A 115,343-nucleotide genomic window follows, 5' to 3' on the forward strand; every position below is an offset into this window, starting at 1 on the left:
GCGGGATCACAGGGTGAGATGGAATGCGCGCTCCCTTGTGTCAACAAGAGCGCTCTCATTCACACCCCCTTCTCCATTACATAGTCATCCATCACAAACCCGCTGCCGATGTCGCTGACAATGTCCTCGGTGAAGCGAAAGCCCGCCCGCAGGTAAGAACGGATGGCCGTGGCGTTCCGCTTGTTCACGCGGAGCCGCACTGCCCTGCAGCGCAGCTCTTTCGCTCGGTCCTCAGCCCAGCGTAGCGTCATTCCGCCAAGCCCATGGCCGTGGACCTCCGGAAGAATGTAAAGCTTGTTGATGAACAGCACGGGCTCAAACAGCAGCTTCTCAAAAGAAATGTAGCCGACCGGCTTTGGGCCGGCGACCTCGACCAGCGCATACCATACGTCCCGCGCCTGCATCTCATGCGCCATGGATCCAGGCTGGTACCAGATGGAGAGCATGTAGCGGATCTGCTCCTCGCTGATGATGCCGGGATAATACGCATGCCATATTTCATGTCCCAGACGCTGCACCGTAACTAGTTCATGGGTGCCAATGCGGCGTATGCGCGCCGCGAGCGGTTCGCGCCGCGCAGTTTGCAGCGTGCTCAAAGCATGCCTCCACACATCCTCATCCCGTGCCGGCGAAAGCCGGTGCAGGTGCCCGGCGATCTCCTCCCGGGTCGGCTCCACGATCTGCTCCTCACGGATTTGTTTTTGATCTGAGGGATATTCCGCCTCCGGCAGGATCAGCTGCGCGAGGTACCAGCAGGCCCAGGCGCGCCACGTGCGCAGTTCTTTGTTCGGCTCCACCATCCGTGTGGCCAGGTGCTGCCAGTGACGCCTCGGATTGCCAATAAACTGCCCCTCCACCCGGTGCTGCATGATCCATATCAGCGCCAGATACGGCAGCGGCCATTTCGCCAGGATGGGCTCCTCGGCGCTCAGTGGCAATGAGAGCGCGCGGTTGAGAATGAGAATGCTCTTCGCCGGAAAACCTTCCCGCCACAGGCTCTGCGCATAGTGCAGCGCCGTTTCATAAAACATCGGCCCGCGCTCATGATTCAGCGCTTCGATGTCCGTGTGATCATAGTGCCGGTTTTCCTCCGGCAGAAACGGGCAGGGAGGGTTGATCCACTCTTTATGTTTCATGCGGCTTCTCCTCCCATCCCTTCGCACGGACCAGCGCCCGGTTCCAGCCTTGCGTGATCTTGGAGCGGGTGGCGGCCTTCATGGCCGGTTTGAACTTGCGGTCCACCTGCCAGTGCTTCGCAATGTCGGCCAGATTCTTCCAATAGCCCACGGCCAGCCCCGCGAGGCAGGCGGCGCCAAGCGCGGTGGTTTCATTCACCTTCGGACGCACGACAGGAACGCCGAGCAAATCGCACTGCATTTGCATGAGCAGGTTGTTCACGCAGGCGCCACCATCCACGCGCAGTTCCTTCAGCTTGATTCCCGCATCCGCCTCCATGGCTTTCAGAATGTCCATGACTTGCAAAGCGATGCCCTCCAGTGCCGCACGTGCAATGTGCGCTCCCGTGGTGCCGCGCGTCAGGCCAACCAGTGTGCCACGCGCATAAGCGTCCCAATGCGGTGCACCGAGTCCGGCAAAAGCTGGCACCAGATAAACTCCGCCGGTGTCTGGCACACTCGCCGCCAACGCCTCCACATCCGCCGACTGGCGGATGATGCCCAGCCCGTCCCGCAGCCACTGAATGGCCGCACCTGCGATGAACACGCTGCCTTCCAGCGCATACTCCGTGCGGCCACCGATGCGCCAGGCCACGGTGGTGAGAAGTTTGTTTTTCGAGGCAATGGGCTTGGCCCCCGTGTTCATCAGCATGAAACAGCCGGTACCGTAGGTGTTCTTCACCATCCCTGGTTTCGTGCAGATCTGGCCAAACAGCGCCGACTGCTGGTCTCCGGCGATGCCGGCAATGGGAATGGAGCCCCCGAGCAGCCCCGTCTCCCCAAACACGCCGCTGGAATCCTTCACCTCCGGCAGCATGGAGCGCGGCACGCCGAAGATCTTCAGCAGTTCATCATCCCAGGTTCCTTTCCGAATGTCATAGAGCATCGTCCTCGAGGCATTGCTGACATCCGTGGCATGCACTTTGCCGCCGGTGAGATTCCACAGCAGCCAGGAATCGACTGTGCCAAATGCCAGCTCCCCCTTTGCCGCCCTCGCTTTGGCTCCTTTCACATTTTGCAAAATCCACTGAACCTTCGTGGCGGAGAAATAGGCATCCACCACCAGCCCCGTTTTCTTCTGGATGATTTTGTCCAGCTTCTGCGCGCGCAGCTTGTCGCACATCGGCGCAGTGCGGCGGTCCTGCCACACAATGGCATTGCAGATCGGCTTGCCTGTCTTGCGATCCCACACCACCGTCGTCTCGCGCTGGTTGGTGATTCCTATCGCGCCAATGTCGGCCGCAGTTGCGTGCGCCTTGTGCAGCACCTCGGACGCCACCCCGGCCTGGGTGGCCCAGATTTCCTGCGCGTCGTGCTCCACCCAGCCCGGCTTTGGAAAGACCTGCCGAAACTCCTTCTGCGCCGTCGCCACGATTTCACCGTCGTGATTGAAGAGGATGGCACGTGAACTGGTCGTGCCTTGGTCGAGGGCAAGTATGTATTTCATGGTTATTCCAGATGTTCCCAAGCCCGGCACACAGAGTCAATGCCTTACAAACTGCCGGGGAACATGTAGGTGGCATTTTTTCGCTGAAATGAATACTCTTGGCCGGAAAGCATCCAATCTCACCACCATGCAAACCATCCCTGAAACCGCTGCGCCCGCCGCACCGCGTGCGCGCTCAACGAAAAAAGTCGTGCTCATCACCCTCGCCGTCATTCTCGGCTGCGCGGGCATCGCCGCCGCCACCGGGGCAGTCTGGGTCAAGCATACCTTCTACCCCTCCGCCATGACTCCTGTGAGCCTCACCGCGAAGGAAAAAGAAGCCTTCGACAGCAAGCTGCAGGCCTTGAACAATCCGGCCGCTGTCTCCCCGGAGGAGGCCAGCCGCACCCTCGTGATCAACGAGCGTGAGGTGAACGCCTACCTCGCCCAGCAGGATCTCGGCGAAAGCGTGCAGGTGAAATTTGGCGAAGGCCAGGTCTCTGCGGCTGTTATCCTCACCGCCCCCGAAGACTTCCCCATCGTCCCCAATCAAAAAATCCGTCTCCGCTTCACCTTTGGCACCAGCCTTTCTCCAGAGCACAAGCTCTCCCTGAAACTGGATGACCTCACCCTCGGCGGCATCTCTCTGCCCAACAGCTGGATTGGCGACATGAAGGGAGTCGATCTCATCGCTCAGAACGTCGAGTCCGATCCCGCGCTGCAAAAATTCCTCGCCGGCATCCAGTCTCTGGAAATCCACAACGGCACTCTGCGCCTTGTCCTGAACAAGTAAGCAGCTTTTCAAAAATCAAAAAGCCGCAGGGAAGCGATTCCCTGCAGCTCTATCGTTTGGATTTAAAAACTCATTTCTTCGCGTCAGCTTCGGCGAGGATCTTCTTCGCTTCCTCAGCTCCGATCTCGCGCACCTTGAGATTGCGCCAGCGAATTTCACCACCGTGAGTTTGCAGCATGATCGGGCCTTTGGCTGGCAGAGGCTGGGTCTTGTCCCAGTAATTCTCCATCACATTGCCATCCACCACGAGCTTGTCGTTCAGCCAAACCCAGGTGCGCGCCCCGATCTGGCGGATGCGGAAGCTGTTCCACTCGCCGAAGGGCTTGTCCGCCACCACCAGGGGGTCGCGCCCCGGAGTGGCAGGTGTGTTGTTAAACAGGCCACCGGAGCCGAGGTGCGGCTTGCGGGTCGGTTTGGCCGGATCGAAGACCTGGTTCTTGTCCCAAATCTGCACCTGGGGAGTGCCACGCAGGTAAATGCCGCTGTCCGCCCCCGCCACGGTTTTGTACTCAATGAGAAATTCGATATCGCCGAATTCCTCCTCGGTGGTGGCATAGGGGCCATGACCGTCGTTGATAAGTTCGCCGTTTTCGACTTTCCAGTCCGTGGCGAACTCGTCGCGCATCTTTTTGAGCGCTTCTGTCTTCTTCTCGTCCTTGAGTTTGACGACGGAGTGCGGGTTGAGACCGTACCAGCCCGTGAGATCCTTGCCGTTAAAAATCGGACGGAAGGCGGAGTCTTCTCCACGGGAGACAAGGCAGACGGCCAGCACAAGACCGCCGAGAGTAAGTGAATTGAGTTTCATAATGATGATTGGTAAAGCTGCCAAATTCACTTCGCTTCCTTGAGCTTCGCGATGAGGTAGTCGTTGATGGCCTTGTACTTCACATCCATGGCACCGGGATAAACGACCTCGCAGGCCACGCCCTTTTCTTTGCAATGTTCCTGCAGCTTCACACCGAAGTTGGCGGTGTGGGTCGGGTCTTTCTGCTCCTGGCCAATGGCCGGAGGCGCACCGAAGGAGCAATACACCGGCGGATCGTCGGACGTCACCAGAGCATATGGCGAGTATTCATTGATCCAAGGAAGGATGCGCTCCCTTGCAGCCACGAAATCATCGAAGTTTTTGAACTCACCAGCCTTGCTGAAGGCATGGCCGCCGTATTTGCTGTTCGGCGTCCACTCACGCATCTGCTGCGGGTCCAGCGTGGTCTGCGGACCATTCACCGCCGCGGTTAGCAGACGTGTGGACTCACGCTTGATCGGATCGCTGCTCTTCGGGTCGGCCATGTCGTCATGGAAGGCCAGCCACAGGCTGCTGCACGCGCCGGCCGAGCCGCCGCTCGCCGCGATGCGTGTTTTGTCGATATTCCATTCCGCCGCCTTGCTGCGCACGGTTTGCAAAGCCAGTGCTGCATCCGTCAACGGTGCCTTCACCGGTGGCACGACATCCTGCGCCTGCGAGATGTAGCGGTAGTTGATCGAAACGACGGAAATGCCTTCCTTTAAAAACGGCTCGACGGCGATGCCCGCCTTGTCCCCTCCCATCCAGCCGCCGCCGTGGATGAAGAAGAGAACCGGCGTCGGCTTGTCAGACTTCGCCTGCCAGAAATCGAGCACATTGCGCTCAAACGGCCCATATTTCAGATTCGCCACCGTCGGCGGTGGGTTCTTTGGATAGACTCTTTTGGCAGGAGCCTTGGCCGCAGGGGCCTCGGCTTTCTTGGCGGGAGCATCCGCTTTTTTTGCGGGTGCGTCGGCCGCAGAAGCCAGAGAAACGAGAAGGAGAAGAGAGAGGACGAGTTTCATGGAGCGTTTACAACGTGCCTCATGAGGCCAAACTCACCGCTTTGTCGATTTTTCGAGCGGTGGCAGGTCCACTTTTTCAAATTCAAACTCCAGCTCCTGAGTTTCGTATTTCCCGGGCAGCTTCAGTTGCAGATTTACCGGATAGGCAATCGGCTCCGCCACCTTGGGATCCAGCCCATCTCGAATCGAAAACTGGCTGTTGCTCGAGCCGCCCGTGAACATTCCCATGCGAGTGTTCATCGGCCGGTTTTTGAAATCCATAACTTCAAGGTGCTCCATGGCAAAATGATGGTTGATCAAGGTCAGTGGCATCTGCTTCCGATAGATTTCATGTTCACGCTGAAACTCCAACTGCGAACCAATGCTGACGCCGAAAGTCTCGGCTCCGCCATTGCATTCGATCTCAAAAGGCCCGCCATGCAGCGTTTCGCTTTTGCCCTCTTTGAGCCCTTTGAAATCAAGCACCCTCCATTCGGTGACTTTCACCAGCGTCAAGGCCAGCCGGAGTTTTTTCAACTGCCTCTGCTCTTTCCCCAATTCCAACGTGCTGACGACCAGGTCTGAGGTGGTCGTGCAATAGTTTGAATGCTTGTTTGCAGCCACATTTTCACCAGAGGCCAGAAGAACCTCTTCAAGCGGCCCCACCTTTTCGATGAACACATTGCCAGGAGCCTGCGTGACGAACCCGTTTCTTTTGTCAGCGTACTCCAGCCTGAAATGAAGAGTGACCGCGCAGACATTTTCGTCCCAGGGGGATCTGAGCTGCTCCCCATCGATCAGTCTCAGCCGATGCCCGCCATCCTGAGACAGCGCGGTCCTCCCCTTTTCCACAACCCCACCGCCATCGGCAGCCCGGCTTGAGCCTGCAGCCAGCAAACCGGCGACCGTGACGATGAGGAGTATTTTCATGCGAATGCCCGCACCGGCTAGTTCTTCAGCTTATCCACCAAAAACTCTCCGATGCTCTTGTGCTTCACGTCCGGCGCGCCGGGATACACGAGTTCGCATTCATCACCGATCTCACGGCAGTGCTCCTGCAGTTTGACACCATAGTTCGAAGTGTGTGTGGGATCTTTCTGCTCCTGACCGATGGCCGGCACGCTGGTGTAATAGAGATACACGGGCGGATCATCCTTGCTCACCAGCTCATAGGGCGAATACATTTTGATCCACTTCAGCACGGACTCGCGCTTCTCCAGAAACTCGGCAAAACGCGTGTCGCGCGTCTTGCGTTCATTGGGGTCCATGAAGCCAAAGGCATGGCCGCCGTAGCGGCTGTTTGGGGTCCACTCTTTGAGCTGCTTCGGGTCCAGCGATGTCTGCGCACCGCTTACCGCCGCGCACCAGAGGCGTGTGGACTCCCTGGAGATCGGATCGCTGCTCTTCGGATCAGCCATGTCGTCGTGAAAGGCCAGATACAGGCTGGAGCAGGCGCCAGCAGAGCCACCGCTGGCCCCGATGCGCTGCTTGTCGATGTTCCACTCAGCGGCTTTGCTGCGCACAAACTGCAGCGCGCGCGCCGCATCCTCCAACGGCCACTGCACTGGCGGCATCACGCCTGCCAGCTGCGCCTGCCAGGAGTAGCGGTAATTGATCGAAACCACCGAAATACCCGCCTTGAGGCAGGTTTCCAGTTCACCCACTCCCGATTTATCTCCCGCCACCCAGCCACCGCCGTGGACGAAAAACAGCAGCGGCGTCGGCTTGCTGGACTCCGCCTTGTAAAAATCCATCACCTGCCGCTCATGCGTTCCATACGGTACATTCGCCAGCGTCGGCGCCCGTTTGGGCGCGGGAGCAGGCTTGGCCGCCGGGGCGGGTGCTGGAGTCTGCGCCTGCATGGATGCGGCAATCAGAAGTGGAAGAATAGCGTGCAGTTTCATGGTTGTTTGTTGGATGAAATAAATGGTGCGATGATCATGGTTTGCCAAAGCGGTCAGCCGCAGCTTTCTGGAACGCCGGCAGAATCTTCTTCCCCTCGTCCGTTCTCCAGCCCGCATTCTGCACCATGAAGACGGTCACGAGGCCCTTGGCCGGATCGATGGACATGTTCGTGGAATACGCGCCCCCGTGACCAAAGGAGCTGCCGTTGAGCTGATACCCCAGGCTGTAGGCGTTCAGCCCCTCAGCAGTCTGCTTTGTCTGCAGCTGCTTCAGTGCCGCCTCCGAGATGTAGCGCTTCCCGTTCAGTTGCCCGCCGTTGAGCAGCATCTGGCAAAACTTCACCACATCCGCTGCCGTGCTGAAGAGTCCTCCTGCCGGCATCGGCTGGCGGATACGCTCATGCAGCGGGTAATGCAGCTGCCCCACCGTCGTGGCTTCCAGATCCGTCTTGCCCTCGTTCGCCTTGTAGGAAGTCGCGATGCGCTTCTCCTGCTCCTCGCTGGGCCAGAAGGTCGTGTCCACCATGCCCAGCGGTGCAAAGAGCCGCTGCTGCATGAAGTCCTCGTAACTCATGCCTGACACCACCTCGATGATCCGCGCAGCAGTGTTGATCCCCGCATTGGCATACTGGTATTTCGTGTCAGGCTCAAACTGCAGCGGCGCCGCCGCATAGCTCAGCACCGCCACCCGCAGTGGCAGCATGTCCAGCGTGGGGGTTTCCACCGCCGACTTGAAGGCCAGCCCGCTTGTGTGGCTCAGCACATTGCGCACCGTGATCGGGTGCTTCGGCTTCTTCAGCAGCACATGCTCCGCATCCTTCTCCGCCACGACCATCTGCCCTTTGAACTCCGGCAGATACTTCTCCACCGGATCATCCAGGGAAACCTTCCCCTCATCCACCAGCATCATGAAGGCCGTGGCCGTGATCGGCTTGCTCATCGACGCGATCCAGAAAATCGCATCCTTCGCCATCGGCTTCTTCCCCGCGATGTCCGCCCAGCCCACCGTCGTCACATCCAGCACCTTCTCCTTGTCCGCCACCATCGTCACTGCTCCAGCCAGCACCTTGTCATCCACATACGGCTGCAAAACAGAGCCCATAGGCTTGGGCATTTCAGCACGAAGTCCGGCAAGGGAGATAAAAAGAAACGAGGCGAGGTATCTCATAGGCAGGGACCAATCCAAACGCACCACGCAGGCCGTTCCATCAAACAAAACCACAGCCATCGCTCCCAGGCTCACGCCAGCACCTTCGCAATCACCCTCCGATCCTCCACCCCCGTCAGCCGCTGTGCCAGCCCCTGGTGCAGATAGCTCAGCCGCGAATGATCTATCCCCATCAGATGCAGGATCGTCGCATGCAGGTCGCTCACATGGCAGCGGTCCTCCACCGCCTTGAATCCCAGCTCATCCGTCGCACCGATGGCCTGCCCGCCTTTCACACCGGCACCCGCCAGCCACATGGAAAAGCCATGCCAGTCATGGTCGCGCCCCGGCTTGCCCACGCCCTCGCTCGTAGGAGTACGGCCAAACTCCCCGCCCCACACCAGCAGCGTCTCCTCCCACAGTCCCGTGCGCTTCAGATCCGCAATCAGCGCGGCGATCGGCTGGTCCGTCTCCCCGGCGTGCAGCGTGTGGTTCGTGATGCAGTCATTGTGCCCGTCCCACGTGTCCTCGATGTGCCCGCCACCGGAGTACAGCTGGATAAAGCGCACCCCTTTCTCGATCAGCTTGCGCGTGATGAGGCACTTGCGGCCAAACTCCGCCGTGCGCGGATTGTTCAGTCCGTACATCTCACGCGTGGCGGCATCTTCCGCATCCAGGTCCACCACGCTCATCGCCTCCGTCTGCATGCGGTAGGCCAGCTCATAGGATTCAATGCGCGCCATCAGCTCCGTCTCCTCGGGGTGCCGCATGAGATGCTCTTCATTCAAAGACTTCAGCAGATCTAGGCTACGCCTCTGCGTGCGCTCGCTTGTGCCCTCCGGCGTCGCCAGATCCAGCAACGGCGAGCCCCCGCTGCGAAACAGCGTGCCCTGATACGCCGCCGGCATGTAGCCCGCCGTCCAGTTTGAAGCGCTGCCAATCGGCCCGCCTCTCGGGTCCGTCATCACCACAAAGCCCGGCAGATCTTGATTCGCCGAGCCCAGCCCATAATTGAGCCATGAGCCCAGGCTTGGCTTGCCGATGAAGATGCTTCCCGTGTTCATCTGCAGGCAGCCCGAGGCATGCGCCGCCGTGTCCGCATGCATCGATCGTATTACGCACAGATCATCCGCATGCATCGCCACATGCGGAAACAGGCTGCTGATCTCCAACCCGCTCTGCCCATGCTTCTTAAAGTCAAACGGCGACTGCATCAGATGCCCCACCGCTCGTCCGTTCGATCCCACCTTCGCATCCCCCGTGTACGGCATGCCGTGGTACTTCTTCAGCGCCGGCTTCGGATCAAACGTGTCCACCTGGCTCGGCCCGCCATTCATGAAGAGAAAAATGCAGTGCTTCGCCTTGCCCGGAAAATGCGGCCACTTCTCCGCCAGCGCCGATGCTGCCCTCGCATCCGCCTCCAGCAGATCCGCCAGCGCCAGCCCGGCAAAGCCGCCGGTGGCACGCATCAGGTATTCACGTCGTGTGAGAGGTCGGTTCATGGTCATCACTCCGGATAAACAAACTCGTTCAGATTCAAAATCACCCGGCAGGCCTGCTCCAGCGGCTGCTCCTGCAGAAACACACGCATCTTCTCCATCTCCTTTGCCGTCGGCTCACGGCACAGCGCCAGCAGGCGCGCAGCAAAGTGCCCCGCCTGCTGGTTCACAAACTCCCCGTTAAACAGGCTCAGCGCCTGCGGTGCCACGGTGGTCACCTGCCGCTGCGGGCAGCTGCTCACCGTGTCCGCCAGGTCCAGCGTCTCAAACATCGGAACCACAAGTCCACGCTTAATGAAAGCATAGATGCTGCGCCTCGACGCCTCAATCTCATCCGAGGCCTTCCAGATTTTGTCCTTGTCCGTATTCGCCTCCAGCGCCGCCTGCGGAATGCCGGGCTTCATCGCAGGGCCAAAGCGCTTCGGATTCAGCCTGCCGCTCACCGCCAGCATCGAGTCTCGAATAGCCTCCACCTCCAGCCGCCGATACCGCATCAGCGACTCCGGTGTCTTGCTCATCTGCCAAGCACGGCTGGTCAGGATCAGTCGATGCAGTTTCTTCAGCGACCACCCCGCATCATGCATGAACCAATGCGCCAGCCAGTCCAGCAGTTCCGGGTTCTCAGGTGCCGCCCCCATCAGGCCAAAGTCATTCGCCGTGCTCACCAGCCCCTGGCCAAAGTGCTGCTGCCACACCCGGTTCACCATCACCCGCGCTGTAAGCGGATTCTGCTCACTCGCCATCCAGCGCGCCAGCCCGAGACGCCGTTGCGTGGTTTTGTCACTCGGCGCTGGAAACGACGGCTGCTGCTTCACCAGAATCGCAGGCACTGCTGGCCCCACCAAATCCCCAAAACGTGTGGGCGACCCACGCACCAGCACATGCGTCTCCGGTGCTTTGGCCGAAGGCTCCTGCCACGAATAGACCTCCGTGCCATCCACATCCACCGTCAGCTCCTTGCGCCCCTTGGCCGGACGCTGCAGTGGATTAAAAACGTCTCCGGTGCTTTGGCCGAAGGCTCCTGCCACGAATAGACCTCCGTGCCATCCACATCCACCGTCAGCTCCTTGCGCCCCTTGGCCGGACGCTGCAGTGGATTAAAAACCGCCACCAGGCTGTAGTAGTCGCGCGTGGCCAGCGGCTCAAACTTATGGTCATGGCATCGCGCACAGCCGATCGTCAGTCCCAGAAACGCCTGCCCCGTGGTGCTAACGATGTCATCGAGCTGATCGTAGCGGTCCGCCGCAGGGTCCGCAGGCTCGTCATCCCAGTGCCCCAGCCTCAGAAAACCCGTGGCAATCGCCGATGCGACTGACCTGTCCGGCAGTTCATCCCCGGCGAGCTGCTCCATCACAAAACGGTTGTACGGCTTGTCCGCATTCAGCGCCTCGATCACATAGTCGCGATAGCGCCACACAAAGGGCTTCTCCGCATCACGCTCATAGCCGTTGCTATCCGCATAGCGCACCACATCCAGCCAGTGCCGCGCCCAGCGCTCGCCATATTCCGGTCGCTTGAGCATCTCATCCACCACCGCGCTTAGATCGCCAGCCTTGGCAAATCTCTCCTGCTCCTCCACCGTCGGCGGCAGCCCCGTCAAATCCAGATAGACCCGCCGCAGCAGCGCCTGCGGACTCGCCTTTGCCGCAGCCTCAGCCCTGCCAAACACAAACGCGTCCACCGGATGCTGATGCGCAGACTCCGGCACCACCGAACGTTTCACTGGCTGAAACGCCCAGTGCTCAGAGGGCTTCTTCGGAATTGCCTCCCCTTTGGGAGATGGCGCCCCCGCCGCAATCCACTCACGCAGCAGCTCGATCTGCTCCGCACTCAGCCGTTTCCCCTCAGGCGGCATCTGCTCATCCTCATCATGGGAAACAATGCGTTCCAGCAGCGCTTGATGTGCCTCCTTCGGAATCAAAGCCCCCGCATCCAGTCTCAGATCTCCCTTTTGCTTCACCGTTCCATGGCAGGACACACATCGCTCTTTCAGCAGCGGCTTGATGTCCGTCACATAATCCACCGCCATGACCGGCAGCGTAAACGCAGCTCCCCACAGTGCTGCGCACAACGCGGTTGGTATTGAAAAGCAGAGTTGGACGTTAGGTGGGCGCATGGCCGTGCATTGACTGTCTGACATACCCATACGGACTTTGGGCCTCTCTCTAGATTGAATGTTTGACCTCATTCATGCACATTTTGACATGGCTGATGTGCGTGACCCCAACCTCTATTTCAACATTCCCGGCCCTTGGAATGTGAACGCCACACGGCCCGTGCACTGCGATCTGGGGCAGATCGTTTACGCGGGCACCAAGTGGAACAGTCAGGCCACCTACGCGCATGCGCCGCCTCCACACTACCTGCGACCCACGCCCAATTACCTCCTCGTGCTCACGCTGGAAGGCACAGCCGACTACATGGACGACACTGGCGTCCGTTGCACGCTGCAGCCCGGCACGCTCGTGTGGTCAAAGCCCGGCATCAATCAGAGCTACGGTCCGCAAAACGGCGTGCGCTGGAGCGAGCTCTTCCTCTGGTTCAATGGCAGCGTCTTTGATGCCTGGCAGTCCGCCGGTTTCCCCGGCGAGCGCAGCCGCGTTCTGGAGCTCAGCCCGCTTCCCTATTGGACCGACCGTCTGCGCCGCATCCTCCAGCCCCCGTCAGACTCGCCCTCAGACACCTCCCTCTCGCGCCTCTGCCACTTTCAGCAGTGGCTCGCAGACGCGCTTCAGTTGGATGACACCCGGCACCAGACCACGGAGACCATGCAGTGGCGCGAGACCGCAGAGCGCATGCTCGCCCGTGGCAGGCTCGGCTCACCTTCACTGGAGCAGATCGCCGCAGACCTCGGCATGTCCTACAGCGCCTTCCGCAAACGCTTCGTGCAGATGACCGGAAAAAGCCCCGGCGAATTCCGCGCCGACGCCATCGTGCTGCGCGCCTGCTCCCGCCTTCTGGAAAGCACGCACACCCTCGCCCGCATCGCCGACGACCTCGGCTTCCACGATGCATTCCATTTCTCCCGTCGCTTCAAACAAGTCGTCGGCATGTCCCCCAAAGACTTCCGCCGCCAGCACACACTGCGCTGAGGCTCACACCTCCGGCAGCTCAAACCCCGCAGCATATTCCTCCTGCGCTAGCTTGTTCGCCTCGGCCGCAAATTCACCGGTAAACACTTCGTTCACCGGATCAAAGTCCAGCCACGGCCCCACAACCACCTGCTCCGCTTCGGTGTTGATCTGATTCGCCGCCAGCGTGGCCAGCATTCCCTCAAACATCTCCAGCCCCATCTTGTCGCCCTTCAGGCGCTCCTTGATCTCCTCGTTCTTCATCGCCTTGCCCAGTCGGTAGGACGTGTTCGCCAGATGTGACAGCGCCGCCGCCTGCTGCCCATGCCGGATGTGCAGCACATCCTTCGTGTATTTCCCGGCACGCACGGAATCGATAAAATTCTTCATGTGATCCGGCCCCGTCAGGAAGTTCTCAAACTTCGTGATCGTCTTGCCCTCGTTGTCATACGCCTTCGACTCCGCCACATAGCCTCCCTCACAGTGGATGATGTTCCCCGTGCGGATGCCCTTGTAGGGCGGCTCGCCGCTTTTCTTGTCCATGTTCTTCATCGGCAGGCCGATCATGTCCATCAGCAGCGGCACCGGCTCATAGGGGTGAAAGGCCAGCTGGCAGTTCGCCGTCTGCCCATCATCCACATACCCCCAGCGGTGCCCCAGGCTCATCACCCGCTGCGGCAGCACCACAGGATCATTCAGCGCCCACCGCGCCACATCGTACTGATGCGGCCCCTGGTTCCCGATGTCACCATTCCCATACGGCCACTGCCAGTGCCAGTCGTAGTGAAACTGCTTCCGCATGATCGGCAGCTCAGCCCGCGGCGCGGACCACAGCTTGTAGTCCACCGTCGCAGGCGGCGGCTGCGGAGCATCCACCTTGTCGATGCTCAGGCGCATTCCGTGCACCAGTGCATGAGACAGCTTCTTTTTCCCGATGTGCCCTTCATTCACCCATGCCATGGCTGCAGCCCAGCCCAGGTCCGAGCGCCGCTGCATCCCATGCTGCACAATAATCCCCTTCGCCGCCGCCTTCGTGGCCGCCGCCATCAACTTGCGCCCCTCCACCAGATTGTGGCACACCGGCTTCTCCACATACACATGCTTGCTATGCTGCAGCGCCGTCAGCGCGATCAGCACATGGCTGTGATTCGGCGTGGCGATCGTCACCGCATCAATGTCCTTGTCCGCGCAGCACTCACGAAAATCACGATAGGTCTTAACCGTGACATTCTGCTTGGACAGCTCCGCCACCTGCTTGTCGATCACCTCCTGGTCCACATCACACAGCGCCACCAGACGCACACCCGGCACCTTCATCAATTCCTTGATGTGCCCGCGCCCGCGTCCCCGGAATCCAATCACCGCTACACGCACATCACCATTCGCCCCCAGCGGTGCCGCCCACGCGGGCATGGAGGCCATTCCGGCAAGGGAGGTCTGAAGAAACCGACGACGTGAGGTGAGAGTGAAGGGCGCGTTCATAGTGCGTCTCATAACGTCCGCACCGGGCTTGCCTTTGCGAACTTCATGCCTAGCCATGCAAGATGCAGCCCCTGCCGACCCTCAGCGAAATCGAATCTGCCAAGGCCCTCATCCGCCCGCACATTCGCGAGACCCCCACCTGTCGCTGGCCGCTGCTGGAGTCCGGCCTCGGCTGCGAGCTATGGCTCAAGCACGAAAATCATACACCCGTTGGCGCTTTCAAAATCCGTGGCGGCCTCGTCTACATGGACGAGCTCAAGCGCCACCAGCCCGGAGTGCGCGGCGTCATCGCCGCCTCCACCGGCAATCACGGCCAGTCCATCGCCTACGCCGCCAGGCGCAATGGCCTGCGTACCGTCATCGTGGTTCCGCATGGCAACAACCCGGAAAAAAACGCCGCCATGCGCTCTCTCGGCGCGGAGCTGGTCGAGCACGGCCGCGAATTTCAGGAGGCCCTCGAATACTCTCGCGAACTCGCCGCTAAGGAGGAGCTGCATGCCGTGCCCTCCTTCCACCTCTGGCTCGTGCGCGGCGTCGCCACCTACGCGCTGGAGCTCTTTCACTCCGTCGCAGATCTCGATGCCGTCTTCGTCCCCATCGGCCTCGGCTCCGGCTTCTGCGGCATCGCATCAGCGCGCGAGGCACTCGGGCTGAAAACCAAAATCATCGGCGTAGTCTCCGCTCATGCACCCGCCTACGCCCTCTCCTTCCAGCAGCGTCAGTTCGTCGAGCAGTCCAGCATGACCCGTGTCGCCGAGGGCGTCGCCTGCAAGACTCCCAACCAGGACGCCCTCCAGCACATCCTTCAGCACGCGCACGACATCCTCACCGTCACCGACGAGGAAGCCCTCGCCGCCATGCGCGAGATCATCCAGTCCACCCACAACATCGCCGAAGGCTCCGGCGCCCTCGCCTACGCCGCCCTCAAAAAACACCCCGCTGCATGGCAGGGCAAACGCGTCGCCTGCATCCTCTCCGGCGCAAACGCCAGCATGCCCATCCTCCGCGAGGCGCTCGGCTAAGGACGCTCCACCACCGGCAGCACGATCTGCGACGGATGCTCCCGGTCAAGATGCACCGTGTTCGTCGCGATCACCGTCCTCCGGTGCTGCTGCAGTGGCTCCCCCGTGTTCGGGTTCACATCAAAGCGCGGGAAATTGCTGCTGCTGATGTCCACACGAATCCGGTGCCCTTTTTTGAAAACATTGCTCGTGGGATAGAGCTTGATCGTGATGGGATACACCTTCCCCGGCTGCATCAGCTTCTCCTCCTTCAGCGAATCCCGGAACCGCGCACGCATGATGCCATCCGTCAGGTTCAGGTCAAAACCATGCGGCCAGTCCGCGCTCGGCGGATACACATCCACCAGCTTGGCCGTGAAATCGGTGTCCACCGCTGACGATGAAATCCACAGCTTCACCTCCATCTCACCGGTCACCTCCGTATCCTTCTCAAGCGGTGCCGTCTGAAACACCAGCACGTCACTCCGTGCTGAGAGCGGGATGGGCTTCGTCCAGTTCCAGAACTTGTCACTCCCCCGCTGATCCCACGCCCCCTGCTGCATGATGCCGTCGCCGGAGGAGATGTTCCCCCCCAGCGTCGGCACCGGATTCTTCGGGTCAAACGCATAGCTCTGCGCCGCCGCCTCCACCTTCGGCTTTGCATCACTCAGCACCCCTTCCGGATTCAGATAAAACGGCGTCGCCTTCGCCCGCGCCAGCGGCCACTCATTCTCATCACGCCACTGCCCCCCATGATTCAGCAGCCCGTCCTTTGTCTTGCTGCCATCGCCCGTACCCATCACAAAGATGCGCACCTTCTTCGCAAAGGGCGCGGCCTTGCCCACGCTGTTGTCCAGCCCCTTCATCCAGTGGTCAAACCACTCCTTGCGCCACGCCATCTGGTCCGCGATCGCCGCCTCCGCGCCAAACTCCACCTGCCCGTGCGCCGACTTGTTCTGCATCCCGTGAATCCACGGCCCCATGATCAGGTAAACATCACTTTTCAGCGCCTTGCTCAGCGCCTGAAAATTCGCCGAGGTGTTCCCCGCCCACGAGTCATACCACCCTCCCACCAGATACACCGGCATGTCCTTGTATCGCTTCGGATCGGCCAGGATGTTGTTCTGCGCCCAGAAGTCATCATCCTTGCCATGCCTCATCGCCTGGATCAGCCAGTCCTCATACTCCGGCGCCAGCTTCAGCGGCGTGCAGCCCGGCCGCAGCGGCAGCAGGGGCAGGTAGTCCCACCGGTGATCCGCCATCTCCTTCAGCTCCACCTGCGTCGCCGGGTTCAGCGCCGCATTGCTGCCCTTCCCGGCGTTCAGCATGATCCAGTTCCAGAAGCGCATCTCAAACGCCCCCGCATTCCGCATGCTCTGCCGTCCCATGTTCGACACCGCATCCACCGGGATCACCGTCGTCAGCTCCGGCACCTTCGCCAGCGCCATCGCATGCTGCGTTCCCCCCACATACGAGGTGCCCACCATCCCGACCTTCCCGTTCGCCCACGGCTGCGCGGCTATCCACGCTGCACAGTCCGTGCCATCCACGCCATCATCCGTCATCCAGTGCCACACACCCTCGCTGGCATAGCGCCCGCGCGTGTCCTGCGCCACAAACACATAGCCATGCCTGGCAAAGTACTCGCCATAGCTCTTCGATCCGTCCTTGTTGTACGGCGTGCGTGTCAGCACCACCGGCAGCTTCTCGGTGCTCCCCGCCGGCAGATATACATCCGTGGCCAGCTTCACGCCGTCGCGCATGGCCACCATGACGTCTTTCTGGACCTGAATGTCCGGCTGTTGGGCGCACAAAACCGCGGCGGCCAGCAAGACCACCATGAAGACTGAGCGATGGATCATGAACTTACTCCGCGAGAAGTTTGGTCACTTTAGTCTCCAGATCACCACGTGCATTCGTGCTCACCACCATGCCCTTCTTGTTCAGCAGCCACATGGCAGGGATCGAATTGATGCCGTATTTGGAGGAGATCTCGTTCTGCCAGCCTTTGCCATCAAAGTACTGCGGCCACTCCATGCCCTTCTCCTTCACAAAAGCCTCCAGTTTGCTCTTGTCGCTGTCGAGCGAGATGCCCACGATCTCAAAGCCCTTGGGGTGCAGTTCCTTGTAGGCCTTGAGCACATTTGGCAGTTCGGCCACGCAAGGTCCGCACCAAGTCGCCCAGAAGTCGATCAGCACCACCTTGCCCTGCAGTTTTGACACATCCACCTCACGGCCGTCCACGCCGGTAAATTTCAGATCAAGCGGCTTCGTCTTGAGCTCGGCGCTTGCCTTGATGCTCTTGAGCTTGCTCTCCACCATCTTGTTCATCTTCTCGTCTGGAAAGTCTTTCAGATGCTTCTCTGCCTTCGCAGTCCATCCGGCCAGGTCACCTCCGGGTTCCTCGGCCGCATCCGCAGATTCCATCACGCTCACCAGGCTTGCCTGAGATTTGGTCTCTGCCTTGGCATCCGTTGCCTTGACAATGTCGTCCAGGCTGATCGCCGGCTTGGGAGCAGGAATATCGGCCATTTCACGCACACGCCCCGTCATCGCTTCAAACAGTGCCGCGTCCCAGCGCGCAGGATTGGTTGGCGCCGCCTTCAGCGCAGCAGCATAGGCTGCATCAAACTCCGTGATTCCCTTTTTGAGGTTTGCGATCGCATCCTCCCGGGATTTCGGCCTTTCTTTCGGATTCTTGATGCTTTGGACGATTTCCTCAACCTTCTGCCATTCGGCATCGCCAGCGGCGGCATGAAGGAGGGAGGTGGCGGCCAGAACCAAAGTCGTGACCCCGATGCGGAGAAGGCGATGCGCTTTCATGTGCCAGCCTAAACGGAAGTCCTCCGCCTCACCATTCTTTTTACGTGAAGATTTCCAAGATTGCCTGCCGGGCTTGAGGCCGGCAAGCAGTCGAACGATGAAAACGCATCAAACCCGGGCACCAATGGCGCGCCTACTCCGCGAGCAGCTTGGTGACCTGCTCTTTCATGCCTTCAGCAGCATGCATGCTCACGATCATTCCCTTCTTGTTCAGCAGCCACATGGTGGGGATGGATTCGAGCTTATACTTGAGGAAGAGCGCATTCTCCGGGCCTTTGCCATCAAAATACTGTGGCCATTCCATGCCCTTTTCCTTCACAAAGGCCTCAAGCTCCGCTTTGTCTCCATCAAGTGAAACGCCGATCACTTCAAAGCCCTTCGCATGCAGTTCCTTGTAGGTCTGCAGGACCTTGGGCAGCTCTTCGACACAAGGTCCGCACCATGTAGCCCAGAAGTCGATGAGGACGACCTTCCCCTGAAGCTTGCTCACATCCACCTCACGGCCATCCAAAGCCGTGAACTTCAGATCCAGCGGCTTGGTCCGGAGATTGACCTCCACGATCCTTTCCTCCACCATCTTGTTCAATTTTTCTGCGGGATAATCCTTCAGATGCTTCTCCGCCTGGGCCATCCATCCTGCCGCATCACCGCCCGGGGCGAGAGCGGCGTCAGAAGCCAGCATCACCAGCGTCAGGCTCGCCTGGGACTTGGTCTCAGGCTTGGCGTCCTCCGCTTTGACGATGTCCGCAAGGCTGATTGGCTGTTGTTCAGGGCCGGGAACATTGGCCATCTCCCGCACACGCCCGAGCATGGAGGCAAAGAGCGCCACATCCCAGCGGGCGGAATTGGTGGGAGCCGCCTTCATGGCCGCCTCGTAATTGGCGTCAAACTCCTTCAGGCTCTTCTTCAGCATCCCCATCGCTTCATCGTCGGACTGGGGCTTCACCTTCGGATTCCGGATGTCTTCAATGACATCATTGACCTTCTTCCACGCGTCGTCGCCTTCAGCAGCACAGAGAAAAGATGAGGCGGTCAGGACAAGCGTCGCGACCCCGATGCAAAAAGAGCGATGGGCGTTCATGAGGGAGTGGGAACCTAAACGGTAGGAATCCCTGCCACCAATCATTTACGCAAAGATTTCCATGACGGCCTTCCCCTTGCCATCCTCCGTCACATAAAAAGGCCGCCCCTCAATCTCGAACTCGGTCTTCGGGCTGATGCCCATCGCCGTCATGATCGTGGCATGCAGGTCCATCACGCTCACCGGATTCTTCGTGGCGATCAGCGGCCTCTCATCCGCCGTCTCTCCATACAGGTGGCCCTTTTTCACGCCTCCGCCAAACATCACCACGCTCGTCCCTCCGGTAAAGTGGCGGTGCAGCCCGTAGTGCTTCATCTCGCTCAGCGTATCGACCTTGAAAGTGGTCTGGTCATTCGCGGTGGAGCCGGGCTTGCCTTCCATAAGCGCATCGCGGCTGAACTCGCTGGCGATCACGATCAGCGTTCGGTCCAGCAGGCCCTTCGCCTCCAGGTCACGCACGAGCTGCGCAATGGGCATGTCGATCTCCTTGTGCATCGCCTCCACCGTCGTGTGGCCGTCCTTGTGCGTGTCCCACTGGAAAAACGGCACATACTCAGTCGTCACCTCCACAAACCGCGTCCCCGCCTCCACAAGCCTCCTCGCCAGCAGGCACCCGCGGCCGAAGCGGCTCGTGTCATACTTCGCGTAGCTCTCCTTCGGCTCCAGCGTGATGTCAAAGGCCTCGCGCTCCTTCGCGCTCAGCAGCCGGTAGGCATTGTCCATGCTGCGCAGCATGGACTCCTGCTGGTAGTCGCTCATGAATTCACGCTGCGGACTTTGATCCACCAGCTTGCGGAAAAGCTTGTCGCGATTGGCAAATCGGTTCGCGTCCATGCCCTTCGGCGGCTTCACCGACTGCGCCGCCTCCTCAGGAAACGGCAGGTTCATCGGCCCAAACTCGCTGCCAAAAAATCCCGCCGTCGTAAAGGCCTTCAGCTCCTCGCTCTCGCCCACACCCTCGAGCCGCTGGCCGATGTTGATAAACGCAGGCATCACGTTGTTGCGCGGGCCGAGCACCTTGGCCATCCATGAGCCGATGTGCGGGCAGGCCACCGTCTGCGGCGGCACATAGCCCGTGTGCCAGTGGTACTGATGCCGCGAGTGCAAAATGCTGCCGAGATCCGGCTGCACCGCACTGCGGATCAGCGTGGCCCGGTCCATCACCTGCGCGATGTTTTCCAGCCCCTGGCAGATCTTGATCCCATCCACACTCGTGTTGATCGCCGGAAACGTGCTCAACATCCGCTTCACCTCCAACCCCTTCTCAAAGGGCAGATAGCCTTTGGGATCAAAAGTGTCCGGTGCGGCCATGCCGCCCGCCATCCAGAGGAGGATGCAGGCATCGGCTTTGGCTGCAGGGTGCGTCACCTTGTCGCCAGACTTCGCCCAGATGGCCTGAGGTGCGCCTGTCATCCATGCAGCGGTGCTGGCAGCGGCGAGTTTCTTCAGGAAATCGCGGCGGACGAGGTGCTCAGGAAGGGTTGGATCAAGGTCGTGCATCACCTGATTAAAACGCAGCGACATTCACTCGACTGGCGCATTTTTTTCTTTCCTGCCCTTTTGCAAATCTCGGATCCCACAACGCCGGCGTGGATTTTCCAGCGGTGACGTCACTTGGAGGCAGCAAATCGAAGCCCCTCCGCCCGGACGCTCGTGAATGCCCCCAAGATTCCGCGATTGACGGGCGTCTAGCCATCCGCCATCTCCATACCGTGCTGATCAGCCTCCACCATCTGCTGTTTGTCCTGCTTCCCGCCGCTCTGGCGGTACGCATGCTTCTCAAAACACGCCCGTCCGCGCTCGATATGGCGCATGGGATCACACGCTTCTGCCTGGGCTTTGGCAAGTGGGTGCTGCTGGTCGATCCGCTGTGGCATCTGGCGGCAATGGTGTTTCGCGGCGGGCCGGAAAGCCTGAGCGGCAGCGTGGCATGGATGGGATTTCTGGCGCAGTTGCTCAGCCTCCATTTCGCCTTTACCTCCGCCGGCGATCTTCTAGCCGGACTGGGGGAGATGTTTGGCTTCAAGGTGGCGGATTCCGTGCAGGAGGCACTGACTCTGCGGCGCTTTACGCAGGGTAAATGGCTGCGGCTGATCGCGCTTCTGCTCGTGGCCACCGTGGTCGCAGTGCTGGCGCAGACTGCTTCATTTGGCGACACATGGCAGCACCTGCAGGCCATGTTTGTGGCTCCAGCCAAAACGACCGCCACGGTCTTTCAGCAGGAGCGGGTGTGGACGGACTTCAATGCTCTCACGCTGTTTGGCGCGTTCATGTGCCTCATAGCGCTCCCGCACTCGCGTGATTTTCTGCGCGAACCCGCCCCGTGGAAGGCGGTGATCTGCCTTGTAATTTTCACCCTTGCCGTGGCGATGCTCTGGGCACACGCCGCACCGATGTCATGAAACCGACCCAGCAACGAATCGACCCGGCCAAGCGCACGATCCTGCCGCCCGAGCCCGAGCTGAGCGCGAAGGCGGCGCGGAACATCGTGGGCGTGTTCTTGTTTTTGCTGGCCGTTCCGCTGGTATTTGAAATCGCGGCAAGGTTCACGCCATCCAAAACCAACCTCGCGGCGGCCACGGTGCGCAGCGGCATTCAGTGGCTGCTGCTGCATGGCCTGAACGAAGGCAACAAGACCGTGCACGTGGGAAAGGATCGCTGGCTGTTTGCCCAGCATGACCTGGACCGGCTGGTGCATGCCAGACGCCAAGGCAATGAGGTGCATGCCAACTTAATGAAACTGGCGGCGCAGCTGAAAGCGCAGGACACGCCGCTGCTGGTGATCACCATTCCGGAACGGGCGGCGCTATATCCCGAACAGATCCATCCTGGACGCTATGCGGGAGTGATCCGCCTGAAAGACGAAGCGGCCAGGCTGGCTGAACTGAAAGCGGCAGGCGTGGACGTGCTGGACATGAGCGATGCCATGTGGGAGGCCCGCGAAAGACCGCCTGCCTATTTTGCGCAGGACAGCCACTGGACGCCGGAGGTCATGAAGTCCGTGGCACTGGTGGTAAACAAGCATGTGCGCGAAAAATTCCCGCGCCTCGGCAATACCGAAACTCCCATCATCAATGCCAAGATTTTGGAGCGCTCGGATCCCGGAGATCTGGCCCTCCAGCTGGACCCGCGCCATGCCTCCCGCCTCCTGGGCGATGAAGAGGCGGATCTGATTTCGATCGTTGGCATGGATCCGAGCACGCGGTCGCCCATCGTGCTGCATGTCGATGAGCAGATGCGTGTTTACGACGATGCACACTTAAGCTTTGGCGGCGGCACTGCTGCACCGCAAGCTGGCTTTGCCTCTCAGCTGGCTACCTTGCTCGGGCGCCCTCTGGATGTCCGGGGCATGCCGGAGGCGGGAGAAACCTACGAAGAGAAGAAGCTCGTCATCATTTTGTTGCCGATGGCGGAACTGGTGCCGTAAGGTTGCCCCTTCCATGCTGCGGCTTCTTCTCCATTTCTTCTTTGGCGGTGTCTTCGTCTATGCAGGGGTTTTGAAAGTAGCGGATCCCATGTCGTTTCTGGACGACATCCGCAGCTTCGACCTGCTGGGGGATCCCTGGGCCGCCTGGCTGGCCATGGGCCTGCCGTGGCTGGAGATCTTCGCCGGACTGGCGGTGATGAGCGGCCTTCTGCGCTCCGGTGGACTCCTGATTTTGAATGGCTCGCTGCTGGTCTTTCTCGGCGCTATCAGCATCTCATGGTGGCGCGGCATCGACATTCGCTGTGGCTGCTTTGGCCATGCAGACGCCACCTCCAGCTACCACGATCTCATCCTTCGCGACCTGCTGCTGATCATCGCGGGGATTGTACTGGCATGGCATGGCAAACCGAAAGCAAAAGCATGAGCGCTGAAACCAAGTATCACTTCGCCTCGGACAACACGTCTGGCATTTGTCCAGAAGCCTGGCTGGCCCTGGAAGCGGCCAATGAAGGCTACCAGCCCAGCTACGGCGCCGACTCCACCACTGCGGAGGCCTGCGAGACCTTCCGCCGCTTCTTCGAAACGGACTGCGATGTGTATTTCGTTTTCAACGGCACCGCCGCCAATTCACTCTCCCTCGCCACGCTCTGCCAGAGCTACCACAGCATCATCACCGCGCAGGAGGCGCATGTGGAGACAGATGAATGCGGAGCGCCTGAGTTCTTCAGCCATGGGTCGAAGATCCTACTCGCCCGCAGTCCATTGGGAAAGCTGGACCCCGCTGATGTGGAACGCCTCGCAACGAGCCGCAACGATGTGCATTTCCCCAAGCCGCGCGCTCTGAGCATAAGCCAGAGCACGGAGCTTGGCACGGTGTATCGTCCGGGCGAAGTCAAAGGACTCGGCGCTGTCGCAAAGAAGCACGGCCTCTCCATCCACATGGACGGGGCGCGCTTCTTCAATGCTCTCACAGGCTTGAACTGCGCACCAGCGGACATCACCTGGCGTGCAGGTGTGGACGTCCTCTGCTGCGGCGGCACCAAGCTCGGCATGGCCGTGACGGAAGCCGTGGTGTTCTTCAACAAAGAGCTTTCCCAAGAGTTTGCCTACCGCTGCAAACAAGCCGGGCAGCTCTGCTCAAAGATGCGCTTCATCTCCGCCCAGTGGCTGCGGATTCTGAGCGATGAAACCTGGCGCAGGCATGCCCATAACGGCAACACCCTGGCCCGCCGGCTCGCGGATGCGCTCGGTCACCTGCCAGGCGTGCAGATTCTCTACCCGGTGGATGCAAACGCGGTCTTTGCCAAACTGCCGGACAAAATGAAGGAAGGTCTCAAAGAACGCGGCTGGATCTTCTACAGTTTTATCGGCGGCGGCTCTCGCCTCATGTGCTCCTGGCGCACCACGGAGGCCGATGTGGATGCCTTTGTGGCGGATGCTACGGGGCTGGTGTGAATGGCTCCTCGAGCAACAATGAACTCCATGCGGCTCCATGCCCGCCCGACAGATCCGACGCTTTAGCAGGTAAAATCGCCGGAAGAATGAATGCAAAAGCTCGCTGCACGGCATCGCCCGGCTCAAACGCCCTCGGCCACTTCGTCCGCCAGTTCAGCAGCGTCTGAAACCGGGGAAAGGCGCTTGAAATGGAGCTGCAGCACGCGGCGCAGATCCGCCTTGGTGGTGGTGACATCGTAGTCCTCGATCGTCACTTTTTCCCCCACCTTCGGCAGGTGCCCAAGGAGATGCGTTACGTACCCGCCAATCGTGGTCACTTCATCGCTGTCCAGGTCGATGCCGGTCTGATCTGCCAGTTCGTAAAGATTGTAGGTTCCCTCGACAGTGAATTCCCGCTCGTTGATGCGGCGGAACTCGCTGACTTCGTGGTCAAACTCATCCTGAATGTCACCCACGATTTCCTCGAGCACGTTGTCGAGCGTCACGATGCCGACCGCACCGCCAAACTCGTCCACAGCCAGGGCCACATGGACATGCTTGTCGAGGAAGAAGCGCAGCAGCTTGTCGATGGGCATCATCTCCGGCACCATCTGCATGTCGCGTTTGATTTTGCGCAGATCCGGCTGCGGTTTGCCGATGAGCCCGAGCAGGTCCTTGATGTGAATGGTGCCAATGGCGTGGTCCAGATGACCTTCCACAAGCGGATAGCGCGTATGCTTGGAGTCGATGGCTATCTTGAGGTTCTCCTCAAAAGTCTCATCCGCGTCCAGCGAGACCACCTGGTTGCGCGGCGTCATCACATCCCGCACACAGCGGTCATTCAGGGCCAGGGCGTTGAGCAGGATGTCCTTCTCCGTCTCCGTCACCTCCTTGGACTTCTGGCTTTCCGCCACGATGTGGCGCAGCTCTTCTTCCGAATGGGCGATCTCGTGCTCCGAAACGGCCGATATGCCCAGGAAGCGCAGAACCAGATTGGTGCTGGCGCTCAGAATCCAGATGGCCGGCCTGAGCAGAATGTAAAACAGGTGCAGCGGCCGTGCGATAAGCATCGCTGTTTGCATGGATTTGCGAATCGCCAGCACCTTCGGTGTCTGTTCGCCAAGAACGACGTGAAGATAGGTGACGATGGCATACGCAATGCCGGTGGACGTCCAGCGGATGACAGTGACATTGACGATCCCCACCTTGTAAAGCAGGGGTTGTACGACAAGGGACACGAACGGCTCGCCGAAAATGCCCAGCGCAATGCTTGTAAGCGTGATGCCGAGCTGCCCCGCGGAAAGGTACGCATCCAGATTGCGCGTCACCGTCTGGGCAAACTTGGCGCCGCGGGTGCCGTCCTCGATGGCAGCCTGAAGCTGGCTGTCCCGCACTTTGACGATGGCAAACTCCGCCGCGACGAAAAACGCGTTGAGCAGCACGATCGCCAGTACGATCACTGCCTGCCAGAAGACCTCTCCAGCGGTGAAGCTCCACTCGCTCACGAGTTCAGCAGAGGCATTGGCAAGCAGGGGAGACATGAGGCGGCGCTATCGGTCCTTCACAGCTTTTCGTAGTTCCCATCGCATCGCTTTTCGAGGATGGTGAAGCCGGCGGCCTTGGCGTCGGAAACAGAGAGGGGTTTGGTGATTTTGGGAGTGTTGAAGCCGGAAATCAATTTCTTGACCGGTTGTCTGCACAGCGGGCAGGCTTCGAGCGCGGGGCGGCTGAGAGGCCGGCGCAAGTCAAAGCCTCTGCGGCATGCAGGACACCCCTTTTCAGGATCGTCAGCGATGTAGGAGTAGGTGGGCATCAGAAAAGATACGCTTCGCCTCTCCATGCAGCCAGAAATCAGCTCTGGCTGCAAGTTCGGACTGCAATACTACCAGCTGGACTTGGTCACGCCGGGGATCATTCCCTGGGAGGCAAGTTCGCGGAAGGTCATACGGGACATCTGGAAGCGGCGGATGAACGCGCGACGACGGCCGGAAACGCGGCAGCGGTTGATGAGACGCGTCGGGCTTGCATCACGTGGAAGCATGGAAAGGCCGACGTAGTCGCCTTTCTCCTTCAGTTCAGCACGGAGTTTAGCGTACTTTTCGACGGTTTTACGTTTGCGCTTGTCGCGCTCGAGCCAGCATGTTTTTGCCATAGGGGCGCGGAGTCTGCCTCAAACCCCTGTTTTCGCAAGGAGAAATTTTCACTGGCGCACACACTGTTTCACGCTAAATGCCACTTCCTATGGTCATCTTTTACGGAATGTGTCTCGCTGCCGCACTGCTTTTCTGCGGTGTCATCGTCTTCACCTACCTGGTGAAAGGCTGATTCTGGCAGTTTTTTCCAAACCCTACTGATATAGGAAAGTCGTCAGCGGACTGGTGGCGGAGGCTTCTGCCGCACCCTCGCTCAGACCGATTTCGTAGGCGCTGCGCCCAGCTTCGACTCCCATTTTGAAAGCCTGAGCCATGCGCACGGGGTCCGAGGCCACGGCGATGGCCGTGTTCACCAGCACGGCGTCCGCCCCCATTTCAAAAGCTTCCGCCGCATGGCTGGGCGCGCCGATTCCCGCATCCACCACCACCGGCACTGTTGCTTGCGTGATGATGATTTCGATCTGCCGTCGTGTCGTGATTCCCTGGTGTGAGCCGATGGGCGACCCCAGCGGCATGACCGTGGCCGTCCCCACATCCTGCAGGCGCCGCGCCAGCACTGGGTCGGCATTGATGTAGGGCAGCACCGTAAACCCCTCCTTCACCAGAATTTCAGCCGCTTTGAGCGTCTCGATGGGATCTGGCAGCAGGTAGCGCGGGTCGGGATGGATTTCCAGCTTCACCCAGTTCGGCAGCCCCGCGGCCACCGCCAGCCGCGCCAGCCGCACCGCCTCCTCCGCATTCATCGCCCCGCTGGTGTTCGGCAGCAGCAGGATGTTTTTCGGAATGAAATCCAGGATATTCGCAAAGGGATCCCCCTTGCCCGAAAGGTCCGCCCGTCGCAGCGCCACAGTCACAATCTCCGTCTCCGAGGCCACAATGGCGTCCCGCATCAGCTCCCCACTGGCAAACTTCCCCGTCCCCAGCATGAGGCGGGAGTTAAACTGACGATTGGCGATGGTGAGGGGCTGATTGGACACGAGAACTCAGAGATGCACCCAATCCCGCCTCACGCAAGCATCACCCGCTGCAGCAGCTCGTTCGTCGGTGGCTGGATGCCTATGTAAAAGTCTCCAAACTCCCCATACTGCGTGGTCACCTCGTCAAAGCGCATCTCATACACGATGCTTTTGATCTGGAACATGTCGTGCGCAAAAAGCGTCACACCCCATTCGTGGCTGTCCAGGCCCGTGGAGCCCGAGATCAGCTGGCGCACCTTGCCGGCATATTTGCGGCCGGTTTTCGCATGGCCGCCCATGAGTTCACGACGCTTGGCAAAGTCATTGGCATACCAGTTGGCGCCCACGTTGCGGCGCTTGCTCATGGGGTAAAAGCAGAAGACCTGCCAGTCCGGCATGTTGGGGTACAGACGGTCGTTAAAGTACTTCGTCATATGCCCCTTCCACTCCGCCAGACGTTTCTCGAAGGCTTCCGTCCCAGGAGTCAGGTTTTCCGCCTTCTCGAGCTGCACCTTGAACTCCTCCTCGCTCTGCGAGTACTCCGTCCACTCCGTCATGGAAAGGTAGCTGTAGGCGGGCGTCAGCACATCCGCGCCCAGCGCCAGAGTGATCTGCTTCTCAAACCGCTGCGAGTCATGCAGGTCCGGAGTGATGAGCATGAAGCCCAGCTCTGACTTTGGCGAGACCATGGCAAACGCGAGAAGCTGCGTGCCGGGGTGTTTGCGGATAGCCTCGATCGTGCGCGAAAAATTCTCCCGCCGCTCCTGCCGTTCCTCCGGCGTCAGCGCAGCCCAGTAGCCATGGTCAATGTTGAAAAACAGATGCTGCACCACCCAGCCCTCCTGCGAGATCAGTGGCTTGGATTCAGCAGGGCCGTTGGAGGTGGGAAAAGAGGTCGGGATGAGCATGGGATTGGGTAGGTCGGGATACGACATACGCCGGAAATTGGACGGCTCAACGGACGATCCTTGGCTTTTGCTGCGCCTCGTTCCAGCGTCGTCAGCCATTTCCTGTCATCTCCTCCCAGCGCGAGCGCAGCAGGTCGGCATACTGATTAGCCTTCAAATGCCCCGACCCAAGGGAGTAACCTTCGTTGATCTCGATCAACAAGGTCCGGCCATCATCCGTGACTCCAAAGTCTGCGCTGTAGCCCGCCAGAGGAGGCTCATACGCGGCGACGGTCTGCCGGATGATCTGCGCATTGGGAAAAAGCAGCGGATCTCCTGTATGCAGCGCCGTGCCCACCACTCGTCCACGCAGCACGAAGGTCCGCCACTCCGAGCGGAAGTTCACCGGCTCCTGCGCCAGCACCACATAGTCAGGGGTCAGCGGTTCATCGCCCTCGTGAGTCGGGATGGCGTCAATGTCCGCCTCACGTTGAGCGACAAAACCCGTGAAGCGCTTGGTGTCTTCAAAAGGTTTTAGAAAAATCGGAAACACCCCCTCGCGGCGAATGTCTCCTATCGTGCTCCGCCAGCACCGGCGGCCCAAAAAAGGTGTCAGCACCGCGGGCAGCGTCTGGTGGGCGGGCGGCTCAATGCCAAGCTGTTTCAAAGCCTTGACGACAGTCCCCACGCCTGCAACAACCGGCGTGTCCCATAAAATGTCGAGCTGCGGCAGCTCCTCCCGCGTGAAGTAGCGCACCGTGTAGCCAAGGTGCTTGAATCCCTGGGCCGCCACCGCGCCATTCGCACTATAAGCCTTTCCTTCGGCGTCACTCAGGACGTAGGCCGTTCGCGAATTCATGGATGTAGAATGAAACAAGGATGGATGTGGCGTTCCTCATGACTGTGGCTAGCATGGCGCCTCATGAAAAAATCGTCGAGCCTGTTTTTGCTCCTTTTCACCGTGAACCTCTGCTCCGCGCAGGAGGCTTTTGACCGCCTCACATTCCATGCGGCGCCAAATCCCCTTTCGAAAGAAGCGAAGACCAGTGACTGGCCGCGCGTGCTTGGCCCCACGAATGATGCGCATTCACCAGAGACGCACCTGCTCAAAACTTGGGCCGCAGGCCAGCCGAAGCCGGTTTGGGAAGTCCAGATGGGAGAAGCCTACAACTCCCCCGCCATCAGCGGTGATTACTGCGTCATCTTCCACGCCCCGGATGGCAGGGAAACCGTCGAGTGTCTGCATCGCGAAACCGGCAAGCGCTTCTGGTCCCAGGATTATCCCATCTCCTATCAGGATCGCTACGGCTTCGGCAATGGCCCGCGCGGCAGCCCGGTGATCGCCGCAGACGTGGTGGTGACTTATGGCGTCACCTCGGAACTCCGCGCCTTTGATTTGAAAACTGGCAAGCCCCTTTGGCAGCACGATCTGCGCAAAGAATACAACGTGCCGCAGGACTTCTTCGGCGCGGGCGGCACGCCATTGATCCTCGATGGCCGGGTGATCCTGAACGTCGGCGGCAAGAAAGGCGTGCTCGAAGGCAACGAAGGACTCCGCGAGCGCAAGACCCGGCTCGCCGAGGCAGGGGTGAGCGTGGCCGCGTTTGATCTGCAAAGCGGCAAGGTCCTGTGGACCGTCGATGACGCTTGGGGCGCCAGCTATGCCTCCCCCATTCCCGCCACTCTGCACGGTCAGACAAAAGTGCTCGTCTATGCCGGCGGAGAGAGCGATCCCGCCATCGGCGGCCTCATGTGCATCGATCCCGCGAGCGGAAAGCTGCATTCCAGATTTCCGTGGCGAAATGAAGACTACATTCAGGCCATCGGCACCTCGCCCGTGGTCATTCCGGGAAAAAATCGCGCCTTCATCACCACAGCCTATCCCAAAGGGCGCCCGCTCGGTGGCGTGATGGTGGAGTATGACGCCGGCTTTCAGGCAAAGGAAGTCTGGCAGTCTCAAAAGCTGGCCGTCCACTGGATGAACCCGGTGTACCACGAAGGCCACCTCTACGCCATCGATGGCGAGACGGAGCCGAAATCCCGCCTCGTCTGTGTGAATGCGGACACCGGTGCGGAAGTGTGGGAGCAGCACATCGAATGGGAGGATGCGGAGTTCAGCAAACAAACGGGCCGCTCAAACCCCATCCGTCTCAGCATCCTTCGCGCGAGTTTGCTGAAAGTGGACGGAGCCTTCCTCTGCCTCGGCGAGAGTGGCTCCCTGCACTGGCTGGATCTAAGCCCCGCCGGAGCCAAGGTACAGTCCCAGGCACAACCCTTCTATGCACTGAACACCTGGAGCCTGCCCGCTCTCAGCCATGGTCTGCTCTACCTGCGCCAGCAGTCGCAGGATCTTCTGCAAAAATCTGGCTCCCGTGTTCTCTGCCTGGATCTGCGCGGTGAATAGGCCGAAAAGCCTCAGCTTCATTTGTGGCGCCCCATTGTAAATAGCAGGTAGCGTAAACCGCTACATTCACCTATGACATGGCCGCCCGCCTCCGCGTGCCACAGAAGGCAGAAAAGGCCCTCCTTGCCCCCGCTTCCTCCTCCCACCCTTGAAAATGGGTGATTTGGAATAGGCGGATCGCAAATACAGCCATCTGCCTTGAAGCGGCAGAAAATAGCCCGTCAAAGGGATGGAAAACGCAGCCCGCCACACTCCGGGAACGTGGCATTTTTGGCATGCTTTGGAGAAGTGGCATATCTGATGCTCATGCAAAAGTTTCATGATCCCCCGTCATTATTTCAGTGAACAACGAGCCAGCGTCATCGCAAAAACAGCCCTGTGCTGCGCGATGCTCCTGCCAGCGCTCTCCTGCAGCGAGAAAAAAACCGCTGCCGGCAGCGATAAAAGCAAATCCTACCCCGTCACCTCCGGCATGGTCATGGATGTGCCGCATGGCCAGGAATACGTGGCCAGCATTCAGAACTCCAACTTCATCGAGCTGCGCGCACGTGTGAACGGCCACCTGGAAACCATCCCGGTGGATGAAGGTCAGCGCGTCACCAAAGGTCAGGTGCTCTTCACCATCAGCAGCCATGAGTATCAGGAGGAGCTCAAGCGCGCCCATGCTAGGCTCAAGTCCGCCATGGCCGAGGCCAAGATGGCGGAGATCGACCTGCGCAATAATCAGCTGTTGTTGGAGAAAAAAATCATCGCCCGCTCGGAGTGGGAGCTCGCGCAGGCCAGGCTGGACTCCGCCATGGCCAGGGTGGACGAAATGCGCACCACCGTCTCAGATGCGGAGCGCAGGCTGACGTATGCCGAAGTCCGCGCTCCATTTGACGGCATCATCAATCGCATCCGCACCAAGTCGGGCAGCCTCGTCTCCGAGGGAGACCTGCTCACCTCCATCTCCAATGACGGCGATGTGTACGCCTACTTCAATGTGTCGGAACGCGAGTATCTCGAACTGGCGCGCAGAAAGGATCTGGGAGTGGAAGGCAGCGTGGAGCTGGAGCTGGCCAACGGTGAGATCCACCCGCACAAAGGCCGCATCGAAACATGGGAAAGCGTCATATCCAGGAGCACGGGAAACATCGCCTTCCGCGCCCGCTTCCCCAATCCTGAACACCTTCTCAAGCACGGCTCCAGCGGCAAGGTGATGGTGCAGTCACGCCTTAAAAACGCCCTCGTCATCCCGCAGAAATGCACGTTTGAAGTTCAGGACAAAATTTGCGTCTTCCTGCTGAATTCGGACAACAGCATTCAGCTTCGCAGCATCGGCACCAGCCTGCGCCTGCCGAACCACTACGTCATCGACTCGGGCCTGCTGCCCACGGACCGCATCATCTTCGAAGGCATCCAGGTGGTGAAGGAGGGCGAAGTGATAGCGCCCGACTTCAAATCCCTGGAGGAGGTGGCCCCCTTCTACGCGGCAAGATAAGGCGGCGGTCAGCATCAATCCAAAAACAAACCGGCCCGGAATCGGCGCGGCACAGACCCTGCGCGCTCCGGCCTCCCCGTCCATGCACCCAAACGAGAACAAGAAGGCCTGAATGATCCAAGAGTTTATCCGCAGACCCGTGCTCTCGATGGTCGTTTCCATCATCATCACCTTTCTGGGGCTCCTCGCCTTGGTTCAGCTTCCCATCACACAATTTCCCAGCATCGCACCGCCGGAGGTCAATGTGACGGTGGAGTACACCGGCGCCAATGCCGAGACTCTGACAAAGGCAGCCATCGTTCCGCTGGAGCGCTCCATCAATGGCGTGCCAAAAATGAAGTACATGTCTTCGCGTGCTGCGAATGATGGTGTCGGCGTCATCTCGGTGGTCTTTGAGGCAGGCACGGATCCGGACGTGGCTGCGGTGAATGTGCAAAACCGCGTGGCCACGGTGATGGGCGAGCTGCCGGAGGAAATCATCAAGGCCGGCGTCCGCATCGCCAAGGAGGAGAAGGCCATGCTGATGTACCTCGACATCACCAGCACCAATCCTGACATCGACGAGATGTTTCTGTACAACTTCGCCGACATCAACATCTTCACCGAACTCAAGCGCATCAAAGGCGTCGGCTTTGTGGACATCCTCGGAACCCGGGAATATGCCATGCGCATCTGGCTGAAGCCGGACAGCATGCTGGCCTACAACATCTCGGCAGATGACGTGCTCGTGGCACTCAAGGAGCAGAACGTGGAGGCCGCCCCCGGCAAGGTGGGGGAAAGCTCGGACAAGTCGGAACCGCATCTGCAGTACGTCATCCGCTACGCCGGCAAATACCGCACGAAGGAGGACTATGAGAAAATTCCCATCCGCTCCAATGAGGAGGGGCAGGTGCTGCGCATCAAGGACGTGGCGGAGGTCGAGTTCAGCACAAACTATTTTGACGTTGAGGCAAAGCTCAATGGCAGGCCCACTGCCGCCATCCTGCTCAAGCAGCTCCCCGGCTCCAATGCCAACGAAGTCATCGCCAGCATCAAGCAGCGCATGGCGGAGATTAAGGAGACCACCTTCCTCAAAGGCATGAACTACGAGATCAGCTACGATGTCTCGCGCTTCCTTGACGCCTCCCTGCACGAGGTCGTGCGCACCCTTGTGGAGGCCTTTCTCCTCGTGTCCATCGTGACCTTCGTCTTCCTCCAGGACTGGCGCTCCACGCTCATTCCGGTCATCGCCGTGCCGGTGTCCTTGGTGGGCACCTTCTTCTTCATGCAGCTTCTCGGATTTTCGCTGAACCTCATCACCCTGCTGGCCCTGGTGCTGGCCATCGGCATCGTGGTGGACGGTGCCATCGTGGTCGTCGAGGCGGTGCATGCAAAGATGGAAAGCACCGGCGCCGGGCCGCGCCAGGCCACGGAGGAGGCCATGGGGGAGATCGGCGGCGCCATCATCGCCATCACACTCGTGATGGCGGCCGTCTTTGTGCCCGCTTCCTTCATGTCCGGCCCTTCTGGCATTTTCTACCAGCAGTTCGCGCTGACCATGGCCATTGCGATCGTGCTCTCCGGCGTCGTGGCGCTCACGCTCACGCCCGCACTGTGCGCCCTGATGCTGAAAAACATGCATCATGCGCCGAAGAGCAGCGGCCTGCTGAACCGCTTCTTCACCGGCTTCAACAAAAGCTACGACAGGGTCTCCGGTGTTTACCATGGGTGGATCATGGCGCTGGCCGGCAGGCGCGGCGTCAGCTGGCTGCTGCTGCTGGCCTTCTGCGTTGTCATGGTGCTCACGGGTGGCAGGCTGCCCTCCGGCTTCATCCCCAATGAAGACCAGGGCGCGTTTTACGTGGGCATCACCACTCCCGCGGGCTCCACATTGGAACGCACCAAGGCGGTCGTGGATGAGGTGCAGCGCTGCTGCGAAGGAATCCCGGCCATCTCCTCAGTTTCCACCCTGGCCGGCTCAAACATCATCACCGACGCCAACGGCTCCACCTACGGCTCATGCCTGGTTAATCTCACCGGGTGGCATGACCGCAAGGAGACCGTCGGCGCGGTGATGAGTGAGCTCGTGAGCAGGACGCGCCATATCAAGGACGCAGAGATCGAGCTCTTCTCGCCGCCAGCCGTTCCCGGCTATGGCAATGCCAGCGGCTTCGAACTCCGCCTGCTCGACCGTACCGGCACCGGCGACTTCAAAAACATGGAGGCCGTCGCGGCAAGGTTCATCGCCGATCTGAAGCAGCGGCCTGAGATCGCCAATGCCTTCACCAGTTTTGATGCCAGCTTCCCCCAGTACCTCGCTCATGTGGACAGCGACAAGGCGGCGCAGAAAGGCGTGACCGCAAACAACGTGATGAGCGCCCTGCAGACCATGCTGGGCGGCAAATATGCCACCAATTTCATACGCTTCGGCCAGCTCTACAAAGTCATGGTGCAGACACTCCCGGAGTACCGTGCTCGGCCGGAGGATCTCCTCAAACTGCACGTCAAAAATGAAACCGGGGAGATGGTGCAGATAGCCACCTTTGTACAGCTGGAGAAGGTCTTTGGGGTGGACCAGGTCACGCGCTACAACATGTTCACCTCCGCGGAGATCAATGGCGAGCCCGCTGTGGGATTTAGCAGCGGCGCGGCCATCAAAGCCATCCAGGAAACAGCAAAAGAAAAGCTCCCCAAAGGCTTCAGCATCGACTGGGCCGGAATCACCCGGGACCAGATCATGGCGGGAAACCAGGCGGTGTACATCTTCATCATCTGCCTGGCCTTTGTGTACCTTCTGCTGTCCGCGCAGTATGAGAGCTTCCTGCTGCCGCTGCCTGTCATTCTCTCCCTCCCCACGGGACTGGTGGGTGCGTTTGTGTTTCTGCTGGGAATGGGGCTGGAAAACAACATCTACGCGCAGGTTTCCATGATCATGTTGATCGGCCTGCTGGGAAAGAATGCCATCCTCGTTGTGGAATTTGCCATCCAGCGCCAGCGCGAAGGCCTCACGCCTTTGCAGGCCGCGGTGGAAAGCGCCACCTCGCGCCTGCGGCCCATCCTCATGACGTCTCTCGCATTTGTCGCCGGCCTCAGCCCTCTCATGGCGGCCTCGGGCGTAGGTGCGGCCGGAAACCGCACCATCGGTGCCGCGGCCGTGGGCGGCATGATCTTTGGCACCGTGTTTGGCCTGCTCATCATCCCCGGACTCTACGTCATTTTCGCCTCTCTCACCCGAACCTCTGAACCCGCCAAAGCACCCGACCATGCGTGAAGTTTCGCCACAGAACTGGTCCCTTCTGAGCGCATGCATTTCACTCATGCCGCTGCTCCTCACCAGCTGTGAGGGTCTCCGTCTCTTCCGGAAAAACGCCCCTCCGTCCGTGGCTCAGACACCGGACAAATCGGCCGCCTTCACCGGCGTCAGCCAGTGGCGCCGGCATTTCACCGATCCAAAACTGCAGGCTCTAACTGACAGGGCGCTCGAGAACAACCGCGACCTCAAGATCGCGCTGCAACGCATCGAGATGGCCAGGGCGCAGATCACCGCCGCACGCGGGGCGCTGATGCCAAAGGTCTCCGGCGTGGCGGGCGCCGGACTGCAGCGCTTCGGCCTCTACACCATGGATGGCGCGGGCAATAGCACCACGCCCATCTATGACGGCCGCGTGGTCCCAAGAGATCTGCCAGACTATTCCCTCGGCCTGCAGACCAGCTGGGAGATCGATCTCTGGGGAAAACTGCGCAGCAAAAAAACCTCCGCCACAGCACGCGTGCTCGCCAGCGTGGAGGGTAGAAATCTCGTACAAACCCAGCTCATCGCAGAACTGGCCACCGCCTACTATGAACTGCTCGCGCTCGATGCCGAGATCACGAACATCGACGAAACCATCGAGATCCAGCGCTCAGCTCTGGAAACCGTCCGGACGCAGAAGCAGGCTGGTGCCGCCAACGAACTGGCAGTGCAGCAGTTTGAAGCCCTCCTCTTCAACCTGCAAGGCATGCGACTGGACACCCAGGAGCGTATCGTCGAGCAGGAGGGCATCATCTGCAGCCTGTTGGGAGATCCCCGCCGGCCCATTCCGCGCAGCATGTCGGGACTCCAGCACACGGCGTTGCCCCAGCTCTCCTCCAGCGTTCCGGCGGACCTCCTGAAAAACCGCCCTGACATCCGCCGTGCCGAATTTGAACTCGCTGCCACCAAGGCGGACGTGAAAGCAGCCAGGGCGGCATTTCTGCCTTCTGTCTCCATCAATGGCATGCTGGGTCTGCAGGCCTTCCGCAGCAACCTCCTGTTCAGCGCACACTCCGCCACTTACTCCGCGCTGGGCGGCCTCGTGGCGCCGCTCATCAACCGCCAGGCCATCCAGGCTGAGTTTGATCATGCCAATGCCTCCCAGCTGGAGGCGTTGGCCGCCTACCAGCAGTCAATCGTAACCGGCTACGTGGAGGTGCACAACCAGCTCGCCCTCATTCGCATCCTGAAGGATCTGCAGTCTGTGAAAGCCCGCGAGGTCCACCTGCTCATCGAGTCCGTGGGCACGGCCTCAGACCTCTTCCGCACCCGCCGCGCCACCTACATCGAAGTGCTCAACGCTCAGCAAAATGCCCTCAAGGCCCGCCTCCAGTTGATCGGCGTGACCAAACGCCAGTTCCAGGTGCAGGCCCAGCTTTACAAAGCGCTGGGAGGCGGCTGATCGCAGTGATGATCTCACCTCACGGATTTCCCCGCCAAATTTCGTGCTTGGTGAAACGAGGCCGTTTTGATAGCGTCGCTTTAACCAGCCCGAATTATGAACCAAGCGCTTATCATCCGCATCTGTGTCATCACTCTCGCAGTTCTTCTCCTCGCCCTGCTGTGGAATCTCATGAAAGACATGGGCGACGGCGGAAAGCTGGTGTTCATGATCTTCATCGGCCTCATCGGCGGCCTGCTTGCCGTGAAGTATGTCATCCCCTGGGTGGGCGACATGATGGGGGAGGCTGTCTTCTCCTCCGGCGAGCGGGTCGAGCAGGACAAGATGACCAAGGCGGCCGCCTGCATTGCCAAAGGTGACTATCCCGGCGCGATCGAGTACTACGAAAAAATGCTGGAGGACAAGCCCGACGATCCCTTCCCCGTTGCTGAAATTTCCAAAGTCTATGCCGAACGTTTGCACGACCCTCAGTCGGCTCTGAAGGCCCTTGAGGAGCACCTGCAGAGCAAGGACTGGCCCGTGGACGACGCCGCCTTCATCATGTTCCGCATCGCCGATGTGCACCTCACCCACCGCCATGATTTTGAAACCGCGCGGGACATGCTCGAACAGATCATCGGCAACTTCCCGAACACACGCCACAGCGCCAATGCCCACCATCGCATGAGTGAGCTCGAGCAGATGCAGTACAAGCTGCTGATGGAGCAGCGCTCGAAGTCAGCCTCCTCAGGCGCGGCCACGGTCTAGGCGGTTCAAATTCAACTGCTGCATGCTTGCAAAGCTCCAGCGCTGGGCACGGACCAATCCGCTGATGGCTCTGGCGCTGTTGGCCGTGTCCGGCATCCTCGCCAGTGAATGGGGCTGGCTGGACGCGCATGGCACGGGATTTCTTGTTGTGACCACCGCGCTGCTTGCTGCCGCGCTGATCACCAGGCGTGCATGGCTGGCCCTGCCGGGCTGCCTCATGGTCTTTGCCTTCATCCACTCCACGCGCACGGACGAGACCTTCCTCCATCCGCTTCGGCTCGCCTTGCAGCAGCATGAGGGCCCCGTGCAGGCGGTGCTGCGCGGCAGCCTGCTGCCGGAGTTTGACTCCACTGCTGACGAACGCGTGCATGCGCTCTGCACCACGCAGCAGATCCAGCTCACAGCCACCGGCGCCACTTTTTCACAACCCGCCTCTCTGCTGGTGCGCCTGCCTCGTCACACCTCCTTCCCTGGACCGGGCGTGTTTGAACTCCATGGCACCCTCTACCAGCCGCGCAGCGCGTCCAATCCCGGCACCTTTGACGCGCAGGGATACGCTCTGCGCATGGGCCGCGTGGCAAGCTTCGACGTCGAAAAACTTCAGCGCATGGACGGCGGCGGCGCGGTGCTTTCCTGCTTTTTCCTGGAACAGGCGGAGCGTTGCCGGCAGTGGATCAGCACCCAGCTCGCTCAGGACCTCGAAGACGATCCCCAGACCGTGGCCGTTCTGCGCGCCATGGCCCTCGGGGTTTCTTCGGAGGCGGACGACGAGGTCGAGGACGCCTTTCGAGACAGCGGCACCCTCCACGTCTTTGCTGTCAGCGGCCTGCATGTCGGTCTCCTTGGGTTCATCGTGCTGACAGTGCTGGGCATGGCGGGAATGCGGCGCGATCATTCTCTGTGGCTGGTCATCTTTGTCGTGTTTGCATACGCCTTTGTCACCGGCTGGCGGCCCTCTGCGGCCCGCGCGGCATTCATGGTGGCCATCTACCTCAGCGCCGCCTTGTTGGACCGGGAATCCTCGCTGCAAAACAGCCTCGGCGCAGCGGCGCTGCTTCTTCTCGCCACGGACTCCCACCAGCTCTTCATGCCCGGCTTTCAGCTGTCCTTTGGCGTGCTTTGGCTCAGCACCATCGGCGCGGCTCCGCTGCTGGAATTCTTCACGCCCTACGCCCGGCTGGATCCTTTTCTGCCTCCTCAGCTTGCCAGCTGGCGCCAGCGGGCCTCCAGCCAATGCCGCATGTGGTTCGTGCGCACCGTCTCTGTCTCCGTCGCCGCATGGCTCGGCAGCCTTCCCTTCATTCTCGGTCATTTTCAATCCGTGACCCCCGTGGCCGTCATCGCCAACTTGGTGCTCGTGCCGCTCTCCTCATTCTGTCTTGGCGTCACCTGTCTCAGCCTTTGTGCGGCGGCTCTGCACCTCACCGGAGCACAGGTTCTTTTCAACAACGCCAACTGGCTCCTCGCCAGGGCCATGATCGTCAGCTCTGCGTGGTTCGCCAGCCTCCCTGGCGCAAACTTCCACTTTCACCCTGGTTTATCTCTCGCGCGCTCCCCCGCTGTCTGGCGCTCGCTGGAGGTTCCCCACGGCGGCGCGGCCAATCACCTCCGCATCGGCACGGCGCACTGGCTGTTTGACACAGGAGACGAGGCCGGCTTCCGCCGCGTGCTGCGCCCATACCTGTATTCCAGCGGCGTCGATCAAGTCACCGGCGTGTTTTTAAGCCACAACGACGCCGACCACATCGGCGCCCTGACCTCGGTGCTCACCACGTTTCATGCACCCAGACTCTATGCCAGCGCCCAGGAGCCCGGATCGCGTGACTCCTCGCGCTCGCCATTGCGCCTTCTGCTCGACCAGCCACATCCCCCTCTCCTTCACGCCTTGCAGACCGGTGAAAGCATCACGCTTTCAGACACCGCCGCGTTCAAGGTCGAAGCTCAGATGCTTCTCCCCACGGCGCATCTCCCGGGAGAGAGCGGGGACGACCGCGCCATGGTGCTGCTGCTTCATCTCGGCCCCTGGCGCGTGCTGTGGATGAGCGATGCCGGCTGGCGGGCCGAGAAAGCCCTCTGCGCCAGCGCCGCCGATCTCCAGTGCGATGTCCTCATCCGCAGCCAGCACGAGGAGGACCTCTCTCCGAGCGCCGAATTTCTCCTCCGCGTCCGCCCTCAGCTCATCCTCTGCGGCAGCGACGCCCGGGATGTCCAGACCGCCCAGCCTCCCGACCTGCTGCATCATACCACGAAGCACCACATCCCTCTCCTCGACACCTGGACCGCTGGAAGCGTGGAAATGCAGTTTGAGGCGGACGCCATCCGCATCTCCACCACCCGCAGTGGGCAGCACCTCGTGCTGAAGCCTCGGTAATTCCTCACCAAGCCGGTCAGAAAGTCTTCAAAGCCTTCGCTCTCTCACTGCTCCGGCTCAGGCCTCGTTCCCAGACGGGCAATGATGTCCCCGATCTTGCTGTTGCGGATCACTTCGAGCTTCACTTCGCAGCCCGGCGGCTGGGTGCGGATGATCTGCAACAGGTCGGCAGGGGAGCGGAACGCCATCCCCTGAAACTTCGTCACCACATCGCCCGGACGCAGCCCAGCATCCGCAGCCGGGGACTTGTCGCCAATGCCCGAGACCAGCGCACCACGGCGGGAGGTGCCCCATACAGGATCGATCTCCACCGGCTCGCTGCTGACTTCCAGGCCGAGGTAGCCCTTCCCGGTCGTCCCGCTCATGCCTGCGGCATTTTTATCATTCTCCTTCAGCTTGGCGATCATGTTTTCCACCAGGGCCTTCACTTCATTGGACGGCACGGCCAGTCCCACCCCTTGCCAGCTGCTGACCGAGGTATCACCGCGATAAATCGAGACATTGATGCCCAGAATCTCCCCCCGAACATTCACCAGCGGCCCGCCAGAATTGCCCGGATTGATCGCCGTGTCCGTTTGCAGATAGTCTAACTGGCTGTCACTGAGGTGGCGGTCGCGCGCACTGATGATGCCCTGCGTCACTGTCCCGCTCAGGCCAAAGGGATTCCCCACCGCCAGCACAATCTGGCCCACTCGCGCATCGTCTGAATTGGCAAAGTTCAACGCGGGAAAATCAACGCGTGGACTTTCGATTTTAAGCAGGGCGATGTCCCTCTCCTTGTTGTAGTCTAGGATGACCGTCAGGTGCGGCGTGTTGTCGTTGGTGGTCACCTGAATGTTGGCCTGCAGCCCTTCGATCACGTGATAGTTGGTGACCACATGTCCCTCCTTGCTGATGATCACGCCGGAGCCTAGGCTGGGAACAGGATCGCGCCCTTTCCCCGCGGCATCCTTGATGGAGTGCCACCCCGTGGAGCCCGCGCGGAAGGAGGTGGTGGTCACACTGACCACCGAGGGCAGCACGGAGGCGGACACCTTTGCCAGCTCGTCATTCAGGCGGCTAAGCAGCGGCAGTTCATCCAGCGAGATCTTGGACTTCTTCGGCTGCGTCAGCGGCCCTGCACCCGGCTTTTCGCTCTTTACCAGATTGATCGCGCCATAGCCCTCGCGCCCGTTCCGCCACCATGCAAACAGCAGCGCGGCCAGCACGAAGACGAACAGGGCAAACAGCAGACGGCGGACGTTTTCCATGGCTACCAATGCGCCAGCGACTGCGAACTTCAAAGGTCAAAATGAGGCACTGCCTGCACGCGTTCGGCTGCCGCCAGGCACAGCTCACGCCGCCTTCTTCGGACAAAGGATGATCAGCTTTTGTCGTGAGGCCGGCGGAGGCGGTGGCTCCACGGGCTCATTGAGCGCGCGATCCACTGCAGCTTTGATTTCTTCAGGCTCGAAGGGCTTGGTCACGTAGTCACACACGCCCCGGCGCACCGCGGTCACGATGTCCCGCGTCTCAGAGCATGCGGACACCATCACAAAGCGGGTCTGTGGCGAGGCCTCGCGGGCGTCTCGGATCATGTCCAGACCGTCCATTTCACCCAGCCGGCGGTCCACCAGAGCCAGGTCTGGAGTCATCTCACGGATGGCATCCAGCCCCGCGCGGCCATTGTCGTAAGCCATCACATCATGCCCCTCGGATCGGCAGAGGGCGGCCAGAAGCTTCAGTACTGGGGGGTGATCTTCAATAACAACGATATTTGCCATATTGAGTCAAATCCTAGCATTCCAAGATCGATCCGGCAAGACCCATGTAAGAATCTTGTAAACGTCGGCTTACGCCCGCCGCTTCCCGTTTGCGTCACCGCTGCAATCCGGCATTCTAAGCATCCACCATGTCTTCCCCCTTGCTCCGCTACTGCCACGACCTTTACCATTACCAACGCCGCGAGACGCGCCCGGTCATGGTGGGAAAAGTCCAGATCGGCGGTGGCGCCCCCGTCGTGGTGCAGAGCATGCTCACCAGCGACACCCGCGATGCCGCCGCCTGCGTGAAAGAGGCCCTCGGTCTCGCCGAGGCCGGCTGCCAGATCGTCCGCGTCACTGCCCAAACCCGTGTTATCGCTGAAAATCTCCAGCACATCCGCGATGGCATCCGCGCCGCTGGCTGCGACGTGCCCCTTGTGGCGGACATCCATTTCAAGCCCGACGCCGCCATGGAGGCCGTGAAGTGGGTGGAAAAAGTCCGCGTGAATCCCGGCAACTACGCCGACAAGAAGAAGTTCGCCGTCAAGGAATACACCGATGCCGAGTACGCCGCTGAAGTGGCCTACATGGAGGAGCAGTTCGTCCCGCTGGTGAAGGAGTGTCTCCGCCTCGGCCGCGCCATGCGCATCGGCACCAATCACGGCTCTCTGAGCGATCGCATCATGAACCGCCATGGCGACACCCCGCTTGGCATGGTCGAAAGCGCGCTGGAGTTTGCCCGCATCGCGCGTGCGCAGGGCTACCACAATTTCCTCTTCTCGATGAAGGCCAGCAATCCAAAGGTCATGATCGAGGCCTACCGCCTGCTCGTCGCCCATCTCAATGAACTCGGCTCCGACTGGAACTACCCCATCCACCTCGGCGTCACCGAGGCAGGCGATGGCGAAGACGGCCGCATCAAGAGCGCCATCGGCATCGGTTCCCTCCTTGCAGACGGCATCGGCGACACCGTGCGCGTTTCTTTGACCGAGGACGCCATCTTCGAGATCCCCGTGGCCCAGCAGCTCGTGAAGCCGTACAACGAAGGCGTTCCCACGCGCTTTGAGCACATTTCCAATGCCCCGCAGGTCAGCTACGATCCCTTCGACTATGTGCGCCGCGCCTCAGAAGTGATCACCGTCAATGGCGTCAAAACCGGCGGCCTGGAAACCGTGCCCGTTTTCACCACCCGCAAAAAATGGGACGCCGTCGCACACAAGATCGACAAGCTCGGCGACTACAAACCTGAAGTCGTCATCGAAGACAGCGGCGTGGTCGAGCTCGACCCGCGTGACGATGCCGCCATCGCCAGTCTTTACGACAGCGCCACCGCAAAGCTCGTCACCATCAAAGACGGCCTCAATCTGCCCGTCATCGCTGCTTACCGTCTCCTCGCCGCGAAGCTCCAGTCGCGCCATCCCATCCTGCTCAAAGACACCCTGCAGGCCGCTGGCAGCGATGACTTTACGGAGAACCTTCTCGTCGCCGCCACGAATATCGGATCGCTGCTGTGCGATGGCATTGGCGATGCCGTCATCGTGAATGGCGAAGAGGCGCCCGGCCAGGCCCTTCGCATCAGCTACAACATCCTGCAGGCCGCCGGTGTGCGCATTTTCAAGACCGACTACGTCGCCTGCCCGAGCTGCGGCCGCACCCTCTTCAATCTCCAGACCACCACGCAAAAGATCCGCGCCGCCACCGGCCATCTCAAAGGCGTGCGCATCGCCGTCATGGGCTGCATCGTCAACGGCCCAGGCGAAATGGCCGACGCCGACTTCGGCTACGTCGGCGGCGCGCCGGACAAGATCAACCTCTACGTCGGCAAGACCGCCGTGAAGTTCAACATCCCCGAGGAAGAAGCAGTCGAACGCCTCATCGATCTCATCAAAGAACACAACCGCTGGTTCGACGCACCCGCGCCCGTGGCGGCATAGAGTGCAGTACTCTTCTCGCCGCCCGAGGTGGCTACTGCACTCTTGCAGCCACCTCAGCGCCATGACACATTCCGCCCATGTCTTTGCAGAAAGCACTTCTGCTTCTCCTCCTGCTGGCACAAAGCCTGTCGGCATTTGGCGAAGGTTTTTCCAAATCAGAAACCGCTGAAAGCTGGTCGAAGAAACAGATGCAGCACATGCTGGCAGACCGGCCTGTCATGAAAACCTACAAAGTCGGCGAGCAGATCCTCTGGGTGCGGCCGCAGGACAGCATCTGGCAGTGGGTGGCGGAGCACTACGCCGGCAAGACCACCCGCTTCTGGACCGCCTGGCATGGGGACATCCCCACCGAAGGTGCCCAGGCCATGCATTCCTACGGCAATGACACAGGCTACCTCTATCTCGAAATGCCCGCCGCTGACGGCAAAGAAACCTCCAATCAAATTTTCGAGCGCTTGTGGAAGGAGGCAGTGTTTGAACTCCTGAATCTGGAAAACGCTACTGGGTTTAGTGATGCGCTTGCGGACGCCTGCGCCAGCAAATGCACCCGTCACGACTACATCGTGAAAATCACCAGGCTCGAACATGTCGCGCTGGGAAAAATGCAGACCTTTTACACAGAAGTCTGGCTGCCTTGGTGCAAGACTTCAGGGTTCGTTCCTGACCCGGAGTGCTGGCACCATAACTACCACCCTGATTTCGACACGTGGATCAAGCAATACCCTCCCGACTCACAATACCCTTGGAAACAATACGGTGATTATTATGACGAACTCATGCGCTGGAAGGCGGCTGTAGAATCGGCAAAACCAGAGCCGGGCGCAGTGAATCCAAAATCAGACGACGGCCCGAAGAAGTGAATGAATGACGAAGTCCGTAACAAACTTCGGCCTCGTCATTTTCCATCACGCCACCTTCTCACCGCCTCCGCATTCGTCCAAAAAGCAAAGTCCTCCAGCGGCACCTCGTCCAGCGGGCAGATCAGCACTTCGGAGACCTCCGAATCCTGCTTCTTCACGCTGTCAAAGTTCGGCACACGGGCCACAAAGAAAAGGTCGATCGTCGGCCACGTAAAACCTTGAAACGGATATCGGTTGTTCAGCGCCAGAAAATACGTGAACGCGCTCGCGGGCAGTTCGATGCCCACCTCTTCGTGCACCTCGCGCGCCACCGCCATCTCGCCGGTCTCCTCGGGTTCGATCACACCGCCAGGCAGCCCCAGCTTGCCCAGCCCCGGCTCATGCGCGCGGCGCACCACGAGCACACGATCCTGCGCATCCAGCAGCACCGCCACCGCCGCCGCGATGGGCGTGATGAAGTGCCGGTAGCCGCAGGCAGCGCAGACAAACTCACGCTCACTCTTCTCGATCCACTCACTGCCGCCGCAGTTGCTGCAAAATTTGTAGGGAGACTCAGCCATTTTTATTCTTCTTCTCCTGCCGCCTGCGGTCCAGAAAAGCCAGCAGAAACACCAGCACACAGGCGGCTTTCATCACAAACAGCCACCACGGCTCCCACCACGCCCCCGTTTCCGCCTCGATCAGATCCGAAACGCCAAACACGCCAAAGGACAGCGGCAGCAGCCAGCGCCAGGGCCGCCGCATGCGCAGCCAGATGGCGAGTGCCAGCGCAATGGCGAACCACAACCCGGCCTCGATCTGGTTGAACAGCCGGTGAAATTCGACAGAAACTTCCATAAGGCAGGCACGATCTCAGACCTGCCTTCTTCTGACAAGCTGCGATTTGCCACGCAAGGTTCTTGGCTTGCCTGACATCCTTTGCCACAATGGTGCGTTAATTCCGACCGACCATGAGCACCACCCTCCTCCAGTCCTGGCTGCGCCTTCCCAACGGGGAGCGCCATGACTTGAGCGGCACCTGCAGCATCGGCCGGTCGCCGGACAACACTCTCCCCATCGCTGACAAGGAGGTGTCCCGCCGCCACGCCATCATCCAGGCGCAGGGCGAGCGTGAATTCTGGTTGGTAGATCTCGGCAGTGCCAACGGCACCTATGTGAATGGCCGCCGCATTTCCCAGTCCGTGCGCCTGCACAATGGGGACATCATCCGCGTAGCCAGCAACGAACTGGAGTTTGCCACGGAGATTCTCAGCGCCCTGCATCCCGCCGGCCAGCAGGCCATGGCCTCCACCATGATCCAGATCCGCCAGGCCCAGTGCTGGCTCATGGTGGCGGACATCATCGGCTCCACCCAGCTCTCCCAGACTCTCCAAGGCGCACAGTTCCCGCGCATGACCGGCAGCTGGTTCAAAAACTGCCGCCAGATCATCGACGAATGTGGCGGCCACATGTCCAAATATCTGGGAGACGGATTCTTCTGCTACTGGGACGACACGCCGGACAGCGCCATCCAGGTGCGGCAGGCTGTGGCCAGGCTCCATGAGGCTCAGAGCCCGGCCAATCCGCCCTTCCGCGTCGTGCTCCACTTCGGTGCTGCCATGCTCGGCACCGTGCCCACCATGAACGAACTCAACCTCCACGGCCCCGAGGTGAACTTCGTCTTCCGCGTCGAAAAAGTGGCCGCCTCTCAAAAACAAAACACCCTCCTCACCGAAGCCGCCGTGAAACGCATGGCCGCGGAAAACGAAGTCCGCTTCGTCCACGAAGGCCCGGTCGAAGGCTTCTCCAAGCCCTCCAAATTCTACACCCCCGACCACTGACCTCCCAAGTTAGTGAGGCGGCCACTCGTGCCCGCCCCCCGGCATCCATTGGAAAACTCAGTCCTTTTCACTTCGCGTCTGCTACAGGAAACAGCCGGTGCATCGCCCGCACCGCGCTGTCCACCAGCAACTGCCCTGCCTCCGGCCCCACCTTGTTGACGTGCGGCAGGCCACTGTAGCTCCCACCATGGATCGCCAGCTCCGTCGGCAGGTACATCCCGCAGCCGTTCGTCAGTTGCAGCACAAAGGTTTGCTGCCCCGGGCTGCGCGCCTTCATCTGCACGCCCCAGTCCAGATACAGCTCAAAGGTGTTCGTCGTCAGCGCCACATCGCCCAGCCGCAGCACATGCAGCTCCATCTCATACGGCGGCAGGTCCTTCTGATGCTCAAACCGCTCCACGATCCCCTTCTCCAGCCGCAGCATCGTCGTCACACGGTTGTCCGGCTTCTCCACCACGCTGTACTGCGTCACGTTGCGTTTCGCATCTTCATACTCACGCTCCAGGATCACACGCGGTGGCAGCGCCAGATCCTCCACATGATGCCCCAGCACCGCATCCTTGCGGATGTCCGTCCTCGCCGCATCCAGCGTGTCGGCCACCGCATGGGCCAGCCGTCTTCCCAGCTCCTGCTGCCGTGTCAGCCCTCGCAGCTTCAGCATGCGCGCCTCCGCCTCCTTGCGGTACTGCGGGTGGGGCGACTGGTCGCCCGCCGCGCTGCACCAGCCCAGCACTGTCAGCTCTGGCAGATTCAGCTTCGCCCTCAGCTGCTCCCGTGCATCGTGCCAGAAGTCCGCGTTCAGCGTGCTGCGGCTCTCCACCTCCTGCGCCGGGCATGCGATGTTCACCGCCACCGCCATCAGCTTCTGGTTCGCATCCCAGAAAAACAGCGTCTCCACCCCGGAGTCCGCTCCCGCCTCCAGGTGGCGGAATCTCGCATCCCCCGTCTTTGCGTACATCTCCGCATGCCCGTCCGCAAACACGGAGCGCCGGTTCTCACCGATCTGCGCAAACCCCAGCGTCCAGCTCACCCCGCCCGGCGCACGCTCTTTCCACGCCTTCACCACCGCCTGTGACAGCCGCTCCATCATAAACGCCGTGTACTCCGCAGGCTGCATCACCCCCTCCTTCGGGATCGGGTACGTGATCAGCGTCTCCTCCATGATCTCCGAAGTCACCGGCGCAGTATGCGTGTGCGTGGCGGACACGATCACCTTCCGCACATCCAGCTCAGGAATCAGCGGCTTCAGATGCTCACGAAACTGCGCCAGCACCGAGTGATGAATCCCCACCAGGTCACACGAAATAAAAACCGCCTGCTCCACCGGCTTTCCGTTTTCCACAGACTCCAGCGCCACCACCGCAGCCATCACCGGCGCCTCCACACTTTTCGAGACACGCGTCCCAAACTGCCCTGCCAGCGCCACAGGCCTGTCTGGCGTGATGCTCACCGTCGCCGCACCCACACGCAGATCCGCCGCCCGTGCTGAAGACAGCGCCAGAAGAGAAAAGAATATCCATTTCATCATGACGCCGTTTCAATACGGCCCTCCCCGCCCCTTCCATCAGAGCCGCATCACATTGCACTCCCTGCCCCACTTCAGGCTTCGTCTTTCGTCACAGTTCCATCATCCGGCTCACACCCCTCCGGTTCTTCAACAAGCGTTCAGCCACGGTAAACCACCGTTAACAACCGTAAACTTCTTCCCAGCTAGTCCACCGCGCTCGCCATCCCATCCTCCTCCTTGGGCTCAGACGGCAGCAGCAGCGCGATGAACGCGGCAGGAATGAACAGATAGCTGGCGAAGAGCATCGCCTCACGCACGTTCGGCACGGCCTGATACACGCCAAAGAAAACCGTGCCGGCGGCCGCGATGATACGACCAAAGTTGTAGCAAAAGCCGGCCCCAGTGGTGCGCAGCAGCGTGGGAAACAGCGGCGGCAGGCACATGGTGAACAGACCGAACACCCCCTGGCATGCGCCAATGAGCGCGAAGAGCCATTTCATCGTATTCCAGGAATGCTCCCAGTAAAAGGTGGCAAACATCGCGCCAAAGTAGGCCAGCATCATCCAGAAGATGGCGTTCCGGTAGCCCATCAGCTTCGCCAGACCGCCGGCGATGAAGTTGCCGATGACCGAGCCAAACATGATCCACATCAGGGCTGCCCCGGCGGATTCCGCCTGGCCCTGTTTCGACATCGCCATGACTTCCGGCAGCTGCTTGACGACCTTGGCCTGCCAGAACAGGAACGCCCAGTGCGCAGTCAGGGACACGCCGCAAATGATGAGCACCCGCCAGGTGGTGCTTCGCACCGCTGGGCCAAACAGCTCACCGACGCCCGGTGCCGGTTGCTTTCCGCGGGCTTCTTCCCAGGTATCGGTCTCGGGCACCGCCTTGCGGATCCACACTGTGATCAGCGCGGGCAAAATGCCGACAAGGAAGAGGTATCTCGGCTCCTGGCCGGAAAGAATCCAATGGGCCAGCACCGCCAGCAGCACGCCGAAGTTCACTGCACTCTGCAGCACCGCGGCGATCCACGGCCGCCATTTTTTCGGCCACGTCTCTGACAGCAGCGATGCGCCTACGGCCCATTCACCGCCGATTCCGAGCGCCGAAAGGAAACGGCACAACATGAGATGCCACCACTCCGTCGCAAAAAACGACAGGCCGGTGAACAGCGCATACGTCAGGATGGTGAGCATCAGCGCCTTGCTCCGGCCCAGCACATCGCCAATGCGGCCAAAAAAACCGCCGCCCACCGCCCAGCCAACAAGGAAGGCTGCCTGGATGATCGAACCCTTCACGCCGACATCGGCCGAGTCCTGCGGCAGATCCATCAGCTGCGCCACGAACACCGTCCACACCAGCGTGTAGAGATGCATGTCCAGCCCGTCGAACAACCAGCCGAGCCATGCGGCGATACCCGACTTCCATTGGTGCGGCGAAAGGTCACGAAGGTGGGTGATTTCAGAAGTGGCTGGTTGGCTCATGCGGGCGCGAGTCTTTAGCAGTACGCCCGGAATGGCAAGCTCTTTACCCACCGCCCCAAAATGATCTTGGCAAGAATGGCGCTGAACGAGGGGCTTGGGATGAAGTTGCAATTTCCATCGTGAAAAGACGTTCGTTGCGCTCATGCCTTCACGTCTTGCACCCCGTTTTCTGCTGCTCGGCCTCGTCACGTTCGGTTCGCCCGTACTCTCTCAGGAAGCCCCTTGGGTGCGCCCGCCAGCGCAATTGCTCAAAAAGGGGGAGAAGCAGCTCTTTGTGGACAGTCTGATGATCCGCGAGAAACACGGACTGACTCGCGTGGTGCATCCGGCCAGAAAGCTGGAGCATCCAGTGCTCACTGCGGAGATGCCGTGGGAGGTGCGGACGAAAGAGGGCGTGGTGGACAAGCGGGTGAACATCTACGGAACCGTGCTGCACGATGAAAAAAACCGCTCCTTCCGCATGTGGTATGCAGATCCCGGCAGTGTCCTCTACGCCACCTCTGCCGACGGCATCCACTGGGAAAAGCCCGTTCTGAACATCGCCGGCGCCACCAATGAAACAGATCTGCACCTCCACAGTCCCAGCATCATTGAGGACAAGTTTGAGACGGATCCCAGGAAAAGATACAAGGCCGTGGGCAATGCGAGCCGGGGCGTGGACGAGGCAAAGCTTCAGCGGCTCAAAGACAAGTTTGAGCTCGTGGACTGGTACCGGGACAAGGATCACCGGCTCTATTACTCCGCCTATTCTGCCGATGGCTGGCATTGGACCATCGAGCCGGAGCCCATTCTGCTTGGGTGCGACACCATCACGCTTTCCCAGGATCCGCAGACCGGCGAATACCTGGCCTTTCACAAGCGCCAGGGAGATCCGCGGGTCGTCGGTATCCGGCACGTGTTTCTTTCCGTCAGCAAAGACATGCAGCACTGGTCTGAGCCGCAGCCCGTGGTCGTGGCCGATGAAGTGGACAACAAGGCGGCCCGGAAGCTCAAGGGTGGAACTTATTCGGAGTATTACAATCTGTCCGCCTTCCCTTATGCGGGCCAGTGGCTGGGCTTTGTCACTCATTTCCGGCGGGTCGAGCCTCCCTCAGCCTTGTTTGGCAATGACGAAGTCAATGGCCAAAAGAGGTCCGCGACAGGCATCATTGATGTCAAGCTCGTCACCAGCCGGGATGGCCGCCACTGGGATCGCTGCTCAGATCGCAGTCCGGTGATTCCGCTGGGTCCGCATGCCTATGATGCCGGCAGCATCTTCGGCCTCAGCAATGCGCCCGTTTTTGTCGGCGATGAGATGTGGATGTATTACACCGCAGTCACCACTCCGCACGGCGGCCTGGCACCAGAGAAGCAGCAATCCATCGCCCTCGCCGTCTGGCGCATCGATGGCCTCGCTTCACTGCGGGCTGGAGAAAAGGCCGGCACCTTGGAAACCCACGAATTCACTCCCCAGGGCACTCAGCTCTATGTCAATGCGAACGTCGCAAAAGGACGGCTCATGGTCGAGGTGCTGGATGTGACCGGCCGCACGATGCAAGGCTACGAAAAGGAAGCCTGCGTCATTGAATCTCAAGACGGCGTGAAACTGCCCGTTCGGTGGGGAAATCTTTCCACGCTCCCAACAAACGCCCCCATGCGTCTGCGTCTCCACCTGCAAAGCGGAGACGTGTTTGGCTACGTGATCGAGTAATACCACACGCCATCGCCCCGAGTCCCAAGTCTGATTGTCTCTTGGTCTTCTCGCCTTCCCAACCACCGTAAACAACCGTAAACCACCGTCAACTTCCCCGCTCCCTCACTTCCCTTTCGCCAGCTTGTTATACTTCTCCACCAGTTCGTTAAACTCCCGCGTCCGTGCATTCAGCTTCGCGATCGCGTCATTCCGCTCCTCCACCAGCTGCTTCAGCAGCTCGTTCTGTTTCTCCATCGCGTTGTTCTGCGTGTTCACCACAGCGTTGTGATCTTTGATCGCCGCCGCGCCTTTGCCAAAGGCCAGCTGCGTCGCTTCCAGGCCATGCTGCATCTGCATCAGCTCGCGCATATAAATCGCGATGGTGATCCCGCGCGCCACCGAGTCGGCGGAGAGGTCATTATACTCGCGTGAGACTTCCACCAGCCTCGCCTCCACCTCGGCGCGCAGCTCCGTAAGCCGCGCAATTTCTTTTTCGTACTCACGCACCTTGCGCTCTGCCTCGACGCGCATGGCATTCTCTGCTTCCAGTCGCTTGACAAGATCACTGATGTGGCCCCTCAGACGTTCCTCGCGCTGCCATTGTACCAGCATGATGCCGCAGAGGCCCAGAGAGATGAATATCAGCAGCGTGATGAGCAGGCGCTTCATGTCTCAGGGATTCGGCTTGGCCGCGTTGGCGGGTTTGACGTTGAAGGCCACTTTGGTGAATCCCACGCGCTTCGCCGCGTCGAGCACCTTCACCAGGTCGGCATAGCGCGTGTTCACATCCGCGCTGATGTACACGGGCGTCGCGCGGTCTTTGCCAAAGTGTTCCGACAGCTTGCGTTCCAGTTCTGGAAGCGTGACGGCCGTCTTGTCATAGAACACATCGCCCGCGGCATTCACCGCCAGATTGATCATGTCCGGCTTGAAATCCGACTGCGTCGCAGAGGCGACCGGCAGGTCCACCTTGATGGTTTTCTGCTTCGTCATCGTCAGGCTGACCATCATGAAGGACGCCAGCAGGAAAAACATCACGTCGATCAGCGGGATGATCTCGAGCCGCGTCTTGCGCTCAGGCAGTGGGGAATGAAGCTTCACGGCGGTGATCAGGCCTTCGAGGTGACTTTGTCAAAACCGTGCTGCGCGGCAAGGATCAGCACATTGTTCGCGGCGGCTTCCAGGTCAAACTTCAGCCCGGCCAGCCTCGAATGGAAATAGTTCATCGGCACCAGCGTGCCGATGGCAATGCCCAGGCCCGCAGCCGTGGCGATCAGCGCCTCGCCGATGCCGCCCGTGACCTTCTCCACCGCCAGCTCGCTGCTGCCGATGCTCGTGAAACTGCCCATGATCCCCGTCACCGTACCCAGCAGTCCCAGCAGCGGCGCCAGGGTGACGATCGTGTCCATCGCGCTCAGGTAGCGTCCAGCATCGCGCAGTTCCTGCCCGGCGGCCACTTCCAGCGCACCCTGCATGCTCGTGTGGCGGTGGTTCAGCCCGTGGTGGATCATGCGCACCACCGGATCGCCCGATTTCGCCGAATGCGCTATCGCTTGCGCGAGGTTTCCGGCCTCCAGCTTTTCGTACACTTCATCCATCTGCTTGGTCGAACGTTTCGCGGAAAAACGCAGCCACCAGAACACGCGCTCCACAAAGATGCACGCGGCCACCAGGGACACCACGGCGATCGGATACATGATGGGACCGCCTTTGTGAAAGAGATCGATGACGACGTTGGCAAGGATGGGCATGAGGGGGGAGTTGAAGCTGGCAGAGATAAAAGAGAGGGAAGGAGGAAAGGAATGCCTTCAGCGCAGGCGGAAGGTCAGCGGCAGCGTGTAGCGGTGCGCCGCTCCTCCGGGCCACTGCCAGTTTCGGCGCACCCACGAGGCAGCATACTCATCCAATGAACTGAAGCCGGTGCTGCCCACCACAGTCACACCTTCCACCATGCCAGAGGGTCCCACGCTGATGCTCAGACGCACCGTTCCCTGCATACCTGCGCTGCGCGCAAAGTCAGGGTACGAGGGCTGCGGAAATTTGCCTTTGCCACCGCTGCCCGCCGTCCCGGTGCCGCCGGCGGTTCCTGCCTGCGATGTGCTTGAGCGTGTGCCGCTGCTGCTGGTCATGGCTGCGCTGCGTGTGCGCTGTGGAGCGGGGGCAGGCTTGGGTTTGACCACGGGATCTACGGGGCGCAGTGCATCCTCGATTTTAGGCGCGGTCGGCACCGCAAAGATGTCCTCCATCGTCATCGCCTCGGCGATCTCCGGCAGGTCCAGATTTTCAGGCGGCGTTTCGACGGTGTCAGGAATCTCTACCGGCAGCACCGGAGCCACGTCCGCGGACGGCTCGTTGCTGGCTTCCGCCATCGAAAGCAGTTCTGCCATGGACGTCTCCACCATCGGTATCTCCTCAGTCTCGTCGAGATCCCCGAGCGACTTCAGGTGAATCGGCGGCAGGTCGGCGGCAAACATCCCGATCACTCCCACCGTCAGGAAGCTCATCGTGATGCCAACCACCCACGACAGAGTGATGATCACCCGCACCAAATTGCTGCGACGCTGCACCACCGATGCAGCCGGCAGGCCGGCAGCGGAGCTAGGCTGGTGGAGGTCGTATCCCATGGCGGGCAGGGGGTTTATCATCGAAGAGGTCATCGCACAAGGCAGGGAGCGGGCGCGGAAAATGATACGTAAGCATGTCCTGTCAACTTGCAATTGCGACTCAGTCGCATCATTGTACCATTTTTGACCACCTTCCTGCCAGATTTGTCTTTTCTGCCCCTGCCACATGCCCCCGCCTGATACCAGCCCTGCCGCACCGCTGTCCGACTCTCCGGAAGACCGCAATGCCGTGGCCAAGACGTGGATGCAGCGCGGCATCGCCCTCCTTTCCGCCAGCAACCCTGCGTCACTCCAGGAAGCAATGCACTGCTTTGATCAGGCCCTGGCCATCCGCCGCGAACTTCCGTTTGAGGGGAGCGCCTGGTTCCGCTGGCTCCTCACCGCCTGCTGGATGAACCGGGGAGATGTGCTGACTCGCCTCGGCAAACCGGAGGACCTGAGCGCCGCCATCCAAAGCTTTGACGAAGCCATCTTCCACCTCCTTCGCCTGCCTTTGGACGCAGACCCTCAGTACCGCTCACGCCTGGCTCTCGCCTGGATGAATCGCTCCCTGGCTCTCCGCGCACAGGCCACCCCCGAAAGCCTGAACGAGGCCATGCTCTCGCTCGACCGTGCCAAAACCGTTCTTGAAGAAAGCGTCACATCCGAGCGCCCGCTGAACATCTCCATGCTCGCAACCCTGCTGCTCAATCGCGCCGCAGTGCTGCTTGAGCTTTCTCCTTCCCGCCCTCTGGAGTCGCTGGAAGTCGCACAAGCCGCTCTGAACCTCAGCCAGCCCACCGAGCACCAGGTGCTGCAGGCCGCCGAGATCAGCCTGAAAGCCCGCCACATTTTCTGCCGCGCTGTGGCCGTGCTCTTGGAGACACCCCCGGTGGACACCACCCGCGCCGACGACTGGATCATGCAGGCCACCGACAAAGTGGACGAGGCCATGCACCTCACCGCCAGCTGGGAGAGGCATGCCGGCGCCTCGCACTTTCGTGGGCTTCGTCAGGAATTGTTTCGCTACGGCTGCCACCTCCTCCTCGCCTACCAGCCGCACTTCATGGCGGAGTTTTTGCTCGACGTGCTCGATCCCGAACAAGGCTCGCCGCTCCTCGCCAGGGAAGACGAGTTGTATCAGGTGGGTTTGGAATCTTTGGATCTTGCAGCTTCGGAACTCCGCCGCCGTGGCCCCCTCGATCTTGGATTGCAAAAAATGGACCGTCTCATCGAAGTGCTGGAGTCGCTCAGCCACGCAGCAGAACGGATCAAAAAGCGTGCAATGCAGCCATCGGCGGGATGATTTCTGTCCACGTAGGGACTTGGCCAGGCAGCATGATTGACGGTTTTCCCACAGCGCCCTTAATCGGCGCCGCTGCAAAACCACCATTCATTCTCCTCCCTCATGTCAAAGCACTCCCGCTACTCCCGCCGTCGCTCCCTCCAGCCAGGCGCCGAATCCCTTGCCGTGACCACCCTGCTCTGCGCCGCAGGCAGTCTGTCCGCCCAGACCGCAGCGAACAAGCCAGCCACGGAGCCGGCCAAGCCCTCCGCGCCGACCAACTTGGAGGAAATCGTCGTCGAGGCCAATGTGTACAACCCCAAGCGCATGCAGTCTCCCAAGTACACGGAGCCGCTGCGCGACATTCCGGCGACGCTCTCCATCATACCCAAGCAGGTCATCGAGGATCGCGGTGCCTTCACCCTGCGGGACGTGCTGAGAAACACTCCCGGCATCTCCATGCAGGCGGGCGAAGGCGTCAGCACCGGCAGCGGCGCAGACAGCCTCTCCATCCGTGGCTTCAGTTCCCGCAGCGACTGGTTCGTGGACGGCATCCGTGACTACGGCAACTACAACCGCGATCCCTGGAACATGGAGCAGGTGGAAGTCGCCAAAGGCCCCGCCTCTACCACCATGGGCCGCGGATCCACCGGCGGTTACATCAACACCGTCTCCAAGATGGCCAATTTGACGGACTCCGTCCTCGTCAACACGACCATTGGCACCAGCAACCTCTACCGCGGCACGATTGATGTGAACGAAAGGCTCACCGCTCACAGCGCCCTCCGCCTCAACGGCATGTACAACTCCAACGACGTCCCCGGCCGCGACAACGTCTTCCAGGGCCGCTACGGGATTGGCGCATCGCTGGCTTTGGGTCTCGACACGGACACCCGCTTCACCCTCAACTACATGCGGCAGGAGGAAAATAACATGCCGGACTTCGGCCTGCCCTTTGTGCCAACCAATGGCACTTTCTCCGGAGCCGGTGCCAGCCTGCAGGGCTTCACCAACCAGATCGCCCCGGTCGATTACAGCACCTTCTACGGCCGCCGGAACTACGACTTCCAGAAGATCCAGACCGACGTGGTCACCGCGATCTTCGAGCACGACTTTTCCAAGACGCTGCGCTTCCGCAACACCACCCGCTGGGCACGCAATCATTTCGACATGCGCGCCACCGCTCCGCGCTTCATCGACACCGCCCCCGGTACCCCGGGCAACCAGTACACCTCGCAGCTGGTCCTCGAAGACCAGCGCCGCAAGGCAACCAACTCCATCCTCACCAATCAGTCTTTGCTCAACGCCGACTTTGACACCGGCAAGCTCAAGCATGCCCTGGTGCTGGGCCTGGAGCTCTCCTATGAGCAGCAGCTCACCGCCACACGCGCGGGAAATGTCACCACCACGGATCTCTATGACCCCACCCTCACTGGCTCTCTGACTCCCGCTCAGGCGGCCGCCGCCCCGAACCGCACCACCACCATCGCCGGCACCAGCCCCACCGATCTGCCGCCGACGGCGGAAGCTCATCTGGCCACCATTTCGGTGTACGCCATGGACACCGTCAAGATCAACAGGCACTGGCAGATCAGCGCCGGCATCCGTTACGACCACATCCATTCCGTGCAGCACGGTTATTACCCCACCGGGGCCAATGACATCTTCGGCTACAATGTTCCCGGCCCCTCCAACACTGACGACGTCTTCACCTGGAAGGGAGCCATCACCTACAAGCCGGTGGACTACGGCAGCATCTACCTTGGATATGCCACCTCCTACAATCCCACCATCGACGGCGGCAACGTAGGCCAGCTTGGCCTCACCACCAATGGTGCCGCCGGCGGCATCGGCAACACCTCCTTTCAGGGGCTGAATGCCGAAATGAGCAACAGCTATGAACTCGGCACCAAGTGGGACATCCTGAAAGAGCGCCTCTCCCTGACGGCCGCCCTTTTCCGCACCGAGAAGGTCAACGCCCGCACCACCAGTGCAAACACCACCAACACCGCTGGCAACCAGACCGTGGACGGCGTGGAGTTCGGCATCGCCGGAGCCCTGACCTCGAAGTGGCAGATCTTTGCCGGTGGCACCCACATGGCCAGCTTTGTCCGCAACTCCTCAAATCCCGCTGAAATCGGCAACTCATTGCCCAATGCCCCGGACTACACCTTCAACCTGTGGACCACCTACAATGTGACCGACAAGTTCCAGATCGGCGGCGGCACCCAGTACATGGGCAAGATCCTCGGTTCCTCGTCCAACCCCTCCCGCGTCATTCCCGACTACTGGACCACGGACGTCATGCTGAGCTACCGCATCACCAACAACTTCAGCCTGCGCCTGAACGTCTATAACATCGCCAACCAGCGCTACATTCTCAGCGCCAGCAGCGTGGGTAGCGCCACACCTGGACCGGGACGCTACGCAGCGCTGACCGCAAGCTTCAAATTCTAGTTCCCATAGGTTGGGTTCAGAGGTCAATGGGCCTTGGAGCACCTTTACGGTGTCATCCAAGGCCCATTTTTGTGCCTTCAGTGCGGCTCTCCGGACACTTTTTAACCCGCAATTGCTTTCAGCACTTTCAGGGTTGACTCGGCTAACAATTGAGACTTAATCGCAACTCGTTAATGAAAACGAATCTCATTATCAATTGAACTAGCCCATTCTCTTTCGCCTCCATGTACCATCAACTCCCTCCATCCTTCCGCCGTCGCTTCCTCAAAACGGGCACAGAAGCCCTCTCCCTGACCTCCCTGCTTTGTTCAGCGGGCAGCGTGAGTGCTCAGAGCGCCACCCCTGAAAAGCTCAAGCCCCAGGCCGAAAACATCCCCACGGAGATGCCGGAGGTCATCGTTGAAGCCGCAGGCTCGGTTTACAACCCTTCCCGCCTGCAGTCCGCCAAATACACCGAGCCTTTACTCGACATCCCGCAGACCATCACCGTCATCCCCAAGGCCGTCATCGAAGACCGCGGTGCTTTCAGCCTGCGCGATGTGCTGAAAAACACCCCCGGCATCTCCATGCAGGCTGGCGAAGGCGGCACCACATCCGGAGACAACCTCTCCATCCGCGGCTTCACCGCCCGCAGCGACATCTACCTCGACGGCCTGCGCGACTACGCCTCCTACAACCGTGACCCCTTCAACACCGAGCAGGTCGAGATCACCAAAGGCCCCTCGTCCTCCACCACCGGCCGTGGCTCCACCGGCGGCTCCATCAACACCGTCAGCAAGATGGCCAATCTGACAGATTCCATTCTGACCACCCTCAGCGTCGGCACCAGCAACCTCTACCGCGGCACCCTCGATGTGAACGAAAAGCTCTCCGAGCACTCCGCCTTCCGCCTCAATGGCATGTACCACACTGCGGACACTCCCGGGCGTGACAATGTCTCCATGGAGCGCTACGGCATCGGCGCATCGCTCGGCACCGGTCTCGGCACGGACACCCGCTTTACGCTGAATTATCAGCGTCTCGAGGAAAGCAACATCCCCGACTACGGCCTGCCATGGATCCCCAACAACGGCACCTTCAGCGGCACCGGAGCCGGACTCACCAACGATGTGAACCAGGCGCCTCCCGGCGTCAGCTTCAATACCTTCTACGGACTTCCCGGCGTGGACTATGAGAAGATCCAGACCGACCACTTCACCGCCATCTTCGAGCACGACTTCACCCAGGACATTCGCCTGCGCAATGCCACCCGCTACTCCCGCAGCCACCGCGACTCCGTCAGCACCTCGCCACGCCTTCGAGACGTCGGCGCCGCGGCCGGGAATCAGTACACCACGATCCTGAACCGCCAGCTCCAGCGTCGCCAGCAGTTCACCGAAATGTTTGGCAACCAGACCAATCTCGTCGCCAGCTTTGAAACCGGTTCCATCAAGCACGCGCTCGTCACCGGTATGGAGTTCTACCTCGAGCATCAGCAGAATGCCAACGTCGCCGGCATCTCTTCCCTCACCGATTTGTACAACACCGGCCTCAATCTTCCCCCGAGCGCCTTCCCTCCGGCCAATGCTCAGGACATCACCAGCACCTACCCCGGCCTGCCTCTAGCGACCGAGGCCTACCTCTACACCTGCTCCGCTTATATCTTCGATACCATGAAGTTCGGCAGGCATTGGGAGATCAGCGCCGGCCTTCGTTACGACCACATGTACGCCACGGTCAGCGGCCCTGGCGGTTCATCCGTCGGCAGGTTCTCCAATTCGGATGACCTCTTCAGCTACAAGGCCGCTTTGATCTACAAGCCCGTGCGCCAGGGCACCATCTACTTCGGCTACGGCACCTCCTTCAATCCTACGATCGACGGCGCTTCCGGTGCCGGCCTCGGCCTCACCACCGGCAATACCGCCAACAACGCCAGCTCGGCCGGACTGAATCCCGAGCACACCTCCACCTATGAACTCGGCACCAAGTGGGACGTCCTCAAAGAACGTCTCTCACTGACCGCCGCCATGTTCCGCACTGAGAAGACCAACGCCCGCACCACCGATGCCTCCGGCATCACCACCGTGGGCGGAGATCAGCTCGTCCAGGGCATCGAGTTCAGCATCACTGGCAACATCACCAAAAGCTGGCAGATCTTCGCCGGGTATGCCGTCATGGAGAGCAGAACAAGAGCCTCCACCACCGCTGGCACCGTCGGCCAGTCCCTCTCGAACGCACCACCCCAGACCTTCAATCTCTGGACCACTTACACCCTCTGGGAAAAGACCCAGTTCGGCTTCGGCCCGCAGTACATGGCCTCACGCACCAGCAGCGATGCAGCCACCGGCGCCCGCACCGCCCCTGGCTACTGGACCATGGATGCCATGGTCAGCCACAAGTTCAGCGAGAAATTCAGCCTGCGCCTGAACATCTACAATCTGGCCAACGAACGCTACATCGGCAGCGTCGGCGGTGGTCAGTTCGTCCCCGGCCCCGGCCGCTCCGCCGCCCTCACCGCCAGCATCAAATTCTAATCCTTCTCTTCCTCTTACTCCTCCTCTTCCTCCCTTGAGCATTCACGCACAAGGGCAGGGAGAGCCCGCCTGCGGTTCCGGACATTTTCTGTCCCTCCACTCGGATCGTTCTACCGCCCTCTTGACCCGTCTCCCTCTTCCCCCCACCCATCTCCCCCTCTACCCATGCTCATCGCCATTCCAGACGTTCTAACCCCCGAACAAGTCGCCCACGCACGAAAGCTCCTCGATGCCGCCGAGTGGGTCGATGGCAAGGGCACCGCCGGCTACCAGTCCGCCAGGGCAAAGGACAACATGCAGCTGCCGGAGAACAGCCCCGCCGCGCGTGAACTCGGCGACATGATCCTCTCCGCGCTTTCCAAAAATCCGCTCTTCAATGCCGCGGCGCTCCCGTTGCAGATTTTCCCGCCGCTCTTCAATCGCTACTCCGGCGGCCAGTCCTTCGGCACCCATGTGGACAATGCCATCCGCATTCACCCAACCGCTCCCGTACGCATCCGCACCGACCTCAGCGCCACCCTCTTCTTCGCAGGCCCGGAGGAGTACGACGGCGGCGAGCTTTGCATCGAGGACACCTACGGTGTGCAGCGCGTCAAGCTGCCCCCCGGCCACATGGTGCTCTATCCCTCCACCAGCCTGCATCACGTCACCCCCGTCACCCGCGGTGCCCGCATCTGCTCCTTCTTCTGGCTGCAGAGCATGATACGTGACGACAGCAAACGCTCCCTGCTCTTCGATCTCGATCTCTCCATTCAGCGCCTCGGCCGCGATCTCAAAAACAACCCCGTCGCTGAACAGACCGCCGTGCAGCTCACCGGCGTTTATCACAATCTCCTCCGCCAGTGGGTGGAAATGTAATTTCTCGTGAAGCCCACTTTTCATCGCCTCATTTTCTGGGGCCATCTCGTCATCGGCCTCGTCGCCGGCCTGGTCATTCTCTCCATGGCCGCCACCGGCCTGATAATCTCCTACGAAGCCCAGCTCCTTGATTGGGCCAACCGTGATCTCCGCGTCATCCCGGGCACTGCTCACCTCGATGTCGAAACCCTGCTCGCCAAAGTCCACGAGACCAAGCCCGACCTGCAACCCAGCGGCATCACCTGGAAAGCAGACCCCGCCATGCCTGTGACGCTCACCATGGGCAAAGAGGGCATCTTCTTTGCCAATCCCTACACGGGCCAGTTACTCGGAGAAGGCCACCGCGCCTGGCGTGACTTCTTTCACGCCGCCACCGAATGGCATCGCTTCCTCATCGGCACGGGTCTTTCCAAAGACACAGGCAAGGCCGTCACTGGCGCGGGCAGTCTCCTCTTCAGCCTGCTCCTCATCTCTGGCATCTACCTCTGGTGGCCCCGCCACTGGCGCTGGTCCAGCCTGCGTGCGATCATCCTTCTCAATCCTCAGCTCAGAGGACGTGCCCGGAACTGGAACTGGCACAACGTTTTCGGCTTCTGGAGCGCGCTGCCGCTGCTCCTCATCATCCTCACCGGACTCATCATGTCCTACGGCTGGGCAAACAACCTCCTCTTCACCCTCACCGGCACCCAGCCACCTCCCCCACGCGAACGCCCCGCGGGTGGCCCCGGCAGCCCCAGTGGCGGCGGCAAACGCGAAGGAAATGGTTCTCCGGCACCCGCACCTTCCCTCTCCGGCCTCTCTCCTCTTCTTGCCCAGGCACGCCAGCAGATTCCCGGCTGGACCACCCTCAGCCTGCGCATGCCGTTGAAACCCGGCGATCCTTTCCCCCTCATGCTTGATCGCGGCGGTCGCGGCCAAGTCCACCTCCGCACCATGCTGAATCTCGATGTGGCCCAGGGCAAAGTGCTGCCCAGCCCCGACGACATCCAGCAGCAAAACCTTGGCCGCCGCCTTCGCATGTACGCCCGCTTCCTCCACACTGGTGAGCTCTTCGGCTTCGTCGGCCAAACCGTTGCCGCCCTCGCTACCATCTGCACCATCCTCCTGGTTTGGACCGGTTTTGCTCTGGCTTGGCGGCGCTTCACAAAATCCTGACCGCCTGCCACGCCACGTCCTGACAGGCGCTGGAGCACAAGAAAGTCTCACAAAATTGCAATTGAGACTCTATCGCAGAAAGGACTTGAGCGTTAACAAATCTCGCGCAAAATCCCACCCTCTTTTGCGACGGAATCTCAGTATCAACACTCTCATGCCATCGACTTTCGCTCCTCTCATCCGCCTTTCCACCGGACCGATCATCGGCGCTTCCGCCATCCTTTTCCTGGCACTGGCCTCTCATAGTCGTTCCCAAACGGCCAGACAAATCGCCGAGCAGCTTCCTGAAATCACCATCACCGCAGAAGCCGAGCGTGAGCCGCAGGTCATCATTCCCTACCTTCCTCCCGTCGAAGGCACCAAGATCTACGCTGGCAAAAAAGCGAGCTCTCTGAACATCCAGGCGCTCCCTCAGGTACAGGCAAACAACTACAGCCAGGCCTTTGCCATGACGCCCGGCCTGATCACTGCCGAGGAAAGCACCCCGCTGGTCAGCCTTGGCTATCGTGGGATCGGCTCGCCAGACCGTGCCCAGTATTTCATGATGCTGCAGGATGGCATCCCCATCGCCGCAGACCCTCAGGGCTACCCCGAGTCCTACTGGACCCCGCCGCTGGAGTCCACTCAGCGCATCGACTTCGTCCGTGGCGGTGCCTCCCTGCTCTACGGCCCGCAGCCGGCCGGCGCCATGAACTACGTCTCCTCCATGCCTCGCACTGACCGTCTCTTTGGCATGCAGACCAAGCACATCTTTGGCAGCAACGACCTCTACTCCACCTTCACCTCCATCGAAGGCAGCGCTGGCAAATGGAGCTGGTACGGCTGGTTCAATCACCGCTCCGGCACCGGCTTCCGCAGAGCCAACAGCGACTTCAACGTGGATGGCGGCCGCTTGAAGCTCATCTACCAGCAGGCCACCGACACACGCTGGATCTTTTCCCTCGATGCTGGCTCTGACCGCCATGGCGAACCCGGCGGCCTCACCGCCGTGGCCTACAACGCCGACCGCAATCAAACCGTGCGCCTCACCGACCGCTTTCACCTCAGCCGCGTCGTCGCCAGCGCCGAACTCCAGCACAAATTTTCCAGCAAGACAGAACTCAGCGTGAAAACCTGGGCCGGTGCCTACGACCGCTGGAGCAACCGTCAGACGGGCGGCTTTGGCACCGTCACCGCCCCCACCACCGCCATCCAGCACCAGCAGTTCTACAATTGGGGTATCGAGCCCCGCATCCGCCACGATTACGAACTCTGGGGCGGCGAGCACTCCCTCGCCGCAGGCATGCAGTTCTACATGTGCCATTCCCCCCGCAAGGATGCCACCGGAGCCTTTCCCACGGACAACATCGGCACCGTCAACACTGTCGCCTCCCGTGATGTGATCTACGGCTCCTTCTTCGTCGAAAACAAGTTCACCTTCGGCCGCTTCACCATCACTCCCGGCTTCCGCATGGAGCTGGTCAACCAAAACATCACCGTCAAAAACATCGGTGTCGTCAACACTCAGCGGGATGCCAGCAAGTTCGACAAGCAGCCGCTCTTCGGCCTCGGCCTCTCCTATGACCTCGGCCACCAGTCCGCCGTCTATGCCAACATCTCCCAGAGCTACCGTGCCACCACCTTCGGCCAGTCGCTCATCCCCGCCGCAGGTGGCACGGCCAGCGATGTCGCCCCATCCCAGGGCTGGAGCTATGAACTCGGCCTCCGTGGCAATCCCAAGCCCTGGTTCAGCTATGACACCTCCTTCTTCCTCGTGGATCTCGATGACAAGCTCGGCACCGCCGGCGTGAACATCCAGAGTGTCGGCCGTAGCATCAATTACGGCTGGGAAGGCGCCGCACAGTTCGACGTCATCGGCGGACTCGATGCCCTCAACGGCACTCATCGTGGCGAGCGCCTCGGTGCCCTCAATCTCTACGGCAACGTCTCCCTGCTCGAAGCCCGCCTCTCTGGCGGCGTGAACAACGGCGGCACCCCGCAATACGCACCGCCCTACATCATCCGCACCGGTGTCATCTACAAACGCCAGAGCGGCCTGAAGATCGCCTTCCTCGGCACCTTGATGGCCCGCCACAACGGCACCGACAACGCCGACGCCCGTTTCGACATCCCTGCCTACACCACCTGGGATCTCACCGCCGAAGCCCCCATTGGTAAAAACTTCTCTGTCATGGCCGGCCTCAACAACGTCTTCGACAAGCACTATTACTCCCTCGTCAACAGCAGCGGCATCATCCCCGCCTATGGCCGCAACTTTTACGTCGGCGGCAGCCTGAAGTTTTGATCTGAATTAGGTTGGATCAATTCCCTGCGGGGCGCGGAAGTCGTGTTCCGCCGCCGCAGGGAAAATTACCGCCTACTTCAGCCGCCAGCACTCAATGCGGCTTTTGTCCGCCGTACCTCCCATGGACGGGCCTGCATGCTGAACCAGGATGAAAAGGAACTGACCATCACGAGATGGGACCACCTTCTCCATCCGGTGTCCCGAACACTTGATCCCAAAACGGGGAGTCCCGTCCATGGAGTAAACACCGAGAGAGTAAAACCCCGAGTTAACAAAGAATGCCTGGGAATCAGCGGTGAAGCCAACCGGACCGAACCGTAGACCGCTGCCGCGAAACATCGACTGCATGCGCTTCGCGGTCACATCCCACAGGATGACACGCTCATCCTCCGCCACCGAAATGAGCCGCGTGGAGTCCGGCGAAAATACAAACTTGGCCGGGTACGATGCATGACCGGCAAACTCTGTGACCACCTCCGCCTCTTTGCTGGAGTCGAGCAACTGGATGGTTTTAAACTCTTCATCCACCAGCGCGATCCACTTCGCATCTGGCGAGAGGGCCGTTTTTCTTCGGCGGTTGCGCTCATGATCACGTGACCAAACGGTTTTAAAAGTAGCCAGGTCCACCCAGAAGAACCGGTCATGGTTGCTGTCTCCTTCGAACAATCCAAACGGCTTGTCTGCGGCGACTTGAAAACGGGACTGCGGGGCAACCGCCTGCCAGGACTCCTCCCCGCTCGCCGCATCCCAGACCCGGATTTCATGGATGGTTCTTGAGGAATGGAACAGCAGCTTGCTGCCGTCCGGAGTGAAGAACACGTTCAAATACCGTCCGTGCTCGGCAATGCGCTGCTTTTCCTTTCCATCCCCCGCATCCAGCACACGCACACCGCCATCTTCGGCGGTCATTCCCACGGCCAGCAATGAGCCACCTGGCTGAAGAACCAGACTGTTTCCCAGACCGTTCAGTTCAACTGCCCACTCCGGCTTTTCCAGAAATCGTCCGGGCATCTTCAGTTCCGCAACCGCGGCAAAGCCGATCTTGAAATAGTTTTTCAACAAAGCACGAAGCTCGTCCGCCTTCTCGTCTCTCCAATTGTGATCGAAGGAAAAATCCTGCGCCACTTTCTCCAGGAAAAAAGCCAGGTAGAGCACATCCATCGGGCGCAGGCGATCAAACGACGGATCGCTCACCAGAAGCTTGACGATTTCCTTTGCCTGAAGTGGTCTGCGCTGATCCAGCCTTTTGATAAACACCGACTGAGCTGACGAACCGCCTGTGTCATTCAGCTCTGTATAAAACCATACTGCGACCACAGCCCGATCTGCTTCATCCCCGAAATCTGCCAGCGTCGCCATCACCTTTGCACGTTCCCAGCTGTCGTATTTCTGACTGTAATGCTGGAAGGCCAGGTCCTTGATCTGTCTTGCCCGGCTTGGATCTGCATCCATGGCGGCCGTGTATTGTTTCAAGGCGATCAAATCATCTGCATTGGCAGGCGCGAAAAAATGCCTGGCATAGGTGCTGATGAATCTAGCTCCCTTCTTCGGATCATCGATGGCCGTCTCCTTCAGCCCTTGTCTGCGACCCGTCTGAAGAAACTCCACCAATGCCGGGGCCCCAAGTTCACGCACGGCGCTGATCATTTCCTGCTCGGTGGCATACCAGTCCTGCCACAGTCCGCTGGACATGAAGATGTCATCTGCAAGATAGAGCAGCAGCCAGGCACGGGTTTTGGGCGGAAGGCGGTCCACTTTGTCCCTGAATTTTTTCACCGCCGGCTTCGCTTCCTTCTGCACCGGGGAAACACCGTTGGTTGCGCGCCGGTATAAAAATTCATACCAGCCTAGCCAGTCTCCATTCGACTTCCTGAGCTTCCACCAGGTTTCCGCATCCGGCTCGAAGTCCGCTTTGTCATTGGCACCACCCTTGAAATCCCACCCCACCAGCCTCAGGCAGTGCCGCGCCACTTCAGCAACAGTTTGCGGACTGGTTCTGATTTTTTTATTGGGCCAATCCCTCTCCGACAAGGCCGGGAGGGTGGGAGAGAAATCATCCACAAGCCTGATGCTCACAGGCACAAAGTCCGTCGTCTCTTTGGCCACAAGCGCCAGCAATGCCAGCAGGCGAATGTCTGCGTCCTGGTGCCCAGAAAGCCGGACCAGTTCGGTGCTTTCAAAAGAGGCCGAACGAAGCTTCTGGAGGGTGTCCCATGCGGCTTTGATCTGACTGTTGTAGTTGTAATCCTGCGGCTGGCAGTTCAGGAGAAATTCCCACGTTGTGACAAACGGCAGCTCCTTCTTGATGGCCTTCAACTGATCCTCAGCTTCAGAAGCAAAAGCAGGAGCTGCCAGCATAGCAGCACACAACAGGAGTCTTAGAGAATGGAAGGCAGCTCCAGAGGTCATGCGGAAACGGAGTATCTCTGCGAAGCACAGAAGCTGTCAATCCTCCAAACAGCACCCCACAACGCCACCTCATCACTTCCGAAACGGCGACGCCGGAATCCCCGCACCATTATAAAGCGTCGCCTTCGGATTGTCCTTCCACGCATACCGCACCTGCTTCGGCTCAGCCACAGCCTCGCTCGACACCACCACCGTCTCCCCCTCGATCCTCGCCTCCGCCGCCTGCCATTGTCCATCCGCCCCGGCGATTTCAAATTCAGCAAGTTCGCCCTTCGCCGTCAGCCCCTTCGCATGCGTGAAGGTCAGCACCATGGCTCCGCCCTTCACCGTGGCTTTGTCGATCAGCGGCCCTGAAGTGTCGGCGACCTCCTTGTGATAAACCGCACCCAGCGCCCATTGCGCGAGGCGACGGCCCACTTCCTGTTTGTTCGTCGGATGAATGTTCTTCGGCATGCCGATGTCAAGCGTGATGGCCATACCGCTCTTCGGAATCGTGCTCAGCGCGTTCAGCATCTGCTCGCGCACGATCGGCCAGCCTTCGCCGGGCTTGGTGAAGTTCGGCAACTGCACCCACGCAAAGGGAAACTCATCATCCCAGCGCGTGCGCCAGTCCTTCGCCAGCAGCGTGAGCTGCGCCTGGTAAAACGGCGGCTTCGCACCATTGCTGTTCGCCTCACCCTGATACCATATCGCTCCACGGATCGCATAAGGGATCAGCGGCGCGATCTTGCCATTAAACAGCCCGCCGACATCGCCTTTGCGCTGACGGGTCTCGATGGGATCACGCGGCTTGCGCGGCGCAGCCTTCCCTTCGGCCTTGGCCTTCTTCGCCTCCTCGGCCCACTTCTTCACCTGGCGCTCGTAGCCCGCCTTGACCTTCGCTTCGTCAAAATCCGCACTCTCCTTCTTCACGGCTTCAAAGAAAGGCTTCAGCTCCGCGCTCGCATGCTGCGCCTCCGGGCTGATCCACGACTCGATCGGCGTGCCGCCCACGGAGGAGTTGATCAGTCCCAGCGGCTGCTTGAACTCCTGGTAAAGATTGCGCCCAAAGAAATACAACGTGGCGGAAAAGCGCCCCACCGTGTCAGGAGCGCAGAGCACCCAGGAGCCCTTGCCCTGCGTCTGTGCTGTGGGCGAGGCCCCGCTGCTCTCCGTAAACACCCGGATCAGCGGTGTGTTCGCCGCCGCCTTGCTTCCCTCATAGTCATCGGCCCCCTGCACCTGCAGCCCCATGTTCGACTGTCCTGAGCCAAGCCACACCTCGCCAATCAGCACATCGTTGATCGTCTTGTCGTCAATCGTCAGCGTCTGCGGCTCCGCAGTCACCTTCAGCGCATCCAGCTTGAGCGACCACTTGCCGCTCGCATCCGCCTTCGCCGTCTTCTTTTGCCCCGCGATCGCCACGGTCACCTCCTCCCCCGCTCCCGCCGTGCCCCAAACCGGCACCGGCTTGCCGCTTTGCAGCACCATGTGATCAGAAAAAATGGCGGGCAGCGTGATGGCCGCCTGAGCGGACAGGGACAGCAGCAGAAAGGAAGCGAGGATCTTCATGAGAGAAAGGTTGGGGTGAGATGCGGCTTGTCAACGAAGCCACCCGCACGTTTGATACAAAAATGAAGGTGGCACTTTATTGCGCAGGTCTCGGCGACGTCATCCGCGTCATTTATGAAACCGCGAGTTACCGCACTCTCAGTGAGACCACGGAACCCGTCCCGGTCATCGTGGCCTCTCACAACCCCTTCGCGATGGAGATCTTCCGCCACCATCGCAACGCCAAAAACTTCATCCTCTACGATCTCGCGCACAAGTACGAGGAATTCCTCGCCTCCGGCCTGCGCGGCCCGGACATCAACCGCGCCCTCTGCCAGTTCGCCGGCCTGGACTATGCCAATCTCATCCGTGGCAGCGCAAACGGCCACGTCCCCATATTTGACGCGCCGGATGATATCGCCTCCACCGGCCACATCATCTTCCAACCCTTCGCCGGCAATGCCTCCTACCGCTCCCTGCCGACCGACTTGATCGACTCCACGGTGCAGATGCTGCGCACCCTGCCCTATCAGGTTTTCATCGTCACGCGCAGCTACTTCCGCCCCGGAGGCGGCGGCAAAATCATCCATGGCGACGAGGATGCCCGCCATTTTGCCGGCGGCAACATCACCGTCCTCGACGGCCTGACCGTCCCCGCCACGCTGAACCTCATCAAAACCTGCCGCGCCTACATCGGCAGCTGGTCCAGCCTCCAGCAGGCCGCGTGGTTTGAGCACAAGCCCGTGGCGGTCTTTTACCCTGTAAACTACCACGATGTGGTGCAACGCACCGGCTACGCCTTCGGCATGGATCGCGAAAACACCTTGGGCCGCGAATTCCCTCACGTGGACACCACCGAAGTGGCCGCCTTCCTCCAGCGCTGGTGATCGCTCAGCCGCGGATAATCCGCCGCAGCACCTCGAAATGACCGGCCGCATCCGCCATCGGCACGGCATAATCCTCATGCCTCAGCTTGTAAGGCACATCCACCGGTGTGATGAACGGCACCCTGCTGCTGCGCGCGAATACCATGCCATGGTAGCGTCCGGTGATGACAAATCTGGAGGCCGAAATTTGCCGAAACGCCACCTCCGGGCTCACACACTCCACGATCCTTGCCTCAGGAAAACGCGTCGCCACCTCCTCCAGCATCCACCCGTCATCCACCCGCGCACCCATGCTTAGCCAGCACACCGGCGCGTCACTCGCCGCAAACTGGCGCAGGTAATGATTGATCAGCACATTGCGCGGATTGACAAGCCCTGCGGGCACAATCGTCACACTCCCATTCTGATCCGCCGCCAACGCAGGACGATAAAGATAAGCCGCATCAGGATAAAACTCCGCATCCGTTCTTCCGCTGATCTCCCCCGCGATCCTCACACATTCGCGTGATCGCAGCGTGATGAAAGACGCCCCCTTCAAATACGGCACCCAGGGTTTCAACGCCGCCGCATACGCTCCATCCCGATGCACCTGAAACTGAAACCCACAGGACAAAAAGCCCCACGGAATGCCCCGCTCAATCGCCGCGTCCATGTAGAACTTCATGCAGCGCAGATGCGGTGACTCAGCATCCTCCGGCTCCGCCCCCACATTATGCAGCACTCCCCCGCCACCGATGACCACCATGCCCACATCCTCCGGCAGCCGGTCTGGAAGATCCGAGTTATAGACCACCACTTCGTGCTCCGGCAGCTGCTGCGCGAAGACCAGCGGATAGGTGTCGTCTCCGACATTCCCGTAACCCGATGCACCGACGAATGCGATCTTCATGGATTGCGCTGCGCCAGGCCATCAACGGCATTCCGCCATCTTCTTTTTGGATTGCCGCGACGGTGTTCCCAGCAGCGCTTGAAACTGGCGCGCCACATTTTCCCAGCGGAATGCCGCTCCGCGCACGTGCTCCAGCCCCTGGGCTGCGAGCAGGCTCCGCGCGGCATAGCTTTGATACAACCCCTGCAATGATGTCACAAACGGCGCTTCATCCACCAGGGCGCCCAGCGTGTTGATCTCAGGATGGATCAGCGTGCGCGAGCACGGTACTTTCACCGCAGGCACCGCCCACTCTCCCAGCGCGGAGGAATCCGGCACGATCTGCGGCACGCCGCAGGCCATCCCCTCCATCGTGGTAAGACCCCAGCCCTCCCCCAGCGTCGTCGTCATCTGAATGTCGAGCGCATGGTAGACGGACTTCAACCGTTCAGCGTCCTGCATCTCGCGGATGTCTTCCGGGCCGGTGAGGATCAGCCTGTCCGCCACACCATAGCACGCCGCCACCCGGCGCAGATCCCACCCCGTGTCCTTCTGCGCGCAATGCAGCAGCAGGTACGCATTGCCAATGCGGTGCTGCTTGATCCATGCGGCGAATATCTGAATCGTCAGATCAAGCCGTTTGCGCGGCTGGTTGCGGTTCACATTTCCCACGATGAACGCGTCCGCCGGAACTTTCAGCCCCAGGGCCCGGCGTGCCGCCAGGCGGTCTCCTGGCTCAAACATCCTCGTGTCGATGCCGTGTGGTATCACCTGCCGCTGCCCCGTGAAGCCGGCGGCGCAGGCCTCGCGATAGCCAAAATTCGTGTACCACACCGCGGCATGCAGCTTGTTCAGTTCCGCCATCGCGGCTGGATCCAGATTGCCTCCATCCACCGGCATGTATCCCACCATCCTCAGCCCGGCGGGCGCCAGCTTCGCAAACCGCGCGACGTTCCACCAGTCGTTGTTGATGACCACCGCCGCGGGATCAAATTCGGCGCAGAGGTGCTGAAAACGGTTCATGCCCCACATGTCCCCGCCCTGGCATGCCGGCATCACGTCATAGGGCAGCTCGTGCGCCGCGCCGTCGTAGTTCACGCCGGACACCGTCACATCCCAGTCGCCCTGAAGATGCTCCAAAATCGAGTGCGTCACCGTTGCAAAACCCGTTGGCACCAGCGCATCGCCGATCCAAAGCAGCCGTGGCTTGCGCCTTCTGCCGCGGACGGTACGCACGGGTGCGGGCGCCTTGCGCGGTGTCGCCTCCATCATCAGGCTTCCGCCCTGTGCCGTCACCCCGCTGGCCACCACCATCATCGGAGTTTCGCTTTGCCATCCGCCCGGAGGTTGGATCAAGCTCGCCATCCCTTTACTCCTGGCCATCGTCCGGGCTCGCGCCGTGAGTTTGCCGACCGCCGCGCTTGCTTTTTGCCTTCCAGGTTTCGCCACGGCTGCGGAGCCTTTCGCCTTCGCTGCTCTCTTCATGGAGGCCTTGCCACGGGCATGGGCTTGGCCGCTTGGGTGTTTGGCTCGGGTGGTATGGTTTGGCATGTCGTATGGTGGTGAAATGATTTCCGGCCTCTGGTCAATCCGTGTCCACGACCGCGCACTCTGGCAGCAGTGTGCGCAGCTCTGCGGCGATGAACGCATCCACAGGCAGCTGTGATCCCCCGATGCGCAGCAGCGTCAGGTTCTTGCACGCGGCCAGGTACGGAATCGCGTCCCGTGTGACCGTCGGGCTGGCCATCAGGTCCAGATTCGTCATCGTCTCAATGGTGGACAAATGTTTGAGTGCGGACGCGGGCAAGGCGAGCCCCCGCAGGTTGAGGTTGAGCACGGTGCCGGCTCCCCGGATGTTCTCCACCAGTCCCGCCAGCGTGGCTTCATCCGGAATAGGTCGCGAGGAAAGATTCACACGCCAGATCGTGAAAGGTCCCGCTGGCAGGGCGCTGACTCGGTCGATGTCCGCATCTCCACCCATCGGCTTGGCGATGCTGTTCGGTGTTTGCACGTTGACCCAGCCGCCATGGTCAAACACCCACTTCGCCAGCTTAATCTGGGCCGGATCCGGTGCAGCAGCGGGGGCCACGGCTTTTTGCTCCCCGGCTGCCTCCGCTTGCGCCAGCCCGTCGTCGTGCCACAGGAAAAACAGACCCGCCCCCAGAAGAGTCACCACTACTGCCACCCAGGCCAGCCGGCGCTTCGGCCCCCCGTGTGTCGGGAGCCGCAGCGTCAGCGCATCGGTGGGAATGCCTCCCTTTTCGTCGGTGGTGCTGGCATTTTCGCTCCGCGGCGGACGCCGGAAGTTCTTCCAGTTGTCGCTCTTCTCGAAAAGCTTTTCCAGCACCTGTGTCATGTCACGCACATGCTGGTACCGCTTTTCCGGATTGTTTTGCATTGCCTTGCTCACCACTGCATCGATCCCCTTGTCCGCACCTGAACGGATCGAAGGCGGCTCCCAGATCCCTTTCGGCACATGCCCGGTGAACAGCTCATAGATCATCACCCCCAGTGAGTAGATGTCCGCCCTGTGGTCGATGTTTTTGCTCTGGTCCAGCGCTTCCGGCGCTATGTAGTCGGGCGTCCCCAGCGTCATGCCTGTCGCCGTGTAATCCACCGTCTGCGGCCCCACCACCTTCGCCAGTCCAAAATCCGCCACCTTCACATTGCCACGTTCATCGATCAGGATGTTCGCCGGCTTGATGTCCCGGTGAACAATTCCATGCTCATGCGCAAACTGCAGCGCCTCGCACACCTGCGTGATGATCTTCAGAATCTGCTTTGGCTCCGGCGGATTGCGTTTCAGCAGATGCTGCAGATCCATGCCTGAGACATACTCCATCACATAGTACATCTGGCCGTCCGGCGTTTCACCAAAGTCATGCACCGCAATGATGTGCGGATGATTCAGCTTCGCCAGCGCATGCGCCTCCCGCCTGAACCTTTCCGCAAAGCTCTCCTTGTTCCGGTGCACCAGCGGCAGCAGCTTCACCGCCACCGGGCGGTTGAGACTCTTCTGCACCGCCTTGTAAACCGCCCCCATGCCGCCACGCTCGATGAATTCAAGAAACTGATAGCCGGGGATCAGCGCATCCAGTTCCGCCGTCGAGGGCGGAATAAACGGTTCGAAATGAATGGCTTCCCCGCCATTGTTATGCTCTGGAGGCATGCAGATGATTTAAGAACCAAGCAGCACCTTTAGCAAGGCCCCAAGCGACATACGGCAAAATTTTCACTAGAACCCCCTTTTTACGCAGCCCGGTAGGCCGCCACCAGCTGCTCCACGCTGCGTTCCCAGTTCAGTTCCTGCGTCAGTCGCGCATGTCCCGCCGCCGCCAGTCGCGCGCGCCGGGGCTCGTCGTCCAGCAGTTCCAAAATGGCGTCGCCCAGCTTCGTGGCGGAGTTTTCCATCACATACACCGCTCCCTCCCCCGCAGAAAATCGCCCCTCCACCGTGCCAAACATCACCATCGGCTTCGCGAAGGCCATGTACTCCAGCACCTTGTTCATCGTGCAGTGGTCGTTGTAGGCATTGATCGGGTCGCATGCCACCCCCAGATCCATCGTGCGCAGCGCCCGGCAGAGAAACTCATCGCTCACCCTCCCCGGCATGCTCACCTGCTCCTGCAGCCCCAGCCGATCGCGCAGCGCCAGCAGTTCCGCATGCTCCGGACCCGAGCCCATCAGCAGAAACTGCACATCCCTTCTCCCTCGCGTTTTCACAATGTGCTCCGCCGCCCGCACCAGGTAGTCCACCCCATCGGCATTTCCCATCACGCCGATGTATCCCACCAGATGCTTTTTCCCAGCGCGCAGAGACTCTTCCGCCGGCGCGCTCGTGTTCATGCGGCTCGGCGCCGTCCGCACCACAAAGGCCCGGTCATCGCCCAGCCTGCCCCGCAGCTTCACCGCGCTCAGCACGCTCTCATTCGTCGCGATCACCACGTTCGCCAGCACCAGCGTGCACCGCTCCGCCGCTCGCACCGCCCAATACATCAGCCCCCGTTTTCCAAACTTCGCCTCAAACATCTCCGGCCACAGGTCATGCACGTCAAAGATCACCTTCACTCCCCCCAGCAGCTTGAATGGCAGCGCCACCAGAAACAGCAGGTCCGGCGGATTGCACAGATGGATCACGTCAAATCCCCCCCGCCTCCACGTCTTCACCGCGCACCAAAACTCACCCCACAGCGCGGACGCATATTCAGTAATGAATCCGCCCAGCGATCCCGCCTCTCCACTGATCCAATGCCGGTAGATTTGTATCCCCTCCAGCACCTCCTCCGCCTGCGTGTAGCCCCGCATCTGCGGGCAGATCACGGTGACCTCATGCCCGGCATCTCTCAGCGCACACGCCTCCTGCCACACCCGTCGGTCGAAGGGAACGGGCAGGTTCTCGACGAGGATGAGGACGCGCATGGGCGGCGTGGTTAGGCGTCCTTCCCAGACTTCGCCGCGCGCTGCTCCTTCGGCAGCCACTCATCCTTGATCGGCAGCCCGTCCGTCGTGATCTTTTTCATCTCATCGTTCGGCTGCTTGCCCCCGCCAAAAATGTCCCCCGTGTCCTTCAGCGTCACAAAGATGATGAATCCAAACAGCATCAAGGCGCACGCGCTCTGCACATACTCCAGCAGGCGGCCCTGCGGCGGCTTCCGGCGCAGCGCCTCGGCGATCGCCATGGTGATGTGGCCGCCGTCCAGCACGGGAAACGGCATCATGTTCAGAATCGCCAGGTTGATGTTGAACACCACGCTGAACCACAGCACCAGACGCCACCCATCCGGATGCTGAAAGAGCTTGTAGTACAGTCGGCCCACCCCCACCGGCCCGCTCATGTGCGCCGGACTCAGGTCAGACTTGGGAGACACCAGCTTGGAAACTAGGTTGCCCATGTGCCTCACCGCGTCGCTGATCTGCTCATACGGACTCGGATGCGTCGGTTCGAGTTTCCCATCGCTGTCCCACTCGATGCCGATCATCATCTTCGGTTTGATGCGGTTGGTCTTGTCCGGAAAGCGTGGGAGAAGGTTCAGCTTCATCGGCTGTTTATCCCGCACAATGCTGAGGGCGATCTCCTTGTTCGGATGCGCTTCAATGTAATCCGCCAGATCGGCGATGCTCCGCAGCGGCGTGTCATCCGCATGCGTCACAAAGTCATTCGGTTTGACGCCACCTTCATCCGCGGGTGTGTTTTTGATCACACGCGCCACCATCGGAATCATCTGGCCTTCCAGCCCCACCGAACGCAGCTCCGGCCGTTTGAAAATCGAGTGCCACCAGGTGGAAGAGTCCGCCTTCTTGTCTTCCTTCGGCCAGGCCTTCGGATCCACGCTGAATTTCAGCACACCCTGGCCAGGACGCTCCACTTCAAACGGGATCTTGTCCCCTTCGCTCGCCACCACGCCCCAGCGCACGCTGTCCACAAGACCTTCGAAGCGCTTCACCGGCAGCCCGTCCACCGTCAAAATCTTGTCCCCGGATAGGATCCCCGCAGCCTTTGCCGGGCTGTCCTTCTCCACATGCCCCACGATCGTCGTCGTGTGGGACTCGCTCTGCGGCTTGCCCAGTTGCCACACGGCCACGGCAAACGTGCACGCCAGCAGGAAACTGAACAGCGGACCGGCAAACGCCACGATCGCCTTGTCCAGCGGCGTGATCGGCGGCAGCACTTCCTTGCTGCCTTCTCCCTCGAGTCCGCCCATCGGCGCCATCTGCGGCAGCGCCACAAATCCCCCTGCTGGAATGCTGCCCAGGCCATACTCCACCCCGTTGATGGTCTTCTTCCACAGGGGCTTGCCAAACCAGATATAAAACTTGTCGATCTTCAGCCCCCGCCAGCGTGCCGCCAGGAAATGCCCCCACTCGTGCACCACAATCATCAGGTTGAAGACAAGGATCACCTCCAGGATGAGGATGATGAAACGGAGGATTTCACCGAAGGTGCCGAGGGAGGAAAGCCATGCCATAGGGGAGGAAGGAAAAGATCGGGCGGTGTTCGGCGGAATTGCCGTCCAACACGCGACTGGAACGGAAAGCTAACACCCCCCCATGGTTGGCGCAAATGCTGCGGGGAAGTTTGTACTCCGCGAGGTTGATGAAATATTTGCCAGTCGTGTTTCTCAGACGTATCCCAATCCCTCGCTCAAAATGGTTACTCGTTTCACTCTCTTCCTTCTCCTCCCCTGGATGTTGATGTCCTGCCGCACCGCCAAAAGCGTGGTGGCAGCCGTGGATGTCAAGCCCACGGGCCTCCTGCCCCACGGCGGCGAGCTAAAGGAAAACCGTAAGCGCTCCCCATTCCTCGGCAACTGGTGGTCCACCGACAAAAAAGTCCTCTCCGCCGCTGAAAAAGTGAAGGCCCTCTACGTCGCCCCCGTCGTTTCCGACGAGCTGCGTCCTATGAAGCAAAAATTCACTCAGATGGAGTTCAGCAACAAACGGCGGGACGCCAAAATGAAAGGCCTCCTCACCTACGCGCACGACAAATTCGTCCGCGCATTCAAATCCGACAAAAAGGCCCGCTACACCATCGTGGATGCCCCAGCCAAGGACGCCATGACCCTTCGGCTCTCCATCATCGAATGGGAGCCCAATACCTATTCCGGCCTCGTCGTCCGGGAAGCCGTCGATCTCTTCACCCTCCCCATGGTCGGGGGCAGTGTGCTGGGCAAGCCCTCCCGCGGCACCATTGCCATTCAGGGAGTCCTCACCGAGCCGAAGACCGGCAAATCCGTCTTTGAATTTGCCGACAAAGAAGAAGCCAAAACCCTGTTTTTCTTCTTCCCTCAGGAGCTCTTCCCCACAGGTCAGGCCAAGTTCGCCATTCGCGAATGGGCGCGGCAGTTCGAGAAGCTCATGAGCACTCCGCCTGACCAGCAGGTGAGGGACAGCCTGCCTTTCCAAGTCATTGGATTTTAAGACATCCAAAGATTTCTAGAGCGGTTCGGCCATAAAATTGAGAGCCACTCGATTTGAACGAAATTATACCCGTGTTCCACGGAGCTTTCCTCATTGCCAGAGCGGTGAAATTCGTGTGCTAATCCAGCGCATCTCCCGCCCGCCATGAAACTGCCCTCTCTTCACCCCCTCGTAGTTCTCCTCGTCGGTCTCTCCCTCACCCTCACCGCCTGCCAGTACCCCAGGTATGCCTATGGATATGACAGTTTGGGCAGGCCCGTCGGCCACGGCATCTTCCGGCACCAAAGCACCACCTATGGCAGCCCGCTTGGCTCGCTCACCAAAAGCGTGCTCGGCTCCAATCGCGACCACTACCTCTACGTCATCCGGGGAACCAACGCTGGCTCCCGCTATTACACCTCCCCGACCTATTACACCAGCACCAGCCCCTACCGTGGCTATTCCGGCTCCATGGTCCGCTGCCCCATCTACCCCATTTCCTACCAGCGCCACCCGTACTATTCGAACAGCCTCTACAGCAGCCCCTACTATGCCCGCAGCCCTTCGAGCAGTCACAGTTACTCGAACCGTCCTTGGGGCGGCGGCTACGGCTTCGGCATGCCCTACAACTGGGGTGTCGGCCTCGGCCTCGGCTCCCGCTGGTTTTGATCGGCGTTGTATCACTTCCACCAAAGGCCTGCGCTGGAAACGGCGCGGGTCTTTTTATTGAATCTCAAAGATCCCCTCGATTTCCACCGCGATATTCCCCGGCAGAGATCCCATCCCCACCGCGCTCCGCGCGCCGATGCCGCATTCCTCGCCCCAGACCTGACCAAACAGCTCGCTGCATCCATTGATCACCTTCGGGTGCTCTCCGAAATCCGGCGTGCTGTTCACCATGCCCAGCAGCTTCACCACCCGCTTTACGCGGTCCAGGCTGCCCAGCTCCGCTTTCAGCGTCGCCAGCAGCGCCAGTCCGGTCTGCTTTGCCGCAGCCTTGCCCGCATCCAGATCCAGATCCGCTCCCACCCGGCCCGTGAGATACTTCCCATCTCCCAGATAAGGCCCGTGCCCGGACACATACGCCACGTTCCCCACGATCACGACCGGCTTGTACACTCCCCCGCGTGGCGGAGCGCTTGGCAGCGTGAGATTCAGGGCGGTGAGTTGTTCTTCAGCAGTCATGGCGGTAACAGAGCAGGTTGAAATGAGACGAAGAGGAATGAAATGAAAAAACCACTCAGGCATCGTTAAACAACTGCCGGTTCTTCCAGAAATAGCTGAACCCGGACACCAGCGTCAGCAGCGTCGTGAAATAAACCAGCGCCGCCGCAACCATCCGCTCCACTTCCGGATTCGCCGTAAACGCCGCATGAGTGAAGCTCCAGATCGGCTCGTTCGAAGCCTGTCTCATCATGAAATAGATCACCGTCAGGATCTGCCACAGCATCTTGTGCTTCCCCAGCCTCTCCGCTGCCAGCACCGCTCCCTGCCCTGCCGCCACCAGCCGGATCCCCGTCACAAAAAACTCCCGCGACAATATCACGATCGTGATCCACGCCGGCATCCGCGCCGCCTCAGGAATGTTCTGGTCCGCGGACAGCAGCACAAACGCCGCGGCGATAAGGATCTTGTCCGCCAGCGGGTCAAACAGCTTGCCGAAGTTGGTCACGATGTTGCGCGCCCGTGCGATCTTGCCGTCATAATAATCCGTGATCGATGCCGCGCCGAATACCAGCAGCGCTACGGACACCGTGTTCGCCCACGGGATGTAAAAACACACCACAAACACCGCCGTCAGGATCAGGCGTGAGAGGGTCAGTTTGTTCGGCAGGTTCATGGGTTGGTGATTTCCCTGTCTAGCGATGGAATCCCCCCGCTGTCAATGACGACAAACATCGCCCGGGCCTGTGCATGAACAAAATAGACGCCAAATACCCCTCCCAGCGTCGCATTGCAGTGCCGACTCTCCTAGAGCGCTGCGTCCTTTCTGTCCTTTTCGTCATTTTTGTCCTTTCGAACGAGCCTTCGCCTCCCCCGCTCCCATCACATCACCCCTCCGATGGCTTTTGCAGCGTCGGCTCGCCTTTCAGCCATCCCAGCGAACCCAGGAACTTGTCAGTCGCCAGCAGCGTCTCGTAGTAGAACTGCATCTTGCCCCCTTTTCCAGGATTGAAAAATCCGTGCCCCTGCCCTTCATAAAACACGGCCTCGCACCGCACTCCCGCCTTTTCCATTCCCGCCTTGAAGCGCTCCACCACCGTCACCGGGATCAGCTTGTCCTGCGTCCCGAGAAACACGATCGTCGGCGGATCATCCGCGCTGATGTTGTGCGCCGGTGAGTACTCCTTGTAGTGCTCCCCCACCCGAGCGTGGCCCCAGCCCTGGTCCGGCCCGTTGTCAAAAACCGGATTGAACAGCGCCAGCGCATTCGCCTTCGGCGAAATTTTGAGATCGTCCTGCGGATCATCCAGCCCCTCCACCATCCCCACAAACGCAGCGAGGTGCCCGCCCGCGCTCCCGCCTCCGGCCCCAATGCGCTTCGGATCAATCCCCAGCTCCGCCGCACGCGCCCTCACCCAGCGCATCGCCGATTTCGCATCATGCACGCAGTCAATCGGCGGACCCGCGTCCCCCTTCTTGATCAGCCGATACTCCACCTGCACGCAGACCATCCCCCGCGTCGCCAGGTAGTCACTGTGCTCCGTAAACTGCGTTGGCTTCCCGCCCACCCAGCCGCCCCCATGAAAAAACACCATCGCCGGCCTCTGATCAGACGCCTTCCAGTCCGGCGGATTCACAATCGTCAGCTTCAGCTCCCGTTCCCCCACCTTTTTATAGACATGCGTGATCGGTTCGGCTCTGGCGATCAGAGCTAACAGGGAGAAGAGAAGTAAAAATCGAGACATGCCATCGCGGTCAACGAACCGCCGTGCCTCCTATTTCAAGACTTCAAAAAACTTCAGCAAACCGAGAGTGCCATGCCCATCACTTCGAACGTGGGCATGTCTGGATGTAGCTCGGAATCGGAATTCCGAGCTACATCACGCCAGCCGCACGCTGTGAGAGATTTCCGCGGGGAGTGTGAGAGCTTCCGTCACTTCATCGACTTGACGGCGGCACGGCATCCAAAAGCGGCATCGCCCTTCGTGAATCGCTAGGCCCTGTTGACACCGGCGGCTCCGGCTTTCTCAGCGGGTGCTCCCGTCGCATGCGCTCCATCCACGCATCCGCAGCTTTTGCATCAATTCGACTCCAGCCTTCATGGAGGTGCCACACGTCATCGAACGGCACCCCTTCCTCAAAGTTTTTGAACCTCTCCGGCCGCCCTTCGATCCATTGCACCGCATCTTTCGGCGAGATCGATGCCAGACGCTCGATCACCTGAGGCATCTGATAAGAACGACTCCGAAAAATGCCACCGTCGTTTCCCTGCTTCCTTTCCACCTGCTCAGCCTCTTCCAGATGTGCCAGCAAAGCCAGCCCGCATGCGGGCGTGGTGAAGCTCCTGTAGAGCTCGTCAAAAGGCGTATGCTGCCACCGCGGCGGCAACGTCTGGATCGTAGCAAGCGCATGCATATCTCCCCGACTTAGAAGACCTCGCGCCAGACTCCGTGTGATCATGGTCCCATAGTAATAGGTCATCCACCTGACCCGCGAAAAGTTGGTGGGGCCGTCCAGTGCGGCCTGCACCAGCACCTTGCTCTGCATCAACTCACGCAGCCGCGCCAGCGTGGCGTCCGGATGCAGCTCCGCAGCCTCGCAAAAGATGTGGATGAGCATGTCATCGCGTTGAGCAACCGGGAAGGGAGCGCCCATCGCAAACGCCTCGCAGGCGCGCCAGTCCTGCAGCACCCACGCGCTGAGCAGATCCTGAGAGAACCAGTCCATGCGGTGGTCTTTCAGGTAGGCGAGCAAAACCGGCCGCAGTTCCGCCGGAGTGGCAGCCTTCATCCATTTCAGCGCCTCCAGCCCCTCCCGCCTTCGCAGAGGATCTATGGAGGTGCGCGCCATCTCATGCAGACCCGCAAGTTCACGACAACGACCCGCATCAGCCTCACTGACCACCAATGCCTTGTCACGGATGGGCAGGTCAAACACACGCAGCATGAACGAACTCCCACTCAGCACCTCGGGATCGAGCTGCGGACTGGTGATCTTCTCGATCCGTTCGATCATCTCCCGGCATTTGGCTGATTCAGGAAAGATAATGGCGAGGAAATTTTCCTTATTCTGAAGGTGTATAAAATCTTGCGCCGACTTCAGCACGACGGCTTCACGCTCAGCCACGGGCCGGCCTGCAAGCCAATGCGCCAGCACCTCGCGCGACTGACGCCACACCGCATCCTCTCCTCGCTCATCATCTAGTAATTCCGCCAACGTCGCGATGCGTTCCTCCCGTCGCGTTTGTTTTCCCACCCATTCCAGCGCGGCGGCCATGTTCTTACGATCCGGCCCCGCAATCGCAAACACCGCCATGATCATCTCACTGCGCACGTCAGACTCCGCCCCTGCGGGCTGCTGAGCCATCAGCCACTCTGCGGCAGCAGTTGGACTCAAACCCGCCCATACGCGGAACAGCTCATCCCTCGCATGCACCACATGATAGTCCCGCTTATGACCGTTCAAGGCCTTCGTTCCCAGCGGAAAACGTCGCTCGACCCATGCACGAGTCCCAGAAAGATCGGCCAGCGCAGCGGCGCGCACCAGTTCCTCACAGAGATTCGGAGACTTGGTGTGATTTTCCTCAATCACCGGCTTCTCATCACCCGCGTAGCGATCCAGCAGCGCCAGCTTTTCTTCCGCCGTTTTCGCCTCGCTCACGCATCCGTGAAACACCGCCGTCGCCATGTACTCAGAAAGCTCTGGCAGCCGTTTCAGCGTCGCCAGCCCCTTTTTCCGAAACCACGCCGCCCCCACCGCACGCATGACATCCCACGCCAGCCATTTGTCTTCAAAGCCCTTCACAACTTTGCAGGCACGCTCAGGATCTTTTGCCGCAATGACCGCCCAAACCCTCTTGGCCGCCTCGCTGAAGGGATCACCCCTCGGCGCATTTTCCATCACCCGCAAAGCCCGTGCCTCATCCATCTGCGCCAGTCGCGTCCATGCCAGGCCCACAAATTCATTCCGCATTTCCCGCTCCTCATCTTTGCACCAAAGTACCAGCGCCGCCTCCAGCTTGACCATGTCCGCCTTGAGAATCGCATCCAGCGCACGCTCATGCGTGCGCACTCGGTCCTCAAAACGCGTCGCCCCCTGCGCCTCCTCCATCCAGGAGACAAACTCCTTCGCAGTCTGCCCCCGCGCCACAGCGCCGCTCAGCATCATCGCAAAAAAGATCACCCCCCGTTTCATGATCCCAAAAAAATGACAGCTCCGCCCCCAAATGTCGAGCCTGATGCCCATCATCAAGAAACCTTCCACCTAGCCTCCGCCATCGTTCACTGTTCCACACTCAGCCTCTAAAATTTTTCTACCCCTAATCTTTCTACCGCATCTCCGTCACCTCCCTCCTCTCCGGAAAAATCTTCGTTGCCCCCAATCTTCGTTTACCTTCCTCCGGATCTCTGCCTCCCCGCACTCCCAAATCTCTGCGATTAAAATCTCCGGCCATTCCTTTGCTCCTTCATTCCTTTGCTAAAAAACAGCGCTCCCTTTCCCGCACAGCCACCGGCGTTACCCTCTGTCCTACAATCTAGCCGTATTGAGTTCCGATTCCCTGGGGTACAAAAACCCGGCTCTTCAGGAAGCCGCCCCTGTCACCGGCTCTCTTTTTTCTCGTCCCCTCCCGCTTCCCCATGCTACATCTCCCGCACCTGGCATGAAACTCCTCTCCGACCCGGCGCTCCTCTACCTCCTCGGCGGCACCCTCGGCCTCCTCATCATCGCCTCCGTCATCGGCTGGGTGCTCGCGAAGCGCGCCACGACAGACGCCGCCAAACTCACCGTGGCCAACCTCAATGCCCGCACCAAGGCCTGGTGGGGCATGGTCGCCGTCTTTGCCGGTGCGCTCATGATCGGCCCCGTCGGCACCGCCGTCATGTTCTTCTTCAGCTCCTTCATGGCGCTGCGCGAATTCATCACCCTCACGCCCACAAAACCGGCCGACCACCGTACGCTCTTCTGGGTCTTCTTCATCATCACGCCTCTGCACTACTGGTTCCTGGCCACGAACTGGTACATCATGTTCCTCATCCTCATACCGGTTTACGCCTTCCTCTTCGTGCCCATGCGCTCCGCACTCGCGGGCGACTGCGACCGCTTCCTGGAGCGCACCTCCAAAATTCAGTGGGGCCTCATGATCTGCGTTTACTGCATCAGCTATGCCCCCGCCATCCTCTGGGTGGAACTTCCAAACTGGCCGCATAACCGGGCCAAGCTTCTCTTCTGGTTCATCACAGTGGTCGAGATGAGCGATGTCATGCAGTACGTCTGGGGCAAAATCTGCGGCAAACACAAGATTGCCCCCACCGTCAGCCCCAGCAAAACGTGGGAAGGCTTCATCGGCGGCGGCCTGACCACGGTCGTCCTCGGCGCCGCCCTCTGGTGGGCCACCCCGTTTTCACCCCTTCACGCCGCGGCCATGGCAGCGCTGGTCATCATCATGGGCTTCATGGGCGGCCTCGTCATGTCCGCCATCAAACGCGACCGCGGTGTCAAAGACTGGGGCGGTGCCATCGCCGGCCACGGCGGCTTCATGGATCGCCTGGACTCTCTGGCCTTTGCCGCACCCGTGTTCTTCCACGCCACCGGCTATTTCTTCGGGCGCTGATGCCCGAAAGCCCGGCCGCCTGGGGTTCGTATATCACCCCCATGCTTACCCGCGCCTTTTTCGCTGCCACTCTTCTGACCACCTCCGCCTCCGCGGCCGGGAAGCTCGACTTCAATCGCGACATCCGTCCGATCCTCAGCGACAACTGCTTCGCCTGCCACGGCTTCGACGCCAAGAAACGCAAGGCCGATCTCCGCCTCGACATTCCCGAAGTCGCCTACAAAGCCATCGATGGCATCTTCCCCATCAAGCCCGGCAACCCCGAGACCAGCTCCGTCATCCAGCGCATCCTGACAAAGGACAAAGACGAGGTCATGCCCCCGCCCGAGTCCAACAAGCACATCACTCCGGCCCAGGCAGAAATCCTACAGCGCTGGATCAAGGAAGGCGCCGAGTACAAAAAACACTGGAGCTTCGAAGCCCCCGTCAAGACCGCTCCGCCTGCCGTCAAAGCTGGCACCATTCGCAATCCAATCGACGCCTTCATCCAGGCTCGCCTCGCCGAAGAAAAGCTTTCTCCCCAACCCGAAGCCTCCAAGGAAACCCTCATCCGCCGCGTCACCCTCGACCTCACCGGCCTCCCTCCCACCCTCGCCGAGATCGACGCCTTCCTCGCCGACACCTCTCCTGACGCCTATGAAAAAGTCGTCGCCCGCCTGCTGAAATCCGAACGCTACGGCGAGCACATGGGCCGCTACTGGCTCGATGCCGCACGCTACGCCGACACCCACGGCCTCCACCTCGATAATGAACGCAGCATGTGGCCCTACCGCGACTGGGTCGTGCGCGCCTTCAACCAAAACCTCCCCTACGACCAGTTCACCATCTGGCAGCTTGCCGGCGACCTCCTCCCCAATGCCACCGTGGACCAGCAAGTCGCCTCCGGGTTCAACCGCTGCAACGTCACCACCAGCGAAGGCGGCAGCATCAATGAAGAGTTCATCTTCCGCTACGCCGTCGATCGCGCCGACTCCACCGTCGCCGTCTGGATGGGCCTCACCGCAGGCTGCGCCGTGTGCCACGACCACAAGTTCGACCCCATCTCGCAGAAGGAGTTTTATTCCCTCTACGCCTTCTTCAACAGCGCCGCCGACCCCGCCATGGACGGCAACATCCTCCTCACCCCGCCCATCCTCCGCCTCAGCACCGCCGAACAAAAAAAGCAAATCGCCGAGCTCGATCAAAGCATCGCCGCCACGCAGACAAAAATCCGCGCCGCCATCCAGACTCTCAACTACACCGACCCCGCTACCCAGACACCGCCACCGCCCGTGCAGACCAGCGAAACGGTCTGGTTTGAAGACGCCTTCCCCGCAAAGGCAGACTTCTCAGGCGAGCCCACTCAGATCATCACCAAGGACAAAGGCCCTGTTTTCAGCGGCAATGCCGCCCTCAAACGCACCGCCACCGGCGTCGCCCAGGACTTCTTCGCTAGCGGTGCCAAGTATGACATACCACCCAATGGTAAGATCAGCGTCGAGTGCTACATCGATCCCGCCAATCCTCCCAAGGCCATCATGCTCCAGTTCCACACCGCCGGCTGGAATCACCGCGCCGTCTGGGGCCAGGAAGGCGCCATCCCCTTCGGCCAGGTACGCACTCCTGAAAAAGTCACCATGGGTGCGCTCCCCGAAGCAGGCCAATGGGTCAAACTCGAAGTCCCCGCCGAGCGCCTCGGCCTCAAGCCCGGCATCAAGGTCACCGGTTACGCCTTCACCCAGTTCGGCGGCACCGTTTACTGGGACCGCCTCGCCATGTCCTCTCGCGTTGATCCCGCCAAAGACCCGCAGTGGTCCTGGAGCCAGTGGATCACCAAAAACCAGGGCAAGCGCGTCGCCGAACTCCCCAACGATCTCCAAACCCTCGTCCGTGGCAAAAAGCCCGCCGAATGGTCCGAGAAAGACACCACCCGCCTCAAGGAATGGTGGTTCGAAAACGAATACCAAGGTGCACGCAGCCTCGTCGAAGGCGCACGCGGCGAGAAACTCGCCCTCGAGTCCAAAAAGAAAACCCTCGATGACGTCATCCCCGCCACCTTCATCATGGCCGACCTCCCCGAGAAACGCGAAAGCTTCGTCATGGACCGCGGCCAGTACGACAAGCCCAAGGACAAGGTCACCCGCGGCACCCCCGCCATCTTTCCTCCTCTTCCCGCCCAGGCCGACTACACCCGCCTCGACCTCGCCAAATGGCTCGTCAGCCCCCAGCATCCCCTCACCGCCCGCGTGCAGGTCAATCGCCTCTGGCAGCAGTTCTTCGGCACCGGCCTCGTCAAAACCAGCAACGACTTCGGCTCCCAAGGCGAACCCCCAAGCCATCCCGAACTCCTCGACTGGCTCGCCATCACCTTCCGCGAAGGCGGTTGGGACATGAAGAAATTCGTCACCCTTCTCGTCACCTCTCACACCTACCGGCAGAGCGCGCAGTGCTCCGACCTCGTCCTGCAAAAAGACCCCGAAAACCGCCTTCTCTCCCACGGCCCGCGCTTCCGCCTCGATGCCGAAGCCGTGCGCGATCAGGCCCTCTTCGTCTCCGGCCTCCTCAGCCCCAAAATCGGCGGCAAAGGCGTGAAGCCCTACCAGCCCGAGAACATCTGGGAGCCCGTCGGCTTCGGCGGCAGCAACACCCGCAACTACATTCAGGACCACGGCGAATCTCTCTACCGCCGCAGCCTCTACACCTTCTGGAAGCGCACCGCGCCGCCGCCGAACATGACTTCCTTCGACGCGCCCAACCGTGAGAGCTACTGCCTCCGCCGCGAACGCAGCAACACCCCGCTCCAGGCCCTCACCCTCATGAACGACATCCAGTTCTTCGAGGCCTCGCGCAATTTCGCCCAGCACGTCATGCAGGCAAATGCCAGCACCGATGCCCGCATCACCGCCCTCTTCCGCACCGCCGCCGGCCGTTTCCCCAGCGCCCAGGAAGCCGAGATCATCCGCCAGTCCCTCGAAAAAGAACTCGCCGCCTACACCGCCAAACCCGACGAAGCCAAAAAAGCCATCACCTACGGCGAATCCAAGCCCGACGAAAAACTCAACCCCGCCGAACTCGCCGCCTGGACCATGATCGCCAACCTCGTCCTCAACCTCGACGAAGTCGTCACCAAGGGCTGAGTCGGCTCCTCAAATCAGAATTGCGACCTCCGGCGACTGAAGCTATCCTAAGCCATGGAAACCCTGAACCCAGCGCCTACGCCCGCCGATCTTGTGGGCAGTTACCGTAGCTTTGGCGAGTTTGGTCCAGTGTACCAAATTACCAGCAGGGTCAACGGTCAGAAAGTGCACGTCGTCGTCGTCGAGACAGGTGAAGAGCTTGACTACCCGATCGACCAAGCCCTTCAGGATCCTGCAGCTCAGTAAAAGCATGTTTGCCATCGCGTTCGATCTTGTAGTCGCAGATGCTGTTGAACACCACCCACGCGGTGTTACAGCCGCTTACACCGACATCAGCAACACGCTGAAGAAGTTCACTTTCGAACGCATCCAGGGCAGCGTTTACGTCACCGAAAAAGATGACATGGCAAACTTGTTTGCCGCGTTGCTTGCACTCAAATCACTCCCCTGGTTTGCCAAAGTCGTGCGCGATATTCGTGGCTTCCGCATCGAGAACTGGAGTGACTTCACGCCGATCATCAAGGGTACTACCCCCTGAAGATCGCCCCCCTCACTCAAACTCCGTCTCCCGGTCCGCCGAAGAAAAGCAGATCACCATCTCCGCATCCACGCCATCCAGCGCCCTCGCATTGTGCCACTGCCCCGCTGGAATCGAGATCGTATCCCCCGCGTTCAGCACATATTTTTCTGCCCCCAGGCTGTGCTCCAGCCTGCCCTTCAGCAGGTGCAAAATCTCATCGCAGTTCGGGTGCCGATGCCGTGGATTCGTCTGATCCGCCGGAATGATCACATGCCCAAACGTCATCGTCGTTGAGTTCCCCATTTCCCGCGACGCCAGCCACGTGAGTTTTCCCCACGGCTGATCAATCAAAATGCCTTCATCAAAGGTGCGTACAGGAGTGCTGGCCATGATGCCTGCCACGATTCCCCGCCGCACCCTTTTGGCGACTGATTTCTGCGTTCTGTCAGCGAGGTAAGTTGTTTGTAAAGCACCGCCTCGCGCATTGCTTCCAGTTATTGAAACTCTATCGTGACAGTGTTCGCAGATTTGAAAGTCACACGCACCTGTCATGCATCCCGCATCACTCTCTTCCCGGTCTCCGCGCTCTTCGCCTGATCTGCTGCCGATCCTCCTCGCCGTAGGGCTTTGGATTCTGTTCGCGGCCACTGCCATGGCGGCCGATCTCCCCCCTTATCGCAGCCTGTATGTCGATCAGTCCGCGCATCCGGACTCCCGCTCTCTTGCCGCCTTTGACCTCTCCATCTTGAGTCCCCACGCCGAGCTTGAAATGGAGCCCGTCCACGCGCTGGGAAATCACTGCTTCGCCCATCTCGACATCGCCCATTTCCAGACCGGCTCCCATGCCGCCATGCTCAGCGCCACCCGCCAGGTCTCGTCAAAACCCTCCGCCTCGGACGCAACCACCCGCATCGTCGATCACTCCGATCCCCAGTGGGCCTCCTGGGTCATCGAAGCCCTCGCCGATCCCGCCGCAAAGAAAGGCTTCGACGGCTTTGTCCTCAGCTTCGGCAGCGAAGCCTCCACCCCCTCCGCCCGCGTCGCCGTTCTCACCCTCGCCGCCTCGCTCCGCCAGCGCTACCCGGACAAGCACCTCCTGCTCGATCTCCGCCTCGGCCTCGGCAGCGAAGCCGCCACCGTCGCCAGCGGCTTCCTCGCTCTGGGCGTTTACACCCGTGAAGGCCGGGACGGCACCGTGGACTGGACCCCCATCGCGGAAACCCAGCGTCTCACCCGCCTCATCCGCACCGTGCAGATGCAGGGCATGCGCGTCATGGCTGTCGATTACGCCGCCGCAGATGACCGCGCCGCCTGCCGCGAGGCCGCACAGCGTCTCTCCAGTATCGGCGCCCTCCCCTTCATCACCACCCCTGCGCTGGACGGTTTCAATCTCGGCCCTCTTGAGGAAGCCTCACGCCGCGTGCTCGTGCTCCACGGCTGGGATGAAAAACACGTCGGCGAGCCAGCCCCTCCCGCCGCTGCCACGGCGACCTCACGCCTCATGCGTCAGTCGCTCGAATGGCTCGGCTGCGAGCTCGACTTCCGCACCGCCTCCGGCCCAGACTTCCTTCCTCACGATCACGCCTTCGCGGCCGTCATTCTCGACTCCGGCCTAGTCCTCAGCACCGTGCAGCAGCAAACGCTCGCCGAATGGCTCCCATCCCTTCGCGCCAAAAAAATCCCCCTGCTCCTCACCGGCATGCCATGGACGGACGGCACCGCACGCCAGCTCGCCATGCAGCATCTCAGCCTCGGCGGCCGCGCCCAGCCCGCTTCCCACCTCGCCAAGACAAACGTCGTGGCCATGGACTCCACCCTCCTGCGCGTCAATACCCGCATCACCTCCCGCTCCATCGGCTTCCTCGATCTCCAGGCTCCTTCAGACGCCCGCATCATTTTGGCCCTCCATGGTCGCGATTCCATGGGAGCCGAGCATCGCTTTGATCAGGCCTTCCTCGCCAGCTGGGGCGGTGCTTGGATCGATCCCATCGCCGAGGCCGCCACCTCTCAGCTCGATGTGCCAGCCTTCCTTGCCCAGTGGCTCGGTTCAGACCACGCCTTCCCGGTCCCAGACACCACCACCCGCGAAGGCCGCCGCGTCTTCTACAGCCACATCGACAGCGCCGGCTTCTCCACTCCTTCCACCCTTCCAGGCTTCCCTCTCTGCTCCGAGGTCATGCGCGACCGCGTTCTCAGCCACTGCCAGTTCCCCGTCACCGTTTCCGTTTGCGAGGCAGATGTCCGCGCCTGGTTCCCCGGCCAGCAGGCCGATGAAGCCCCTCAGCTCGAACACGTCGCCCGCAGCTTGTTTGAAATGCCGCAGGTCCAGGCCGCATCCGCCTCCTTCTCCCGTCCCTCTCAGTGGACTGCTGGCATGGACATCACCAGCACGCTCAATGAACGCGCCCAGACCACCCGTCACGACATGCCCCGCGAGATCGCCGGCTCCATGAGCTACATCCACCGCCGCCTCCTTCCCGTTGGCAAGTCCGTGAACCTCATGCTCTGGCCTTCCAATGCCTCTCCCACCGCGGAGGCCCTGGACTACTGCCGCTCCATGAATGTCGAGAGCCTGCCCGCCTCATCCAGCGCCGATCCCCTCTCCTCCGTTTCCTTCCACTCCCAGCGCCTGGAGCCCCTCGCACTGCGCTGCAGTTTTGCCGATGTGCGCACGGAGGCTGGCACTGCTTCTCTGGTGAAAAAAATCGACGCATGGTCTGCCGAGCCCCTGCACGCCATCACCGCCGCCGCCTATGCCGCCAGCCTGCGGGATGCACGCCACACCCGCATCCTGCGCGCCGCCGCGGACCACTGGATCATCCTCAATGCCGGCGACTGCCGCACGTTCCGCCTGCCCGCTACTGTCGGCATCCCGGACATGGCGCGCAGCCAGGGCGTCACCGGTTACACTGTGCATCAGGGCCAGCTCTACGTCCACACCATGGGAAAGGCACGCACCGAGCTTGTCCTCAGCAAAAGCAAACCCGTTCAGCATCTCCACCTCGCGGAATGCAGCACCACTGTCGAGTTCCTCGAGCTCACCCCGCGCCGCGCCACCTTGCAGGTCTGCGCACTGCGTCCGGTGGAGATCGTGCTTGGCGGCTTCGAGCCACGCGGTTTGTGCGCCTACCTTGAAAACGGCCGTCCTTACACCGCACACGCGGACGCCAGTGGCATGGTCCGTCTCGAGATCGCCTGCCGCTCCACCGTCTCCCTCCAGTCCCTGCCGCCTGCCACTCAGGCAGCCATGCGCTGATCTCCCTCACTCTTTTCTTCAGCCCGCATGTCACGCAGCTCCCGCCAGGCTCTCCTGCTCGTCTTTTTCTACTCCATGCTCGCCGCAGCCTGGGGTTGGCGCCTGCTTGCACCCGATGGCTCGCCGCTTCCGGAGACCTCCGTGCTGGATGCCACACGCACCACCATCGCCAGCAGCCTCGCACTTGCACCTCGTCATCTCCAGCAGGCAGCCATCCTTCAGCTCGCCACTCTGCCAGACCCCCAGCTTGAGTCCCTGCGCACCTGGCTCAAAGCCGTGCCCGAGCAGCGCCTTCGTCAGCTCACCGTGCAGCAGGGCCCCGTGCACACTCCCTGCCCGCTCCATGCCGCCCTGGTCTTTGCCGAGCTGGCAAATCCTGCCGCTCCGTTCTGCGATGACAGCCACCTTCTCATCTCAGCCTGCGGAGACAGGCTGGACGAATCCCTCAAGATCGAAGCCCTCGAGCTTATCGCCTCCCAGGCCATCAGCTCTCATGAAATGAATCTCGCCGTGGAAATCCACGAGCGCGTCTGCACTTCTCCCGCCGCCACTTGGCAGAATCTTTTGCGCCTCACGGAGGCCTCACGCCTCGCCCGCCGTCCCGCAGCCGCCTTGCGCGTCGTCAATGAATGGCTCGAAGCGAAATCCTCGCGCCTCAGCGACCACCAGCGCGAATCCGCACTCGATCTCCAGATCGCCCTGCTCCTCGAAGGCACCCGCTACGCTGAAGCCAGCCGCATCTCGCTCGATGCCCTCCGCGCTCTCCAGCCCTCGGACGCCGTCCCCCTTCGCCATCTGGAGCGCGCCCTCCTCGCCACCCGTGCCGCCGGAGAATCCGCTGAACTCCTCCCATGGATCGAGCGCCAGCTCCGCACCTGCCCGGAGCATCGCCTCTCGCTGTCAGACCTCTCTTCCGGCAAAGGCATCACCTCTGGCTACCGCCGCTGGCTCCGCGAAGGCGCCTCCATCGCAGATCTCAATCATCAGACCAGCATCGCCTGTGAGCTTTTCTTCCGCCTTGCCGCCATCGGAGAGACTCACGTGCTCGCCCGCCTCCAGGCTCTGGCGCCTCAGCTCGGGCGCGGCAAAGAACTCGCCGAAGTCCTCACCCGCCTGCAGAGCCGTTTCACCCCGTTGCAGGTTGCCCGCGCTTTGGCAGACGGAGACTCTCCTGCTGCCGCACGCTCTCTCCTCGTCCCCCATCTCCGCTCATCTCCCGAAGATCGCGAAGCCTGGCGCCTCCTCACTCAGATCGATGTCACCCAGCGCGGAGAATCCGCCGCCCCCATCCTGTGGGAGGGCTTTCTCAAACACTTCCCGGATGACGTCCCCGCACTGCAGCATCTCGCGCAGCTTCAGTTCGCCGCCGCCCAGTATCCCCAGGCCCTCGCCACCTTGCAGTCCATTCCCAGCGCTCAACTGGACGCTGCTACCCTGCGTCGCATCTCCCTCCTTGCCACTCACCTCGACGACATTCCCGCCGCCCATCGCGCCCAGCAGCTCCTCATCTCCTCCGCCGCGCATCCCGCTGTCAGCGATGTCCTCGCTCTCGCCAGCATCAGCCTCCACCATCCCGACTCCATCACTGCGGACGCTTCCCGGAATGCCGCATTCGCCAAACTCCCCGTCGGCACCCCTTTGCACAAATCCCTCACCGACGCTCCTGCCACCGGCAAGGTCACGCAGTTCAGCACCGCCGTGGAGGCAAAGTAAAAAAATAACAGGCAAGCGGCCAACGCTGCCTCTCCGCCGTCCGGGCAAGGTGACAAGCGTTTTAAGAGTGAATCTAAACACCGCGGTTGATTCATCCCGACGCGGCATCACGTTTGGCGCATGAATCTCCGCCACGTCTTCCTGTTCAGCCTCCTCGTCATCATCACCGCAGGCTGCAGCTCTCTTCCGCGCGATGAATACGGCCGCCGCCAGTACTACGAGCGCCGTCTGCACAGCCTCGAGCTCCCCGTCACCCGCGCGCGTTTGTACAAAACACTGCGCCCGGCTTCATCCGCGCAACCCACCGGCCGCATCGGTTCCGGCCTCCTCACCGGCAGCGAGTTCTATCGCCTCGATGACATCTTCGTCGTCGAAATGTCCGTCGTTTACAAAGCTGTCGCTGGCATCGGCGACTACCTCAATCCCGCCCCCACCATCGGCGGCCAGGTCCGCTCCATCCTGGACGCCTCCCAGAGTCTCGAAAATCTCATGGACCGCGGCACCCCCGAGCACCCCTCCGACATCATCCAAAAAGCTCGCATCGTCAAAAGCCCCGCAGGCTACTGACCCCGCCGTCGCATAGCCCCCGACGACAAGGCGAATGGCAACCGCCAAAAAAACAAAGCGACAATTACGGCCGCCTCATTTTTTACCAATACCACATCATACCACAGTAAACCAAAACCGATTATCCTCAGCATTCTTCACGACTCCCAATCCACCTCTGGAGAAATCTTTTTACCCCGAAATATTTTTACCCTTCCCCCGGATCTCCTCCCCATTTCTCCCTCTTTCGGCAAATCCTCCGCCCTCCTCGTCATTCGTCCCAAAAAACAAAAAAGCGCAGGAGAAACTCCTGCGCCCAACACCCTTCTTCATCACACATCCCCCCACTCACCCCGCCATCCGCCAGATCGTCGTCAGCGTCCCGCGAAACACCACCCTCACCGCCTGCGCCGTCACCTGCTCACGAAAATGCGGCGACACCTCTCTCTCCACGATCTCCCACGCCTCGATCGCATCCCCGTTCAGCATCCCATGCACCGGAATAGACTCCGCATGCCGGCACACAAACCCATTCTTCCGCTCCTTCTCGATCAGCCACCCCGGCGCCAGCTGCCAAGTCACCACATGTGCCGCTCCCTGTCCCACATCATCGCAGATCTCCACATGATCCTGCATCACATGCACCGCCCGCTGTGTCTGCATCAGCCGCTGCCCGCCTCCGTTAAAGCTCATCACACAAATCTCCCCGCTGATTTCGATCCTGGGCTTCTCATGATGCCTCGCCCATAAAAACGCCCCCATCCGCTGCGGCGCGGAGCGTCCATCTGCCGGCACCGGCCCGTTGTGCGCCTCCCACGACGCCAGCTTTGCCCTCAAGTTTGGATTCCCGTAATAAGCACCCGTTCCAGGATCAATGATGAGCGCGTGCTGCTCGAACCACAGCGACACATGCAGCGCATCCAGATGCCCGTGCGCAGCCATGCTGCCGAGGCCCAGCGGAGACGCGTCTGCTCTCGCCGTCCATCGCGCGTCACGCCACAGCGCCATCCCGCTTTCCTCATGCACCAGCCACTTGCTGCGCATCCCAGCCTTGATGCCTTTCGGCGGTTCCCGCAGCCAGAAGCGCAGCACCGCACCATCCGCGCGATTGAGCAGCCACCCTCGAAACTCCGCCGCGGCATTGCTGCGCTTCAGCGCCAGCGGCAGCACCTGCGCGTCGTCTGAATCTCCAAAATCCCAGCACTCCGGCGCTTCGACCACATCCACAAAATACTGCGCCGCTTTCGTCAGCCGCTCCAGCACCTCAGCCTTGAAGCCCCCCGCTGCCAGCCCCGCATGCCAGCACATCTCCCATGCAAACAGGTGGTAGTGCAACGCCTGCTCCTTGTTGCCGCCGTCGCTGGCAAACTGCTGCAGGATCTCATGCTCCAGCAGCTTCATCACCTCATCTTCAGGGCGGATCATCCGCGCGAGCGAAGGCCAGCGCGTCACCGCCATCACCAGCGCGCTCAACTCGCCGATGAGATGGTTGTTCGCCGATGAACCAAACGATTTCCGCTTCCACACCCACCACGCATGCACCGGCACGATGCGCGCGGTGAGTTCATCCTGCCTGCGCGCCAGTTCGGGGTCGTTGCAGCCGCGCACCAGCGCGTCAAACCAGCAGAAATTCATGAGCCGCAGCGCGGCCTCCAGCGGGCTTGTCCAGTTGATGCCCATTCCAGGCGTGTTGCGGTCGCACCAGTCTTCCAGCCAGAGCTGCGAAACCCGGATCGCGTGCACATCCCCATTGAGCGCGCTGTGCATCGCCATGCGCGTCATCTCGCTCCACCGGTTGATCTCCCAGATGGCGCGCGCATCCGCATCATCTGGCAGATTCCGGTGATCCAGCTTGTAGGCCGGCGTTTCAGGATCAATCACCGCCCCCAGCGTCGCATCGCGGTGCCAGCATGGCGGCGCTCCCACCTCCACCCTCTTCCATCCAAACAGCTCCCACTCGCCGCGCATCAGCTGTTCCGCATCCGCCGCCAGCTGCTTGCGCAGCTCCGGCGGCACACGGTCCCGCCAGGGCAGTTTGGGAAAGTCTGTGAAGCTGCCGTCCCATCGCTTTTTCGAAACGCGCTTCAGCGCCGCAACCTCGTTCCGCCGGCTCACACGCTCGACCACGCGGTGCGCGATCTCACCCACGCTCATCGCGCGCAGCCGCTGCATGTACCATCCCAGGCCCATCACAGATCGATGCTTCTTCCCTCGCGAATCGACTCCAGCACCGCAAACGTCAGCCGCATGCTCTGCCTGGCCTCTTCATACGGCAGTGGATGCCCGGCTCCGCCTTTCAAAAAGGCCAGCCATGCCGCCATCTCCTCCGCGTGTCCTTTGGAGACATGCTTCGTCACCGTTTCCTTCCGCTTTTTGAAAATCGAAAGCTTCATGAAGTTCACGCACTCGATCACTGTCCCGCTCGCAAACACTCGAAACACTTCCTTCGGGAAGGCGGAATCACCTTCCCCGGAATAAATCACCTGCGCCGACGACCCGTCCGCAAACTCAATCTGCGCCGTGACCGAATCCGGCACCCTCGGCCGACCCACCGTCTGCGCCGTCACCTTCACCGGCCTTCCAAGCACATGGCAGGCAAAGTCAAAGAAGTGACACGCCTCGCCCAGCACCCGCCCGCCGCTTTCAGCCACGTTCGCATACCAGTGATCCGGTGCCAGCGCACCGGCATTCACCTGGAACGCCAGGGTCTTTGGACCAGAGATCGTCCTCAGCGCCTCCATCATCTCCACCGTCGCAGGTGCAAACCGCCGGTTAAATCCCACCATCACACTGCCCTGAGACTCGGTCATCGCGCCGTCAATCTGCGCCAGTTCCTCCTGCGTGAGACACAGCGGCTTTTCCACGAACACCTGCTTCCCGCCTTGCAGTGCCTTCAGTACCATCGGCGCATGCAGATGATGCCGCGTCCCGATCATGACCGCGGCTTCGTGATACAGGCTGCCAGCCTGTTTCGATCCCTCAAGCTCGCCACCCGTTTCACGTCCCAGCACCTTCGCAGCATCCGTCTCAGCCTTCGCAAAGCCAAACTTCTCCTTCACATGCCGCGCCGAAAGTCCCGTCCCGTTCACGATCGTGCCCAGCGCAATTTTCCCTTTCACGTGCGGCAGCAGCATCGTCCTCGCAAAATTCCCTGCCCCAATCACATCAAGCGACCCAACGCCGTATTGTAGTACCGCCTTTCCTGTCCTCCGTAGCTCGCGGAGCGGAGGAGGAAGGCGGTCCGGGACCTCCGCCGCACCCAGCTCTTTCGCACCACCAGCCGAATACTCAATCACCACCCCCAGCTCGCTTTGCAGCTGGTCATACACACCCAGCACATCCCCAAACGCCACCCTGCGTGTCGTCACCGGCTTCAGATCCAGCTGCCCCGTCCGCATCAGTTCCAGGCACGCCTCAAAGTTCCGGTTCTCCGTCCACCGCACATGCCCGATCGGATAGTCCTGCCCGCCCCACTCATACTGCGGGTCATACCGTCCCGGCCCATAGCTCCGCGAGTACCGCACCTGAATGTCCTTGATGTAAGCCGTCTTCCAAGACAGCTCCGCATCATAGATCCCCACGATCACCATCACACCGCGGTCACGCAGGCACGCGATCGCGCTGTCCGCCGCCTCACGTCCTTTGCCACCCACGCACAGCAGCACCGCATCCACCCCGTGCCCCTCCGTCCACGCGCGCACTTCATCTTCCAGCTTTGACTGCGCCGGATTCACCACTCGCTCCGCCCCCATAACACGGGAGGTCTCCAGTCGCGCAGCCACAAAATCCACCGCCATCACCCGTGCACCTGAGGCCCTCAGCAAACTGGTCGCCAGCAGTCCTACCAGACCCTGCCCCATCACCAGCACACGCTCACCCAGCCGTGCCCCGCTTTGGCGCACCGCCTCCATCGAGATCGACCCCAGCGTCGTATACGCCGCCTGCCAGTCTTCCACCCCTTCGGGAATCCGCGCCGCCAGCAGATCCGGAACCGCGATCACCTCCGCATGAAACGCACACTCGGCGCCACCACATGCCACCCGGTCTCCCACACGGAAGCGCGAGTTCAGCTCATCCACCGCCATCACCACACCCGCCGCCGAATACCCCAGCGGCGTCGGCGACTCCAGCCTGTTGCGCACCTTCTCCATCGCCGCCTTCCACCCCAGCGTCTTAGCCGTGTCGATCACCTTCTTCACCTGATCCGGCCGCGCCTTCGCCTTCTGCAGCAGCGACATCCGAGCCTGCTCCACCTTCATCCGTTCCGTCCCCGGAGAGATTACCGAACACGTTGTCCGAACCAAGATCCCCCCCGGTGGCGCCACCGGCGCCGGCACCTCCTGCAGTTCCAGCCGTCCATCTTGATATTGCGCGAGTTGTTTCATTTGAGATCAATCATAAAGGCAATGCGGCAAACCAACCTTCAGATTCTCCGCAGCTTCTGTTCATTCATCATCAGCCTTCCTGAACACCCAGCCCCATTCATAAAAATTCGCGGAGATTCGTGCCCATTCGCGTTGGAAATATCCGCAACGGTGAGGCCACCACGATGCCTGAAAAACGAGTTCCCATTCGCCTCCATACGCATCTCAACCATCCGGATGGCGGAGCCGTCCCAGCCTGTAGCGAGGGGTTGAGCGCAGCGACACCCCTCGAACGCAAAGCCCCCAACAAACATAAAGGCGATCGCATCGCGTAGCGATGCCAGCACTCTCGTCCCATCCGCATTCTAATTGGCTGATGCCTCTCGGTTACACCGCGGTCTCTTTTGCGCCCAGCTTCGTCACCAGCCACTTGTGCTTCCCCGCGCTGGTCTTCTCCACTTCCTTCACTTCAAGCAGGGTCAGCGTGAAATCATCCCCCAGCTTCTTCATCAAGCCCGCGCGCATGCTTTCCATGCCGCTGCTCTGCCACTGCGGCCCTGGTTGGAAGCGGCACTCCACCACGCCTTCACGGTCCTGGAAAAACTGCACCGCCAGCAGCCCGTCAAAAACCCGGTCATGCATGTTGATCGCCGTCAGTGAGATTCGCCGCCCCGTCCCGCTCACCAGAAACTCATAATCCCGCCCCACGATCTCCGTCACCACCCCGTTCGTCACCTTCGCATAGTCCCCCGTCCGATACCGGATCAGCGGCATCACATGATTGTGAAACGATGTCCCGATGATCTCCCGGTTCCCCTCCGCATCCGCGTCCCCAAATTCGACGAAGCCATACGTCGGCCAGAATTGCAGCTCATTCGACTCCCGCCCCTGCGCCGCCAGCACCACGCGCTCACTGTGCCCGTACCAGTGAAACACCCGCGCGCCAAAAAAGCCCTCCAGATAACGCTGCGACTCCGAGCTCAGCTTCTCCGAGCCACACAGCAGCGATGTCAGCTTGAACCCCAGCCTCTGCCCCGTTTGCTCCAGCCCACGCGCCAGCATCAGCGCTGCGCTCGGGTACGCATGCAGATGCTGCGGGCGAAACCGGTTCAGCGCTTCCACATACTCCGGCAGCCGCTCCAGGGTCAGATGGTACGAAGACAAAATCAGCCAGTTCCTCGTCGCATCATAGTAACTGATCCCACCACCGGCCTTGCTTGACGTAACGCCACCACGAATCACCGCCACCCGGTCTCCCACACAGTACCCTCTACGCGACCACTGCGCCTCCAGATACGCCTGCTCCTTCGGCCGGCTCACTCCCTTCTGCAGATAAAACCCCACCGGCACCCCGCTCGATCCACCCGTGGTAATGTAAAGCCTCTGATTCGCCGCCACCTCAGGATTCACCATCCGCTCCCGCTGCAAAATCAAATCCTGCTTCGTCAGCAGCGGATACTCCGCCAGTTGCTCCAGCGCTTCAAACTTCGACGGATCACTGCCAAACCGTTCCGCATAAAACGGCGTCTTCGCCGCAGCCATCAGCGAGTCCCGCACCGCCGCGATCTGATATCTCCGGATCCTCTCCGCATCCCACTCCTGCACCTCCCGCGCCTCTTTCTGAAACCGCTCATACGCCGCCCCATGCCGCAGCGATGAAGGTATCGCCCGATACACCCGCCCCGCCAGCGACTTCACCGGCTGCGGCGCCGCCTCATAAAGTTTCAGCAGCGGATAAAGTGTGTCCTCCAGAGACATGATTTCATCATCCCTTCACCTGCATGTTCAGCACCCGCAACGCCGCCACCGCCGCCCCAAAGCCATTGTCGATGTTCACCACTGTAAGCCCGCTCGCACAAGAGTTCAGCATGCCCAGCAGCGCCGCGATCCCGTTCAAATTCGCCCCATAGCCAATGCTCGTCGGCACCGCAATCACCGGCACCGCCACCAGCCCGCCCAGCACACTCGGCAGCGCTCCCTCCATCCCCGCTATCGCAATGATGATGCTCGCGCTCCGCAGATCATCCAGTCTCGCCAGCAGCCGGTGCAGCCCCGCCACTCCCACATCAGTGAGACGGTTCACCCGCACCCCCGAAAACTCCAGCGTCTGCGCCGCCTCTTCCGCCACTGGCAGGTCCGACGTCCCCGCACACACCACTGCCACATGCATCGGCTTAAACTCACCCTGCATCTGCCCGATCCGATACAGCCGGGAAACCTCGTCATACACCCCGTCAGGAAATCGCCGCGCCAGCATGCCCGCCATCTCCGCCCTCACCCGCGTGGCCAGCGCGCACCCATGCGCCACCACCAGGCTCGTCAGCGCATCCGTGGTTTGCGCCAGCGTTTTCCCCTCGGCAAACACCGCCTCGGGAAACCCCTGTCGTATCACCCGGTGCGTGTCCGCCAGCACCTGCCCCGCCTCCACAAACGGCAGCGTCCGCAGACGCTCCAGCGCCGCTTCAGGGGCCAGGATGCCCTCGCTGACCTGGGCCAGCAGATCGCTAAGCTTCGCTTCGTTCATGCAGCACGCGCTTTGAGTACTTCGTTCATGCTGCCAGACCGCAGCCCCGCCAGATCAAGCGTCACATAGATATACCCCACGCCACGCAGCGCCGCCGTGATCGCCTCCCGCTTCTGCAGCGCACGCATCAGCTCCGCCTCCGGCACCTCAAGCCGCGCCACATCGCCATGATGCCGCACCCGCAGCTCGCGAAATCCCAGGTCATACAGCGCCGCCTCCGCATGCTCGATCTGAGAAAGCAGTTTCGGCGTCACACTCGTCCCATACGGCACACGAGACGCCAGACACGCCGCCGCAGGCTTGTCCCAGTTCGGCAGCCCCAGCGATTTCGCCGTGTATCGCACATCCTGTTTGCTAAACCCATGGTCATGCAAAGGGCTGATGATCTTCAGCTCCCGCGCCGCAGCCCGCCCCGGCCTAACATCCAGCGTGTCCTCTGCGTTCATCCCATCCAGCACATGCTTGATCCCGTGCTCCTCCGCAAACTGCCGCAGCGCTCGGTACACATGATCCTTGCAAAAATAGCAGCGGTTCGGCGCATTCGCCTGGTACTCCGGATCGCTCACCTCCGCCGTCGGCAGCATTTCAATCCGCGCCCCCAGCTCCTTCGCCAGCGCGATCGCCTCCTCCTTCTCGCTCTGCGGCAGGCTCGGCGAGACCGCCAGCAGCGCCACCACGTTCTCCGCCCCCAGCGCATCCAGCGCCACCTTCAGCACCACGGTACTGTCCACACCGCCCGAATAGGCCACCGCCACGCGGCCCAGCGATTGGAGATAAAATTGGAGTTTTTGAATCATAAGGTTGTCATCAGGTCTTTTTGAAATCGCGGTGCCAGGCTCCGAATCAGCGAAAGAATCATCTCCACCGTTTCCGCATCATTGCGCCGCCGCTCACCGCTGAACTGCGGTGCAAAATTCTCCGTCACCCGCGCCATCACCGAAGGATACGCCCAGCGATGGTTCACATTCCGCAGCACGCTGTCCCGCATGCTCAGGAACTGCCTCTCCAGATTGCTCGGCGTGCTCAGGTCATCTCCCACAAACCAGTACACATAATGCGCCCGCAGCGGCTGCTTCGTTCCATCATTTTGCAGCACCACACTTTCGATCGCCAGATCCTTCACTCGCAAAACCGCCCCCGAAATCATCTTCACCTCCCGCACCGTCGAGCTCGTGATCGTCCATCCCTGCCCGTCCAGGCACACTTCCGGCCTGTGAATGCTCCGGCTGTCATTCCCCGCGATCACCAGCGAAGCATGCGCCACATCTCGATTCTCCACCGACCTCCCCGGCGTGCGATACTTCCGCTTCACAATGATGGTATCGGCTGGCAGCAGCTCACGCTCACGCTTTCTCTCTTCGATCTCCTTCTCGCTCGGTGCCTCCGTGTCCGCCACAAAGCTTCCCGCCACCAGCGGCAGCTCCGCCAGCACTCCGGCCTTCTCACCGCCTTTGGCCTGCGGCGAAAGCTGGCACAGCAGCACCGTCATCCCGCACAGCATCAAAAGAATGACAGCACGCACGATCATGACACAGGCGCCACCACTTGGCGTGATACAGTCTTCGTGCGCTTGAAGCCCAGCCCGCCGCACCAGCGGTTCAGCACCCAGGACGCAGCCTGCAGCAGCAGCAGCGCCACCAGAAACACCACGATCCCGGTAAGCTCATGAAACGCCGAGCCCTCCTTCTCCGTCGCACCACCAATCGCCCACTTCTGCCCGAACGCCATCGCGGAGAAAATCAGGATCAAAATGCGCACCATGTTGGCCAAAATGGCGATGGGAAGGATCGTGCTGAAAAGCGCCAGCCTCCGCCACAGCACCCGCTGGCGGAAGTAGCTGAAGAGCGCCCCCACCACCAGCAATGCAAACAGCGACCGCATGCCCGAGCACGGCGCCGCCACCCCCACACTGAAAAGTTCCCCCGCCTTGCGCCCAAGTTCCAGGTTCGGCATGGACTGCAGCGCCGTGCCGGAGATCAGCGACTCCACGCCGATGCCATTCAGCACAAATCCCGTGCTCTTCACCATAAGCAGCCGCATCTGGTACCCGATGCTCTCCTCCAGAAAAGGCAGCGGCCACATGAAGCCCAGCATCAGCCACGCAAACAATCCCGCGCGGCTCCGCTGCCTGCCTTCCAGCCAGAGTGACGCACCCGCAATCAGCATCATGATGCCGCAGTAGCCGCTGTAAAAATGATTGGCCCGAAATCCCGCGAAGTAGAAAAACAGCGCCATCACCACCAGCACCAGTCCCCATCGGCTCGAAGACGCCGGCATCTGCGCCATCTCCTTCCTCCGCAGCCACATCAAATACCCCGCGATGAACGGCATCAGCGCACCATGCTGCCACGTGGCGTCACCCCAGCGCATCAGCATCTCCGCCACAATCGTGCGCCGGAAATGCCCATACCCCGCCGCATACGGCTGCACCGCCATCAGCAGCACAAGGCCCGCAGCCACCAGGCACCAGGAGATTACATGTTTTCGGCTCATTCGGCAGTTTTTCGAAATGCACAGCGCAGGATGTCGCCAAATCCCAGCGCGCACAGCACTCGCTTCATCGGCTCTTTCCACGGCTTCCCTTCATTGATGGCAAACGTGCGCCGATACTCCACCCCACAGCGCTCAAATCCACAAGCCTCCACCAGCCGCTTCAGGCTCGCGGCGGTGAAATGATTCAGATGATGATCCAGCACAAACTCCCACCGCAGTCCCCTCAGTCGCCTCACATGGCTGCCCCAGTTCGGCACCTCGAGCACCAGCAGCCCGCCCGGTCGCAGCTTGCGCTCGATCTCCGCCAGCGTGCTACTCGGCTCAGGCAGATGCTCCAGCACATGAAACATCGTCACCACATCCAGCGAGCCATCCACAATGCTTTGCGGCATTGCACGCCCTTCCATCCATTCGATCTCAGGGTGATGCGCCTGCCCATCCACCACCGCCTTGTGGCTGTCCTCCAGCACCATCGCCGAATAGCCCGCTGCATTGGCGGCCAGCGCCGTCTTCCCAATGCCACCACCAAAATCAAGCAGCCGCCCTCCGCTCATGAATCGCCGCACCGTCGCGATGCGATCTCTCTCCGTCGCTGTTATTTGCAGCGGGTAGCTTTGCGCAGGCTGATGCGCCGGATCGTAGTAATCGCTGCCCTCATACGGATCACGCCATGTCGCACGGTCCGCAAACACGAGACCGCACGCGCAGCGCCACAGATGGCACACTCCCGCCTGGCCGATTTCCGTTTCGGCCTCAGCGCTGCATGAAGGGCACAAAGGAGCCGCGCTCATCACACTAGTCGTTGCGCGCCCATCAGGCGCGATGGTAGGGTTTGCCAGCATGACGCTGCTTATCTTTAAAGTGAATCAACTCGGCGACAACGTCGTGTACCTCCCCGTCGTGCAGTCGCTCGTCGCCGCGCATCCGGACTGGCGCATCATCGTGCTTACGAGCCCCGCGGCCGCACGGTTGTACGAAGTCTGCTGCCCGCAGGTCGGCCTTCGTGTGTTTGAGACCACGAAGTTCAACAGCGCCTGGCGCACGCCTTGGCATCTCGCGCGCATGGCCGCAGATCTGCGCGCTCTGAAGCCGGACGCCTGCCTGCTTGGCGATGACCAGGGCAATGTCGCGCATCTTCTTGCTCGCTTGAGCGGTGCGCCCCTCTGCGTCGGCCCCCAGACTCCGCACGTGAGGGTGAATTCCCTTCTCCATCACCGCGAGCCGGTTCTTGGCGATGAATCCGTCGCTGCACACAACTGGCGCATCGCCGCTTCTCGTTTTGCTTTGCCGCAGAGCATGCCCGCTCCAGATCTCCGCGCCTTCGGCAGCGATTCCTCGCAGGCCATCGTCATTCATGCCGGCGCCAGCCGCGAGTATCAGCGCTGGCCTTTGCATCACTTCATCGAGCTCGCAAACCGACTCGCCCAGACCCATCCCGTGCGCTGGATCTCGCAGGGTGAAGATGTCGGCCTGCATGCCTCGGTGCAGCAGGTGAAAACCACCACGCTGGACGATCTCGTTCGCGTCCTCGCAGGCGCGCGCCTCTTTGTGGGAAACAACTCCGGCCCCATGCACATCGCGGCTGCGGTGGGCACTCCCGGCGTCATCATCGTCGGGCCTTCCTCGCCTCGCTGGGATCCTCCCTGGCACAGCGACCGCTTTGATCTTCTGCGCGAGCCACGTCTCACCTGCCAGCCTTGCGACACCGCCACGAAGCCCGTGAACCGCTGCCTGAATCTCAGGATGCCCATGGCCTGCATGAATCGCTGGAGTGTGGATGCCGTGCATGAACGTGTGGTCAGACCAGTTCTCGAAAAGATTGTCATTTTGACCGGCGAGCGCAGCGGTCCCAGTGGCAAGGCGGGAGCGCCGCCTGCTATTTGAAAATAACAGCCAAGCGACTAACGCAGCCAATGGGGCCGCTCCACCGTCCGGGCAATGTGACAAGATTTTTGAGAGTTGGTCTAAATTTTGCAGGCCATCGTAAATAGGTCCGGCTGCGTGCAGTGCAGATCAATGCCCCGCTCCTTCGCCGCTTCCCCATGGCGGATTTTCAGCAGCAGCCGCGCCAGGCGAAACACCACCAGCCCCAGCACATGGCGCATCCTCCCACCCATCGAGCTGCTGCAGTAGTGCCGCCCTTGCACGGAGATGTGGCTGAATCCGCACGCACGCAGGCATTGCGCCATGCTCGCCGGTGTCAGGCCGATCTCATGCGTGAAGTCGCCGTAACGGATCGCCGCTGACAGCGGGCTCTGCGCATTGAAGGTCAGCAGCCACAGTTCACCACCCGGCTTCAGCGCCCTCTTGGCGGCGAGGAGAAAGCGGATAAATTCATCCTTCGTGAAATGCTCGATGATGTCCTTCGCATGCAGCACATCATAAGCCGCGTTTTGCGCTTCCAGAAACGCGATCACGTCCTCCTGCACCCACGTGCGGGTCGGTTCGTTCTCACGCGCAATGGCCAGGTCCGCTGGCGAAAGATCCACCCCCGTGAGATTTTTAAATCCCTTCGCAGCCATCCACGCGAGCCACTCTCCTTTGCCACAGCCCAGATCCGCGATCGCGTTCTCCCGGTTCGCGGGCAGCGCATCATACGTGGCCTCATACTGAGCATGCTGCACCGCCGCATCCAGCGCCTTCTGGCCGCCAAAGGTCGCCGAGTAGTCTTGGTAAAGAATGTCGCGGTAGCTGCTCATGCGGCGATTTTTTCCTGAATGAATCCAGCCCATGCAGAGGCCACAGCATCATGGGTGTATTGCGTGCGCGTGCGTTCGAGCTGTCGCTGCGCCATCGCGCCGCCGTTCGTCATCACCTGACGCAGGCGCTCCGCTAGAGCCTGCGCATCGCCATGCGGAAAAATGGCATCCTCATCACCGATGACTTCGGGGATCGCACCACTGGTGGAGCCCAGCGTCACCACACCGCATGCCATCGCCTCGATCAGCACATGGCCGAACTGCTCTTCCCAGCACATCGTCATCGTATGCACCGGTTTACTCGCGAGCACGAAGACATCCAGGCAGCGTAAAAAATGAGGAATCTCAAAATGCGGTCGCGGTGGCAGCAGATGCAGCCATGCGCGCGACTGCTGCTGCTCCTTGAGCCAGCCTTCGAGCTTGCCCGAGCCAAGGATCGCAAGTTTCACGTTCTTCACGCTTTCGCACGCCTGCACCAGTTCCCTCAGTCCCTTCTCATCTGTCAATCGGCCGCAGTATCCCACGATGAAACCATCCGCGGGCAATCCGCACGCCACACGCAGGGCCGCCCGTTCTGCAGCCTTCGCGGGCTGGTGGTTCGCGGGATCCACCCCTAGCTGCGGCGCCACCAGCACATCCGCCGCGCGCGCACCATGCTTTTGCACCAGCAGCGCAGCCGCTTTATTGCCAGAAATGATGAAGTCAGTCATCGCGGTCATCGCACGATACACAGCAGCGAGCACCGACCCCTTCCAGCCCGGGCGCTCCACGTTCTCCCAGGTAAATTCGCCAAACAGCGCTCTTCGTTGAAGGAGCGCTTTCCAAAACCACGTCTGCCAGCAGACCAGCGCCCACGGCTCGTTCTCCACCAGCACCACATCAAATCTACGCGCGCGCATGACGTCTCCCAGCCCCTCGTAAACAAACGTGGTGTCCGTCTTCCCTCGCCTCGGCAGTCGGATGAGCTGGTAGCTGCGTGCAGGCGCATCATTCTCGTTGTCAAAGTCTGAGGAGGGGCGTCCCAGCACCATGCGCTGCTCCAGCGTGGACGTGACGCAGACCAGATCGAAATGCGCACCGAGCGCCTGCAGCTTCTTGCGATTTTCCAGCGCGGCATACGTGTGGCTGATCAGCAGCAGGCCCGGTTTCATGAGGCTTCCACCACTCCTTGATAGACTTGATCCAGCGCTTCGGCGTAGCCTTTCACATCCACGGCATCCACCGGCCCGGGCACCAGCTTGTGCCGTCCCACTTTGAGAAACTGCTCAATGATCGCAGGCATCAGTTCGACTTCCCATGGCAGCAGCACTCCGTTCACTCCGTCACGCAGGTACATCTCCTGGCCGTCAAAGGCGGTGAGCAGCAGCGGCAGCCCGCACGCGGATGCTTCGAGAGACACCAGCGAGAAGGTCTCATACGTGGAGGGAAACACGAACGCATCAGCCCCCGCATACCAGCGCTCGATGTCATCGCAGGGCGGTTGCAGGGAGATCCAGTCCCGCCAGCCCGGATATCCCGCATTCAGTTCAGGCGCGAGCTTTTGCTGAGCCTGTTCGCCTGCCCCCACCACCACAAAGCGCACTCTGAGTCCGCACTCATTTTCGGCATGCTCGCGGCACGCATGGAGCACCTGCACCGCCGTCCAGAATCCTTTGCGCCGGTAGTGCCCAGTGCTCGCAAACAGAAACACAAAATCATCCTTGCCCGCCTCCAGCTTCTGGCGCGTGGCTTCACGGTGCTTCTCACGCACCTCAGAATTAAAGCGGCTTCGGTCGAGAGCATTGGCCAGCACCTGAATCTTTTGATCTTCTCCGCCATGGTGTTCGATCCGCCTCGCCAGTGCGCGGGACACCGGCAGCAGCACCGACCAACCGGTCAATCCCAGCACCACAGACTCCTGGATCGTGACGCAAAATGTCAGCAGCCAGCGCGCGGCTTCTTTCCAGTGATTTGGCTGGATCAGCCCGAGCCACGTGCTGCTGTGAAAGTGCACCGAGATCACATCAGCTCCTGGAATGGTCGGCCCGCTCATATGAACAATATCCCAGGCTTTCCCCCTGCTTCTCTCCGCTTGCAGCCGGCACCACGCCGCAAACCAAAACCAATACGCTTCGAGCATCCCCAGCGCCTTCAGTCGTGGCAGCGTGCGCACCGTGGCGCGCACATCCACCACATCAGCCTCCTGGCACCAGATTTCGATCTGCCATCCTTTGTCCAGCAGGTGTGGCAGCGCACGCACCATGCTCTGCATTGCCGGGCTGCGAATCTGAAAGTGGGGGTCAATCCACAGCACACGCCGTTGCCGGGCCTCGGTCATGCGGACGTTTTTTGAAACAGGCCCAAAAGGCCATACGGCTGCCGTGCCTGACGCTCCTGAGGGCTCAGGTGCGTCTCGCTGTCCACCCACGCCACCGGCACAAACATGCCGTGCGCGGGCAGCCGTGCGCAGCGCAGCATTCGCTTCACCGTGCTCTGGATGAGAAACCAGTCATTGCCCATCGGCCTCATTCCGTGCGGCGCAAAGAGCGCGTTCAGTTCTTCTTCCACGTAGCCCTCTCGCACATGGTCCGGCTGCGCAAAGGGCTCCGGCGGACGTGGCACCGTGATCACGGCATGCCCTCCCGGTTTGAGGATGCGGCACATCTCCGCCGCCGCTTTTTCATGATCTTCGATGTGCTCGATCACCTGCGTGGACATCACCACGTCCACGCTTGCGTCCGGCAGCGGGATCGCCAGCAGAGACTCCTGCATGATCTGCACGCGTGGATCGCGCCCCGCGTTCGCTTGGAGCTTGCTGAAGTTTTCCGCATCGTATTCCAGCGCGATCCCCTTGCTGAATCCCAGCGCCATGGCGCGTCGCAGAAACTCTCCCGAACCCGCACCCCCGTCAAAGATCACACCCCTCATCGGCGTGCGCCGCAGCGCTCGTTCCAGGCAGGGCCATTCCGTCCGGTAGCGGATGGTGTTGAAGGTAAAGCAGAAGCGCCGGAGCGCTGGTCGCAGAAAATTCATACGAGGTGCGGGTGCGGCTGCGGATCCACCAGCGGTCGGCGTGCCTGCCCCATGGCAGGCTGCGAGCTTTTGCGTGCCGCCATCAGAGACTCACGCGAGATCACCACCACCGTGGAAAGGCTCATCCAGAACAGGATGTTGTTCGGAAACGTGCTCAGCACGCTCCCCCCGATCGCCGAGATCATCACCAGCGAGAAAGTGAGGGCGATCATGCGCGCGGCAAACTTCCGGCTCGCCGCTTCCTTCATGCTCCACGCCGTGCGGTGGAAGGTGCGTAGAACCAGGAAAAGCGTCAGCAGTGTACCTGCCAGCGCCAGCGCGCCGTATTTCACCAGGATCTCACTGACCGGATCGTGGTAGAAATACACCCCTGTGCCGTCCTCCCGCACTCCAAATCCAAACAGCGTCCACGCCGCCGGATTCATCAGCACGCTCGCAAAGCCCTGCACACGGTCCCAGTAGGTGCCCAGCACGATCATGTTGGCCAGAAACCCGCCGGAGGGTCCGGCCGAGGCCACCGCCACGCTGATGTCATCCAGCCTCGGCGCCAGCCATGGAGAAATGAGCACCAGGCCCACAAACGCGCCGACGCTCACCGTGTAGAAGACTCGTGTCCGTCCCACCTTTGCAAAGCACCATCCGCCCACCACCGCCAGCATGGGGATCATCATCGGCGTGCGGCTCGCGGACGCCACCAGCCCGGCGCTGTGAATGAAAAAGAACAGCACCGCCAGCGGCCTTGCCAGCACAGGCTTCTGCCCCGGCTTCTGAGAGCCAAAGCCCAGATACAGGCTCAGCACCGCCAGGCAGGCGCACACCACCGAAAGCGCGGTGGGGGAGTTCAGCGTCGAGAAGGCGCGCACCTGCCCCGAATACAACTGCTTTGCCTCCACGCTCAGCCCGCTCATCAGGTACTCGATTTCGAAATCAGCGAAGCCACACACCTGCTGCACCACCCCATAGATGGCCACCGGAGCAAAGGCAAACACCAGGAATCTCCAGATCTGTTGCACATCTTTGCTGGTATGAAACAGCACCGGCAGCACGAACAGCAGCAGGGAGTACAAACCATCGTTCGCCATCGCTTGCAGCACGCCGTTCACCCCTGCACCCGGATGTCTGGCCGCCGCCGCCCCCGCCAGCAGCATTAGCAGGATCCCGATGCCGAGCGCTCTCCAGTCTCGCATCGTCACCGGCCGGGAGTGCATCAGGCCGCCCACGATCAGCGAGGTGATGATGCCGCCAAACATCGCCGGCGTGATGCCCAGCACAAACGTCAGGTCGTCCTGCGTCACACGTCCACCGATCACCAGCAGCCGCTTCACCAGGTCATTGTATCCGCAGAAGGTCAGCCAGATGAAGAATCCCACCCGCGGCGAGATCAGGCAGAACACAAATCCTCCCACCAGGAGAAATCGGCACATCTCACCAATGGTGTTGCCACTGGTCAGCAGCACGGAGGCCATCGAATAGAGGCCGCCGAGCATCAGGAAAAGAATCAGCAGGATGACACCTGGATTACCGCGGTTCATGAGGTTCAGGGGGTGGAGCGACGGCGTCCGCGCAGCAGGCGTGCGCTCGTGTCCTGCAGCAGATGCGGCAGCCGGATGAAGCCGCGCATCATGAGAGTGGTCAGGTCTCGGGTCGCCGCCATCGCGGGCGTGCTTGCCAGCCATGCGATGCAGTAGGCGATCAGCGTGGCCCATGCGGCGCCGAGTCCGCCGTATTCAGGTATCCACAGCCAGTTGAGCAGCGCATTGATCAGCAGTCCCGCCACCACCGCGGGCAGGTTTGCCCACAGCCGCCCTTCGATCGTGAGGTACTGCGTCCTGGCCACTCCCAGCGCGAAGGGGATGAGCGCCCACGCATGCACCTTCAGCATCGCCACGGCGGGCTCGAAGGTCTCGCCAAACAGCAGCGCCACCAGCCATCTCGATGTCACGGCCACAAACAACGCGAGACCAAACGTCAGGGCGAATGATAGGCCAAAGTAGTCTGCCAGCCGGTCACGATAGTCGGCTGCCCCGCTCCGCTTGCGTTCGATCAGCGGCGGCATCATGAAGGTCGCCAGCATCATCGGCAGGAAATACGCCACTTCGGAGATGCGCACCGCCGCGCTGTAAAATCCGGCCTCGGCATCTCCCTTCATCGCCAGCACCATGATCGCATCCATCCGCAGCAGCATCAGCAGCGCAAACTGCGTTGCGATCTCAAACCAGGATTCACGCAGCAGCGCCATCGAACGCCTCTTCTCCCAGCGCCACGCCCGCCATCCGCCGCCGCAGCGCCGGTAGAAGACATACAGCATCACCACCGTGGCCAGACACTCGATGACATAAGTGAGCGCGAAGAACCACAGCGGAGCCTGCATCACCACGCCGGCCACAATCGCGATCATGCTGATGAGGAATCCGCCGAACTGGCACCACGCGGCGGCGTGCATCCGGCGGTCCGTTTCAAACCACGCCAGCACATCCGTGGCCGCATGCGCCAGCAGCACCACGCCGTAAATGAGCAGCAGCGCCGCATGCGGCGGTTCAAAGCACCACGCATACACCGCCAGCCCCGCAAAGAGAATCACGCCCGCCGCCATTCGTGTGTAAAAGCTGGAGCCCATGATGGCCGGATGGTCCGCCCCTTCATTCATCAGTTCGCGCACCAGCACCCGGCCCATGCCCAGTTCAGCCAGCGTATAAAGCAGCGAGACCAGCGCCAGGCTGGCCGCCAGTGCGCCAAATCCGGCGCTGCCCAGATGACGCGCCAGCACTCCGGTCACCACCACGTTGATCCCGAGCCTGAGAATGCGCAGCACCGCCGACTTCGAAAAGCCGGACACCATGCCATGCAAACCGCCGCGCGAATGCCGCGATGCCTGTGAGGATTGATTCATTCAGACTGTATTGTCAGAACCTGTTCCATCCCTGCCTGCTCACGTCCCAGTCCGCCAAACCCGGATAGTTCAAGAAAGCTCATTTCCGCCCTCATTCGGGACCTAAAAAGGTCCTTCTACCCAGCAAAAAATGCAAATATTCTGTCGCTGCATTCTTCTCATCGCCCCGCTCCACACCAGCTCCAACGGAGCTGCGGAATTCAGCCCAGGGTCAGCCGAGCCTTAGCGAGGCGACCCTGGGTTTCGACATACACGTCGGGAAGCCAACCCAAGACTTTCTTAGCACACCGCGGTCACCAGCAGCGTCTTCACGCCACCCCGCCGCAGAAATGCGCTTCGCGTTCCCCACGGCGGTTGCTTCATCCAACGACTTGCTGCTAGGCAACCGCATAAGCCTTCTCCACCACATCGCACAGCAGATGCCCGATCAGCAGATGGCATTCCTGCACCCGTGCAGTGATCCCGGACGGAGCCTTGAAACTCAGCTTCGCCTCAGCGGCGCAATCCGCGCCCTTCTCACCAGTAAAAGCAATCGTAACACAGCCGCGCTTGTTCGCCGCCTGCAGTCCCAGTAGAACGTTCTTGCTCGTGCCTGAAGTGGAAATCCCCAGCACAACATCACCCGGCTGCGCCAGCGCCTCAATCTGGCGCGCGAAGACCGTGTCGTAGCCAAAGTCATTGCTGTGCGCCGTGAGGATCGACGTGTCGGTGGTCAGGGCCAGCCCCGCCAGCGCCGGGCGGTTCACGCGGTAGCGCACCACCAGTTCGGCGGCCAGATGCTGCGCATCCGCGGCGCTGCCGCCGTTGCCAAAGAAAAGGATCTTTTTGCCCGCCTTCAGCGCGGCGAGCCACGCATCGGCCAGCGGCGCGATCTCTTCGCTCATGCGGCACAGCTTGCCGATGGCGTCCAGATGTTCGCTGAGGTGGGCTTTGTAAAGCGGTTCGAATTCGGTGCTCATTTGTCTGAGAAGGCTGCCAGCAGTTCGTCCGGCGTCAATGTGGCGGTGCCCAGCTTGCCAACAACAATGCCGCTGGCGTGGTTTGAGATGTCAGCCGCTTCGCGCAGGCTGTGCCCGCTGGCGAGTGCCAGCGTGAGGAGTGCGATGGCGGTGTCACCCGCTCCGGAAACGTCAAAGACTTCACGCGCGCGTGTCGGGATGTGGTGCGGCTCCTGCCCCCGCTCAAACAGCATCATCCCCTGCTCTCCGAGTGTGACGAGCACGCTCGACACATTCCACTTGGCCAGCAGCACTCGGCCTACTTCGAGCAGTTCCTTGTTTTCCAGCGGCGCTTCCGGCAGCAGATGATCTTCCAGTCCGGCCGCGGCAAACGCTTCCAGCCGGTTCGGCTTCACCAGCGACACCCCGGCCCAGGGCAGCGGATTTCGCGGCGAAGGATCCACAGTGACGATGAGCTTGTGCTCGGCGGCGATCTTCGCCACCACCTGCATGAGCTCCTCGGTCATAAAGCCCTTGCCGTAGTCTTCCAAAATGATCGCATCGAGATTGGGCGCAAGATCACGCAGGCGCTGCTCCACCTCGATGAGTTCGGCGTCGGTCAGCGGCAGCAGTTTTTCGCGGTCCACGCGGACGATCTGCTGCTGGCGCGCGGAGACGCGTGCCTTGGAAATCGTCGGCAGGGTTTCATGCACGAGCAGCGGTGCCGGATCGACCTTGTCTTCAATCAGCAGCGCACGCAGCTTTTCGGCCGCCATGTCCTTGCCCACCCGCCCCATGAGATGGGTGTGCGGAGAAAAGGGGGAGATGTTCCGCGCCACGTTGGCGGCGCCGCCAGGATAAAACTCCTCTCGGGTCACTTCGACGATCGGCACGGGCGCCTCCGGCGAAATGCGCCGCACATGCCCCCAGATGAAATGGTCGAGCATCACATCTCCCACCACCAGGATGCGGCCTTGCGCAAAGCGCTCGAGATGGTCTCGGGTAAAAGTCATTTGCTGCGGCGCGCGCGGACGGCGGCGGCGAGTTCGTCGAGCATGGTCGTCGTGGTTTCCCAGGACACGCAGGCATCAGTGATGCTCTGCCCGTAGGTGAGGGGTTGTCCGGGCTTGGTGTCCTGGCGTCCTTCCACCAGATGGCTCTCGATCATCACTCCGGTGATGGCCGTGCTGCCTCCGGCGATCTGCTCCGCCAGAGACGCGGAAGCGATCGGCTGCTTGCGGTAGTCCTTGAGGCTGTTGCCATGGCTGCAGTCCACCATCACGCTGGCGGGCAGGCCGCGGGCAGTCAGCTGGTCCGCCACATTCTTGATCGAGGCGGCGTCAAAGTTCGTGCCGCCCTTGCCACCGCGCAGGATGACGTGGCAGGCGTTGTTGCCCTTCGTGTTCACAATCGCGGCCACACCGTCCTTGGTCACCGAAAGGAAGCAGTGCTGACCCTTCGCCGCTTCGATGGCGTCCAGCGCCACCTGAATGCCGCCGTCCGTTCCATTTTTAAACCCCACAGGCATCGACAGCCCGGACGCCAGCTGGCGGTGCACCTGGCTCTCGGTGGTACGGGCTCCAATCGCTCCCCACGCGACCACATCGGCAATGTACTGCGGCGTGATCACATCCAGAAACTCCGTGCCCGCCGGCACCCCGCGCTTGGTCAGCTTGATCAGAAGATCACGCGCGCCCCGCAGTCCGGCGTTGATGTCGAACGTGCCGTCCAGATGCGGATCATTGATGAATCCCTTCCAGCCCACCGTGGTGCGCGGCTTTTCAAAATAGACACGCATCACGATCTCCAGATCGGCGCTGTACTTCTCACGGGCCTCGATGATGTGCTGCGCGTATTCCAGCGCCGACTTCGTGTCATGAATGGAGCAGGGCCCCACCACCACAAGCAGGCGGTCATCCTTCAATGTCAGGATGGCCTCGGCACGTTTGCGTGATTCTTCGACAAAGGCGGACTCCAGTTCACCCAGCCGAAACTCATGCATGAGCAGTGCGGGCTGGATGAGGGGGAGAATTTCGGCGACGCGGAGATCGTCAGTGGGATGGGTTTGGCTCACGGCTGAAGAGGGTCAAAAAGCGGGCGTGCAGCATGGAGGTATCTGGCGGCGCTGGAAACCAAAAGTTGAGGGAAGATGCGAAATCCCGAAAACGCGGCAAGCTGCCGCCCATGGTGCCCATGTCTTTCAGGCACCACCAGGCGGTGGAAGTTGGGTCGCGAGCACGACACAGGCACAACCGGCCACTGGTGGGAGTCCACTCATAGCAAATATGCCAATTACGGAAATTTGACACAGGCCGACTATTTTAGCAAAGCTAAATATCCCGATTCCCTCATAAATTGCCGAATCCGATACACAAAAAAAGGCGGTCGTCACCGACCGCCTTTAAGAGTTTTTCTAGTCCAAGCCTGATTTACTGCAGGTCTTCACCCACCGCATACCGCACGAAGCGGCGCACGACGAGGTTCTCACCCAGCTCAGTGATCTTGCCCTTGATCAGGTTCGCAATCGTCAGATCAGGATCCTTGATGAAAGCCTGCTCCAGAAGGCAGTTGTCGGCATAGAATTTCTCCATTTTGCCGTCAACGATCTTGTCCACGATGTTCGCAGGCTTGCCTTTGACGAGCTCAGCGCCGATCTCGCGCTCCTTGGCGATGAGATCCGCGGGGATGTCTTCGCGCTGGAGGTAGCGTGGGTTGGCGGCGGCGATGTGCAGGGAGATGTCCTTCACCAGCGCCTGGAAGTTCTCATTGCGGGCGACGAAGTCGGTTTCGCAGTTCACTTCGATGAGCACGCCGATGCGGCCTGCCATGTGGATGTAGGAGGCGATGATGCCTTCCTTCGTCTGGCGGTCAGCCTTCTTTTCAGCCTTGATGGTGCCGCTCTTGCGCAGGATGGTTTCGGCCTTTTCAAGGTCGCCACCGGCTTCAGTGAGGGCTTTTTTGCATTCCATCATGCCTGCGTTGGTCTTTTCACGCAGGGTCATGACGAGTTTAGCGGAGATTTCAGCCATGGTTGGTTTTGGGGGTAAAAGTTACTTCTTGGCTTCGGCCGTGGCGACGATGACGGGGTCGATCAGCTTCTGCAGGATGATGCGGATGGAGCGGATGGCGTCGTCGTTGGCGGCGATCGGGTAGTCGATGATGTTCGGGTCGGCGTTCGTGTCCACGAGGGCGACGATTGGGATGCCGAGGCGGCGGGACTCATGAACGGCGATGTGCTCGCGGGCGGAGTCAACGATGACCACCGCGTCAGGCACCTTGCCCATGTGGCGGATGCCGCGCAGGTTGCGCTCCAGCTTGATGCGCTCGCGGTTGAGGCCGGCGAGTTCCTTCTTGGACATGAGCTTGAACTCAGGCTTGTTCTCGATGTCTTCGAGGTAGTTGAGACGGGCGATGCTCTTCTTGATCGTCTCCATGTTGGTGAGCGTGCCGCCCAGCCAGCGATGGTTGACGTAGAACTGGCCACAGGCTTCGGAGGCCTGCTTCACGGCTTCCTGGGCCTGGCGTTTGCAGCCCACGAAAAGGATCTTTTTGCCGCGGCGGGCGAGGTCGGCCAGGAAATCAGCGGCCTTGTCGATCTGCTTGACGGTTTCCTCGATGTTGAGGATGTGAATCTGGTTCTTGGTGCCCATGATGAAGCTCTTCATCTTGGGGTTCCAGCGCTTGGTTTGATGTCCGAAATGGACTCCGGCTTCGACGAGCTCGGCGAGGATCTGTGTTGACATGTATTTGGTATCTAAGGCGCCTGTCTTCCGCACGTTTTGGGGGCAAAACGCTCAGCCGCAGGGGCTGATCCGGTCGAACGGGCTTCGGTTTGAATCCTTTGGCCTGACCAACATGGCCCGGCGAAAGGGGTCGCGATGTTACCGGCATCCCCCGCTGCGGCAAGCGGTTTTTCTCCCTCAGAATCGTCACACCAGCTTTGCCAGAGCGTCAGGGAGGGGCAGGACGAAGTCCATTTTTTCCTCGGTGGCGGGGTGGATGAAGTGGAG

The 115,343-nt window shown here is 60.8% G+C and carries 98 protein-coding genes (2 of these 98 only partly in view); 34 read left to right on the forward strand and 64 right to left on the reverse strand.

Annotated elements, in window-relative coordinates; genetic code table 11:
* The 3 genes in view from recG to glpK are tightly spaced (at most 49 nt apart) and all read right to left on the reverse strand, a layout consistent with a single transcriptional unit that may run on beyond the window.
* A protein-coding gene (gene recG / locus ACILSR_RS01820; RefSeq protein WP_395748011.1) for an ATP-dependent DNA helicase RecG crosses the window boundary here: on the reverse strand, positions 1–10 show its beginning. The gene continues 2,078 nt to the left of window position 1, outside the view; the window shows 10 of its 2,088 coding nt (coding positions 1–10); it begins with the start codon at positions 8–10; its stop codon lies beyond the left edge, outside the window.
* A 49-nt stretch (positions 11–59) separates the two neighbouring features.
* Entirely contained in the window at positions 60–1,136 is a 1,077-nt protein-coding gene (locus ACILSR_RS01825; protein WP_395748012.1) for a GNAT family N-acetyltransferase, read from the reverse strand.
* A complete protein-coding gene (glpK, locus tag ACILSR_RS01830; RefSeq protein ID WP_395748013.1) occupies positions 1,126–2,622 on the reverse strand; it encodes a glycerol kinase GlpK in 1,497 nt (498 codons plus the stop codon). Before glpK ends, ACILSR_RS01825 begins: the two co-directional genes overlap by 11 nt.
* Positions 2,623–2,749: 127 nt before the next feature.
* Here glpK and ACILSR_RS01835 point away from each other — a divergent pair, with 127 nt between their 5' ends.
* Complete coding sequence (locus ACILSR_RS01835) at positions 2,750–3,394, forward strand: hypothetical protein (RefSeq protein WP_395748014.1); 645 nt, start codon at positions 2,750–2,752, stop codon at positions 3,392–3,394.
* 70 nt (positions 3,395–3,464) lie between these two features.
* On the opposite strand, the gene ACILSR_RS01840 is transcribed toward ACILSR_RS01835, so the two are convergent.
* The 8 genes from ACILSR_RS01840 to ACILSR_RS01875 form a co-directional block, all read right to left on the reverse strand.
* Positions 3,465–4,199, reverse strand: coding sequence for a DUF1080 domain-containing protein (locus tag ACILSR_RS01840; RefSeq protein WP_395748015.1), 735 nt, complete (start codon positions 4,197–4,199; stop codon positions 3,465–3,467).
* Positions 4,200–4,225: 26 nt separating this feature from the next.
* The gene (locus ACILSR_RS01845; protein WP_395748016.1) at positions 4,226–5,203 is read right to left on the reverse strand and encodes a carboxylesterase family protein; all 978 of its coding nucleotides are present in this window, start codon (positions 5,201–5,203) and stop codon (positions 4,226–4,228) included.
* Between the two features lie 33 nt (positions 5,204–5,236).
* Positions 5,237–6,112, reverse strand: coding sequence for a hypothetical protein (locus ACILSR_RS01850; RefSeq protein WP_395748017.1), 876 nt, complete (start codon positions 6,110–6,112; stop codon positions 5,237–5,239).
* Positions 6,113–6,129: 17 nt separating this feature from the next.
* Entirely contained in the window at positions 6,130–7,086 is a 957-nt protein-coding gene (locus ACILSR_RS01855; RefSeq protein ID WP_395748018.1) for a carboxylesterase family protein, read from the reverse strand.
* Between the two features lie 34 nt (positions 7,087–7,120).
* A complete protein-coding gene (locus ACILSR_RS01860) occupies positions 7,121–8,254 on the reverse strand; it encodes a serine hydrolase domain-containing protein (protein WP_395748019.1) in 1,134 nt (377 codons plus the stop codon).
* Positions 8,255–8,325: 71 nt separating this feature from the next.
* Positions 8,326–9,735 carry a DUF1501 domain-containing protein gene (locus ACILSR_RS01865; RefSeq protein WP_395748020.1) on the reverse strand — a complete coding sequence of 470 codons (1,410 nt, stop codon included), beginning with the start codon at positions 9,733–9,735 and terminating at the stop codon, positions 8,326–8,328.
* Between the two features lie 5 nt (positions 9,736–9,740).
* Positions 9,741–10,760, reverse strand: coding sequence for a DUF1553 domain-containing protein (locus ACILSR_RS01870; protein ID WP_395748021.1), 1,020 nt, complete (start codon positions 10,758–10,760; stop codon positions 9,741–9,743).
* A complete protein-coding gene (locus ACILSR_RS01875) occupies positions 10,682–11,848 on the reverse strand; it encodes a DUF1549 domain-containing protein (protein ID WP_395748022.1) in 1,167 nt (388 codons plus the stop codon). Before ACILSR_RS01875 ends, ACILSR_RS01870 begins: the two co-directional genes overlap by 79 nt.
* Before the next feature lie 58 nt (positions 11,849–11,906).
* Between ACILSR_RS01875 and ACILSR_RS01880 the strand changes: the two genes are divergently transcribed.
* Positions 11,907–12,824 (forward strand): AraC family transcriptional regulator, encoded by a 918-nt coding sequence (locus ACILSR_RS01880; RefSeq protein WP_395748023.1) that lies wholly within the window; start codon positions 11,907–11,909, stop codon positions 12,822–12,824.
* A 3-nt stretch (positions 12,825–12,827) separates the two neighbouring features.
* Here ACILSR_RS01880 and ACILSR_RS01885 read toward each other — a convergent pair whose 3' ends face one another.
* Complete coding sequence (locus tag ACILSR_RS01885; protein WP_395748024.1) at positions 12,828–14,285, reverse strand: Gfo/Idh/MocA family protein; 1,458 nt, start codon at positions 14,283–14,285, stop codon at positions 12,828–12,830.
* 71 nt (positions 14,286–14,356) lie between these two features.
* On the opposite strand from ACILSR_RS01885, the gene ACILSR_RS01890 reads away from it, so the two are divergent.
* Positions 14,357–15,307, forward strand: a complete 951-nt coding sequence (locus tag ACILSR_RS01890; protein ID WP_395748114.1) for a threonine dehydratase — start codon at positions 14,357–14,359, stop codon at positions 15,305–15,307.
* On the opposite strand, the gene ACILSR_RS01895 is transcribed toward ACILSR_RS01890, so the two are convergent.
* From ACILSR_RS01895 to ACILSR_RS01910, 4 genes are all read right to left on the reverse strand, one after another.
* The gene (locus ACILSR_RS01895; protein WP_395748025.1) at positions 15,304–17,148 is read right to left on the reverse strand and encodes a CocE/NonD family hydrolase; all 1,845 of its coding nucleotides are present in this window, start codon (positions 17,146–17,148) and stop codon (positions 15,304–15,306) included. The two genes, ACILSR_RS01890 and ACILSR_RS01895, sit on opposite strands and share 4 nt — an antisense overlap.
* 4 nt (positions 17,149–17,152) lie before the next feature.
* Entirely contained in the window at positions 17,153–18,109 is a 957-nt protein-coding gene (locus tag ACILSR_RS01900) for a TlpA family protein disulfide reductase (RefSeq protein WP_395748026.1), read from the reverse strand.
* A 133-nt stretch (positions 18,110–18,242) separates the two neighbouring features.
* Positions 18,243–19,190, reverse strand: a complete 948-nt coding sequence (locus tag ACILSR_RS01905; RefSeq protein WP_395748027.1) for a TlpA family protein disulfide reductase — start codon at positions 19,188–19,190, stop codon at positions 18,243–18,245.
* 45 nt (positions 19,191–19,235) lie between these two features.
* Positions 19,236–20,714 carry a DUF1501 domain-containing protein gene (locus ACILSR_RS01910; RefSeq protein WP_395748028.1) on the reverse strand — a complete coding sequence of 493 codons (1,479 nt, stop codon included), beginning with the start codon at positions 20,712–20,714 and terminating at the stop codon, positions 19,236–19,238.
* A gap of 188 nt (positions 20,715–20,902) precedes the next feature.
* Between ACILSR_RS01910 and ACILSR_RS01915 the strand changes: the two genes are divergently transcribed.
* Genes ACILSR_RS01915 through ACILSR_RS01930 form a run of 4 tightly spaced genes read left to right on the forward strand, consistent with a single transcriptional unit; the run spans position 20,903 to position 24,072 of the window.
* Positions 20,903–21,592 (forward strand): hypothetical protein, encoded by a 690-nt coding sequence (locus ACILSR_RS01915; RefSeq protein WP_395748029.1) that lies wholly within the window; start codon positions 20,903–20,905, stop codon positions 21,590–21,592.
* Complete coding sequence (locus tag ACILSR_RS01920) at positions 21,589–22,617, forward strand: alginate O-acetyltransferase AlgX-related protein (protein ID WP_395748030.1); 1,029 nt, start codon at positions 21,589–21,591, stop codon at positions 22,615–22,617. The genes ACILSR_RS01915 and ACILSR_RS01920 overlap by 4 nt, the downstream gene beginning before the upstream one ends.
* Before the next feature lie 13 nt (positions 22,618–22,630).
* Positions 22,631–23,041: a MauE/DoxX family redox-associated membrane protein gene (locus tag ACILSR_RS01925; RefSeq protein WP_395748031.1), complete on the forward strand. Its 411-nt coding sequence runs from the start codon at positions 22,631–22,633 to the stop codon at positions 23,039–23,041.
* A complete protein-coding gene (locus ACILSR_RS01930; protein ID WP_395748032.1) occupies positions 23,038–24,072 on the forward strand; it encodes a threonine aldolase family protein in 1,035 nt (344 codons plus the stop codon). Before ACILSR_RS01925 ends, ACILSR_RS01930 begins: the two co-directional genes overlap by 4 nt.
* A 122-nt stretch (positions 24,073–24,194) precedes the next feature.
* On the opposite strand, the gene ACILSR_RS01935 is transcribed toward ACILSR_RS01930, so the two are convergent.
* From ACILSR_RS01935 to ACILSR_RS01960, 6 genes are all read right to left on the reverse strand, one after another.
* Positions 24,195–25,592, reverse strand: a complete 1,398-nt coding sequence (locus ACILSR_RS01935; RefSeq protein WP_395748033.1) for a hemolysin family protein — start codon at positions 25,590–25,592, stop codon at positions 24,195–24,197.
* 20 nt (positions 25,593–25,612) lie between these two features.
* Positions 25,613–25,864 carry a zinc ribbon domain-containing protein gene (locus ACILSR_RS01940; RefSeq protein WP_300932566.1) on the reverse strand — a complete coding sequence of 84 codons (252 nt, stop codon included), beginning with the start codon at positions 25,862–25,864 and terminating at the stop codon, positions 25,613–25,615.
* A 69-nt stretch (positions 25,865–25,933) separates the two neighbouring features.
* Entirely contained in the window at positions 25,934–26,203 is a 270-nt protein-coding gene (rpsN, locus tag ACILSR_RS01945; protein WP_377168970.1) for a 30S ribosomal protein S14, read from the reverse strand.
* A 195-nt stretch (positions 26,204–26,398) separates the two neighbouring features.
* The gene (locus ACILSR_RS01950; protein ID WP_395748034.1) at positions 26,399–27,181 is read right to left on the reverse strand and encodes a thiazole synthase; all 783 of its coding nucleotides are present in this window, start codon (positions 27,179–27,181) and stop codon (positions 26,399–26,401) included.
* Between the two features lie 29 nt (positions 27,182–27,210).
* Positions 27,211–28,068, reverse strand: coding sequence for a hydrogen peroxide-dependent heme synthase (gene hemQ, locus ACILSR_RS01955; RefSeq protein WP_395748035.1), 858 nt, complete (start codon positions 28,066–28,068; stop codon positions 27,211–27,213).
* A gap of 91 nt (positions 28,069–28,159) precedes the next feature.
* A complete protein-coding gene (locus ACILSR_RS01960; protein WP_395748036.1) occupies positions 28,160–28,906 on the reverse strand; it encodes an ATP-grasp domain-containing protein in 747 nt (248 codons plus the stop codon).
* 102 nt (positions 28,907–29,008) lie between these two features.
* Between ACILSR_RS01960 and ACILSR_RS01965 the strand changes: the two genes are divergently transcribed.
* The 6 genes from ACILSR_RS01965 to ACILSR_RS01990 all read left to right on the forward strand — a co-directional run bounded on the left by ACILSR_RS01965 (position 29,009) and on the right by ACILSR_RS01990 (position 39,722).
* Positions 29,009–30,451: a PQQ-binding-like beta-propeller repeat protein gene (locus ACILSR_RS01965; RefSeq protein ID WP_395748037.1), complete on the forward strand. Its 1,443-nt coding sequence runs from the start codon at positions 29,009–29,011 to the stop codon at positions 30,449–30,451.
* A gap of 319 nt (positions 30,452–30,770) precedes the next feature.
* Complete coding sequence (locus ACILSR_RS01970) at positions 30,771–31,931, forward strand: efflux RND transporter periplasmic adaptor subunit (RefSeq protein WP_395748038.1); 1,161 nt, start codon at positions 30,771–30,773, stop codon at positions 31,929–31,931.
* Between the two features lie 112 nt (positions 31,932–32,043).
* Positions 32,044–35,181, forward strand: a complete 3,138-nt coding sequence (locus ACILSR_RS01975; protein WP_395748039.1) for an efflux RND transporter permease subunit — start codon at positions 32,044–32,046, stop codon at positions 35,179–35,181.
* A 46-nt stretch (positions 35,182–35,227) separates the two neighbouring features.
* Positions 35,228–36,604: an efflux transporter outer membrane subunit gene (locus ACILSR_RS01980; RefSeq protein WP_395748040.1), complete on the forward strand. Its 1,377-nt coding sequence runs from the start codon at positions 35,228–35,230 to the stop codon at positions 36,602–36,604.
* Positions 36,605–36,700: 96 nt separating this feature from the next.
* Positions 36,701–37,351 carry a tol-pal system YbgF family protein gene (locus ACILSR_RS01985; protein WP_395748041.1) on the forward strand — a complete coding sequence of 217 codons (651 nt, stop codon included), beginning with the start codon at positions 36,701–36,703 and terminating at the stop codon, positions 37,349–37,351.
* A 22-nt stretch (positions 37,352–37,373) separates the two neighbouring features.
* Positions 37,374–39,722, forward strand: a complete 2,349-nt coding sequence (locus tag ACILSR_RS01990; protein ID WP_395748042.1) for a ComEC/Rec2 family competence protein — start codon at positions 37,374–37,376, stop codon at positions 39,720–39,722.
* 44 nt (positions 39,723–39,766) lie between these two features.
* Here ACILSR_RS01990 and ACILSR_RS01995 read toward each other — a convergent pair whose 3' ends face one another.
* Together ACILSR_RS01995 and ACILSR_RS02000 are read right to left on the reverse strand one after the other, a co-directional pair.
* Positions 39,767–40,972, reverse strand: a complete 1,206-nt coding sequence (locus ACILSR_RS01995; RefSeq protein WP_395748043.1) for a S1C family serine protease — start codon at positions 40,970–40,972, stop codon at positions 39,767–39,769.
* Between the two features lie 84 nt (positions 40,973–41,056).
* Positions 41,057–41,485, reverse strand: a complete 429-nt coding sequence (locus ACILSR_RS02000) for a response regulator (RefSeq protein WP_395748044.1) — start codon at positions 41,483–41,485, stop codon at positions 41,057–41,059.
* Positions 41,486–41,613: 128 nt separating this feature from the next.
* Here ACILSR_RS02000 and ispG point away from each other — a divergent pair, with 128 nt between their 5' ends.
* Entirely contained in the window at positions 41,614–43,398 is a 1,785-nt protein-coding gene (gene ispG / locus ACILSR_RS02005) for a (E)-4-hydroxy-3-methylbut-2-enyl-diphosphate synthase (protein WP_395748045.1), read from the forward strand.
* A gap of 77 nt (positions 43,399–43,475) precedes the next feature.
* Positions 43,476–44,258, forward strand: a complete 783-nt coding sequence (locus ACILSR_RS02010) for a hypothetical protein (RefSeq protein ID WP_395748046.1) — start codon at positions 43,476–43,478, stop codon at positions 44,256–44,258.
* A gap of 35 nt (positions 44,259–44,293) precedes the next feature.
* Here ACILSR_RS02010 and ACILSR_RS02015 read toward each other — a convergent pair whose 3' ends face one another.
* Positions 44,294–44,818: an NUDIX domain-containing protein gene (locus ACILSR_RS02015; protein ID WP_395748047.1), complete on the reverse strand. Its 525-nt coding sequence runs from the start codon at positions 44,816–44,818 to the stop codon at positions 44,294–44,296.
* Entirely contained in the window at positions 44,811–45,095 is a 285-nt protein-coding gene (locus ACILSR_RS02020; protein WP_395748048.1) for a hypothetical protein, read from the reverse strand. Before ACILSR_RS02020 ends, ACILSR_RS02015 begins: the two co-directional genes overlap by 8 nt.
* 113 nt (positions 45,096–45,208) lie before the next feature.
* Between ACILSR_RS02020 and ACILSR_RS02025 the strand changes: the two genes are divergently transcribed.
* Positions 45,209–46,078, forward strand: coding sequence for an FHA domain-containing protein (locus ACILSR_RS02025; RefSeq protein WP_395748049.1), 870 nt, complete (start codon positions 45,209–45,211; stop codon positions 46,076–46,078).
* A 67-nt stretch (positions 46,079–46,145) separates the two neighbouring features.
* On the opposite strand, the gene ACILSR_RS02030 is transcribed toward ACILSR_RS02025, so the two are convergent.
* Both ACILSR_RS02030 and ACILSR_RS02035 read right to left on the reverse strand, forming a co-directional pair.
* Positions 46,146–47,606, reverse strand: a complete 1,461-nt coding sequence (locus tag ACILSR_RS02030) for a hypothetical protein (protein WP_395748050.1) — start codon at positions 47,604–47,606, stop codon at positions 46,146–46,148.
* A gap of 182 nt (positions 47,607–47,788) precedes the next feature.
* Positions 47,789–49,213, reverse strand: a complete 1,425-nt coding sequence (locus tag ACILSR_RS02035) for an MFS transporter (protein ID WP_395748051.1) — start codon at positions 49,211–49,213, stop codon at positions 47,789–47,791.
* Here ACILSR_RS02035 and ACILSR_RS02040 point away from each other — a divergent pair.
* The gene (locus tag ACILSR_RS02040) at positions 49,212–50,759 is read left to right on the forward strand and encodes a hypothetical protein (protein ID WP_395748052.1); all 1,548 of its coding nucleotides are present in this window, start codon (positions 49,212–49,214) and stop codon (positions 50,757–50,759) included. The two genes, ACILSR_RS02035 and ACILSR_RS02040, sit on opposite strands and share 2 nt — an antisense overlap.
* Before the next feature lie 105 nt (positions 50,760–50,864).
* Here ACILSR_RS02040 and ACILSR_RS02045 read toward each other — a convergent pair whose 3' ends face one another.
* The 4 genes from ACILSR_RS02045 to ACILSR_RS02060 are packed head-to-tail and all read right to left on the reverse strand — an operon-like array spanning position 50,865 to position 53,365.
* Positions 50,865–51,410, reverse strand: coding sequence for a hypothetical protein (locus tag ACILSR_RS02045; RefSeq protein ID WP_395748053.1), 546 nt, complete (start codon positions 51,408–51,410; stop codon positions 50,865–50,867).
* A 3-nt stretch (positions 51,411–51,413) separates the two neighbouring features.
* Complete coding sequence (locus tag ACILSR_RS02050; RefSeq protein ID WP_395748054.1) at positions 51,414–51,842, reverse strand: ExbD/TolR family protein; 429 nt, start codon at positions 51,840–51,842, stop codon at positions 51,414–51,416.
* Between the two features lie 8 nt (positions 51,843–51,850).
* Entirely contained in the window at positions 51,851–52,492 is a 642-nt protein-coding gene (locus ACILSR_RS02055) for a MotA/TolQ/ExbB proton channel family protein (RefSeq protein WP_395748055.1), read from the reverse strand.
* Between the two features lie 57 nt (positions 52,493–52,549).
* Complete coding sequence (locus ACILSR_RS02060) at positions 52,550–53,365, reverse strand: energy transducer TonB (protein WP_395748056.1); 816 nt, start codon at positions 53,363–53,365, stop codon at positions 52,550–52,552.
* A gap of 166 nt (positions 53,366–53,531) precedes the next feature.
* Here ACILSR_RS02060 and ACILSR_RS02065 point away from each other — a divergent pair, with 166 nt between their 5' ends.
* The 6 genes from ACILSR_RS02065 (at position 53,532) to ACILSR_RS02090 (ending at position 63,896) form a co-directional block, all read left to right on the forward strand.
* On the forward strand, positions 53,532–54,650 hold the full coding sequence (locus ACILSR_RS02065; RefSeq protein ID WP_395748057.1) for a hypothetical protein: 1,119 nt from the start codon (positions 53,532–53,534) through the stop codon (positions 54,648–54,650).
* A gap of 102 nt (positions 54,651–54,752) precedes the next feature.
* Positions 54,753–57,086, forward strand: a complete 2,334-nt coding sequence (locus tag ACILSR_RS02070; RefSeq protein ID WP_395748058.1) for a TonB-dependent receptor — start codon at positions 54,753–54,755, stop codon at positions 57,084–57,086.
* Between the two features lie 224 nt (positions 57,087–57,310).
* Entirely contained in the window at positions 57,311–59,599 is a 2,289-nt protein-coding gene (locus tag ACILSR_RS02075) for a TonB-dependent receptor (RefSeq protein WP_395748059.1), read from the forward strand.
* 165 nt (positions 59,600–59,764) lie between these two features.
* The gene (locus ACILSR_RS02080) at positions 59,765–60,457 is read left to right on the forward strand and encodes a Fe2+-dependent dioxygenase (protein WP_395748060.1); all 693 of its coding nucleotides are present in this window, start codon (positions 59,765–59,767) and stop codon (positions 60,455–60,457) included.
* Between the two features lie 6 nt (positions 60,458–60,463).
* On the forward strand, positions 60,464–61,612 hold the full coding sequence (locus ACILSR_RS02085; RefSeq protein ID WP_395748061.1) for a PepSY-associated TM helix domain-containing protein: 1,149 nt from the start codon (positions 60,464–60,466) through the stop codon (positions 61,610–61,612).
* 154 nt (positions 61,613–61,766) lie between these two features.
* The gene (locus ACILSR_RS02090; protein WP_395748062.1) at positions 61,767–63,896 is read left to right on the forward strand and encodes a TonB-dependent receptor family protein; all 2,130 of its coding nucleotides are present in this window, start codon (positions 61,767–61,769) and stop codon (positions 63,894–63,896) included.
* Between the two features lie 72 nt (positions 63,897–63,968).
* Here the strand turns inward: ACILSR_RS02090 and ACILSR_RS02095 are convergent, their stop codons facing one another.
* Positions 63,969–66,212, reverse strand: coding sequence for a WD40 repeat domain-containing protein (locus tag ACILSR_RS02095; RefSeq protein ID WP_395748063.1), 2,244 nt, complete (start codon positions 66,210–66,212; stop codon positions 63,969–63,971).
* A 165-nt stretch (positions 66,213–66,377) separates the two neighbouring features.
* The gene (locus tag ACILSR_RS02100) at positions 66,378–67,856 is read right to left on the reverse strand and encodes a sialate O-acetylesterase (protein WP_395748064.1); all 1,479 of its coding nucleotides are present in this window, start codon (positions 67,854–67,856) and stop codon (positions 66,378–66,380) included.
* A gap of 62 nt (positions 67,857–67,918) precedes the next feature.
* On the opposite strand from ACILSR_RS02100, the gene ACILSR_RS02105 reads away from it, so the two are divergent.
* Positions 67,919–68,722, forward strand: a complete 804-nt coding sequence (locus ACILSR_RS02105; protein WP_395748065.1) for a hypothetical protein — start codon at positions 67,919–67,921, stop codon at positions 68,720–68,722.
* A gap of 4 nt (positions 68,723–68,726) precedes the next feature.
* Here the strand turns inward: ACILSR_RS02105 and ACILSR_RS02110 are convergent, their stop codons facing one another.
* The 5 genes from ACILSR_RS02110 to rseP all read right to left on the reverse strand — a co-directional run bounded on the left by ACILSR_RS02110 (position 68,727) and on the right by rseP (position 75,556).
* The gene (locus tag ACILSR_RS02110; protein ID WP_395748066.1) at positions 68,727–69,611 is read right to left on the reverse strand and encodes a polysaccharide pyruvyl transferase family protein; all 885 of its coding nucleotides are present in this window, start codon (positions 69,609–69,611) and stop codon (positions 68,727–68,729) included.
* 21 nt (positions 69,612–69,632) lie between these two features.
* On the reverse strand, positions 69,633–70,946 hold the full coding sequence (locus ACILSR_RS02115) for a glycosyltransferase family 4 protein (RefSeq protein WP_395748067.1): 1,314 nt from the start codon (positions 70,944–70,946) through the stop codon (positions 69,633–69,635).
* A gap of 229 nt (positions 70,947–71,175) precedes the next feature.
* On the reverse strand, positions 71,176–72,759 hold the full coding sequence (locus tag ACILSR_RS02120; RefSeq protein ID WP_395748068.1) for a serine/threonine-protein kinase: 1,584 nt from the start codon (positions 72,757–72,759) through the stop codon (positions 71,176–71,178).
* Between the two features lie 80 nt (positions 72,760–72,839).
* Positions 72,840–74,009 (reverse strand): glycosyltransferase family 4 protein, encoded by a 1,170-nt coding sequence (locus ACILSR_RS02125; RefSeq protein WP_395748069.1) that lies wholly within the window; start codon positions 74,007–74,009, stop codon positions 72,840–72,842.
* Positions 74,010–74,020: 11 nt separating this feature from the next.
* Positions 74,021–75,556 (reverse strand): RIP metalloprotease RseP, encoded by a 1,536-nt coding sequence (rseP, locus tag ACILSR_RS02130; RefSeq protein ID WP_395748070.1) that lies wholly within the window; start codon positions 75,554–75,556, stop codon positions 74,021–74,023.
* Positions 75,557–75,638: 82 nt separating this feature from the next.
* On the opposite strand from rseP, the gene ACILSR_RS02135 reads away from it, so the two are divergent.
* Together ACILSR_RS02135 and ACILSR_RS02140 are read left to right on the forward strand one after the other, a co-directional pair.
* The gene (locus ACILSR_RS02135) at positions 75,639–76,508 is read left to right on the forward strand and encodes a DUF3313 family protein (RefSeq protein WP_395748071.1); all 870 of its coding nucleotides are present in this window, start codon (positions 75,639–75,641) and stop codon (positions 76,506–76,508) included.
* A 144-nt stretch (positions 76,509–76,652) separates the two neighbouring features.
* Positions 76,653–77,156, forward strand: coding sequence for a hypothetical protein (locus tag ACILSR_RS02140; protein WP_395748072.1), 504 nt, complete (start codon positions 76,653–76,655; stop codon positions 77,154–77,156).
* Positions 77,157–77,210: 54 nt separating this feature from the next.
* On the opposite strand, the gene ACILSR_RS02145 is transcribed toward ACILSR_RS02140, so the two are convergent.
* The 4 genes from ACILSR_RS02145 to ACILSR_RS02160 form a co-directional block, all read right to left on the reverse strand.
* Positions 77,211–77,672 carry a RidA family protein gene (locus tag ACILSR_RS02145; protein WP_395748073.1) on the reverse strand — a complete coding sequence of 154 codons (462 nt, stop codon included), beginning with the start codon at positions 77,670–77,672 and terminating at the stop codon, positions 77,211–77,213.
* A 55-nt stretch (positions 77,673–77,727) separates the two neighbouring features.
* A complete protein-coding gene (pgsA, locus tag ACILSR_RS02150) occupies positions 77,728–78,327 on the reverse strand; it encodes a CDP-diacylglycerol--glycerol-3-phosphate 3-phosphatidyltransferase (protein WP_395748074.1) in 600 nt (199 codons plus the stop codon).
* A gap of 211 nt (positions 78,328–78,538) precedes the next feature.
* Positions 78,539–79,396, reverse strand: coding sequence for an alpha/beta hydrolase (locus ACILSR_RS02155; RefSeq protein WP_395748075.1), 858 nt, complete (start codon positions 79,394–79,396; stop codon positions 78,539–78,541).
* 193 nt (positions 79,397–79,589) lie between these two features.
* A complete protein-coding gene (locus ACILSR_RS02160; RefSeq protein WP_395748076.1) occupies positions 79,590–81,845 on the reverse strand; it encodes a hypothetical protein in 2,256 nt (751 codons plus the stop codon).
* A gap of 466 nt (positions 81,846–82,311) precedes the next feature.
* On the opposite strand from ACILSR_RS02160, the gene ACILSR_RS02165 reads away from it, so the two are divergent.
* The 4 genes from ACILSR_RS02165 to ACILSR_RS02180 are packed head-to-tail and all read left to right on the forward strand — an operon-like array spanning position 82,312 to position 86,916.
* A complete protein-coding gene (locus tag ACILSR_RS02165; protein ID WP_395748077.1) occupies positions 82,312–83,262 on the forward strand; it encodes a phosphatidate cytidylyltransferase in 951 nt (316 codons plus the stop codon).
* Positions 83,263–83,303: 41 nt separating this feature from the next.
* The gene (locus ACILSR_RS02170) at positions 83,304–86,378 is read left to right on the forward strand and encodes a PSD1 and planctomycete cytochrome C domain-containing protein (RefSeq protein WP_395748078.1); all 3,075 of its coding nucleotides are present in this window, start codon (positions 83,304–83,306) and stop codon (positions 86,376–86,378) included.
* Between the two features lie 54 nt (positions 86,379–86,432).
* Positions 86,433–86,624 carry a DUF5397 family protein gene (locus tag ACILSR_RS02175; protein ID WP_395748079.1) on the forward strand — a complete coding sequence of 64 codons (192 nt, stop codon included), beginning with the start codon at positions 86,433–86,435 and terminating at the stop codon, positions 86,622–86,624.
* Positions 86,625–86,628: 4 nt separating this feature from the next.
* Entirely contained in the window at positions 86,629–86,916 is a 288-nt protein-coding gene (locus tag ACILSR_RS02180) for a virulence factor (RefSeq protein ID WP_395748080.1), read from the forward strand.
* A 12-nt stretch (positions 86,917–86,928) separates the two neighbouring features.
* On the opposite strand, the gene ACILSR_RS02185 is transcribed toward ACILSR_RS02180, so the two are convergent.
* Positions 86,929–87,288 (reverse strand): cupin domain-containing protein, encoded by a 360-nt coding sequence (locus ACILSR_RS02185; RefSeq protein ID WP_395748081.1) that lies wholly within the window; start codon positions 87,286–87,288, stop codon positions 86,929–86,931.
* Positions 87,289–87,448: 160 nt separating this feature from the next.
* Here ACILSR_RS02185 and ACILSR_RS02190 point away from each other — a divergent pair, with 160 nt between their 5' ends.
* The 3 genes from ACILSR_RS02190 (at position 87,449) to ACILSR_RS02200 (ending at position 92,434) form a co-directional block, all read left to right on the forward strand.
* Positions 87,449–90,154: a hypothetical protein gene (locus tag ACILSR_RS02190; RefSeq protein ID WP_395748082.1), complete on the forward strand. Its 2,706-nt coding sequence runs from the start codon at positions 87,449–87,451 to the stop codon at positions 90,152–90,154.
* 27 nt (positions 90,155–90,181) lie between these two features.
* Entirely contained in the window at positions 90,182–91,867 is a 1,686-nt protein-coding gene (locus ACILSR_RS02195; RefSeq protein ID WP_395748083.1) for a hypothetical protein, read from the forward strand.
* Between the two features lie 120 nt (positions 91,868–91,987).
* The gene (locus tag ACILSR_RS02200; protein WP_395748084.1) at positions 91,988–92,434 is read left to right on the forward strand and encodes a hypothetical protein; all 447 of its coding nucleotides are present in this window, start codon (positions 91,988–91,990) and stop codon (positions 92,432–92,434) included.
* 327 nt (positions 92,435–92,761) lie between these two features.
* Here ACILSR_RS02200 and ACILSR_RS02205 read toward each other — a convergent pair whose 3' ends face one another.
* The 8 genes from ACILSR_RS02205 to ACILSR_RS02240 all read right to left on the reverse strand — a co-directional run bounded on the left by ACILSR_RS02205 (position 92,762) and on the right by ACILSR_RS02240 (position 102,636).
* Positions 92,762–94,585 carry a heparinase II/III family protein gene (locus tag ACILSR_RS02205; RefSeq protein ID WP_395748085.1) on the reverse strand — a complete coding sequence of 608 codons (1,824 nt, stop codon included), beginning with the start codon at positions 94,583–94,585 and terminating at the stop codon, positions 92,762–92,764.
* Positions 94,586–94,602: 17 nt separating this feature from the next.
* Entirely contained in the window at positions 94,603–96,798 is a 2,196-nt protein-coding gene (locus tag ACILSR_RS02210) for a bi-domain-containing oxidoreductase (RefSeq protein WP_395748086.1), read from the reverse strand.
* Positions 96,799–97,164: 366 nt separating this feature from the next.
* On the reverse strand, positions 97,165–98,535 hold the full coding sequence (locus ACILSR_RS02215; protein WP_395748087.1) for a hypothetical protein: 1,371 nt from the start codon (positions 98,533–98,535) through the stop codon (positions 97,165–97,167).
* Between the two features lie 7 nt (positions 98,536–98,542).
* On the reverse strand, positions 98,543–99,301 hold the full coding sequence (gene larB, locus ACILSR_RS02220; RefSeq protein WP_395748088.1) for a nickel pincer cofactor biosynthesis protein LarB: 759 nt from the start codon (positions 99,299–99,301) through the stop codon (positions 98,543–98,545).
* Complete coding sequence (larE, locus tag ACILSR_RS02225) at positions 99,298–100,098, reverse strand: ATP-dependent sacrificial sulfur transferase LarE (protein ID WP_395748089.1); 801 nt, start codon at positions 100,096–100,098, stop codon at positions 99,298–99,300. The genes larB and larE overlap by 4 nt, the downstream gene beginning before the upstream one ends.
* Complete coding sequence (locus tag ACILSR_RS02230; RefSeq protein ID WP_395748090.1) at positions 100,095–100,829, reverse strand: exosortase-associated EpsI family protein; 735 nt, start codon at positions 100,827–100,829, stop codon at positions 100,095–100,097. Before ACILSR_RS02230 ends, larE begins: the two co-directional genes overlap by 4 nt.
* The gene (locus ACILSR_RS02235; protein WP_395748091.1) at positions 100,826–101,794 is read right to left on the reverse strand and encodes an exosortase/archaeosortase family protein; all 969 of its coding nucleotides are present in this window, start codon (positions 101,792–101,794) and stop codon (positions 100,826–100,828) included. Before ACILSR_RS02235 ends, ACILSR_RS02230 begins: the two co-directional genes overlap by 4 nt.
* A complete protein-coding gene (locus ACILSR_RS02240; protein ID WP_395748092.1) occupies positions 101,791–102,636 on the reverse strand; it encodes a class I SAM-dependent methyltransferase in 846 nt (281 codons plus the stop codon). Before ACILSR_RS02240 ends, ACILSR_RS02235 begins: the two co-directional genes overlap by 4 nt.
* Here ACILSR_RS02240 and ACILSR_RS02245 point away from each other — a divergent pair.
* Positions 102,635–103,678, forward strand: a complete 1,044-nt coding sequence (locus ACILSR_RS02245) for a glycosyltransferase family 9 protein (RefSeq protein ID WP_395748093.1) — start codon at positions 102,635–102,637, stop codon at positions 103,676–103,678. The two genes, ACILSR_RS02240 and ACILSR_RS02245, sit on opposite strands and share 2 nt — an antisense overlap.
* Before the next feature lie 80 nt (positions 103,679–103,758).
* Here the strand turns inward: ACILSR_RS02245 and ACILSR_RS02250 are convergent, their stop codons facing one another.
* The 12 genes from ACILSR_RS02250 to ACILSR_RS02305 form a co-directional block, all read right to left on the reverse strand.
* Positions 103,759–104,493: a class I SAM-dependent methyltransferase gene (locus ACILSR_RS02250; RefSeq protein WP_395748094.1), complete on the reverse strand. Its 735-nt coding sequence runs from the start codon at positions 104,491–104,493 to the stop codon at positions 103,759–103,761.
* Positions 104,490–105,644, reverse strand: coding sequence for a glycosyltransferase (locus ACILSR_RS02255; RefSeq protein WP_395748095.1), 1,155 nt, complete (start codon positions 105,642–105,644; stop codon positions 104,490–104,492). Before ACILSR_RS02255 ends, ACILSR_RS02250 begins: the two co-directional genes overlap by 4 nt.
* Positions 105,641–106,810, reverse strand: a complete 1,170-nt coding sequence (locus ACILSR_RS02260) for a glycosyltransferase family 4 protein (protein WP_395748096.1) — start codon at positions 106,808–106,810, stop codon at positions 105,641–105,643. The genes ACILSR_RS02255 and ACILSR_RS02260 overlap by 4 nt, the downstream gene beginning before the upstream one ends.
* Complete coding sequence (locus ACILSR_RS02265) at positions 106,807–107,505, reverse strand: methyltransferase domain-containing protein (RefSeq protein WP_395748097.1); 699 nt, start codon at positions 107,503–107,505, stop codon at positions 106,807–106,809. The genes ACILSR_RS02260 and ACILSR_RS02265 overlap by 4 nt, the downstream gene beginning before the upstream one ends.
* Positions 107,502–109,037: a hypothetical protein gene (locus ACILSR_RS02270; RefSeq protein ID WP_395748098.1), complete on the reverse strand. Its 1,536-nt coding sequence runs from the start codon at positions 109,035–109,037 to the stop codon at positions 107,502–107,504. Before ACILSR_RS02270 ends, ACILSR_RS02265 begins: the two co-directional genes overlap by 4 nt.
* A 5-nt stretch (positions 109,038–109,042) precedes the next feature.
* Entirely contained in the window at positions 109,043–110,395 is a 1,353-nt protein-coding gene (locus ACILSR_RS02275; RefSeq protein WP_395748099.1) for a flippase, read from the reverse strand.
* 377 nt (positions 110,396–110,772) lie between these two features.
* Positions 110,773–111,354, reverse strand: coding sequence for a D-sedoheptulose 7-phosphate isomerase (locus tag ACILSR_RS02280; protein ID WP_395748100.1), 582 nt, complete (start codon positions 111,352–111,354; stop codon positions 110,773–110,775).
* Positions 111,351–112,346, reverse strand: coding sequence for a bifunctional heptose 7-phosphate kinase/heptose 1-phosphate adenyltransferase (locus tag ACILSR_RS02285; protein ID WP_395748101.1), 996 nt, complete (start codon positions 112,344–112,346; stop codon positions 111,351–111,353). The genes ACILSR_RS02280 and ACILSR_RS02285 overlap by 4 nt, the downstream gene beginning before the upstream one ends.
* Complete coding sequence (locus tag ACILSR_RS02290) at positions 112,343–113,407, reverse strand: 3-deoxy-7-phosphoheptulonate synthase (RefSeq protein ID WP_395748102.1); 1,065 nt, start codon at positions 113,405–113,407, stop codon at positions 112,343–112,345. The genes ACILSR_RS02285 and ACILSR_RS02290 overlap by 4 nt, the downstream gene beginning before the upstream one ends.
* Positions 113,408–113,762: 355 nt before the next feature.
* Entirely contained in the window at positions 113,763–114,362 is a 600-nt protein-coding gene (gene tsf, locus ACILSR_RS02295) for a translation elongation factor Ts (protein WP_395748103.1), read from the reverse strand.
* Between the two features lie 21 nt (positions 114,363–114,383).
* Positions 114,384–115,076: a 30S ribosomal protein S2 gene (gene rpsB / locus ACILSR_RS02300; protein WP_395737256.1), complete on the reverse strand. Its 693-nt coding sequence runs from the start codon at positions 115,074–115,076 to the stop codon at positions 114,384–114,386.
* A gap of 186 nt (positions 115,077–115,262) precedes the next feature.
* On the reverse strand, positions 115,263–115,343 hold the 3' end of the coding sequence (locus ACILSR_RS02305) for an RluA family pseudouridine synthase (RefSeq protein ID WP_395748104.1). The gene runs 786 nt beyond the window's last position; only the last 81 of its 867 coding nucleotides appear in the window; the start codon falls outside the window, past its right edge; its stop codon occupies positions 115,263–115,265.

This window comes from Prosthecobacter sp. (genome assembly GCF_044222565.1).
In the GTDB taxonomy this organism is placed as follows: domain Bacteria; phylum Verrucomicrobiota; class Verrucomicrobiia; order Verrucomicrobiales; family Verrucomicrobiaceae; genus Prosthecobacter.

Bases quoted from the DNA above. Each gene is read 5' to 3' on its own strand.
- ACILSR_RS01880 (WP_395748023.1), top strand. From the start codon at position 11,907: ATGTTTGACCTCATTCATGCACATTTTGACATGGCTGATGTGCGTGAC.
- ACILSR_RS02275 (WP_395748099.1), bottom strand. From the start codon at position 110,395: ATGAATCAATCCTCACAGGCATCGCGGCATTCGCGCGGCGGTTTGCAT.
- ACILSR_RS01885 (WP_395748024.1), bottom strand. From the start codon at position 14,285: ATGAACGCGCCCTTCACTCTCACCTCACGTCGTCGGTTTCTTCAGACC.
- ACILSR_RS01850 (WP_395748017.1), bottom strand. From the start codon at position 6,112: ATGAAAATACTCCTCATCGTCACGGTCGCCGGTTTGCTGGCTGCAGGC.
- ACILSR_RS02235 (WP_395748091.1), bottom strand. From the start codon at position 101,794: ATGAGCCGAAAACATGTAATCTCCTGGTGCCTGGTGGCTGCGGGCCTT.
- larE (WP_395748089.1), bottom strand. From the start codon at position 100,098: ATGATTCAAAAACTCCAATTTTATCTCCAATCGCTGGGCCGCGTGGCG.
- rpsN (WP_377168970.1), bottom strand. From the start codon at position 26,203: ATGGCAAAAACATGCTGGCTCGAGCGCGACAAGCGCAAACGTAAAACC.
- ACILSR_RS02160 (WP_395748076.1), bottom strand. From the start codon at position 81,845: ATGAAACGGGGGGTGATCTTTTTTGCGATGATGCTGAGCGGCGCTGTG.
- ACILSR_RS02145 (WP_395748073.1), bottom strand. From the start codon at position 77,672: ATGACTGCTGAAGAACAACTCACCGCCCTGAATCTCACGCTGCCAAGC.
- ACILSR_RS02100 (WP_395748064.1), bottom strand. From the start codon at position 67,856: ATGAAGATCCTCGCTTCCTTTCTGCTGCTGTCCCTGTCCGCTCAGGCG.
- ACILSR_RS02015 (WP_395748047.1), bottom strand. From the start codon at position 44,818: ATGGCTGAGTCTCCCTACAAATTTTGCAGCAACTGCGGCGGCAGTGAG.
- ACILSR_RS01940 (WP_300932566.1), bottom strand. From the start codon at position 25,864: ATGCCCACCTACTCCTACATCGCTGACGATCCTGAAAAGGGGTGTCCT.
- ACILSR_RS01905 (WP_395748027.1), bottom strand. From the start codon at position 19,190: ATGAACGCCCATCGCTCTTTTTGCATCGGGGTCGCGACGCTTGTCCTG.
- ACILSR_RS01920 (WP_395748030.1), top strand. From the start codon at position 21,589: ATGAAACCGACCCAGCAACGAATCGACCCGGCCAAGCGCACGATCCTG.
- ACILSR_RS01935 (WP_395748033.1), bottom strand. From the start codon at position 25,592: ATGTCTCCCCTGCTTGCCAATGCCTCTGCTGAACTCGTGAGCGAGTGG.
- ACILSR_RS02140 (WP_395748072.1), top strand. From the start codon at position 76,653: ATGAAACTGCCCTCTCTTCACCCCCTCGTAGTTCTCCTCGTCGGTCTC.
- ACILSR_RS02075 (WP_395748059.1), top strand. From the start codon at position 57,311: ATGTACCATCAACTCCCTCCATCCTTCCGCCGTCGCTTCCTCAAAACG.
- ACILSR_RS02060 (WP_395748056.1), bottom strand. From the start codon at position 53,365: ATGGGATACGACCTCCACCAGCCTAGCTCCGCTGCCGGCCTGCCGGCT.
- ACILSR_RS02110 (WP_395748066.1), bottom strand. From the start codon at position 69,611: ATGAAGATCGCATTCGTCGGTGCATCGGGTTACGGGAATGTCGGAGAC.
- ACILSR_RS02120 (WP_395748068.1), bottom strand. From the start codon at position 72,759: ATGCCTCCAGAGCATAACAATGGCGGGGAAGCCATTCATTTCGAACCG.
- ACILSR_RS02230 (WP_395748090.1), bottom strand. From the start codon at position 100,829: ATGATCGTGCGTGCTGTCATTCTTTTGATGCTGTGCGGGATGACGGTG.
- ACILSR_RS02020 (WP_395748048.1), bottom strand. From the start codon at position 45,095: ATGGAAGTTTCTGTCGAATTTCACCGGCTGTTCAACCAGATCGAGGCC.
- ACILSR_RS02105 (WP_395748065.1), top strand. From the start codon at position 67,919: ATGAAGGTGGCACTTTATTGCGCAGGTCTCGGCGACGTCATCCGCGTC.
- ACILSR_RS01990 (WP_395748042.1), top strand. From the start codon at position 37,374: ATGCTTGCAAAGCTCCAGCGCTGGGCACGGACCAATCCGCTGATGGCT.
- ACILSR_RS01985 (WP_395748041.1), top strand. From the start codon at position 36,701: ATGAACCAAGCGCTTATCATCCGCATCTGTGTCATCACTCTCGCAGTT.
- ACILSR_RS02000 (WP_395748044.1), bottom strand. From the start codon at position 41,485: ATGGCAAATATCGTTGTTATTGAAGATCACCCCCCAGTACTGAAGCTT.
- ACILSR_RS02195 (WP_395748083.1), top strand. From the start codon at position 90,182: ATGTCACGCAGCTCCCGCCAGGCTCTCCTGCTCGTCTTTTTCTACTCC.
- ACILSR_RS02280 (WP_395748100.1), bottom strand. From the start codon at position 111,354: ATGAGCACCGAATTCGAACCGCTTTACAAAGCCCACCTCAGCGAACAT.
- rseP (WP_395748070.1), bottom strand. From the start codon at position 75,556: ATGGCATGGCTTTCCTCCCTCGGCACCTTCGGTGAAATCCTCCGTTTC.
- ACILSR_RS01975 (WP_395748039.1), top strand. From the start codon at position 32,044: ATGATCCAAGAGTTTATCCGCAGACCCGTGCTCTCGATGGTCGTTTCC.
- ACILSR_RS02265 (WP_395748097.1), bottom strand. From the start codon at position 107,505: ATGAATTTTCTGCGACCAGCGCTCCGGCGCTTCTGCTTTACCTTCAAC.
- ACILSR_RS02175 (WP_395748079.1), top strand. From the start codon at position 86,433: ATGGAAACCCTGAACCCAGCGCCTACGCCCGCCGATCTTGTGGGCAGT.
- ACILSR_RS02260 (WP_395748096.1), bottom strand. From the start codon at position 106,810: ATGACCGAGGCCCGGCAACGGCGTGTGCTGTGGATTGACCCCCACTTT.
- ACILSR_RS02055 (WP_395748055.1), bottom strand. From the start codon at position 52,492: ATGCCCATCCTTGCCAACGTCGTCATCGATCTCTTTCACAAAGGCGGT.
- ACILSR_RS02285 (WP_395748101.1), bottom strand. From the start codon at position 112,346: ATGACTTTTACCCGAGACCATCTCGAGCGCTTTGCGCAAGGCCGCATC.
- ACILSR_RS02255 (WP_395748095.1), bottom strand. From the start codon at position 105,644: ATGAAACCGGGCCTGCTGCTGATCAGCCACACGTATGCCGCGCTGGAA.
- ACILSR_RS02155 (WP_395748075.1), bottom strand. From the start codon at position 79,396: ATGTCTCGATTTTTACTTCTCTTCTCCCTGTTAGCTCTGATCGCCAGA.
- pgsA (WP_395748074.1), bottom strand. From the start codon at position 78,327: ATGAACCTGCCGAACAAACTGACCCTCTCACGCCTGATCCTGACGGCG.
- rpsB (WP_395737256.1), bottom strand. From the start codon at position 115,076: ATGTCAACACAGATCCTCGCCGAGCTCGTCGAAGCCGGAGTCCATTTC.
- ACILSR_RS02065 (WP_395748057.1), top strand. From the start codon at position 53,532: ATGCCCCCGCCTGATACCAGCCCTGCCGCACCGCTGTCCGACTCTCCG.
- larB (WP_395748088.1), bottom strand. From the start codon at position 99,301: ATGAACGAAGCGAAGCTTAGCGATCTGCTGGCCCAGGTCAGCGAGGGC.
- hemQ (WP_395748035.1), bottom strand. From the start codon at position 28,068: ATGCTCATCCCGACCTCTTTTCCCACCTCCAACGGCCCTGCTGAATCC.
- ACILSR_RS02215 (WP_395748087.1), bottom strand. From the start codon at position 98,535: ATGTCTCTGGAGGACACACTTTATCCGCTGCTGAAACTTTATGAGGCG.
- ACILSR_RS01875 (WP_395748022.1), bottom strand. From the start codon at position 11,848: ATGCGCCCACCTAACGTCCAACTCTGCTTTTCAATACCAACCGCGTTG.
- ACILSR_RS02135 (WP_395748071.1), top strand. From the start codon at position 75,639: ATGGTTGGCGCAAATGCTGCGGGGAAGTTTGTACTCCGCGAGGTTGAT.
- ACILSR_RS01925 (WP_395748031.1), top strand. From the start codon at position 22,631: ATGCTGCGGCTTCTTCTCCATTTCTTCTTTGGCGGTGTCTTCGTCTAT.
- ACILSR_RS01835 (WP_395748014.1), top strand. From the start codon at position 2,750: ATGCAAACCATCCCTGAAACCGCTGCGCCCGCCGCACCGCGTGCGCGC.
- ACILSR_RS01840 (WP_395748015.1), bottom strand. From the start codon at position 4,199: ATGAAACTCAATTCACTTACTCTCGGCGGTCTTGTGCTGGCCGTCTGC.
- ACILSR_RS02165 (WP_395748077.1), top strand. From the start codon at position 82,312: ATGAAACTCCTCTCCGACCCGGCGCTCCTCTACCTCCTCGGCGGCACC.
- ACILSR_RS01995 (WP_395748043.1), bottom strand. From the start codon at position 40,972: ATGGAAAACGTCCGCCGTCTGCTGTTTGCCCTGTTCGTCTTCGTGCTG.
- ACILSR_RS02035 (WP_395748051.1), bottom strand. From the start codon at position 49,213: ATGAGCGCAACGAACGTCTTTTCACGATGGAAATTGCAACTTCATCCC.
- ACILSR_RS02240 (WP_395748092.1), bottom strand. From the start codon at position 102,636: ATGCTGGCAAACCCTACCATCGCGCCTGATGGGCGCGCAACGACTAGT.
- ACILSR_RS01860 (WP_395748019.1), bottom strand. From the start codon at position 8,254: ATGAGATACCTCGCCTCGTTTCTTTTTATCTCCCTTGCCGGACTTCGT.
- ACILSR_RS02210 (WP_395748086.1), bottom strand. From the start codon at position 96,798: ATGAAACAACTCGCGCAATATCAAGATGGACGGCTGGAACTGCAGGAG.
- glpK (WP_395748013.1), bottom strand. From the start codon at position 2,622: ATGAAATACATACTTGCCCTCGACCAAGGCACGACCAGTTCACGTGCC.
- ACILSR_RS02185 (WP_395748081.1), bottom strand. From the start codon at position 87,288: ATGGCCAGCACTCCTGTACGCACCTTTGATGAAGGCATTTTGATTGAT.
- ACILSR_RS02040 (WP_395748052.1), top strand. From the start codon at position 49,212: ATGCCTTCACGTCTTGCACCCCGTTTTCTGCTGCTCGGCCTCGTCACG.
- ACILSR_RS02125 (WP_395748069.1), bottom strand. From the start codon at position 74,009: ATGCGCGTCCTCATCCTCGTCGAGAACCTGCCCGTTCCCTTCGACCGA.
- ACILSR_RS01960 (WP_395748036.1), bottom strand. From the start codon at position 28,906: ATGAATTCGCGAACGGCCTACGTCCTGAGTGACGCCGAAGGAAAGGCT.
- ACILSR_RS02270 (WP_395748098.1), bottom strand. From the start codon at position 109,037: ATGAACCGCGGTAATCCAGGTGTCATCCTGCTGATTCTTTTCCTGATG.
- ACILSR_RS02200 (WP_395748084.1), top strand. From the start codon at position 91,988: ATGAATCTCCGCCACGTCTTCCTGTTCAGCCTCCTCGTCATCATCACC.
- ACILSR_RS02080 (WP_395748060.1), top strand. From the start codon at position 59,765: ATGCTCATCGCCATTCCAGACGTTCTAACCCCCGAACAAGTCGCCCAC.
- ACILSR_RS01845 (WP_395748016.1), bottom strand. From the start codon at position 5,203: ATGAAACTCGTCCTCTCTCTTCTCCTTCTCGTTTCTCTGGCTTCTGCG.
- ACILSR_RS01825 (WP_395748012.1), bottom strand. From the start codon at position 1,136: ATGAAACATAAAGAGTGGATCAACCCTCCCTGCCCGTTTCTGCCGGAG.
- ACILSR_RS01910 (WP_395748028.1), bottom strand. From the start codon at position 20,714: ATGTCGCTGCGTTTTAATCAGGTGATGCACGACCTTGATCCAACCCTT.
- ACILSR_RS02045 (WP_395748053.1), bottom strand. From the start codon at position 51,410: ATGAAGCGCCTGCTCATCACGCTGCTGATATTCATCTCTCTGGGCCTC.
- ACILSR_RS01980 (WP_395748040.1), top strand. From the start codon at position 35,228: ATGCCGCTGCTCCTCACCAGCTGTGAGGGTCTCCGTCTCTTCCGGAAA.
- ACILSR_RS01900 (WP_395748026.1), bottom strand. From the start codon at position 18,109: ATGAAAGCGCATCGCCTTCTCCGCATCGGGGTCACGACTTTGGTTCTG.
- ACILSR_RS02030 (WP_395748050.1), bottom strand. From the start codon at position 47,606: ATGATGAAATGGATATTCTTTTCTCTTCTGGCGCTGTCTTCAGCACGG.
- ACILSR_RS02250 (WP_395748094.1), bottom strand. From the start codon at position 104,493: ATGAGCAGCTACCGCGACATTCTTTACCAAGACTACTCGGCGACCTTT.
- ispG (WP_395748045.1), top strand. From the start codon at position 41,614: ATGTCTTCCCCCTTGCTCCGCTACTGCCACGACCTTTACCATTACCAA.
- ACILSR_RS01865 (WP_395748020.1), bottom strand. From the start codon at position 9,735: ATGAACCGACCTCTCACACGACGTGAATACCTGATGCGTGCCACCGGC.
- ACILSR_RS02070 (WP_395748058.1), top strand. From the start codon at position 54,753: ATGTCAAAGCACTCCCGCTACTCCCGCCGTCGCTCCCTCCAGCCAGGC.
- ACILSR_RS02090 (WP_395748062.1), top strand. From the start codon at position 61,767: ATGCCATCGACTTTCGCTCCTCTCATCCGCCTTTCCACCGGACCGATC.
- ACILSR_RS02025 (WP_395748049.1), top strand. From the start codon at position 45,209: ATGAGCACCACCCTCCTCCAGTCCTGGCTGCGCCTTCCCAACGGGGAG.
- ACILSR_RS02205 (WP_395748085.1), bottom strand. From the start codon at position 94,585: ATGCAGCGGCTGCGCGCGATGAGCGTGGGTGAGATCGCGCACCGCGTG.
- ACILSR_RS02180 (WP_395748080.1), top strand. From the start codon at position 86,629: ATGTTTGCCATCGCGTTCGATCTTGTAGTCGCAGATGCTGTTGAACAC.
- ACILSR_RS02170 (WP_395748078.1), top strand. From the start codon at position 83,304: ATGCTTACCCGCGCCTTTTTCGCTGCCACTCTTCTGACCACCTCCGCC.
- ACILSR_RS01895 (WP_395748025.1), bottom strand. From the start codon at position 17,148: ATGATCCATCGCTCAGTCTTCATGGTGGTCTTGCTGGCCGCCGCGGTT.
- ACILSR_RS01970 (WP_395748038.1), top strand. From the start codon at position 30,771: ATGATCCCCCGTCATTATTTCAGTGAACAACGAGCCAGCGTCATCGCA.
- ACILSR_RS01855 (WP_395748018.1), bottom strand. From the start codon at position 7,086: ATGAAACTGCACGCTATTCTTCCACTTCTGATTGCCGCATCCATGCAG.
- ACILSR_RS02010 (WP_395748046.1), top strand. From the start codon at position 43,476: ATGTCTTTGCAGAAAGCACTTCTGCTTCTCCTCCTGCTGGCACAAAGC.
- tsf (WP_395748103.1), bottom strand. From the start codon at position 114,362: ATGGCTGAAATCTCCGCTAAACTCGTCATGACCCTGCGTGAAAAGACC.
- ACILSR_RS01930 (WP_395748032.1), top strand. From the start codon at position 23,038: ATGAGCGCTGAAACCAAGTATCACTTCGCCTCGGACAACACGTCTGGC.
- ACILSR_RS02245 (WP_395748093.1), top strand. From the start codon at position 102,635: ATGACGCTGCTTATCTTTAAAGTGAATCAACTCGGCGACAACGTCGTG.
- ACILSR_RS02190 (WP_395748082.1), top strand. From the start codon at position 87,449: ATGCATCCCGCATCACTCTCTTCCCGGTCTCCGCGCTCTTCGCCTGAT.